Here is a 111,487-nt window from a genome sequence, read left to right as displayed (position 1 = left end):
CCCAGGCGGCGATCTGGTCGAAATGGAAAAAGCCCAGTTCGTGGCAAAGCCGTTCCATGGCCGGGCCGATCCCCTCGATCAGCTTCAGGTCATCGGCCTTGCCCTTGCGCGGCGCCTTCAGCCCCTTCGGCTTCTTGCCGACGGCAGGCGCGGCGTCCGCCTTTGCCGCCTTCGCGGCGGGAGCCTTTGCCGCCTTCGCGGCGGGAGCCTTTGCCGCCTTCGCGGCGGGAGCCTTGGCGGGCTTGGGCGTCGCATCCTTGCCTGCCTTCTCGGCCGTCCCGTCCGGCGGCAGCGCGGCAAATGTCGCGGGCTGCGCCTCGGCCTTGGCGGCCTTGGCATTGGCCTTCACCGTCTCGGGGCGCGCTTCGGCCTTGGGTGCGGCGGCGGCCTTGCCGGCCTTCGCCGGCTTGCCCGACCCGGCCAGCCAGGGCGTCGTCAGCGGCACCTCGGTCCCGTCGATCCGCTTCACGGTATCGCCGATGTCCACCGCGCGCTGTGCGCTGGCATTGTACTGGGTGCGGCCGGATTCGAATTCTTTCAGACTGGTCAGCCCGGTCACCGGTTCCGAGGCATAGCGCCCGTTCTGCGGCCCCGGCACCGGCACCTCGCCTTTCGAGAAGCGCCCGATCATCTCGCGCAGTTTATCCGCGGTCAGATCCTCGTAGTAATCCTTGCCGATCTGGGCCATCGGCGCGTTGGTGCAGGCGCCCAGACATTCGACCTCTTCCCAGGAAAACTTGCCATCCGCCGAAAGGGTATGCGGCGCCGGTGCGATCAGTTCCTTGCAGACGGCGATCAGGTCCTCGGCCCCGCAGATCATGCAGGACGTGGTGCCGCAGATCTGGATATGGGCAACGGTTCCAACGGGTTGCAGCTGGAACATGAAGTAGAACGTCGCCACTTCCAGAGCCCGGATGTAGGGCATCCCCAGCATGTCGGCGACATGTTCGATCGCCGGACGGGTTAGCCAGCCTTCCTGTTCCTGCGCGCGCCACAGAAGCGGGATGATCGCGCTGGCCTGACGGCCCTCGGGATATTTGGTGATCTGGCCCCTCGCCCATTCCAGGTTCGCCGGGGTAAAGGCGAAGGAGGCAGGCTGTTCCTTGTGCAGACGGCGAAGCATTAGCGGTCGATCTCCCCGAACACGACGTCCATCGTGCCGATGATGGCCGAGACGTCGGCCAGTTGGTGGCCCTTGGCGATGTGGTCCATGGATTGCAGGTGCAGATAGCCCGGCGCGCGGATCTTGGCGCGGTAGGGCCGGTTGGTGCCGTCGGCCACCAGATAGACGCCGAATTCGCCCTTCGGCGCCTCGACCGCGGCATAGACCTCACCCGCGGGAACGTGGAAGCCCTCGGTGTAAAGCTTGAAGTGATGGATCAGCGCTTCCATCGAGGTCTTCATGTCGCCGCGCTTCGGCGGCGTGATCTTGCCCCGCGCCAGAATGTCGCCCCGGCCGTCCGGCGCGCGCAGCTTGGCAACGGCCTGCTTCACGATCGAGGTCGACTCGCGCATTTCGGCCATCCGGCAGAGGTAGCGGTCATAGCAATCGCCGTTCTTGCCGACGGGCACCTTGAAGTCGAATTCGTCATAGCATTCGTAGGGCTGCGCGCGGCGCAGGTCCCAGGCAAGGCCCGACCCGCGCACCATGACACCGGAATAGCCCCACTGCAGGATCTCTTCTTCGCTGACGATGCCGATATCGGCATTGCGCTGCTTGAAGATGCGGTTTTCGGTCAGCAGCCCTTCGATGTCGTCCAGCACCGCAGGGAAGGCATCGGCCCAGGCGTCGATATCGTCGATCAGCTCGGGCGGCAGGTCCTGATGCACGCCGCCGGGCCGGAAATAGGCCGCGTGCAGACGCGCGCCGCAGGCCCGTTCGTAGAACACCATCAGCTTTTCGCGTTCCTCGAAACCCCAGAGCGGCGGCGTCAGCGCGCCCACGTCCATCGCCTGCGTGGTCACGTTCAGCAGGTGGTTCAGGATGCGGCCGATTTCGGAATAGAGCACCCGGATCAGGCTGGCACGGCGCGGCACGACCGTGCCGGTCAGCCGTTCGATGGCCAGACACCAGGCATGTTCCTGGTTCATCGGCGCCACATAGTCCAGCCGGTCGAAATATGGCAGGTTCTGCAGGTAGGTGCGGCTTTCCATCAGCTTTTCGGTGCCGCGATGCAACAGGCCGATATGCGGGTCGCAGCGTTCGACGATCTCGCCGTCAAGCTCCAGCACCAGACGCAGCACGCCATGCGCTGCCGGGTGCTGGGGCCCGAAGTTGATGTTGAAATTGCGGATCTTCTGTTCGCCCGTCAGCGCGTCGTCGAAGTTGCCGTCCATCATCCGTGAACCTCACCCATGTTGCGCCGCCAGTTTTCCGGCAGGGCCGGGAAACGACGGGCGACGAAGTCGTATTGCGGGCGCAGATACGCCAGCGCGCGGGCCCGATGGCCCGCCTCCAGTTCCAGCGCCACGCCCTCGTGGACGCGGCGGTCGAAATTCGGCTCGGTCGCGCCGATGCCGAGGAAGCCATGCAGCCGGTCCACGCCGGGACGCGACATGAGATCCTCGTAGAACATCACCAGAAGCCGCGAAGGCGCGACTGCCGCGTCAAGACGCGCCAGCGCACCGGCATAATCGCCCCGCTCGGTCGCGGCGGGAAGGTCGCCCGACAGCGCCCGGTCCATCAGCCCATGCGCCTTGGCCGCCAGGTCACCCAAGCCGCGCCCGGCCCGTGCCGCAAGCATGCGCACATGGCTCCACAGCCGGGCCAGCGGATCGCGGATCAAGTAGACGAACCGCACGTCGCCCGAAAGCCGGGCGATCCGGCGCAGCCGCTCGACGGGAAGCAGCGCATAGGCGGGCGTCACATCGCCCACCACGCGCTTTTCACCGCGATCCTGCATCAGATAGCGAAGATAGGCATCCGTATCCTCGGCCCGGCGTTCCAGAACCGCGGCCCAGTCGGCCAGATCGCGCAGCTTGCGCTTGTGCATCCAGGGCCGATCGCCCGGCCCCTTCTCCTCGGCCGCGTCGAACTCGGCCACCTTCAACGCGATCTGACGGTCGTAACCGTCCGTCTCGACCGTATCGAAGTAATGCAGTTCCTTGATCGTGCGCAGATGGCAATTGGGATGCGCGGACAGGTGGCGATAAAGCCAGGTCGTGCCTGCCTTCGTCGCGCCCACGCACATCAGGATGGTTGCCTCTGTCGTCACGATACCGGTCCGTCAGGCTTTCTTCTCGTCGCCGGGAAGGATGTATTCGGCGCCTTCCCACGGGCTCATGAAATCGAACTGGCGGTATTCCTGCACCAGCCTGACCGGTTCGTAGACCACCCGCTTGAGCGCCTCGTCATAGCGCACCTCGGTATAGCCGGTCGTCGGAAAATCCTTGCGCAGCGGATGGCCGCGGAAGCCGTAGTCGGTCAGGATGCGGCGCAGGTCCGGATGGCCCGAGAACAGGATGCCGAACATGTCGAACACCTCGCGCTCGAACCAGTTGGCCGAGGGATGCACCGACACGATCGAGGGCATCATCTGATCCTCGCGCAGCGCCGCCTTCACGCGGATCCGCTGGTTCTGGTACATCGACAGGAAATGATAGACCACGTCGAACCGCGCCGGGCGTTCGGGGTGATCCACCGCCGTGATGTCGACCAGAGACGAGAAACGGCAGTTCTGATCGGTCTTGAGAAACTCGATGAAGGCCGCGATCTGCGCGGGCAGAACCTCGACCGTCAGTTCGCCGAAGGCCAGATGGGTAGCGACCACATCGTTCGGCCGCTTCAGTTCGATATGCGCGGCCAGTTCTTTCAGCGCGTCGGACATGGCGCTCTCCTCAGCGGGTCAGGGTGCCGGTGCGGCGGATCTTCCGCTGCAACTGCAGGATGCCGTACAGAAGCGCCTCGGCCGTGGGCGGGCAGCCCGGAACGTAGATGTCAACCGGAACGACCCGGTCGCAGCCGCGCACCACCGAATAGCTGTAGTGGTAGTAGCCGCCGCCATTCGCGCAGGATCCCATCGAGATCACGTAGCGGGGTTCGGGCATCTGGTCATAGACCTTGCGCAGCGCCGGGGCCATCTTGTTGGTCAGCGTGCCCGCGACGATCATCAGGTCGGACTGGCGCGGCGAGGCGCGCGGCGCGGTGCCGAAACGTTCGAGGTCGTAGCGGGGCATCGAGGTGTGCATCATCTCGACCGCGCAGCAGGCAAGGCCGAACGTCATCCAGTGAAGCGAGCCGTTGCGCGCCCAGTTGATGATGTCCTCGGTCGTGGTCAGCAGAAAGCCCTTGTCCTGCAGTTCGCGATTCAGCGCCTGGGTCGCGACCTCGCGGTCGCCGCCGGCGGTGTTCGCCCCGGTCATCACGCCCATTCCAAGGCCCCCTTCTTCCACTCATAGGCAAAGCCGATGGTCAGGATGGCAAGGAAAACCATCATCGACCAGAACCCGACCATCGACAGTTCGCCGAAGGCCACCGCCCAGGGGAACAGGAACGCAACCTCGAGGTCGAAGATGATGAACAGGATCGACACGAGGTAGAACCGAACGTCGAATTTCATCCGCGCGTCGTCAAAGGCGTTGAACCCGCATTCGTAGGCCGAAACCTTTTCCGGATCGGGATTGCGCACCGCGATGATCGCGGCGGCGAGGATCAGCACCAGACCCAGACCGACGGCCAGGGCCAGAAAGATGAGAATCGGCAGGTATTCACGGAGAAGACCGTCCACGACTGGCTCCTTCTGCTGGCGGCTCTCCCGAGTGCGGGGGCGGCGCGCTTCATGTTTGCTTGCGCATCGTTTACTCCTCCACCCCTTCCGGGTCAACCAAAGGCGGCGTCAATTCGACGCGCCGGGGGCCTTGAAAACAAGGTTTGTATGCAATGGTGTGCAGAAAATCTTGCGGTCGCGGCATCGCCCCGTGCAAAAACGCCGCACCCCCGGGGAATGCCCCCTGCCGCGCCGTGCGATGAGTCGCGCCAGACTTCGCGCGTCAGGCCGACCAGAACGGCTTGCGCTTGTCGAAGAAGGCCCCGATCCCCTCGACCGCCTCGGCGCTTTCCCAGCGTGCGACGAGGGCCGCGATGGTCGTGTCGATGGCAGCCTCGTCTGGCGTGGGCGCCAGCGCCCGGACCAGCGCCTTGGCCTCGGCCACCGCGCCGGGCGCGCAGGACAGATAGGGCCTGACCTCGGCCTCGATCGCGTCATCCAGCGCGTCCGGGGCAACGGCACGCGCCAGAAGCCCGAGGTCCACCGCCTCTTCTGCGCCGAACAGCCGGGCCGACATGAAGACGCGCCGCGCCCGCGCCTCGCCCATCCGGGCGACGACATAGGGGCCGATCGTGGCCGGGATCAGGCCAAGCCGGGTTTCGGTCAGGCCAAAGCGCGGGCCGGTCACGCCGACCGCCACATCACAGACCGACATCATCCCGATGCCCCCGCCGAAGGCCTGCCCGTTGACCCGGCCGATCAGCGGCTTCGGCAGTTCGTTCAGCGCCTTCAGCATCATCGCAAGCTTGCGCGCCTCGGCCCCGCGGGTCGGGGCGTCGGCGGCCATCTGATCCTTCATCCAACCCAGATCGCCCCCCGCGCAGAAACTTTCGCCCGCCCCCGTCAGGACGACCACGCGCACCGCCGGGTCCGCGCCCAGATCGGCGGCGGCCCGCGTCAGTTCGGCGATCATCGCGGCGGACAGGACATTGTGCCTGTCCGGGCGGTTCAGCGTCAGCCGCGCCACGCCGCGCCCGTCGGTCTCGATCATGATGGTTTCGAACATCCCCGTCCCTTTCGCCGCAAATTCCTTTGAAGGAATTTGCCAAGACTTTTTCAAAAGTCTTGGCCCTACCCCCGCATCGCCCGCGCCATGGCGGCCGCCTCGGCCAGTATTGCCCGGTCCAGCCCCGTGTCAAAGCCAAGGTCCGCCAGCCGGGCGGCCACCGCTTCGGTCGCCACATTGCCCGCGGCACCGGGGGCATAGGGGCATCCGCCAAGCCCACCCACGGCGGCGTCAAAGACCCTGATCCCCAGATCGAGGCTTGCCTCGACATTGTCCAGCGCGCGGCCCGTCGTGTCGTGATAGTGCCCGGCAAGACGCGCAGCGGGCAGTTCGGCCAGCACCGCCTCGAGCATGGCGCGGATCGTGTCGGGCGTGCCCTGCCCGATCGTGTCGCCCAGGCTGATCTCGTAGCAGCCCAGATCGACGAGCGCTGACGCAACCCGCGCCACCGCCGCGGGTGGCGTCGGTCCGTCGAACGGGCAGTCGGTCACGACGCTGACATAGCCGCGCATCGGAATACCGTCGGCGCGCGCGGCCTCGGCCACCGGGGCGAAGCGGTCCAGGCTTTCGGCGATGGAACAGTTGAGGTTCGCGCGGCTGAACCCTTCGGACGCGCTGGCAAAGATCGCCACCTCGTCGGCGCGCGCGGCGCGGGCGCCCTCGTATCCCTTCAGGTTTGGCGTCAGCGCCGCATAGCGCACACCCGGCGCGCGGGCGATGCCCGCCAGAACCTCGGCCGCATCGGCCATCTGCGGCACCCATTTCGGGCTGACGAAGCTTGTGACCTCGATCCGGCGGAACCCCGCCTTCGACAACAGATCGACCAGCGCGATCTTTTGGGCGGTGGGGATCAGCCGCCTTTCGTTCTGCAACCCGTCGCGCGGGCCCATCTCGAAGATCTCGACCATGTCAGCCATCAGCGGGGGCCTCGTAGAAGTCCTGGGTGTAGATCTGCGCCGGTCCGTCCGCCGCAAGCGCCGCCTGGAAGGCGGGCCGCGCCGACAGCGCCTGCCAGTAGGCCGCCACCGCCGGATGATCGGGGCGGACGAAGCGCTGTCCGATCAGGAACCCGTAGCCAAGCGCGATGTCCGCGGCGCTGAAATCGCCCAGAATGTAGTCGCCCCGCCGCGCCTCGGCCACCGCGATCAGGCATTTCTCCAACCGCTTCACCTCGAGCCGCATCACGGTGGGGCTGCGCATCCAGTCCTCGCGCAGGACGATGTGCTGCTGCGTGAGGTTCGCCAGATGCTGGCCGATGGTTTCACCGAAATGAAGCCATTCCAGCCAGGCCGCCCGGTCGGCATGGCCCGGCGCACGGCCAAGGACGGGCGCGCGGGTTTCGGCCAGGTATTCGAGGATCGCGCCGCTTTCGAACATCACCTGCCCGTCGATCTCGACCGCCGGGATGCGGCCCGCGGGCGAAAGCGCAAGGAACTCGGGCGCGCGGAGGGATTTGTCGAAAAACGACATCTGCCGCACCTCATGGGGCAGGCCCGCCTCGTTGAGAAACCACAGCACGCGGAAACTGCGGGCCTGGGCGACGTGATAAAGCCGTATCATCCCTTGCCGCCTTTCTTTTCGGGTCCAAACCGGGGTCGGCCGACGGCATCGCGATTCCACGGGACCTGTCCCGCGACTGCCCCGTTATCGGCCCCGTTATCGGCCCCGTCAGCGGCCCTTTCGCCCCGCGCCGTCATGCGGCGGCCTCCTCGTCGGCCAGCCGGATCAGGGCGGCGCCCGCCTCGACCTGCGTGCCGGGGGCGGCCAGCACCTCGGCCACCACGCCGTCGCGTGCGGCGGTCAGGGTATGTTCCATCTTCATCGCCTCGAGCACCGCCAGGCGATCCCCTGCCGCCACCGCCTGACCGGGGGCCACGAACACCGCCTTGACCAGCCCCGGCATGGGCGACAGCGTGATGCCCGCCCCCGCTCCGGCCGCCGCTTCGCGCGCCAGGGGATCGACAAGTGCATAGCTGATCGTGCCCGAAGGCGCGAAGACATGGACCTGCCCCCCCGCGACCAGAACCGGGCAGGCGCCCTGCCCCTCGATCCGCCATCCGTCGGCCCGAAGAGTGGCGTCAAGCGACGTCTCGTCCAGCTTCACCCGCGCCGCATCGCGCCCGAGGCAGGTGATCCGGCCTGTGACGACCTCCTCGCCCCGCCGCAGGACGGCGGCGCGTTCAAGGTGGGACCAGAGGGCAAAGCCCGCGAGAGCCCCCCCAGCAGCCCCTCCGGTAGACCCCGACACCGCCAGCAGCGCCAGCGCATCGGCCCAGGACGGGACGGTAGCAGGTGCGGCGAGCCTGTCCAGATCGCGCGCGATCAGTCCGGTATCCACATCGCCCGCCGCAAAGCCCGGATGCCGCGCCAGAGCGCCGAGGAAAGCGAGGTTCGTGACCGACCCGGCCACCTGCGTCTGTTCCAGAGCCCGCGACAGCCGCGCCAGCGCCACCGCCCGCGTCGGGCCATGGACGATGACCTTGGCGATCATCGGGTCGTACCAGGGGCTGATCGTGTCGCCCGTCCGCACGCCGGTATCGGCGCGCACGCCCGGCGGAAAGGCCAGATGCGCCAGCGTCCCCGTGGCCGGCAGGAAGCCTGCGGGCACGTCCTCGGCATAAAGCCGGGCCTCGAAGGCGTGGCCGGTGATCCGCAGCGCGTCCTGCGCCAGGGGCAGCGCCTCGCCTGAGGCCACGCGCAGTTGCCATTCCACCAGATCGACGCCGGTTATCGCCTCGGTCACCGGATGTTCGACCTGAAGGCGGGTGTTCATCTCCATGAACCAGAACCGGTCAGGGCGCAGCCCGTCCGAGGCATCGACGATGAATTCGACCGTGCCGGCACCCTTGTAGCCGATCGCCTCGGCGGCGCGGACGGCGGCCTGCCCCATCGCCGCCCGCATCTCGGGCGTCATGCCCGGCGCGGGGGCCTCTTCGATGACCTTCTGGTGGCGGCGCTGGAGCGAGCAGTCGCGTTCGAACAGATGCACCGCGCGCGTGCCGTCGCCAAAGACCTGCACCTCGATATGGCGGGGCTTTTCGACGTATTTCTCGATCAGGACGGCATCGTTGCCGAAGGCGGTCGCGGCCTCGCCCCGCGCGCTGTCGAGCGCGGCCGGAAAGTCTGCGGGCCGGTCCACGCGCCGCATCCCCTTGCCGCCGCCGCCCGCCACGGCCTTGATGAGGACGGGATAGCCGATGGCATCGGCGGCGCCCGCCAGGTGTTCGGGGTCCTGGTTGTCGCCGTGATAGCCGGGCACCACGGGCACGCCCGCCTCGGCCATCAGGCGCTTGGCCGCATCCTTCAGCCCCATCGCCCGGATCGCAGCCGCCGAGGGGCCGATGAAGACCAGCCCCGCGGCCTCGACCGCCTCGACGAAATCGGGGTTTTCCGACAGGAAACCATAGCCGGGGTGGATCGCCTCGGCCCCGGTGGAAAGGGCCGCCGCGATGATCGCATCGCCGCGCAGGTAGCTGTCCTTTGGCGCCGGGCCGCCGATCGCCACCGCCGCATCCGCCATCGCCACATGACGCGCGCCCGCGTCGGCTTCGGAATGGACGGCGACCGTGGACACGCCCATGCGGCGGGCGGTGTCGATGACGCGACAGGCGATCTCGCCCCGGTTGGCGATCAGGATCCTGGCGAACATGGGCGACCTCCGGTGCGGGTTGGATGTTGCGGATGCGGGGGCCAGCCCCCGCACGGGCCAAAGGGCGGGGGCCAGCCCCCGCACCCCCGGGATATTTCCGGACAGAAAATGACAGGGCGGGTCATCGGCTGGCCCCCAATTCGGCGCACCAGTCGGGGCGGGTGTCGCCCTGATAGAGAACGGCCAGCCCCTCGGAAGCCATGACGCCCGCCACATCCTCGCCCGCGACACGCAGGTGGATCAGGCGGCGGCCGTATTTTTCATGCCCGAGGTCCGAGATCTCGACCGGGCCTTGCGCCACCAATTCGCGCAGCCGTTCCGTGGCCCGCCGGCCAAGCGCCAGCTCCTCGGGGCAGCCGGGGGACTTCGTCTCGGGCGCGTCAAGACCCTGCACCCGCGCGGTTTCGCGCCCATCGGCGCAGATCAGTTCCACCGTGTCGCCGTCATAGACGTAACCCACCCGGCAGCCGGCCTCGGTCAGGCCGTGCCAGGGCGCCACCCATTCGGCCAGCTTCCAGAGGCCGATCAGCGTCAGGACGACATAGACGAAAAGCTCGGGCCCCATGCGGCGCATCCCTCACATCCGGAACACGCCAAAGCGCGTGGGCTCGATCGGCGCGTTCAGGCTGGCCGAGAGCGACAGCGCCAGAACCGCGCGGGTCTTGCGCGGGTCGACGATGCCGTCGTCCCAGAGCCGGGCCGAGGCATAGAGCGGATGCGACTGGCGGTCGAACATCTCGATCGTGGGGCGCTTGAATTCGGCCTCGTCCTCGGCCGACCAGGTGCCGCCCGCCCGTTCGATCCCGTCGCGCTTGACGGTCGCCAGCACCCCGGCGGCCTGTTCGCCGCCCATGACCGAGATGCGGGAATTGGGCCAGGTCCACAGGAAACGCGGCGAATAGGCGCGGCCCGCCATCCCGTAGTTGCCCGCCCCGAAGGAGCCACCCACCAGCATGGTGATCTTGGGCACATTGGTGGTGGCCACCGCCGTCACCATCTTGGCGCCGTGGCGGGCGATCCCTTCGTTTTCGTATTTCCGCCCCACCATGAAGCCGGTGATGTTCTGCAGGAACACCAGCGGGATGCCGCGTTGCGAACAGAGTTCCACGAAATGGGCGCCCTTCACCGCGGCTTCGGAGAACAGGACGCCATTGTTGGCCACGATCCCCACCGGGCAGCCCATGACATGGGCGAAACCCGTCACCAGCGTTTCGCCGAAACGGGCCTTGAATTCGTCGAAGCGCGAGCCGTCGACCACCCGCGCGATCACCTCGCGGATGTCATAGGGCGTGCGCAGGTCGGCGGGCACGACCGACAGGATCTCGTCTGGGTCATACGCAGGGTCTTCGGGCGTCTGCCACTGGACGGTTGCGGGACGGGCGCGATTGAGGTTGCCCACCGCACGGCGGGCAAGGGCCAGCGCATGGGCGTCATCCTCGGCCAGATAGTCGGCCACGCCGGAAAGCCGCGTGTGCACGTCGCCGCCGCCCAGGTCTTCGGCGGAAACGACCTCGCCGGTCGCAGCGCGCACAAGGGGGGGGCCGGCCAGAAAGATCGTGCCCTGTTCCTTCACGATGATGGTGACATCCGACATCGCGGGCACATAGGCACCACCGGCGGTGCAGGACCCCATCACCACCGCGATCTGGGGGATGCCTGCCGCGCTCATCCGCGCCTGGTTGTAGAAGATGCGCCCGAAATGGTCGCGGTCGGGGAATACCTCGTCCTGGTTGGGCAGGTTCGCGCCGCCGCTGTCGACCAGATAGACGCAAGGCAGCGCACATTCGGCGGCGATTTCCTGCGCGCGCAGGTGTTTCTTGACCGTCATCGGGTAATAGGTGCCGCCTTTCACGGTCGCGTCGTTGCAGACGACCATCACCTCTTGCCCCATCACCCGGCCCACGCCGGCGATCACGCCCGCGCAAGGCGCGGCACCGTCATACATGCCATGCGCCGCCGTCGCGCCGATTTCCAGGAAGGGCGCGCCGGGATCGAGAAGGTTCGCCACCCGGTCGCGCGGGGCCATCTTGCCGCGCGCGACATGGCGCGTGCGGGCGGCCTCGCCCCCCCCTGCGGCGGCCTGCGCCGCAGCCTCTGCCACGGTGTCAAGCATCGCCAGATGCGCCGTGCGATTGGCGCGGGCGGCCTCGGATCCGGCCAGGAAGGACGATTTGAGTTGCATCAGCGTTCCATCCCCGCTTCAAGCCGCAGCGTCTGGCGCGCGGTCAGGTCCATCATGCAGCCGTTCCAGGCCGGTCCGCCCCCGGTGCCGCCGCCCCACCACGTCACCTCGTAGGCGCAGGCGGCGTCGCGGAAGGCGATCCAGGCGCGCTGCATGTCGCGAAGCGCGGGGGCCATCTTCGGCGCGCTGGTGCCCAGTTCGGCCATTTCGGCATCCGTCGCCTCGTTCTGGGCCATCAGCACCCGGTAGGCGGCGTTCAGCCGGGTATCCCACCACCCCAGTTCGGCCCCGATGCAGAGGTTCATCCCCACGGTGGAGCCGCCGATGTCGGACCCGTTCATGCAGGCCTCCGCCGCACGGCCGATGCACTCGGCCGGGTCGAAGCCCGCCGCAAGGGATTCGGCCAGGCAGTCTTCTGTCAGCGCGGGCGAAAAGACGGGTTCGGCATCCTGCGCGGCGGCCATCGTCGCGGCCCCCGCCAGACAGAGGGCGATCAGCATCGCAGCCCCAGAACGTTTCGCAGTCATTCGAGTGTCTCCATCAGGTCGAACACGCGCGCCCAGTCCCGCGCCCGCAAAAGCAGCGCTGCCTCGGCCATCACGGGACAGCCTTCGGCCCGGATCGGTTCGTGCAGCGGACAGTGCCCCGCGCCGCCATCGGGCCGACCCGCCGAACGGTCCCGCTCGTCACGCCAGCGCGCGTAGGGTTCGGCCAACCGGCCCTCCACCTCGTCGGTCAGCGGCAGGCCCGACATGGCCTGCGCGTGCTGCGCCGAAAGAGCGCCCCGCAGCGCCGGGAAACACCCCGCCTCGCCATCGGCATGGGCGCAGGCCGCGATCGCGCGGTTCAGGCAGGCGGATTCGTCCGCGACGATGCCGCGCAGCCCGTCCCAGCGGATGTCGAACGCGCCCCCTGCACCGGCCGCGAAGGCCGCGTCCGACGCGGCAAGGCAACCCGCCACATCCTCGGCCGGTCCGGCCAGCGCCGCCGCGGGAAGGGCAAGCGCAAGGGCGGTCGCGCGGATCACACCGCGCCCATCAGTTCGCGCCCGATCAGCATCCGGCGGATCTCGGACGTCCCTGCGCCGATCTCCATCAGCTTGGCGTCGCGGAACAGGCGGCTGACGGTCGAGTCGTTCAGGAACCCCGCACCCCCAAGCGCCTGCACCGCCTGATGCGCCTGCACCATCGCCTGTTCGCTGGCGTAAAGCACGCATCCCGCCGCATCGGCCCGCGTCACCTGCCCCCGGTCACAGGCGCGCGCCACCTCATACACATAGGCGCGCGCGGTGTTCAGCGCGACATACATGTCGGCGATCTTGCCCTGCATCAGCTGGAAATTCCCGATCGGCTGGCCGAACTGCTGGCGTTCCCTGACATAGGGCATGACCTCGTCCATGCAGGCGGCCATGATCCCCGTCCCGATCCCCGACAGGACGACACGTTCGTAATCCAGCCCCGACATCAGGACGCGCACGCCGCGCCCTTCTTCGCCGAGGACATTCTCGAACGGAACTTCGCAATTCTCGAAGATCAGCTCGGCCGTATTCGATCCGCGCATCCCCAGCTTGTCGAAATGCAGGCTGGTGGAAAAGCCCTTGAAGCCGCGTTCGACGATGAAGGCGGTGATCCCGCGCGACCCCGCCTCGGGATCGGTCTTGGCATAGACGACCAGAGTATCGGCGTCGGGGCCGTTGGTGATCCAGTACTTGTTGCCGTTCAGGACGTAATGGTCGTTTCGCCGTTCGGCGCGCAGCTTCATCGACACCACATCCGACCCGGCGCCGGGTTCCGACATGGCCAGCGCGCCCACATGTTCGCCTGACAGAAGCCGCGGCAGATAGCGGCGCTTCTGGTCTTCCGTGCCGTTCAGCTTGATCTGGTTCACGCAGAGGTTGGAATGGGCGCCATAGGACAGGCTGACCGAGGCTGAGGCCCGCGCGATTTCCTCGGTCGCGATCACATGGGCCAGATAGGACATGCCCGCGCCGCCGTATTCCTCGGGCACGGTGATGCCCAGAAGGCCCAATTCGCCCATCTCGCGCCAGAGGTCGGCGGGAAAGACGTTGTCGCGGTCCACCTTCGCGGCAAGCGGCTTCACACGCTCCTGCGCCCAACGATGCACCATGTCCTGTAGCGCGGCGACATCCTCGCCCAGATCGAAACGCATCGACGCGGTGAACATGGCCTTTCCCTCCGCAATGAAATGAACGCTTGTTCAAATAACCCCGACAGGGCGAGTCGCGCAAGCTTTTCCTTCCCGCTTGCGCAAGCCCGGCAATGGCCGCAGGCTGATCCCCTGACAGGATGGAGACCCCGATGACCCGAACCGCCCCGCCCCTTCTTGCCACAGCCCTGCTTGCCGCCGCCCTTACTGCCGCAACACTTCCCGCCCTTGCCGAACAGGTGGGCGAGGTGGGCGTCGACTGGGTCGGCAACGACATCATCATCGAGGCGATCGCCGACCCGAAGGTTCAGGGCGTGACCTGCCACCTGGCCTATTTCGAACGCTCCTTGATCGACCGTCTGCAACAGGGCAACTGGTTCGAGGATCCGTCCTGGTCGGCGGTGGACTGCACGCAGACCGGCCCCATCGTGATCGGCAACATCGACCGCGGCGAGGACGGCGAGGAGGTGTTCAGCGAAGGTCGCTCGCTGATCCTGAAATCGCTGAAGGTGACGCGGATCTATGACGCAGGGAACAACGCGCTGATCTACCTCGCCCACGCCAGCGAGATCACCCAGGGATCGGGCAAGATGTCGCTGTCGGTGGTCCCCCTGGGCAACGCCGCGCCGTGATCGCGGCCTGCCCTCGTTCGTTTCCGGGTATCGTCGTCGGGGGTGGGCAGTGGCCGCAGGTCAGGGGGCGCAACGCCCCTTCGCCTCAATCCCCCATCCGCAGCGCCTCGGGGGCGGCAAGGTCGCCCTGAAAGACTGCCGAGACCTCGGCGCGGATGATGCGGGCGATCTGCGCGCAATCCTCAAGGCTGAAGGTCAGCGGCAGGCGCATGTCGATGATCGCGTGCAGGATGCGGTCGGTCGCGGGCATCGGCGCGGACCGCGCATAGCGCCAGCTGTCATAGCGGCTGGTGAAGGCCACGGGTTCGGGCGCGCCGAACCATTTCAGTTCCACCCCCCGCGCCGCGCAGCGCGCCAGAACCGCGCGGATCGCCTCGGCGCCCCAGTCCAGAAGCAGGAACTGGAAGGACGAGGCGACAAAGCCTTCGGCCTCGGGGCGCTTGACCAGCGTCAGGCCGGGCGTGGCGCGCAGGCCCTCTTCCACCACCCGGTAGCGTTCGTTCCAGCGCGCGCACTGGCGGGAAAGGTCGCCAAGTTGCGGGCGCAGGATCGCGGCGCGCAGGTTGTCCATCCGGCCCGAGATGTTGGGGGTTTCGTAGCGGATCGTCTCGAAGGCCTCGGGCGGGGGCGCGGCAAGGTGGCGACCGTAAAGCATGTAGCTGCCCGACAGCATCACCGCCCGCGCCATCGCCTGCGCGTCGTCCGAAATGATCAGCCCGCCCTCGCCGGAATTGGCGTGCTTGTAGGTCTGCGTGGAAAAGCACCCCATCGCCCCCCAGCGTCCGGTGGGCCGGCCGTTCCACGCGGCCCCCATCGTATGGGCGCAATCCTCGATCACGGTGATGCCACGGTCCGCACAGAGCTGCATCAGCGCCTCCATGTCGCAGACATGCCCGCGCATGTGCGACAGCATCAGCACCCGCGCGCCACTCGCCGCGGCCCTTTCGGCCAGATCGTCCATGTCGATCACAAGGCCCTCGGTCACACCGACGAAAACCGGTTCCGCGCCAAGGCTTGCGATCGCGCCGGGCACCGGGGCCAGCGTGAAGGCATTTGTCAGCACCCTGTCGCCCGGTGCGACACCCACCGCCCGCAGCGCGCAGGCCAGCGCATAGCCGCCCGAGGCCACGGCCAGGCAATATTTCGCCCCGGTCTGGGCCGCGAATTCCTGTTCCAGAAGGGCGGCCTCGGCAGTTTCGCCCTCGACCGTGTTGTAGCGGTGCAGGCGGCCCGACCGCATCACCCTGAGCGCCGCCTCGATCCCCGCCTCGGGGATCGGCTCCTGCTGGGTGAAGGACCCCCGGAACACCTCGGCCCCGCCCCGATCCGTGTCTGCGCTGCCTTTGCCTTCGGTCATGCCGCCTCTGCCTTCGGATGGCGCCATGTCATCACGAACAGCGCCAGAACGGCGGCCAGCATGGCGCTTGCGACGAAAAACGCAACATCGGGCGACCGGAACGGCGCGCCGTCCGACATGAAAAGGCCGAAGACCTGGGTATAAAAGATCGTCCCCGCCAGCATCGCGAGATTGGTGACCGAGGACAGCCCGCCCTGCAACTCGCCCTGCGCGTCATCGGGCACGATGCGCGACATCATCGCGGTCAGCATCGGATGGACAAAGCCCTCGGGTCCGTGGATGAAGAACAGGATCACCACTGCCGTCAGCCCGCCCGCAAGGCCATAGCCCGTCGCCGCGATCACCGCCGAGACAAGGCCGATCATTGCCGTGCGCCCCTCGCCGAAGGCGCGCACCGCAGGCCCGGTCAGCCCGCCCTGGAAGAGCGCGGTGACGATCCCGAAGGCCGCCAGCGACAGGCCCACCATCGCGGGCGACCAGCCGAACTTTGCCATGCCCCAGAAGGCCCAGATTGCCGGATAGATCGACGAGGCAAAGAAGAACAGCGCCAGCACGCCCACCAGCGGCAGCACCTGACCATAGCTGCGGAACACCCGGAAAGTGCCAAAGGGATTGGCCCGTGCCAGCCGGAACGGTCGGCGCTTTTCGACGGGCAGCGTCTCGGGCAGGACGAACCAGCCATAGATCAGGTTCAGCCCCGAGATGGCCGCCGCCACATAAAAGGGCACGCGCGGCCCGAATTCGCCCAGAAGCCCGCCGATGGCCGGCCCCAGCACAAAGCCCACACCAAAGGCCGCCCCCATCAGCCCGAAGGCGCGCGCGCGTCCCTCGGGTGGGGTCACGTCGGCGATGGCGGCGTTCGCGATGATCCAGGACGACCCGCAGACGCCCGCGATGACCCGGCCCACGAACAGCCAGAAGATCGACGGCGCCAGCGCGTGGAACAGGAAATCAAGCCCCAGCCCCCCAATCGCGATCAGTAGAAGAGGGCGACGCCCGAACCGGTCCGAAAGGTTGCCGACGAAGGGGCCGAAGGCGAACTGCGCCAGCGAGAAGGCTGCATACATCGCGCCCCCGATCGCCGCCGCCTGCGCCAGATCGACATGGCCCACCTGCCCGATCAGTTCGGGCAGCACCGGGATGATGATGCCAAAGCCCACCATGTCCAGAAAGACCGTGACCAGCACGAAGACCACCGCATGACGGCTGACGGGTCGGGAGGCGGACATGGGGCGAATCCTTTCGCGCGGAACGCGGCATCCTATGCCGCGGCCCCGCCCCCGGTCAAAGCGGGATCAGCCGATGGGCAAGCGCGGGCAGATCGTCGAAATGATCCAGCAGCGCCTCGGGGTTCAGCCGCGCCACGCCCTGCCCCTCAGGCCCGAAGGTGACCAGCGCCACCGGCACGCCCGCGGCGGCGGCGGTCTTGCGGTCGGTGTCGGTGTCGCCGATCAGCATCGACCGCGGGACAGCCCCGCCCGCGCCCGCCACCGCAGCCACATAGGGCGCGGGGTCGGGCTTGCGCACCGGCAGCGTGTCGGCCCCGATCAGCGCGCCGAACAGGTCGCGGATACCCAGACGGCGGGTCAGGGTTTCGGCCAGCCCCTCGGGCTTGTTGGTGCAGATCGCGGTTGCGAACCCGGCCGCGCGCAGGGCTTCGACCGCCGCCACCGCGCCGGGATAGACCCTTGTGTGCCGGTCGATGTCGGCGGCATAGGCCTCGAGCAGGCGAGGGTATTGCGCATCGACCTGCGCCTCGGTCCAGGCCCCCAGCCGCGAGAAGCCCAGCCGAAGCATCGCCCGCCCGCCGTGAAAGGCGGTCAGCGCGTCATCGGGGCCCAGCATGTCGCCATGCCCCAGATCGCGGAAACAGGCATTGGCGGCGGCCAGCAGGTCGCCCGAGGTGTCGGCCAGCGTTCCATCCAGATCGAAGACAACGGTGCGCATGGCCCCTCCCCTGAAATCTGCCGCAACAGCGCGTGAAGCCGTATCCCTTGCGGCGGGCGCGTTCCCGGTTAAAACGGGCGCGACCAAATGGAAAGGGCCATCATGGCTGTTGCACTTGTCATTCTGGCGGCCGGTCAGGGCACGCGGATGAATTCGGACCTGCCGAAGGTCCTGCACAAGGTGGCCGCCGCGCCGCTTCTGCACCACGCGATGCAGGCCGGGCGGGCGCTGGACCCGGAACGGGTGGTGGTGGTGACGGGCCACGGGGCCGAAGCCGTGGGACAGACAGCACTTGCCCATGACGACACGGCGGCGATCGTGCTTCAGGAAGAACAGCTTGGCACCGCGCACGCCGTTCTGCAGGCGCTTCCCGCGCTGGAGGGGTTTGCCGGGGATATCGTGGTGCTTTACGGCGACACGCCCTTTATCCGCCCCGAAACGCTTGAGGCGATGCTGGCCGCGCGGGCGCGCCATGACATCGTCGTGCTGGGGTTCGAGGCTGCCGACCCCGGCCGCTACGGGCGGCTGGTGACCGAAGGCGAAAGCCTGCTCCGCATCGTGGAATTCAAGGATGCATCACCTGAAGAACGGTACATAAAGCTTTGCAATTCCGGCGTTCTTTGCGCATCTTCAGATCTGATGCGCAGCCTTCTCCCACAGGTCGGCAACGCCAATGCCTCGGCCGAATACTATCTGACGGACCTGCCCGCGCTGGCGCGTGCCTCGGGCCGGTCGGCCGGCGTCGTCCGTTGTGACGAGGCCGAGACGATGGGCATCAACACGCGCGCCGAACTGGCCTTGGCCGAGGCCGCCTTCCAGGCCCGCGCCCGCGCCGAGGCGCTGGAGAACGGCGTGACGCTGACCGCGCCCGAAACCGTCTTCTTCGCGCTTGATACCGTCGTGGGCCGCGACGCGGTGATCGGCCCGAATGTCTTCTTCGGCCCCGGCGTCACCATCGAAAGCGGCGCCGAGATCAAGGCCTTCTGCCATCTGGAAGGCTGCCATGTCAGCAGGGGCGCCGATGTCGGCCCCTTCGCGCGGCTGCGGCCGGGGGCGGAACTGGCCGAACATGTCCATGTCGGCAACTTCGTGGAAATCAAGAACGCGATCCTCGACGAGGGCGTGAAGGTGGGCCATCTCACCTATCTGGGCGACGCGCATGTGGGCGAACACACCAACATCGGCGCGGGCACCGTCACCTGCAATTATGACGGCGTGCTGAAGCACCGCACCACGATCGGCAAGCGCGCCTTCATCGGGTCCGACACCATGCTGGTGGCGCCGGTCTCGGTGGGCGACGGTGCGCTGACCGGGTCGGGCTCGGTCATCACCGATGACGTCCCGGCCGAGGCCGTCGCCCTGGGCCGGTCGCGGCAGGTGGTGAAGCCGGGCCTTGCGACGCGGATCTTCGACCGGTTGAGAAAACAGAAGGCCGAACAGCAGGCGGCCCGTCAACGGAAGGAACAACCCTGATGTGCGGAATCGTGGGGATCCTGGGCAAGCACCAGGTCGCGCCGCTTCTGGTCGAGGCGCTGAAGCGGCTGGAATACCGTGGATACGATTCCGCGGGCATCGCGACAGTCCAGAATGGCCGGCTGGACCGGCGGCGCGCAGTGGGCAAGCTTGCCAACCTGTCGGACCTGCTGGTGCATGAACCCCTGCCCGGCCGGTCCGGGATCGGGCACACCCGCTGGGCCACGCATGGCGCGGCCACGGTGATGAACGCACATCCCCACCGCTCCGGTCCGGTCGCAGTGGTTCACAACGGCATCATCGAGAACTTCCGCGACCTGCGCGAGGAACTGGTCGCCGCGGGCTATGCGTTCGAATCCGAAACCGACACCGAAACCGTGGCGCTTCTGGTGCGGATGTTCATGGATCAGGGCAAGCCCCCTGCCGAGGCGGCCCGCGCCGCGCTGCACCGCCTGCGCGGGGCCTTCGCGCTCTGCTTCCTGTTCGACGGCGAGGATGACCTGATGATCGCCGCCCGCAAGGGCAGCCCGCTGGCCATCGGTCACGGCGAGGGCGAGATGTTCGTCGGCTCGGACGCGATCGCGCTGGCCCCGCTGACCGACCGGATCACCTATCTGGAAGAAGGTGACTGGGCCGTGATCACCCGCAAGGGGGCCGAGATCTTTGACGCCTCGGACCGGCGGGCGAACCGGGCGATGACCCGCATCCAGATCGACGCGGCACGGATCGAAAAGGCGGGCTACAAGCATTTCATGGCCAAGGAAATCGCCGAACAGCCGGTGGTCCTGGCCGATGCGCTGAAGCATTACAGCCGCGACGGCGCGCTGACCCTGCCCGAGGGCGTGGATTTCACCGGCGTTGACCGGGTCACGATGGTTGCCTGCGGCACGGCCAACTATGCCTGCCAGGTGGCGAAATACTGGTTCGAACAGATCGCGGGCCTGCCCTGCGATGTCGATATCGCCTCGGAGTTCCGCTATCGCGAGCCGCCGCTGTCCGACCGGTCCTGGGCCGTCTTCGTCAGCCAGTCGGGCGAAACCGCCGATACGTTGGCCGCGCTGCGCTATGCCCGCGACAAGGTCGCGCGGATCGTGTCGGTGGTGAACGTGACGACCTCTTCCATCGCGCGGGAAAGCGACGTGTCGCTGCCGATCCTTGCGGGGGTCGAGGTGGGCGTGGCCTCAACCAAGGCCTTCACCTGCCAGCTTTCGGTGCTGATGCTTCTGGCGATCAAGGCGGGGCTGGACCGTGGCCGCCTGACCGAAGAAGACGCGAAGGCGCATCTTGCCGATCTGGCGCTTTTGCCGGGGCTGATGAACCATGCGCTGGGGCTGGCTGCGGAAATCTCGGGCATCGCCGAAAAGCTGGCCGAAGCGCAGGACATCCTGTTCCTGGGCCGCGGCGCGATGTTTCCGCTGGCCCTTGAAGGTGCGCTTAAACTGAAGGAAATCAGCTATATCCACGCCGAAGGTTATGCATCGGGCGAACTGAAGCATGGGCCGATTGCGCTGATCGACAACCGCGTGCCGGTGATCGTGCTGGCCCCGCATGATGCGCTGTTCGAAAAGACCGTGTCGAACATGCAGGAGGTGATGGCCCGCAACGGACAGGTGCTGCTGATCTCGGACGGCGAAGGCATCCGCGTGGCCGGTCATGGCTGCTGGAAGACGCTGGCGATGCCGGATGTGCCCGACCGGCTTGCCCCCATCCTCTATGCGATCCCGGCGCAGCTTCTGGCCTATCACACCGCCATCGCCAAGGGCACCGACGTTGACCAGCCGCGCAACCTTGCGAAATCGGTGACGGTCGAATGACCCCGGACGAGGCGATAAGCCAGATCGCCGCGCGCGCCCAGCCTGGCAAGGCGGCGGAAATGGAGGCCTATCACAAGGCCCCTCGCCCCTATCTGGGCACCGCCAACCCCGAGATCGACGCCCTGTGCAAGGACTGGCGCGCGGTCCTCACGGTCGGGGAACGGGTGGACCTGGCGCGCGGGCTTTGGGAGACGAACGTCCACGAAGGGCGGATCGCGGCGGCGAAACTGTTGACCCAGGCGCGGCTCAGGCCCGATGAAGACGCCTGGGCACTGATCCGGTCCTGGGTGCCGGAATTCGACGCCTGGGCGGTGGCCGATCACGCCTGCATCGCCGCGCAGAAGCGGATCATGGCCGACCTGTCGCGCCTCGACGATGTCGAGGCGTGGACACAAAGCCCGCTGATGTGGGCGCGGCGCGCAGCGCTGGTGGCCACGCTGCCGCTGGCAAAGCTGAACTTTCCCAAGCCCGACGAGATCGCCGCGCGCGACCGCGTGCTGGCCTGGGCCGCGGGCTATGTGCCCGACCGGGACTGGTTCATCCAGAAGGCCATCGCCTGGTGGCTGCGCGACCTGTCGAAACACGCCCCCGACCGCGCCCGCGCCTTCCTTGACGAACACGGGGCCGGGATGAAGGCCTTTGCGCGCAAGGAAGCGGCGCAATACCTTTCCTGACCTGTCCGGTTCAACCGGTGAAGATCAGCGGGCGTAAACGCGGACCTCGACAAGGTCGGTCAGGTTCAGCCCCAGGGCGCGATAGGCCGCCAGCGACAGCTGCGCCGGCCCCTCGCCCGGCATCAGATCGACCTGCACCGACTGCCCGCCGATGGTTTCCACCCGGCCCTGCGACGCGGCCTTGACCGGCCCGCCGCGCAGCCAGAAGCCCGGCTCGGTCGGGTTGCCGAGGCTGATGATCGTCTGCCCGATCAGCGTATCGCCCGGCAGCGGCGCGATGGCCGTCGCGGCCTCTTTCTGGGCATCGGTCGTCGTGTCCAGCACGGCGGCGCTGGTCGCCTCGACCGGGGGCGGCGGCGCGGCCAGTTCCGGCGTGGTCGCCCCGATGATGGCGCCGGTCTGCATGCCGGACGGCGCGCTGGCGGGTGCCGGCCGGTCGCGGCCGATCAGCTTTCCAAGGCCCGCGCGGTCGCCGCAACCGGCGAGAATGACAGAGGCAACAAGCAGGGTGGAAATGGTTCTGGCGCGCATGGCATCCCCCGAAATCACGTTTCGTGCGACGATAGTCGGGTCCATTCCGGCCCGCAACCGTCGCATTCCGACTTGCCGCTGGATCGGCGGAAGCCTACGTTCCGGAACATGACCGCGCCCCTGATCGATCCCTTCGCCCGCCCCATCACCTACCTCCGGGTTTCGGTGACGGATCGCTGCGACTTCCGCTGCGTCTATTGCATGGCGGAAAACATGACCTTCCTGCCGAAGGCCGATCTGCTGAGCCTGGAAGAGCTTGACCGGATGTGTTCGGCCTTCGTGCGTCTGGGGGTCGAAAAACTGCGCATCACCGGGGGCGAACCGCTGGTGCGCAAGGGGATCATGACCTTTTTCCACGCGATGACGCGGCATCTGGACAGCGGCGCGCTGAAGGAATTGACGCTGACCACGAACGGCAGCCAGCTGCGCCGCTTTGCCCGCGAACTGGCGGATTGCGGCGTGCGGCGGATCAACGTCTCGCTTGATACGCTCGACGCCCGGAAGTTCGCCGACATCACCCGCTGGGGCCGCCTTCCGCAAGTGCTGGACGGGATCGCGGCCGCGAAAGAGGCGGGGCTGAGGGTCAAGATCAACGCCGTCGCGCTGAAGGGGTTCAACGAGGACGAACAATTCTCCATCACCGAATGGTGCGCCCGCGAGGGCCATGACCTGACCTGGATCGAGGTCATGCCGATGGGCGACCTGGGCAATGAGGACCGGCTTGACCAGTACTGGAACCTCAAGGACCTGCGCGCCCGCTACGGCGAACGCTACACCCTGACCGATCTGGCCGAACGGACGGGCGGCCCGGCCCGCTATGTCCGGCTGGAGGAGACGGGCCAGAAGATCGGCTTCATCACGCCGCTGACCCACAATTTCTGCGAAAGCTGCAACCGCGTGCGGCTGACCTGCACGGGCGAGCTTTACATGTGCCTTGGGCAAGAGGACATGGCGGACCTGCGCGCGCCCCTGCGTGCCAGCCCCGATGACGCAGAGCTTGACCAGGCGATCCGGGCCGCGATCTCGCGCAAGCCGAAGGGCCATGATTTCGATTATTCGCGCCAGAAGGTGCAGGGCCAGGTTTCCCGCCACATGAGCCACACCGGCGGCTGACGGCACCCTCACGGCCCCGTCATCCGGGCCGTGGCGGCTGGTCGCACCCGGCTTAAACCCGCGCCATCCGCCCTAAATCAAGCACCGAAGGAAAAGGTGCATGATGGATACATTTTTACTCTCCCGCATCCAGTTCGCGGCCAACATCAGCTTTCACATCCTGTTCCCGACGATCACCATCGCCCTGGGTTGGGTGCTTCTGTTCTTCCGCTGGCGCTTTGCGCGCACGGGCGACGGGGTCTGGATGGATGCCTACATGTTCTGGGTCAAGGTCTTTGCCCTGACCTTCGCGCTTGGCGTGGTGTCGGGCATCACCATGTCGTTCCAGTTCGGCACCAACTGGCCGGGCTTCATGGAGGCCGTGGGCAATGTCGCCGGTCCCTTGCTTGCCTACGAGATCCTGACCGCCTTCTTCCTTGAGGCGGTGTTCCTGGGCATCATGCTGTTCGGCGCGCGGCGCGTGCCGGGCTGGCTGCACGTCACGGCAACCGCGCTTGTGGCCATCGGCACCACGATGAGCGCGTTCTGGATCCTTGTCCTGAACAGCTGGATGCACACGCCGCAGGGGTTCGAACTGCGCGACGGCGTCGTGCATGCGACCGACTGGTGGGCGATCATCTTCAACCCTTCAATGCCTTACCGGCTGGGCCATGTGCTGCTGGCCTCGGGGTTGACGGTGGCCTTCCTGATCGCGGGCGTGGCGGCCTTCCGCCGCCTGATCGGCGACCGGCAGGCGGGCAGCGCGCTGCAATTGCGCCTTGGCCTGACGCTGGGGGCCGTCCTGATCCCGCTGCAGATCCTGATGGGCGACCTGCACGGGCTGAACACGCTGGAACACCAGCCCGCCAAGGTGGCCGCGATGGAAGGCAACTGGGAAACCGGGCCGAACGTGCCGCTGCTGCTGTTTGCCCTGCCGGATGAAGAGGCGCGGACCAACCGCGCGGAACTGGCCATCCCGAACGGCGCGAGCCTGATCCTAAAGCACGATCCCGATGGCGTGGTGCCGGGCCTGAACGATTACCTGGCCGAGGACGGAACGCCCCTGCACCCGCCGGTGGCGCCGGTCTTCTGGGCCTTCCGGGTGATGGTGGGCCTGGGCATGGCGATGCTGGTGCTGTCCTGGGCAGGGGTCTGGCTGATCCGGCGGCGCGGCGGGGCGGATGCCCTGCCCCGGCCCCTCTTGTGGGCCACGGCGACGATGACCTTTTCGGGCTGGGGCGCGACGCTTGCAGGCTGGTATGTGACCGAGATCGGCCGCCAGCCCTGGCTTGTCACCGGCGTCCTGACGACCGAGGCCGCGGTGGCCGATGTGCCCCCGGCGATGGTCCTGTCGACGCTCGTGGCCTACCTTGCCGTCTATTCCGTCCTGCTGGCGGCCTATGTCGGCGTCCTGATCCACCTTGCGCGCAAGGCCACGGCCGGCGATCCGTCTTTGCAGGCGGTTCCGCCCTCGGGGCTCGCCCGCGCCGTGCCTGCGGAGTAGGCCGATGATCCCGCTTGATGCAACCACCCTGCCCGTGATCTTCGCCGCCCTGATGGGGGCCGCGATCCTGCTGTACGTCATCCTCGACGGGTTCGACCTTGGCGTGGGGCTTCTGTTGCCGCTGGCGACGCCCGACGAACGGGACCGCATGATCGGCTCGATCGGGCCGTTCTGGGATGCGAACGAAACCTGGCTGGTCCTGGCAGTGGGGCTGTTGCTGGTGGCCTTTCCGGCGGCCCATGGCGCGATCCTGACCGCACTTTACCTTCCGGTCGCGGTCATGCTGGTGGGCCTCATCCTGCGCGGCGTGGCCTTTGAATTCCGCGCCAAGGCACCGGTCGCACAAAAGCCGATCTGGGACCGCACCTTCTTTGCCGGAAGCCTGATGACGGCCATGTCGCAGGGCTTCATGCTGGGGCTATACATCATGGGCCTTGATTGGACGCCGGGCAATCTGGCCTTCGCGCTGCTGACGGCGGCGGCGCTGACGGTGGGCTACAGCTTCATCGGGGCGACATGGATCATCCTGAAGGCCGAAGGCGCGTTGCAGCGCAAGGCGGTGGACTGGGCGCGCGGCGGCATCTGGGGGATGATCCTGGGCCTTGGCGCGGTGTCAGTGGCAACGCCGCTGGTCAGCGACCGCATCTTCGCGCGCTGGTTCACCTTTCCCGAGGCGCTGCTGCTGGCCCCGCTGCCGGCGATGTCGCTACTGCTGATCGGGCTTCTGTGGGTGGCGCTGCGCCACCTGCCCACGCGCGGCGACCAGTTCGCCTGGTTTCCTTTCGCTGCCGCGTCGACCCTGATGACCCTGGGATTCGCGGGCATGGCCTACAGCTTTTACCCCTATGTCGTGCCGGAACGGCTGACGATCTACGAGGCGGCCGCCAGCCCCGAAAGCCTGACCATCATCCTGATCGGCACGGCCTTCGTCCTGCCGGTGATCCTGGCCTATACGGTGCTGGCCTATGTCATCTTCCGCGGCAAGGCGACCGTGCTGCGCTATGACTGAAAAAGGAAGGGGGGCGCATGGCCCCCCTTTCGCGGTCAGGCCGCAGGCATCCGCGTTTCCACCATCCCCGCATACCAGCTGGACCCGAAGGGAATCGCGTTGTCGTCGAAGTTGTAGGCAGGGTGATGCACCATCGCCGTGTCCCCGTTGCCGAGGAAGATGTAGGCGCCGGGACGTTCGTTCAGCATGAAGCTGAAATCCTCGGCCCCCATCAGGGGCGCGGTGTCGGTATCGACCCGGCCAGAGACCTCCGCCGCCACCCTCGCCGCGAATTCGGTGTTTTCGGGCGTGTTGACGGTGACGGGATAGCCGCGCTGATAGGCGACTTCGCCCTTCGCGCCCAAGGCCGCCGCCGTGCCCTCGACGATCTCGGAAATCCGGCGCTCGACGAAATCCTGAACGGCCGGGTCCATGGTCCGCACGGTGCCCTTCATCTTGACGACCTGCGGGATGACATTGTGCGCCGGGCTGTCGGTTTCCACCGTGCAGACCGAAACAACGACCTGTTTCAGCGGATCGACCCCGCGCGAGGCGATGGTCTGCAGCGCAAGGATCACGTGCGCCGACACGACCGTGGTGTCGATGCATTCATGCGGCTTCGCGGCATGGCCACCCTTGCCGGTCAGCGTGATTTCAAACTGGTCGGCCGCCGCCATCATCGCGCCGGGGCGGATCGCGAAATGGCCAACCGGGATGCCGGGCATGTTGTGCATCCCGTAAACCTCCTGGATGCCCCAGCGGTCCATCATGCCATCGGCGCACATTTCGCGCCCGCCGCCGCCGCCCTCTTCGGCGGGCTGGAAGATCAGCACAGCCTTGCCGTCGAAGTTACGGGTTTCGCACAGGTATTTGGCCGCGCCCAGAAGCATCGTCGTATGCCCGTCATGGCCGCAGGCATGCATCTTGCCCGGCGTTTTCGAGGCGTAGTCAAGGCCGGTCTGTTCCTTGATCGGCAGCGCGTCCATGTCGGCGCGCAGGCCGATCACCCGGCCCGCCGTGTCGGTCTTGCCGTTAATCACCCCCACCACGCCGGTGCGGCCGATGCCCTCGACCACCTCATCGCAGCCGTAATCGCGCAACAGCTGTGCGACCCGTCCGGCAGTGCGGTGAACGTCGAACAGAAGCTCGGGGTGTTCGTGGAAATCGCGTCGGATCGCGGTCAGTTCCGGCAGCAATTCGGCGAAACGGTTCTTGACGGGCATCGTCATCCTCTCCTGATGGGTTCGGGCGCCCTTCGGATGTCCGGGGCGCCGGCATGGCGAAAGCCTGCGCCAATCGCCCGGCGCCTGCAAGGGTCAGAGCGACGGGCCGGGGGCGATTTTTGACCCGTCGGTAAAGCGCGACAGGCGAAAGCGGCTGATGTCATGTCCGATGGCCTGCCCCGCCACCAGATCGGCCACGACGCGCCCCATGCCGGGGCCGATGCCGAAACCGTGACCGCTCATCCCCGTTGCGATGACAAGACCGGGGATCGCCGAGGCGCGGTCGATCACCGGCACGACATCGGGCATCGTGTCGATCATCCCCGCCCAGGCCGCCCGCAGCTTCGGCCGTCCAAGCGCGGGGAAGGCGCGGGCGAAGGCCTCTTGCACGCGGCCAAGGGTGGCCATGTTCGGGCGCGGGTTCAGAACGCGGATCGCCTCGAACGGTCCCGGACGGTCCGCCGACCAGCGGCGCGCCGTGCCCCAGGCGTCGGGATAGTGGCGCGGGGCCATCGGGCGAAAATGGGTGGAACGGAAATCTTTTTTAAGCACAGGCAGATAGGCGGCGAAGTTGCGAAAGGCATCCGGCCCGATGAAAAAGTCATGTTCGGCCCCGGGCGCAAGGGAATAGCCGCCATCCTCGCGCCGCCGGAACGCAAATTCGCTGTCGGCCGCATTGCCGGGAAAGACCTCGGGCATAGGTTCGGTCGCCGCGACCGAGGCCAGGACCGAAAGCTGCGGGATCGCCACGCCATGCGCGCGCAGGAACAGGGACGACCACGCGCCGCCGGCCACCACCACCTGATCGCAGGCGATCCGACCCTGTTCGGTGATGACGCCCGCGACCTTGCCCGCCGCCAGATCCAGCGCGCGCACCGCGCAGTTCTCGACGATGACCGCGCCCCGCCGCAGCGCCCCTTGGGCCAGCATCGGCACGGCGGCCCAGGGTTCGGCCCGCCCGTCCGAGGGCGTGAAGAGCGCGCCGACCCATCCGCCCTGCGCCCCCTTCAGACGCGCGCCGACCTCGCCCGCCGTCATCATGTGCGTGTCCAGCCCATGACCCTGCGCCTTGGCCAGCCAATCCTCGTATTCGGCCATCTCGGCCCCGGTCCGGGCCAGATACATCACCCCGCCCTGCCGGTATCCAAGCCCCTCGCCGAATTCCTGGGACAGCGATTTCCACTGCCGGACGGATTCGACCATGATCGGCAGTTCGTCCAGGTCGCGGCCCTGCTGGCGCACCCAGCCCCAGTTCCGGCTGGATTGTTCGCCCGCCACCCGGCCCTTTTCGCACAGCGTGACCTTCAGCCCGCGTTCGGCCAGATGCCAGGCGGTCATCACCCCGATCACGCCGCCGCCGATCACCACCACGTCACAGGCGGCGGGCGGCGGGCCGGGATGGCGGACGGGCGTCGCCTCGGAAATCGGGAAGGCCATCATGCCGCAAGTTCCCGCACCAGCCCCTGCATGAACCGCCAGCCCGCCTCGAACTGCGCGACCTCAAGGTATTCGTCGGGCTGATGCGCCTGCGCGATGTCGCCGGGACCGCAGACCACGGTGGAATAGCCTTCGGCCTGGAACTGCCCGGCTTCGGTGCCGTAACTGACGACCGAGGTGCCGTTGTCCCCCGTCAGGCGGCGCACCAGCGCCTCGGCGGCGCCGTCCTGTTCGGGTTCAAGGGCCGGCACGTCGAAGAACCGCTCCATGTGAAAGCCCGCCTCGGGGCGGATCGCCTTCATGGCCGCCGTCAGTTCGGCGGCCTTTGCCTCGATCCGGTCGTTCCAGTCGGCGACGAATTCCCCTGGCACGACACGGCTTTCCATGACGAAACTGCAATCGGCGGCGGTGATGTTATGGGCGGTGCCGCCCTGGATCATGCCGGAATGAAGCGTGGTGAAGGGCGGGCGGAACATGGCCGCGACGGGCGTCGGATCCTTGGCCTGGCTGGCCGCGTTCTGTTCGGTGAGCCAGGTGATGAACTTCGCCGCCTCCATGATCGCGCTGACCCCTTCGGGCAGAAGCGAGGAATGGACCTCGAACCCTTTCACATGCACGCGGTAGCCCGACCCGCCCTTGTGGCCGTTGACCATCCGCATCATCGACGGCTCCCCCACGACCACGGCCGACGCCTTCGGCAGGGTCCGGGCCATTTCGGCGATCATCGGCGGCGCGCCCGTGCAGCCGACTTCCTCGTCATAGGAAATCGCGATCTGCAAGGGCCGCTTGACCCCCGCCCGCAAGGCCAGCGGCACGGCAGCGAGAGACAGCGCCAGGAAGCCCTTCATGTCGCAGGTCCCGCGCCCGTAAAGCCGCCCGTCCCGTTCGGTCACGGTCCAGGGGTCTGTGGTCCAGTCCTGCCCGTCCACGGGGACCACATCGGAATGGCCCGACAGAATCACGCCGCCCTCGACCATCGGGCCCACGTTGGCATAAAGCGCGGCCTTCTGGCGGTCTTCGTGCCAGACCCGGTGCGATGTCACCCCGAACCCCGCCAGATAGGTTTCCACCCAGTCGATCAACGGCAGATTGCTGTCGCGGCTGACCGTGGGGAAGGCCACCAGGCGATCAAGGATCTGGCGGGGGGAAAGGTCTTCGGGCATGGAATCCGTCCTGTTGCAGTGCCGGAACCACGGTGGCCCGACGGCGCAAAGGCTGCTTCTTCCGGCTGGTCAATGTCAATATTGGGCAGATCGCCGGGCCGGGCCGACACATTGCCAGCCTGACGCTGCGGAATGTGCCCCCACTTCGGTGTTGCGATAGGCCGAAAAATGTCTAACACTCGGGCAAACAACCGGCTGGGCAACGACCCGTGACGGATAAAAACCAATAATAATAAAGACATGGGGAGAAACCAATGCCCGATGGGGCGGATGCCGTCCTTGACGTCAAGGGGCTCAAGACCGTCTTCCGCACACGTGGCGGAGAGGTCCATGCGGTCAATTCGGTCAGCTTCCACCTGCGCCCGGGCGAGTTGCTGGGCGTTGTTGGCGAAAGCGGGTCGGGCAAGTCGGTTACCATGATGTCGCTGATCGGGCTTCTGCCCTCGCCGCCTGCCGATGTGCGGGCGGGTGAGGTTCTGCTGAAGGGCGTCGACATCCTGAAATCCACGCCGGAAGAACTGCGCGCCATCCGGGGCGCCCGGATCGGCTTTGTCTTTCAGGACCCGATGACCAGCCTCAACCCGGTCTTCACGGTCGGCAACCAGATCATGGAGCCGCTGAAGCGCCACATGGGGCTGAAGGGCAAGGCCGCCGAGGATCGCGCGACCGAACTGCTGGAACTCGTCGGCATCCCGGATGCGCGCAAGCGACTGAAATCCTATCCGCACCAGTTTTCCGGCGGCATGCGGCAACGCGTGATGATCGCCATCGCGCTGGCCTGCGACCCCGAGGTGCTGATCGCCGACGAACCCACCACCGCGCTTGACGTGACGATCCAGGCGCAGATCCTTGAACTGGTTCACGAATTGCGCCGCAAGCTTGGCATGGCGATCATCTGGATCACCCATGACCTTGGCGTGATCGCCGAAATCGCCGACAGGGTGATGGTGATGTATGGCGGCCAGATCGTCGAACAGGCGCCCGTGCGCGAACTGTTCGGCAACCCGCACCACCCCTATACCCGCGCGCTGCTGAAGACGATTCCCAAGCTGGGCGACGAACGCGACGAACGGTTGCAGATCATCGAGGGCCAGCCGCCGATCCTGACGGCCGAACCCTCCGCCTGCCCGTTCCGCGCCCGCTGCGCCCATGCTTTTGACCGATGCGAACGGGAAAACCCGCTGCGCCGCCCGATCGACGGCCAGCCCCTTGGGCGCGGACATGACGTGGCCTGCCACTGGAACCCGGAGGGCGCGGATGCGTGACGACACCACCCCCGGCCCCGCCACGAAGGGCAAGCCGCTTGTGCAGGTCGAGGGGCTGAAGATGTATTTCCCCGTCTTCACGGGTCTTTTCCGGCGCCACACCGGCGACGTGAAGGCGGTCGATGACGTGTCCTTCACCCTGATGGAAGGCGAAACCCTGGGCCTCGTGGGGGAATCGGGCTGCGGCAAGTCCACCGTGGGGCGCGCGCTGCTCAGGCTTTACGAACCCACCGCCGGCAAGGTCGTGATCGACGGTGTCGATGTGGCCCATCTGGATGCCGAGGCGCTTCGCCGGAAGCGGCCGACGATGCAGATGGTGTTCCAGGACCCGCAGGCGAGCCTGAACCCCCGGATGACGCTGGCCGACATCATCGGCGAGCCGTTGAACGAACACACCAACTGGAACGCCGACAAGAAGCTGGCCCGCATCTACGAACTGATGGATGCGGTCGGGCTCAACCGCCGCTTCGCCAACCGCTATCCGCACGAATTCTCGGGCGGGCAGCGGCAGCGGATCGGGATCGCCCGCGCGCTGGCGTTGAACCCCAAGTTCATCGTCTGCGACGAACCGATCGCGGCGCTTGACGTGTCGATCCAGGCGCAGGTCGTCAACCTGCTGGAGGACCTTCAGGAAAAGTTCGGCCTGACCTACCTGTTCATCAGCCACGACCTGTCGATGGTCAAGCACATCGCTGACCGGGTCGCCGTGATGTACCTGGGCCGGATCGCCGAACTTTCCCCGCGCGATGCGCTTTATGCGCGGCCCCTGCACCCCTATGCCGAGGCGCTTCTGTCCGCCGTGCCGGAACCCGATCCCAGCCGGGCGGCCCGGAAAGAGCGGATCATCCTCAAGGGCGACGTGCCCTCGCCCGCCAACCCGCCGAAGGGTTGCAACTTCTGCACGCGCTGCCCCAAGGTCTTTGATCGCTGCCGGGTGGAAAAGCCCGTGCTGCGCGAGGTCGAACCGGGCCGCCACGTCGCCTGCCACCTGTATTCCGAGAGCGCCGGGCCAACCGGACAATCCGAGGCCAAAGAGCACAACCAACAAGGAGTGATGCAATGAAGATGAGAACAGCCCTTCTGGGCGCCGCATGCGCGTTTGCCTTCGCGCCCGCGGCAATGGCCGAGCGCGGCGCCGACGGCAACGTCAAGGTGCTGTATTCGCAGGCCGTTTCGATCATGAACGCCTATCTGTCCTCGGGCACCAAGGACGTGGAAGTCGGCTCGCTGGTTCTGGAACCGCTCGCGGGCTTCGACCAGGACGGCAACGTCTTCCCGCGTCTGGCCGATGGCCTGCCGTCGGTCGAGAACGGGCAGATCGCCGAGGACTACACCTCGATCACCTGGAAGCTGAAGCCGGGCATCCTGTGGTCGGACGGCACCCCCTTCACCGCCGATGACGTGGTCTTCACCGCCGAATACTGCATGCATCCCGAAGGCGGCTGCGCGCAGGCCGCGCGTTACGAGGGCGTCGCCTCGGTCGAGAAGATCGACGACCTGACCGTGAAGGTCAATTTCAGCGCGCCGAAGTACAACCCATTCACCGCCTTCGTGGGCGCGACCTCGCCGGTCCTGCAGAAGGCGCAGTTCGCCAACTGCCTGGGCGCGGCCGCCCCGACCTGCACCGAGGCCAACACCAAGCCGCACGGCACCGGCCCCTTCCGCGTCACCGACTTCAAGGTCAATGACGTGGTCGAACTGGAAGCCAACCCGAACTACCGCGATCCGGCCAAGCCGGCCTTCGCCACGATGACGGTCAAGGGCGGCGGCGACGCGGCCGGTGCGGCGCGCGCTGTCATGGAAACGGGCGAATTCGATTATGCCTGGAACACCCAGATCAACCCAGAGCTTCAGGCCCAGATGAAGGCCGGCGGCAAGGGCACTTTCGTTTCCGCCTTCGGCACGCTGGTCGAACGGATCGAGATGAACATGACCGATCCCTCGCCCGACCTGCCGGAAGGCGAGCGTTCGACCGCCAAGCATCCGCATCCGTTCCTGTCGGACATGCGCGTTCGCAAGGCGCTGTCGATGGCGATCGACCGTAACCTCCTGGTCGAAGTGGGTTACGGCGAAGCCGGCCGCGCGACCTGCAACCTGGTGCCCGCGCCGGCGATCTATGCCAGCGACAACACCGACTGCCTGACCCAGGACATGGAAGGCGCCAAGGCGCTGCTGGAAGAAGCCGGCTGGACCGACAGCGACGGCGACGGCGTGCGCGACAAGGACGGCAAGAAACTGTCGATCCTCTATCAGACCTCAGTCAACCCGGTGCGTCAGGACTTCCAGGCGCTGATCAAGGGCTGGTGGAACGAACTGGGCGTCGAGGTCGAACTGAAGTCGATCGACGCGGGCGTCTACTTCGGCGGGGATCCGGGTTCGCCCGACACCTTCCAGAAGTTCTATGCCGACGTCGAGATGTACGCCAACAACTTCGACGGCACCGACCCGGAACCCTATGTCGCGCAGTACACCTGCGAAAAGGCTCCGCGTCCGGAAACCCAGTGGCAGGGCGAGAACATCAACCGCTTCTGTGATCCGGCCTATGACGCGCTCGTCGGCGACCTGCTGAAGACCCGCGAGACCGAAAAGCGGGCCGAGATCATCAAGAAGCTGAACGACATGCTGACCAAGGAAAGCTATACCGTCGTGCCCCTGGTGGACCGTGGCCGCCTGTCGGCCCATTCCAACACTCTGGGCGGGATCGTCCTGAACGTGTGGGACAGCGAACTGTGGAACGCTTCCGACTGGTATCGCATCAAGTAAGCTGACACATCGGGGCGCCCCGGACGGAGTTCATCACGAACTCCGGGGGCGCCCCTCCTTTCCCGGTGACCCCAAGACCGTTGAACCGAGGCATCGCCCATGCTCACCTACACGATCCGTCGGCTGCTGCTGGCCATCCCGACGCTTCTGTTCATCAGTCTCGTGATCTTCCTTCTGGTCGATCTGGCCCCCGGCTCGCCAGCCAGCCAGATCCCGCTGACGGTGCCGCCCGAAGTCAGGATGAAGATCCTTGAATCGATGGGCGTGAACGAACCCGTCCATGTCCGTTACCTGCTGTGGCTGAAGCAGTTCTTCGTCGTCGAACCGCTGGTGCTGATCGATTCCACCTTCGGCACGGCCTTCGCCGAGGGCCAGCAGCGCATCCTGTCCTGGCAGTCGCGCAGCCCGGTCTTCGATATCATCGTCGAACGCATGCCCCAGACCCTGACGGTGATCGGCTCGGCCTATGTGCTGGGGGTGCTGATCGCGCTGCCGATCGGCATCTATTCGGCCTATCGCCAGTATTCCTGGTTCGACCAGCTGGGCACCTTCATCGCCATGATCGGCTTTTCGGTGCCGACCTTCTTCACCGGCCTTGTGCTGATCCTGATCTTCGCGGTCGAACTGCAATGGTTCCCGTCGATCTATGACACCTCGCTGAAGGTCACCGACTGGGACAGCTTCCTGGCGCAGGTGCGGCAGATGGCCATGCCGGTCATGGTGCTGGCGCTCTACAACGCCGCCACGATCAGCCGCTACATGCGGTCCTCGATGCTGGAGAACCTTGGCCAGGACTATGTCCGCACCGCCCGCGCCAAGGGCATGTCGGAACGCGTGGTCGTGCTGAAACACGTGCTGCGCAACTCGATGATCCCGGTGATCACGGTGATCGCGCTTGGGATTCCCACCATCTTCGGCGGCGCCATCATCACCGAACAGGTGTTCCGGGTGAACGGCCTTGGCGCGCTTCTGATCGGCGCCATCCAGGGATCGGACCTGCCGATGGTGCAGACGTTGACCTTCATCTTCGCCGTGCTGATCGTGCTCTTCAACCTGATCGCCGACATCCTGTACGGCATTCTTGACCCGAGGATCCGCTATGACTGATCTGGCGATCGAAAAACCCCGCAGCCAGTGGGCCGATGTCTGGGCGCAGTTCCGCAGCCACAAGGGCGCGCTGATCGGGCTGGCGGTCTTTGTCTCGCTGATCCTGTTCGTCTTTGTCGGGCCGCTCATCTGGACGAAGGACCCCACCTTCATCAACCCGAACGCGGCCGAGATGATCAAGACCCGGAACAAGCCGCCGAGCCTGCAGTTTCCCCTGGGCACCGATCAGCTGGGCCGCGACATGCTGGCCCGGATGATGAAGGGCGGGCAGGTGTCGATCTCGGTCGGGCTGGTGGCGATGCTGATTTCGATCACGCTCGGCACGACCGTGGGCGTGATGGCGGGCTATTTCAAGCGGCTGGACGGGCCGCTGATGCGCCTGACCGACCTGTTCCTGGCCCTGCCCCTGCTGCCCTTGCTTCTGGTCATGGTGATGCTGTTCCGCGATCCGCTGTCGCGCAGCCTCGGCCCCGAGACGGGGACATTCCTGCTGATCGTCTTCGCGATCGGCGTCACCAGCTGGATGCAGGCCGCGCGGATCGTGCGGGGCGAGGTGCTGGCGCTGAAGGAACGCGAATTCGTGCTGGCAGCGCGGTCGATCGGCACGCCCTCGCGCCGGATGATCCTGCGGCACATCCTGCCCAACGTGATGTCACCGATCATGGTGGCGGCGACGCTTGGCATCGCCAGCGCGATCATCACCGAATCCGCGCTGTCCTTCCTTGGCCTCGGCTTTCCGCCGGACTTTCCGACCTGGGGGCGGCTGTTGTTCGACGGGGTGGAATACATCCAGCAATACCCCGCGCGCGTGATCTGGCCGGGCATCGCGATCTCGCTCACGGTGCTGTCGGTCAACTATGTGGGCGACGGGTTGCGCGACGCGCTTGACCCGCGCATCCGCGGCCGCTGAGGCGAAATAAGGACGGGCGTCCCGCCACCGGCGAGGCGCCGCGAATATTGCACCAGGCACGGGGGCAAGGGCGGGCGGATGTGCCTGCCCTTCGCGTTTTCCGGAACAATGTTCCACATTCCCGACCCGCGTGGCCACGCAGAAGGCTTGCCAATCCGGTTTTCCGCACGCAGATGGACGGAAATTCCACTTTGCAACGGAGCCGCGCCATGTATGAAGCGCTCGGTCTGTCCATCCCGCCGCAGGCGGCCAGCCTCTGGCTGGGCCTTGCCCTTGGCCTGGCCTTCGGGGCGCTGGCCGAGGTCAGCCGGTTCTGCCTGCGCCGGGCGGTGGCGGGCGAGGCGGGCGAACGGGCGCCTGCCGCCGCGCAATGGATGGTCGCGCTGGCCGTCGCCATCGCAGGTACCGGGGCCGCGCAGGCCGCGGGGCTGATCGACCTGTCGGAACACCGGTTCCTCAGGGCCGACGTGCCGGTGGTTTCGATCCTCGTGGGCGGGCTGATGTTCGGCGCGGGCATGGTCCTTGCGCGCGGGTGCGCCGCCCGTCTGACGGTGCTTGCCGCCGGCGGCAATCTGCGCGCAGTCATGGTGATCGGCGGTCTTGCCATCGCCGCCCATGCGACGATGAAGGGCATCCTCGCGCCGCTGCGCGTGGCGCTGGAAGGTGTCACCCTGCCCCTGCCCGCACTGTCCGCCCTGCCCGGCCTCTGGGTGATCCTGCCCTTGGCGCTGGTTCTTTTCGCGCTGCGCCTGCGGCCCTCTGCGGGCGGACTGGCATCGGGCGCGGCGATCGGCCTTCTGGTGCCGCTCGCCTGGCTTGGCACCGGCCTGCTTCTGGCGGACGAATTCGACCCGATCCCGGTCGAGGCGCTGAGCTTCACCGCCCCGCTTGCCGACACGCTGTTCTGGATGATCGCCGCGACGGCGGTTTCACCCGCCTTCGGAACCGGGCTGGTCCTGGGCACCCTGATCGGCGCCGGAGTTGCCGCGGCCCTTGGCGGGCGGACGCGCCTGCAGGGCTTCGACAGCCCGCGCCAGACGCTGCGCTACGGGCTTGGCGCGGTTCTGATGGGGGTGGGCGGTGTCATGGCCGGGGGCTGCACCCTGGGCGCCGGGCTTTCCGGAGTGTCCACCCTTTCGACCGCCGCAGCACTTGCGTTGGCCGCGATCATCGCCGGGGCCTGGGCCACGACCCGCGCGCTCAGTGCATCTTCTGCCGGACGCGCCGCACCAGAAGCCATACCAGCAGAATGACCACCGGCGTGGCCAGCGCAGTCAGCGCGCCCTTGGACAGGCCCAAAACCTCGGCCAGGGGATAAAGCAGGTAGCCTGCAAGGCTCACCGCGTAATAGCTGATCGCCACGACCGAAAGCCCTTCGACCGTGTGTTGCAGCCGCAGTTGCAGATCCGCCCGGCGGTCCATGCTTTCCAGCAGTTTCTGGTTCTGCGCCGACCGGTCCACATCGACCCGCGTGCGCAGGAGTTCCGCCACCCGCGCGGCCCTTTCCCCCATCTGCGCCAGCCGTGCCTCGGCCGATTTCACGGTGCGCATGGCCGGGTCATAGCGGCGCATCATGAATTCGCCGAATGTCTGCCGGCCGTTGATGCGCAGCTCGCGCAAGACTTCGATCCGCTGGTTGACGATGGCCTCATAGGCCGCCGTCGCGCCGAAGCGGAACGAGAATTGCACCGCAAGGCTTTCCAGTTCGGCCGAGATGGTCAGCAGTTCGTGCAGCACCGCCTCGGCCGACCTTTCGGGCGCATCGAGGGCCGTCACAAGTGCCGAAAGGCGGGGGTCAAGCGCATTGAGCCGCCCTGTCAGGTGCCGCGCCCGCATCAGCCCCAGCATCGACATCGACCGGTAGGTTTCGATCTCGCACAGGCGCTGTACGATGCGGCCTACCCGCCGTTCGCCGGTTCCGGGGCGCACGAAGACGGCAAAGCGCATGTGGCCCGCCGGATCGATCCGGAAATCGCCCGCGACGATCGCCGCGCCATCGACGACCCGGCTGGCCGCCAGGCTTTCGGGCACGAACCATTCCTCAAGCTTGCGCAGGACCTCGGCTTCGTCTTCGGGCATCTCCTCGATCCGGATCAGCAGCGAACAGAGCCGCTTGCCCGGCGCGACACGGACCCAGTCGGCGGGAAAGACCTCGGCCTCGGCCGGATCGAAGGGGCGCGCGGAATTCCCGGCCCCGAAGGCCGAATAGGTCACGAATTCGGTGTGGCTTTCCCATTTCAGCTCGTACCGGCCCACGCGATCGGAAAAATGGGTGGCCTCGGGCTGCGGATGCCCCGCCCCGTTGCGATCAAGCAGGTCCAGCAGATGGGCGCGGTCCCGCCCCCGGTCGCGGTTCGCGGCATCCACCGGTTCCTTGAACGCCACATAGACCGCGTGCGACGGCACCTTCAGCGACGGGAAGGGCCGGGCGTGCAGTTCGTTCACAACCGCATAACGCTGGGGATGGTCGTTCATCTGGGGCATGGTCGCGGATTTCCGTTCGGCTGGCTTCTTGATGGGTCAGGCCCCCCGTCCTTTGAAGCGCAAAGCCCGGCATCCCAGGGTATGCAACAAAACTGTTGCAGCCTTGCACGATCAGCCGTCGTCCACGCCACCGCGAGGGCCTGAAACGGGGCGCCTGAAACGGGGGAACCCCGGCCTTGCGGTCCGGGGTTCCCGTCTTTTCTTCCGATTGCGCAGCCGATCAGTCGATCATCGGCAGCAGCGCGTCGATCGACTTCTTCGCGTCGCCATAGAACATCCGCGTGTTTTCCTTGTAGAACAGCGGGTTCTCGATGCCGGAATAGCCCGTGCCCTGGCCGCGCTTCGACACGAAGACCTGTTTCGCCTTCCAGCATTCCAGCACCGGCATCCCGGCGATGGGGCTGTTGGGGTCTTCCTGTGCGGCCGGGTTCACGATGTCGTTCGAGCCGATGACGATGGCCACGTCGGTTTCGGGGAAGTCCTCGTTGATCTCGTCCATCTCAAGCACGATGTCATAGGGCACCTTCGCCTCGGCCAGAAGCACGTTCATATGGCCCGGCAGACGGCCCGCCACCGGGTGGATGGCGAAACGCACGTTCTTGCCCTTGGCGCGCAGCTTGCGGGTCAGTTCGGAAACCGATTGCTGCGCCTGCGCCACGGCCATGCCATAGCCGGGGATGATGATGACACTGTCGGCATCGTTCAGCGCGGCGGCGACACCTTCGGCGTCGATCGCGATCTGTTCCCCCGTCACCTCCATCTGCGGCCCGCCCGTGTTGCCGAAGCCCCCGAGGATCACGCTGATGAAGCTGCGGTTCATCGCCTTGCACATGATGTAGGACAGGATCGCACCGGACGACCCCACCAGCGCGCCGACCACGATCAGAAGGTCATTGGACAGCGAGAAACCGATCGCTGCCGCGGCCCAGCCGGAATAGCTGTTCAGCATCGACACCACGACCGGCATGTCGGCGCCGCCGATCCCCATGATCAGGTGATAGCCGATGAAGAAGGCCGCCAGCGTCATCAGGATCAGCGTCCACGAACCCGCGCCCTGCATGTACATCACCAGCAGGACAACCGACAGGATCGCCGCGCCCGCGTTCAGCGCGTGGCCGCCCGGCAGTTTCTTAGCCTTGCCGTCCACCTTGCCCGCCAGCTTGCCATAGGCGATGACCGAACCGGTGAAGGTGACGGCACCAATGAAGACGCCCAGGAAGACCTCGATCTTCAGGATGCCGATCTCGGCCCCGGATTTTGCAGCGACCTTGGCGGCAAAGCCAGACAACGCCTGGATCGCATCGGCATCGCCCGCGGCCTGAAGGGCCGCGATGCGCACCATCTCGATTTCCGCGTTGAAGCCGATGAAGACGGCGGCAAGGCCGACGAGGCTGTGCATCGCCGCAACAAGCTGCGGCATCTCGGTCATCTGGACGCGGGTGGCGACGATCCAGCCGATGGCGCCGCCGGCGGCGATCAGCAGGACCGACAGCCACCAGTTGCCCAGGCCCGGGCCGATCAGCGTCGCCGCCACGGCAAGGGCCATGCCGACGATGCCATACCAGACGGCGCGCTTGGCGCTTTCTTGGCCCGAAAGGCCGCCCAGGGACAGGATGAACAGAACGCCCGCGACGACATAGGCGGCAGTGGTGAATCCGTATTCCATGACGCGCGCTCCCTTACGACTTCTGGAACATGGCGAGCATGCGCCGGGTGACCAGGAAGCCACCGAAGATGTTGATCCCGGCCATGAAGACCGACAGGGCGGCCAGGATGATGACCAGCCAGTTGCCCGAGCCGATCTGCATCAATGCCCCCAGGATGATGATCGACGAGATCGCGTTCGTGATCGCCATCAGCGGCGTGTGCAGGGAATGGCTGACGTTCCAGATCACCTGGAAGCCGACGAAACAGGCCAGAACGAAAACGATGAAATGCGCCATGAAGCTGGCCGGGGCGAAAAGGCCCGCCAGCAGCACCAGCGCCCCGCCCCCCGCCAGAAGCGCGACCTGATCGCGCGTCTGCTTCTTGAAGGCGGCCACTTCCTGTGCGCGACGCTCCTCGGGCGTGAGTTCCTTCGGCTTTTCCTTCGGCTTGGCGGCCGCGATGGCCTGCACCTTGGGCGGCGGCGGCGGGAAGGTGATCGCGCCCTGATGGGTCACGGTCGCGCCGCGGATCACGTCATCTTCCATGTTGTGGTCGATCACACCGTCCTTCTTAGGTGTAAGATCGGTCAGCATGTGCCTGATGTTCGTGGAATAAAGCGTGCTGGCCTGCGCCGCCATCCGGCTGGGGAAGTCGGTGTAGCCGACGATCGTCACGCCGTTGTCGGTGACGATCTTCTGATCGGGTACCGTCAGGTCGCAGTTGCCGCCGCGTTCGGCCGCAAGGTCGACGATGACCGAACCGGTCTTCATCATGCCCACCATATCCTCGGTCCACAGCTTCGGCGCGGGCCGGCCGGGGATCAGGGCGGTGGTGATGACGATGTCCATCTCGGGGGCCAGTTCGCGGAACTTGGCCAGCTGCTTTTCCCGGAACTCCGGCGACGAGGGCGCGGCATAGCCGCCGGTCGCGGCACCATCCTGGGTCTGCTCGAATTCAAGGAAGACGAACTCGGCGCCCATCGATTCGATCTGTTCGGCCACCTCGGGACGGACGTCGAAGGCATAGGTGATGGCGCCCAGGCTGACGCTCGTGCCGATGGCGGCAAGCCCGGCCACACCGGCGCCCACGACCAGGACCTTTGCGGGCGGGATCTTGCCCGCCGCCGTCACCTGCCCGGTGAAGAACCGGCCGAAGTTGTTCCCGGCTTCGATAACCGCGCGATAGCCAGCGATGTTGGCCATCGACGACAGCGCGTCCATCTTCTGCGCGCGGGAAATCCGCGGCACCATGTCCATAGCGACGACGGTCGCGCCGCGCGACTTGCACAGTTCAAGCAGCTTTTCGTTCTGCGCCGGCCAGAAGAACGAGATCAGCGTCTGCCCCTCGCGCAGCAGCTTGGCCTCTTTCTCTTCCGGGCCGCGCACCTTGACCACCACATCGGCGGCCTCGAACAGCGCCTTGGCGGTCTTGACCACCTCGACGCCAGCCGCCTGATAGGCCGCGTCGGAAAAGCCCGCCTTCGCGCCCGCGCCGGACTCGATCACGCAGGTATGGCCAAGTTTCTGCAACTGGGTGGCCGAATCCGGTGTCATGGCGACCCGGTTCTCGCCCTCGAAAATCTCTTTCGGTGCCCCGATCTTCACGTCTGTCTCCCCCGTGTCTGAGGCCGGGCCGGCGTGAAGCCGCCCCCGCGCTCCGGCGTTCGTCCCGCCCTGTTAACATCGCGCAAGAATATTTCAATTGCCTTTGCCGCCCTGCGGCAATTATGTCCCGATGTTAGCGCCAAAGGTCACAACCAGCGCCGGGTCCGGGCCGACCATCGGGCGTAATCCTGCGGAAAGGCGGCGCGCAACCGTGCCTCCTCACCAAGGATGAAGCGGTGCTGGATCACAAGGATCAAGAGCAGCACCAACATCGCCGCCAATGGCACGTCCCACCACAGGACCGCCCCCGCCAGCACAAGGACATCGCCCAGATAGATCGGGTTCCGGCTGAACCGGAACAGCCCGCCCGTGACCAGCGCCGAGGGATCGCGCCGCGGAATGAAGGTCGTCCGCGCCAGGACCATCTGCGCCGCCGCCCCCGCCATCAGGAAAAGCCCGACCGCGACCAGCACCGCACCGATCGTGCGGCCCGCGGGGCCGAACATCCCCCAGGGCAGCAGCTGATCCAGCGCCCAGGTCAGCGCCACAAAGCCGCCCGTCCAGACCGGCGGCCAATCCAGGAACTTCATCTTCCGTCCTCATCGTCGCCAAAGGCTGGCACATCTTGCCGCTGAGCCTGCGGGACGCAAGGGGCAGAACGGAAAAACCGCGAGGGCGAAGAAATTTCAAACTTGAAATTTCCCGGGCGATGCCGTTCTCTGGCGGCGATCCAGGAGACCACGATGACCACCGATTTTTCCGCCACGAAACGCATGTTCGACCTGCCCGCTGGCATGACCTATCTGGACGGCAACTCGCTTGGCCCCCTGCCTCGCGCCGTGGCCGACCGGGTGGCCCACGCGGTGACCCAGGAATGGGGCCACATGCTGATCACGGGGTGGAACAAGGCGGGATGGATGGACCTGCCCCGCCGCGTGGGCGACCGCATCGCCCGCCTGATCGGCGCGGAAGCGGGCAGCGTGATCATGGGCGACACGCTGTCGATCAAGGTCTATCAGGCGCTGGCCTCGGCGGTGGAGATGAACCCCGAACGCCGGGTGATCCTGTCGGACACCGGCAATTTCCCGTCCGATCTCTACATGGCCGATGGCCTGTGCCGCACGCTCGGGCGCGGCTACACGCTGCGCACCGTCGCCCCCGAAGAGGTTATGGAGGCGATCGACGAAACCGTGGCGGTGACGCTGATCACCGAGGTGGACTATCGCACAGGTCGCCGCCATGACATGGCCGCGATCACCGAACGCGCCCATGCCAAGGGTGCGCTGACGATCTGGGACCTGGCCCATTCGGCGGGCGCGCTGCCCGTGGACCTTGCAGGATGCAAGGCGGATTTCGCGGTGGGATGCACCTACAAGTACCTCAATTCCGGCCCCGGCGGCCCGGCCTTCATCTATGTCGCCCCGCGCCATGCCGATCTGGTGCGCCCGGCGCTGTCGGGCTGGCTCGGCCACGAGGCGCCCTTTGCCTTCGACCTTGATTATCGTCCGGGCCGCGGGATCGAACGGATGCGGGTCGGAACCCCGCCGATCCTGCAACTGGCCGCGCTCGATGCCGCGCTCGATGTCTGGGATCATGTGGCGATGGCCGATCTGCGCGCCACCTCGCTGGCCCTGACCGACCGGTTCATCGCCGGGGTCGAGGCCGCCTGCCCCGATCTGGTGCTGGCCACCCCGCGCGACCATGACCGGCGCGGCAGCCAGGTCAGCTTTCGCCACCCCGAGGGCTATGCCATCATGCAGGCCCTGATCGCCGAGGGCGTGGTGGGCGATTTCCGCGCGCCCGACATCATCCGCTTTGGTTTCACCCCGCTGTTCATCGACGCGGGCGACGTGGATCGGGCCGTGGCGGTGCTGGCGCGGATCATGGCCGAACGGCTGTGGGACCGGCCCGAGTTCAAGGCGCGGGCCAAGGTCACATGATCGCCATCCGCCCCTACCGCGCCGAGGATCGCGCGGAATGCGCGGCGCTGTTCTATCGTGCGGTGCACGAGGGCGCGGCCGGGGCCTATGACGCGGTTCAGCGGGCCGACTGGGCGCCAAGCCCCCTGCCCGACCTGTCGAAGCCCGACCGCAAGCTGGACCAGTTCGCCTGGGTGTCCGAAGCCGACGGCCGGATCACGGGCTTCATGACGCTGACGCGCGAGGGGCATCTGGACATGGCTTTTGTCCTGCCCGAGGTCATGGGCAAGGGCCATGCTGCAGCACTTTATGACGTGCTGCTGGACCGGGCACGGGCGGAAGGGATGAACCGGCTTACGGTGCACGCGACGCCCTATTCCAAAAGCTTCCTGATGAAGCGGGGTTGGGTGCTGGACAAGGTGGAACCCTTCGTCTCGGACGGCGGGGTGGCCTACATGCGCAATTACCTGTCCCTTGCGCTTGATCAGGGGGCGCGCTGATGGCCGGTGCCCCCGCCCCCCTGCCCGACCTGCCGCCGCTCTGCCGCCCGTCGGCCTGGGCCTGCCTCTGGCGGCGGATGGGCAATTCCTCGATCCGCAGCCGCCGCTGATCCGCGCCCGCCAGAATGCCCCCACGGGGCCGGACGCAGATCAACGGAGCGACACATGACCAACACCCCACTCGACCCCGCCACGGACGGCGCGCAGATGGCCTTTGACGGCCGCATGTCCTATGGCGACTATCTCGCGATCGACGCCGTTCTGGGCGCCCAAAGGCCGCTGACCGCCGCCCATGACGAGATGCTGTTCATCATCCAGCACCAGACTTCGGAACTGTGGATGAAGCTGGCGCTGCATGAACTTGACGCGGCGCGGCGCCTGATTGCAGCGGACACCCCGCAGCAGGCGTTCAAGATGCTGTCGCGCATCGCGCGCATCTTCGAACAGCTGAACAATGCCTGGGACGTGCTGCGCACGATGACGCCCTCGGATTATTCGACCTTCCGCGACGACCTTGGCCAGTCGTCCGGCTTCCAGTCCTGGCAATACCGGCTGATCGAATTCGCCGTCGGAAACCGTAACCTTGCGATGCTGCGCCCCCATGCCCACCGGCCCGACCTTGCCGCGCGGCTTGAGGCGGAACTGGCCCGCCCCTCGCTTTACGACGAGGCGCTGCGCCACCTTCACCGCGCCGGATTGCCCGTCCCTCACGAGGTTTTGACCCGCGACCTGCGCCAGACCTGGGTCGCCCATCCGGGTGTTCGCGCCATGTGGGAAGGCGTCTACCGTGATCCTCAGGCGCATTGGGCCGCCTATGAACTGGCCGAGAAACTGGTTGATTTCGAAGACTATTTCCGCCGCTGGCGGTTCAACCACGTCACCGCCGTCGAACGGGTGATCGGCTTCAAGCGCGGCACCGGGGGCACCTCGGGCGTGGCCTATCTGCGGCGGATGCTGGAGGTGCAGCTTTTCCCCGAACTCTGGGACCTGCGGACCATCCTGTGACGCTTTGACCTGTTCCCGGTCGTAAGGTAGGTTTGCCAGCGGCGAGCGGGGCGCATGGATGATTCCCCGGAAGTATGGGGTATTTCATGACGCGAACAGGACTGAAACTTGCCACGGCTCTGGCGGCACTTGCGCTGCTGTCGGGTTGCGTGGTCGATCCCACCATGCAGGCGGGGTCGTCAAATGCCCCGGCCAAGGAAGTCGCGCCCGAGGATCCGCCGCCGCCGCCCCAGCTGCAATTCGCCGCCAACTACATCGCCAAGCAGGACGGCACCTTCGCCGTCCCGCAGGTTCCGGTGGAAAAGGTGCCGGTGAACATGCTGCGCCAGGAGGTCGATTTCCCCAACACCGAGGCGCCGGGCACGATCATCATCCATCCGGGTGAAAAGTCGCTGCATTACATCCTGAACAACCGCCGCGCGATCCGCTACGGCATCGCTGTCGGACGCGACGGGTTCGGCTGGGCCGGCGAGGCGATCGTCTCAAGCCGCAAGCCCTGGCCCACCTGGACCCCGCCGAAGGAAATGATCGCCCGCGACCCGAAGCTGGAAAAGTGGAAGGACGGCCAGCCGGGCGGTCCGACCAACCCGCTGGGGGCGCGCGCGCTTTACCTGACGACGAACGGGCGCGACTACGGCTATCGCATCCATGGCACGCCCGATTGGTGGTCGATCGGCCGCAGCGCATCGTCGGGCTGCTTCCGCATGATCAACCAGGACGTGATGGATCTTTACGAACGCGTTCCGGACGGCGCGAAGGTGATCGTTCTGAACAATGACGGAAGCCGGGCGAACGGGCTGAAGCTGCCGCCGCCCCAACCGGTGAAGGCCAAGGCGACACCAAAGCCCAAGGCGCAACCTGCGGTGACGCCCGACACCGGCGCGGCCGCACCGATCCCGACCGCGGCGACCGGGCCGATGTCGACGCCCGCGCCTTCGGTAGCACCCGCCGTCACGCCCTCGGTGACCGCGACCCCGGCGGTCACGGCCCCTGCGGTTCCGACGCCGTCGACCGGGACGACAACGACCGCCTCCCCCACCGTCGCCGTGCCTGCGGCACCCGCACCCGCGGCCCCTGCCGCAACGACGCCGACCCCGGTGGTGGTGCAGCCTGTGGCGCCCGCCGTCACGGTCCCGGCAGCGCCCGCACCGGCACCGGTGGTGATCCAGCCCGCGCCCGCCGCCCCGGCACCGACCTGCGCCGTCCCGCTGGTCAACGGAATTTGTCCGCAGGGGTGATCTGCGTGACCTGAAAAGACAAGGCCGCCCCTCCGGGCGGCCTTTTTCTTCAGGTATCTCAGCGGCCCAAGGTTCAGCGGCCAAAGGTTCGGCAGCCGGATATTTGCGGGCCATGGCCGGGGCGATCAGCCCGCGGCAGGCAGCCAGCGGTCGTAATCGCTGACCAGCAGGTGCGTCGGCGCCTCATCCTCTTCCACATCGGCGAAACGGCCGATGGGTTCGACAAAGATGTTGTCGGTCAGATCGTCATTCACGGTCGATACCTCGCCGATCAGCACATCGCCGCCCTCGCCCCAGAAGGCGTGCCAGTCGCCGGGCATCAGCGTGATGCTTTCCCCGGGCGCAAGGCGCAGCTTTTCCCCCGGACCATAGGCACGGTCGATCCCGTCGCAGCGCACCCGCCCGCCCCGGTCGTGCGCAAAGCGGCCCTGATCGTCGGACCCGTAAAGCTCGATCACCAGCGTGGCGCCGCCGCGGTTGATGATATCCTCGGCCTTGATGACATGGGTGTGCATCGGCGAAAGCTGGTCGCGGCGCGAGATCAGCAGCTTTTCAGCATAGCACATGCCGCCGCCGCGTTGCAGGTCGGCCAGCGATCCGTTGCGGAGCGTGAACAGGAAGAGGCCCATCTGATCGAACCGGCCCTGCCCGTAATCGGTGATGTCCCAGCCGCAGCGCGACGCAACGATCTGGCCCGCGTCGCGCCCGGCACGGTCACGGAATTCCTCGGGCGTCCACCAGGCGAAGGGCGGCAGGACGAACCCGTGCCGGGCGATCATATCGGCCGCGTCGGCCATGATGGCATTGATCCGTGAGCGTTTCATGTCGTCATTCCCTGCTTGTGCGGCGGGATCATATCAGGTCGGTTAGCGCGAACAATTCCCGCCGGACAGACCCGGATTACCAGACCCGGACATGGGCCCCGGTCACGTCCCCGTCGGATGGCCCGTCAATATGCCTGGCGACGATCCGGGCGCGGTGCGTCTGTCGGGGATCCAGCCCTGTGTCATGGCGGTTCCGAACGCTCGCACTCTGGTACCGGCACGGCCCGGACGGAAGGTCAGCGCGCCGCGCCCCAGGCGCGCACCGCATCGCCGAAGGCCGCAAACAGCGGACGTGAAACGGGGTCGGCCACGGCGTTCCATTCCGGGTGCCACTGGACCGATAGGGTAAAGCCGGGCGCGTCGCGGACATAGATCGCCTCGGGCGTGCCATCAGGCGCCGTGCCGTCGATCACGATCCGCCCGCCGGGGCGGTTGATACCCTGCCCGTGCAGCGTGTTCGTCATCACCTCCTCTGCCCCCATGAGGCGGTGAAATACGCCGCCTTGCGTGAACCGAACGGGATGGCGCAGGGCGAATTTTTCCTCGAGCGTGCCATCGGGCGGCATACGGTGGTTCATTCGCCCCGGCAGGTCGCGGATCTCGGGGTAAAGCGTGCCCCCCATCGCCACGTTCACCTCCTGAAACCCGCGGCAGATGCCCAGAAAGGGCTGGCCCCGGTCCACGCAGGCGCGGATCAGCGGCAGCGTGATCGCATCGCGGCACCGGTCGAAATCGCCATGCGCAGGCGTCGGTGCCTCGCCGTATTCCTCGGGGTGCACATTCGGCCGTCCGCCGGTCAGCAGAAAGCCGTCGCAGATTTCCAGCAGTTCCCCGACAGAGACGAATCGCGGGTCCGAGGGAATGATGACCGGCATGCAGCCCGCCACCCGTGCCACCGCCTCCGAGTTCATCGTGCCCCCGGCGTGAACCGGGTAGCTGTCGTTCAGAAGGTTCATGTTGCCGATGATGCCGACGACAGGCCGGCGGGAAACAGAGGAAACCATGCTGTCCTTCCTGTTGCGCATGGCGCCATACTAGGACAGCCCTCGCCGGGCGTGAAGGGGCAGGCCCAAGCCCGCGGTTCGTCACGGTCTGTTGACTTGCATCTGGTCCCAAAGACAGCGCGAAATGCGCCATCTGCAAGACAAAGAGGATGTCATGAAACGCCCTGCCCTGATCCTGATTGCCGGCCTTGGACTTGCCGGTGCCGCCGCTGCCCAGACGATGGACCATTCGGCCCATTCCGGCCACACCATGACCGGCGACGAAACCGCCTCGACCGTGGCCTTCATGGAGGCGAACGCGAAGATGCACGAGGATATGGCCATCGAATTCACCGGCAATGCCGATGTGGATTTCATCAAGGGCATGATCCCGCATCATGAAGGCGCAGTCGACATGGCGCGCATCGTTCTGGAACACGGCGCCGACCCCGAGGTCAGGAAGCTGGCCGAGGCGATCATCGCCGCCCAGGAAAGCGAGATCGCCTGGATGAAAGAGTGGCTGGCGAAGAACGGGATGTGAGGGGGGGGGCACACCCTTAGGGGTGGCTTTCGGCCCGTCGCGGACGATCAATCGACCTTCAAATCTGCCGTTCAAGCACATCAAAGTGAGAGGGCTGAACAACCCAAAGCAGCAAATCGGTCAAGCTTGAAGCGTCAGGCGCACGCACAGCTCTTGAACAAGGCAAGAACCGATCTGCAGGCTTTCAGTAGGTTGGTGTGATGGAGATTAGCTTACATGGATGGGATGGCAGCGGGCGTCGGTGCGCTGTTGGCGCTGGCCTTTGGCTTCGTGCTCTACATCTGGCTTCCAGCCTCAATGGCCGCCCACCGAGGTCGATCATCACTTGGCTGGGTCATTCTCACGCTAATCTTCTCTCCCTTCATTACCATTATAGCACTGTTGGTTTTGGGACCGACCGTTGAAAAAACCCTCGCGCGAATGCAAAGGAAATAGAGAAGGGTTCCCCTGCAGACACTTTGCGCTTCGCGATCGAATGCCCGCATTGGCGACTTCGGAATGCAGCCACGGAGAAAAACGAGGGTCCGCTCATCCCCCCCAACCCAAAAAGGCGCCCCTTGGGGCGCCTTTTTGTTTCTCCGCTGTCCGCCCGGGCTTAGCCCAGCAGGTTCGGCACGATGGTCACGATCCCCGGCACGAAGTAGAGGATAAGAAGCGAAACCAGCTGGATCAGAACAAAGGGAATGATCCCCTTGTAGATATGGCTGGTCAGCACCTCTTTCGGTGCCACGCCGCGCAGGTAGAACAGCGCAAAGCCGAAGGGCGGCGTCAGGAACGATGTCTGCAGGTTCACCGTGATCATGATCGTCACCCACGACGGATCGAAGGTGCCGCCATAGATCACCGGCCCCACGATCGGCACGACGATGTAGATGATTTCCAGGAAATCCAGCACGAAGCCCAGGATGAACAGCACCAGCATCACGATCAGGAACGCCGTGATCTCGCTGTCAAAGCTGCGCAGGAAGCTCTGGATATAGTGTTCCCCGCCGAACGAGATCAGCACAAGGTTCAGGATCTGGCTGCCGATCAGGATGGCAAAGACCATCGAGGTGACCTTGGTCGTCTCGCGCACCACCGGCGTCAGGACCCGCGCCCGGAACAGCACCCAGCAGGCGTAAAGGAAGCCGAACATCGCAAAGCTGTAGGCGATCATGGCGACGCCGAAGGCGATCCACTGTTCGGTCGTGGTGACGCCGACACCGACCCGCAGGTCGAAGTTGACGCCCACCAGCAACATGATGACGATGGCGAAGGCGGTCATCAGGATCATCCGGCCCGAACGGTGCTGATCGGCCAGCTTGCGATAGGCGGCCAGAAGCAGCGCGCCGCCCGCCCCCAGACCGGCCGCCGGCGTTGGATTGGTGATGCCCCCCAGGATCGAACCCAGCACCGCCACGATCAGAACCAGCGGCGGAAAGACCACCCGGATCAGATCGTTGCGCGCCAGGATCCCCACCGCATGACGCAGGCCGTAGGCAGTGAGCAGGAAGGGGATCGCCAAGAGGACCCAGGTGGTGCCGGGGGTCGCCTGGGGCGAGATCAGAAGCGCATCGACCACAAGGGCAAGCGCCACGCCGCCAAGGCCGATCCACAGCGGGCGATGATCCTGCATCGGGCCCGCTCCGCGCGCCGTAGTCAGCACCAGCGCGAGCATCAGGAACAGGATCGCAACCCCGCTGCCGACCGGCGCTCGGCTTGCCAGCTTTTCGGCGGCGGCGGCTTCCAGTTCTTCGGGCGTCAGCGCCTTTGACTGGGCCACGCCCCCGGCGGCATCGATCTCGGCCTGCTGGGCGACGGCACGATCCCATTTCTCCTGCCCGTGCAGTTCGATCATGCTGGCCTTGCACTGGTCAGAGACGCGCGTGCGCAGTTCCGCCGTCTGCCCGGCATCGGAATAGCTGTCCACCGTCAGGTCCTGATCGCCGATCAGGTTGGCCTGCGACAGAAGGATCGCCCCGCCGATCACCAGCGCCGGGACCGCGGCAAACCACAACAGTCCTTCACGGCGGGTAATCACCTCGCCCTTGCCGGCCTCGAACTGGACGGCGGGGGCCTTCGATGGGTTCAGCATCGCAAAACCGAAGGCATAGATCGCATAAAGCGCGGCCAGCATGACGCCCGGCAGCATCGCCGCCTGGAACAGTGTGCCCACCGAGACGACGGCAGCGCGCCCCAGATAGGTCAGCGCATCCGAACAACCCGCGGCGGTCGCGCGGATCTCCTGTCCGGCCGCATAAAGGTCGCCCGCCATCGTGCCCAGAAGCACGATCACGATCGAGGGCGGGATGATCTGCCCCAGCGTGCCCGAGGCCGCGATGACCCCGGTGGCCAGTTGCGGGCTGTAGCCCGCCCGCAGCATCGTGGGCAGGGACAGAAGGCCCATCGTCACCACGGTCGCCCCCACGATCCCGGTCGAGGCGGCAAGGAACGCGCCCACGACCACCACCGAAACCGCAAGCCCCCCCGGCAGGGGGCCGAAGACCCGCGCCATCGTCGTCAGCAGATCGTTGGCGATCTTCGAACGTTCCAGAACGATACCCATCATCACGAACATCAAGACCGCCAGCAGAGTCTCGATCGAGGCGCCGGCGATGACCCGTTCGTTCATCCGGTTGACGATGAAGGAAAGGTTGCGGTCCATCGCCATTTCCCAGCCGCCGGGGAACACGGGCTGGTCGATCAATGGCAGGTCAGGGTATCGGAAATGGGTGATCTCGATCAGCGGCACACCCTGCCGCAACAGATCCTGATAGGCGGTAGATGAGGTGTCGATCGCCTGATGGATCAGCATCCCCGAACTGTCCAGCGCGGCGATGATCCCGAAGCTGATGATCCCTGCGCCACCGATGGCGAAGGCCACCGGAAAGCCCGAGATGATGCCCCCGAAGAGGCAGAGGAAGACAATGATCAGGCCGACTTCGACCCCGTCAAGTCCGAACAGCATCTATGTTCTCCTGCCGCTCAATGGGTACTGACCAGACCGTCCGTCGATTGCTCGCCCGGGTCGTCACGGTCCAGATACTTGTTTTCGCTCGTCTCGCCTTCGCGGAATTCCAGGAAGGACCGCCAGAAGAAGGCGATCGAATGAAGAAAGACCAGCGCACAAAAGGCCACCATCAGGATCTTGAACAGGAAATAGGCGTCAAACCCGTTGGGCGAAAAGCCGATGGTTTCCACGTTCCACTTCATCACCTTGGCCTTGCGCAGGATCATCTCCAGGCTTTCCGAGGCCGACACCTTGGGCGTGACCAGGCTGCGCCACAGGAAGAACCAGGCAAACAGCCATGTCAGCACCGCCCCGGTCATCATGAAGAACAGCGCCCCGAACATGTCGATCACCTTCTTGGTGCGGAATTTCACGTTCGCATAAAGCAGGTCCACCCGCACATGCCCGCCCTGCACGAAGGTGTAGGTGACGCAAAGGCAGACGATCATCGCGTTCCACAGCTTCAGTTCCTCGGACCACCACGACAGGTCCTTGGCGAAGGACGGGCCAGGGATCAGTGGATAGCCGAAAGGCGCGAAAGGCCCGATCTCGATCGAGGCGACACGGAAGATGCGCTGCAGGAAGATGATCATGATCTGTTGCAGCACCATGATCAGGCCCACCCAGGCGACGGTCCGGCCCACCAGGTTGGCGACCCCTTCCAGCCCCCGAACCATGACCCACATCACCGCCGGCTTCAGGATGCCGATCAGCGTCAGCACCAGAAACAGGGTGAAGACGACAAAGAAGAATTCCACGGATGCGCCGTAATAGATGAACCGGCCCAGCGATTCCTTGTCGGACCAGTTCAGCCAGCTTGACGGATGCGTCACCGCATAACCGAAGTTGACGAAGGCCATCGCGATGTTCTGGAAAAACCAGGAAATGCCCTCAAGCATCGTGTCCCCCCTCGGTGGCGCATCCGTTCCCGGCGGATGCGACAACACATCCCCGGCCCATGAGCGGGCCGGGGACGATCGCACTCCCTGTCAGGGAATTACATCTTCTGCGTGCGGGTGCGCTGATCGGTGTAGTCACCATCCGACAGCTTCAGCCAGGCAGCCGAGGAATTCATCGAGGCCATGTAGCTGTCGTAGATCTTCTTGTAGAGCTCGTCACCCAGGTTTTCGTCATGGGTTTCCTGAGCGGCCTTGGCGAAGGCATCCCACACCGTTTCCGGGAACTTCAGCGTCTTGACGCCCGCGGCCTGCAGGCGCGACAGCGCGGCAGAGTTGTTGGCCAGGAATTGCGACAGGTTCCATTGATGCGCTTCGCCGGCGGCGATCTCGTAGATCTTCTGCTGCGCCGGGGTCAGGCTGTCATAGACGCCCCGGTTCATCGCCAGCGACAGACCCGCGCCCGGCTCATGGAAGCCGGCGGTGTAGTAGAACTTGGTGATTTCCTGGAAGCCCGCCTTCTCGTCGGCCCAGGGGCCGATCCATTCGGTGCCGTCGATCGCACCCGAGGCCAGCGCCTGATACACCTCGCCGCCCGGCAGGTTCTGCACCGAGGCGCCCAGCTTGCCCAACGCCTTGCCGCCAAGGCCGGGCATACGGAACTTCAGCCCGTTGAAATCTTCGGGGCCCTTGATTTCGTTGCGGAACCAGCCGCCGGCCTGCGCGCCGGTGTTGCCGCCCAGGAACGATTTCAGGCCGAAGATCTGGCCAAGCTCGTCGTGCAGCTCCATCCCGCCGCCGTGGTAGTACCAGTTGGCCAGTTCCTGCGCGGTCATGCCCATCGGCACCGAGGTGAAGAAGGCATAACCAGGATGCTGGCCCACGAAATAGTAGTCTGCACCGTGATACATGTCGGCCTGACCCGCGGTCACGGCGTCGAACACCTCGAACGCGCCAACCAGTTCGCCGGCGGCCTTCAGGTCGACGGTCAGCTGGCCATCGGTCATGGCGGTGATCGTGTCGGCGGCACGCTGTGCGGCGTCATGCACCCCCGCAAGGCCGCGGCCCCAGGTGGTGACAAGCGTCAGCGTGCGGTTGCCCTGCGCATACATCGGCGCGGCCAGCGTCGATGCCGCAGCGGCGGTCGCCCCACCCAGTGCGGCCTTGGTCAAAAAGGAACGGCGGTCCATCAGGTATCCTCCCCTGTGTTTGCCCCCCCTTTCGTGGAGGGGCGGTTCTTGTTTTCAGTGAGGCCAGACTATCGGGCGGGATCGCGTCTGCAAATACCCTCGTTGCCGCAGACGTGTCGTCAGGGGCATGTTTTTCCGGGCAGGAATTTGCCATCCGCGCAAGATTTCGCCACCGGATTCCATCCGGCCCCGCAGGGACGGGCAATTGGCCCGCCAGCCTGCCCCCGGCCCTCGCCACGGCGCGGCTTTCCCGCAGGAATCACGCCAACGCCGGGATGGTCCCGGATCGCTTGACGCGGGGCGGTCGGGCTGGCAACGGAAAGGCGGAGCCCCAAGCGCCCTATGCGGTCGGCCCGCTCCAAGCCCGTACCAGCCCCGTCGTTCGAGATCGGTCCCGATGCCACGCCCCGCCGTCCACTTTCCTGCTGTCTCCGGCCCGGCCTTCACCTGCCCGGCCTTCACCTGCCCGGTGTTCCCGCACCATCCGCCCGCGTTCGATGAAGGGCCGAAAGCGTGACCGGCCCGGCCTCGCCCCCGCCGGACCTGTCGGCCTTTCCCGGCGTGACACCCCGGCACCCCTTGCCAGGGGGAAACCGCAATTCGGTCTGGCTGGTGGACACGCCCGTTGGCCCGGCAGTCGCCAAGACCACGACCCGAAGCGAAGACCAGTTGCACTGGCTCCTGCCGCTTCAGGAGGCGGCACGTGCGGCGGGGTTCCGCGTGCCTGCCCTGATCCCGGCCCCCGACGGACGGCTCGGCCCCGGCGGGACCACGCTGGAACCCTTCGTCGCGGGCGCCTCGGCCCACCCCCGAAACCTGCCCGCGCTGCTGCCCCGGCTGCAGGCGATGCACCGCGCCACGGTCCACCTGCCGCAACGCCCCGGTTTCGCCTCGGCCCGCGCCTTGCTGACCGTCGGGCGGGGCGGCGATGTGGACCTGTCATCCATTCCGCCGGACCTGGCCGAGGCCTGCCGCGCCGCATGGGCACGGCTGACCGGCGCGGAATGCGCGATCCACGGCGACATCACCCCGGACAACATCCTGATGACGCCGGAAGGCCCGGCGCTGATCGACTGGGACGAGGCCCGACGCGACCTGCCGGTCTTCGACACGATGGCCTGCCGCACGGCGAGCCCCGTGCAGGCCTGTGCCCGGCTGGCCTGGGAAATCGCCGCCTGCTGGACCGTCGAACCGGATCGCGCCCGCAGGCTGGCCGGCTCTCTGACCGGAGCGGAGCCATAGACCAACCCGGGTTCCCGGCGCCGCACCACACCCGCCCCGGCGCCGGAGCGCGAAGATTTTTCTTCGAAAAATTGTCGCCCGCCCCAGGATCGTCAGGCGCCTTTCGGACGGAAGGCCGCCAGAACCTCGGGGTTTGTCTCGATCCGGGCGGCCCCGATCAGATCAAGGCAATAGGGCACGGCGGGAAAGACCGCGTTCAGGCAGGTGGCGATGGCGGAAGGCTTGCCCGGAAGGGTGATGATCAGGCACTTGCCGCGCGTGCCCGCCCCCTGGCGTGACAGGATCGCCGTCGGAACCTCACGCAGCGATACCTCGCGCATCAGTTCGCCAAAGCCCGGCAGGTCCTTTTCGATCACGTCGGCCATCGCCTCGGGTGTTTCGTCGCGCGGCGCGGGCCCGGTGCCGCCGGTGGCAAGGATGAGGTCCGCGCCCTCGTCATCGGCAAGGCGGCGGAAGGTATCGGCCACCGACGCGCGGCCGTCAGGAATGATGACCCGCCGGATCTCGACCGGCGAGACGATCACCCCGCGCAGCCAGTCCTCGGCGGCGGGTCCGCCCTTGTCCTCGTATTCCCCCCGGCTGGCCCGGTCCGAAACGGTGACGATCGCGATCAGCGCCATGTCGGCCTCCCTTTCCTTGCCGATACGGTTTGCCCGCTGAGCCGGAAAAAGGAAAGGGGGGCTGTCTGCCCCCCTCTTTGCCTTCGGCAAATTCACCCCCCGAGGGTATTTTGGCCAGGTTGAAAGAGGATTTGGGTCAAAATTGCTCTCACTCTGGCGCCAATATCCCGGGGGTGAGGGCCGCAAGGCCCGAGGGGGCAGCGCCCCCTTCCCCGGTCACGGCCCCCCATCACGGCCTCGGTCACGGCCCCCGGTCACGGCCCCCCCCGTCACGGCCTCGGTCGCCGTCACGCGGCCACGAACAGACCGTCGGCTTTCAGCCCGGCATAGGATTCGTCCAGCGACTTCCGCGCCCGTTCGATCAGCACGTCGATTTCCTCGGGTTTGATGACCAGCGGCGGGGCGATGATCATCCGGTCGCCGACATGGCGCATGACAAGGTTGTTGGCAAAGCAGCGTTCGCGCGTCCGCAGGCCGACCGTCCCCGCCTCGGAGGCGAATTTCGCGCGCCGCGCCTTGTCGGGGGTCAGCGCGATGGAGCCCATCAGGCCCACCAGTTTCGCCTCGCCCACCATCGGGTGATCCTCCAGCGCCTTCCAGCGCTCGGCCAGATAGGGATGGGCGACGTTGCGGACGTGGTCGATGATCCCCTCTTCCTCGATGATGCGGAGGTTTTCCAGCGCCACCGCCGACGCGACCGGATGACCGGAATAGGTGTAGCCGTGGTTGAAATCGCCAGCTCCGCCCACGGTTTCGGCGATCTCGTCGCAGACGATGGACCCGCCGATCGGCGCATAGCCCGACGACAGGCCCTTGGCGATGGTCATGATATGCGGTCGGATGCCGAAGGTCTGCGATCCGAACCAGTTGCCGGTGCGCCCGAAGCCGGTGATGACCTCGTCGGCGATCAGCAGGATCCCGTATTTCTGGCAGATGCGCTGGATTTCCGGCCAGTAGGTGGCGGGCGGCACGATCACGCCGCCTGCGCCCTGGATCGGTTCGCCGATGAAGGCCGCGACTTTTTCGGGGCCGAGTTCAAGGATCTTGTCCTCAAGCTCTTTCGCGCGGGCGAGGCCGAATTCGTCTTCGGTCATGTCGCCGCCCTCGCCCCACCAGTAGGGCTGGTTGATGTGGACGATGCCGGGAATGGGCAGGCCCCCCTGCTGGTGCATCGGCGTCATCCCGCCAAGGCTGCCACCGCCCATGGTCGATCCATGATAGCCGTTCTTGCGGCTGATGATGATGTGGCGTTCCGGCTGGCCCTTCACGTCCCAGTAGCGGCGGACAAGGCGGATGTTGGTGTCATTCGCCTCGGACCCGGAGCCGGCATAGAAGACATGGTTCAGATCGCCCGGCGCCAGTTCCGCGATCTTGGTCGCCAACGCGATGGCGGGCACGTGGGTGGTCTGGAAGAAGGTGTTGTAATAGCACAGTTCATCCATCTGGCGCTTGGCGACCTCGCCCAGTTCGTGGCGGCCATAGCCCACGTTCACGCACCACAGACCGGCCATGCCGTCGACGATCCGGTTGCCTTCGCTGTCGGTCAGCCAGACACCCTTGCCTTGGGTGATGACCCGCGCGCCCTTTTTCGCCAGTTCCGCCCCCGCGGTGAAGGGGTGCATGTGATGGGCCGCGTCCAGCGCCTGCAATTCGGCGGTCGGCATGTGATTGGTGATCTTGTTCATGGCATCCCTCATCCGGTTCGAAGGCCCCGCCACGCGGAATCGGCCTTGCGCGATTTCGCTCAGGATAGGGGGAAACCGAACCGGCTTCAAGGATTTGATCAAATTATTCGAGCGGGCTCAGATCTCGCCCGCGGCCAGTGCCGTGCGCACCAGTGCCACCCCGTCGGCGATGTCGCGCTGCATCGCCCCGGCCAGCGCCGCGGCATCGCCTGCGCGCATGGCAGAAAGCGCCTCGGCATGGCGATCGGGCAGCCCCGAAGTGCCGTAGCGCCCCACGACCACCCGCAGCGCCGGACCGAAGCGCAGCCAGAGAGACCGGGCGATATCGGTCAGCACATCTGCCCCCGAGGCTTCGTAAAGCGTGAAGTGGAACGCGTGGTTATGGGTCAGATAGGCCGAGATGTCACCCGCGTGGATCGCGGGTTCGATCCGCGCGTCGATGTCGGCCAGGCGAGCGATCAGCGCGGGGGTCAGGTTCGGCGCGGCCAGTTCGGCGATGCGCGGTTCGACGGCGTCGCGGGCAAAGGCGATCTGGTCCAGATAGGCCATCGTCAGATGCGGGACGGTGACGCGGCGGTTGTCCTGAAGGGTCAGCGCACCTTCGGCGATCAGCCTCCGTATCGCCTCGCGCACGGGCGTCATGCCTGCATCCAGGTCGCGGATCAGGCCCTGGATCGTCACCGGCTGGCCCGGTTCCAGCACGCCGTAAAGCACCATGTCGCGCAGGCGGCCGTAGGTCACTTCATGCGTCGGAACCTTGCGGTTTTCCTGTTCCATCATCCGGCCACCCTGCAAGACAGTCGCGTTACATATGCAATCCGCAGGGATTTGATCAAGTCGGAAAGGCAGGCAGGGGTCACCCAAGCCCCCTGCCCCGGCGCTTCCCGGTCACAGCATCCGGTCGGCGCTGGCCTCGAACAGGGTGCGGGCGTAGTCGGTCTTCATCCCCGCCCCGGCCAGGTCGGCGTGGTTCAGTTCCTCGACCGCGCGGCCATGCTGCATGACCAGCACGCGGTCGCACATGTGGTCGATCACGGCAAGGTCATGGCTGACCATCAGGAAGGTCAGGCCACGTTCGGCACGAAGACGCGACAGAAGGTTCAGCACCTCGGCCTGGACACTGGCATCCAGCGCGCTGGTCGGTTCGTCCAAGAGCACGATCCGCGGCTTCAGCATCAGAGCGCGGGCGATGGCCACGCGCTGCCGCTGGCCGCCCGACAGCTGGTGCGGATAGCGGAACCGGAAGGCGCGCGGCAGGCCCACGTCATCGAGCGCCTGCATCACGGCACGGTCGGCATCGCCCTTGACGCCGTGGATCGCAAGGGGTTCGGACAGCACCCGGTCCAGCGTGTGCCGGGGGTGCAGGCTGGCGTAGGGGTCCTGAAAGACCATCTGCACCTGGCGGCTGAAATCGCGGCCGCGCGGGTCCGGCACGGGCTGGCCCGCGATGCGGATCGTCCCGCCGGTCACCGGGGCAAGGCCGCAGATCGCGCGCAGGATCGTGGACTTGCCCGATCCGCTTTCACCGACGAGGCCATAGCTTTCGCCGTCGCCCACGGACAGCGACACATCCTGCACCGCGCGCACCAGATGGCCCTTCGACCGGAAGGTGACCGACAGGTTCTCGATCTCGATCAGCGCCATGTCACGCCCTCGCCCAGTCTGCGTCGCGATCGAGCCCCGGCAGGGGTGCGCGGCTGCCGCCGATGCGCGGCAGGCAGTTCAACAGGCCCTGGGTATAGGGGTGTTTCGCCCGCGTCAGTTCGCCCGCGGCCACTTCCTCGACGATGCGGCCCTTGTACATCACCAGAACCCGGTCGCAGAACCGCGCGACCAGCCGCAGGTCGTGGCTGATGAAGATCAGCCCCATGCCCCGGTCGCGCACAAGCCCGTCGAGGATCGACAGAACCTCGGCCTGCACGGTCACATCCAGCGCGCTTGTCGGTTCGTCGGCGATCAGCAGGTCGGGGTTCGGGATCAGCATCATGGCGATCATCACCCGTTGCCCCATGCCGCCCGACAGTTCGTGCGGATAGGCCTCCATCACGCGTTCGGGGTCGCGGATCTGCACCGCCTCCAGCGCCTCGATCGCCTTGCGGCGGGCCTCGGCCGCACCGAGCCGGTCGCGCAGGCGCAACCCCTCGGTCAGTTGCGCACCCACCTTCATCACCGGGTTCAGCGAATATTTCGGGTCCTGCATCACCATCGCGATGCGGGGCCCGCGCAGGGCGCGCATCTCGCGTTCGCTGATCCTCGTCAGGTCGATTCCGTCAAAGGTCATCTCGGCGGCCTCGATCCGGCCCGGCGGCCGGATCAGGCGCAGGACCGAGCGGCCGGTGATCGTCTTGCCCGAGCCGCTTTCGCCGACGATGCCCAGCCGTTCGCGCCCGAGCCGGAACGAAACGCCACGCACCGCCTCGACCGGGCCGGTTTCGGTGTCGAAGGTCACGCGCAGGTCACGGATGGTCAGAAGATCGCTCATTTTCCCGAATTCCTCGGGTCCAGCACGTCGCGCAACCCGTCGCCCAGAAGATTGAAGCCGAGCGAGACGATGAAGATCGCGAGCCCCGGCATGGTGGCGACCCACCACTGTTCGAACAGGAACTTGCGCCCGGACGAGATCATCAGCCCCCATTCCGGCAAGGGCGGCTGCACGCCGAGACCAAGAAAGCCGAGGCCCGCCGCGATCAGGATCACGCCCGCCATGTCCAGCGTGACGCGGATGATGACCGAGGGCAGGCACATCGGCATGACATGGCCCCAGATGATGCGGGGCGCCCCCGCCCCCTGAAGCCTGACCGCAGCGATGTAGTCAGAGCTGCGAACGGTCAACGTCTCGGCCCGCGCGACGCGGGCATAGGGCGGCCAGGCGGTCAGCGCGATGGCCAGCACCGCGTTCTCGATCCCCGGCCCCAGCACCGCGACCAGCGCCAGCGCCAGGATCAGGCGCGGGAAGGCCAGGAAGATGTCGGTGATCCGCATCAGGACCTGATCGACAAAGCCGCCGAAATAGCCCGAAACCGTGCCGATCAAGAGGCCCAGGACCGGGGCGGATACGGCGACCAGCACCACGATGTAAAGCGTGATGCGCGAGCCATAGATGATCCGGCTTAGGATATCGCGGCCGAAATCGTCGGTGCCCAGCAGATGGCCGGGCGTTCCCGGGGGCAGAAGACGGCGCGTCAGGTCCTGCACATATGGATCGTGCGGGGCAAGCCAGGGCGCCAGCGCCGCCATGACGAGAAGCAGCAGGACGATCGTCAGCCCCACCATCGCCAGCGGATTGCGCCGCATCCGTAGCCAGGAAAGATAGGCCTGCCCCAGCCGGGCCTGCGTCCGGCTGTGGGGGTTGGGCTCGCGCAGCCAGGCGATGACGCCGCCGCGTTTCATCTCGGCCCCGCTCATTTCGCCCTCGGATCGACGAGACGGTAAAGGATGTCGGACAGCATGTTCAGCCCGATGAAGACCACCCCCACCACGACCGTGCCCCCCAGAACGGCGGGCATGTCGGCGGCAAAAAGCGCGTCGGTGATGTAGCTGCCCAGTCCCGGCCAGGCAAAGATCGTTTCGGTCAGGACGGACCCTTCCAGAAGATAGGCATAGGACAGCGCCACGACGGTGATCAGCGGCACCATCACGTTCTTCAGCGCATGCACCCAGATCACACGCCATTCCGGCATGCCCTTGACGCGGGCGGTGGTGATGTATTCCTGCCCAAGTTCGTTCATCATGAAGCTGCGGGTCATCCGGCTGATGTAGGCCATCGAGGTATAGCCCAGGATCCCCGCCGGCAGCACGATATGCGACAGCGCGTTGGCGAACATGTCCCACCGGCCGTTCAGCGCGGTATCCAGCAGGATCATCCCGGTATGCCGCGTCAGTTCGAATTCCATCAGCATCTGGTATCCGGCATCAAGCTGCCCCGGCCCGCCGACCCAGCCAAGGATGCCGTAGAACAGAAGAAGCCCCATCAGGCCCAGCCAGAAGACCGGCATGGAATAGCCCATCAGCCCCACGATCCGCACGATCTGGTCGATCAGGCTTCCCGGGCGGGTCGCCGCGATCACGCCAGCGGGCACCCCCACGATCACGCCAAAGATCGTGGCCAGCGTGGCCAGTTCCAGCGTGGCGGGGAAATAGCGACGAATTTCGTCCACCACCGGTTCGCGGGTGCGGATCGACTGGCCGAAATCGCCGTGCAGCGCATCCCAGACATAGATCCCGAACTGTTTCCACAGCGGCTGGTCAAGGCCAAGCGCCTCGCGCACGGCGTCATACTGCGCCTGCGTCGCCCGTTCGCCGACCACGGCCAGCACCGGGTCGATCGGAACCACGCGCCCGATGAAGAAGGTGACAAGAAGAAGGCCAAGCAGGGTGGCCGCCAATGACAGCACGATACCCCCGCCCTGACGCAGGGCGAAGGCAAGACGGCTGTCCCGGAACGAGGTGTCGGAAACGCTCATGCTCTGGTGCAGGAGGGCGCGGCCGGGAAAGCCCCGACCGCCCCCCGATCGCCGGTTACTTCGTGACCGTCCAGTACGCGACCGAGTCCGTCGCGCCACCGGTGTAGAAGCCCTCGACATTCGCGCGAAGCGCGGTCTGCGACATCTGCTGGAACATCAGCAGGAAGGCCGAGCCATCGCGGTGCTTGCGCTGGATCTCTTCATACATCGCGCGACGCTTCTCGCCATCGCGTTCCTCGACGGCGGCGGCGGTCATCGCGCCCAGTTCACCCGGATCCCAGGCGGTGCGCCACGCCAGGAAGCCCGTCGCGTTGGCCGCGTCCGAATTGTCCGGGTTCATCGCGAAGGTCGAGGCGTTGGTATGCGGGTCGGGATAGTCCGGCCCCCAGGTCTGCAGCGTGATGTCATGCTCGCGCGCCCGATAGGTCCCCAGCGCCGTCGCCCCGTCGGCCACGTCCAGCGTCAGGTTGATGCCGATCTGGCCAAAGGTGTTCTGGATCTGCTGGGCAATGTCCATGCGTTCCTGGTTGTTGCGCACGGTCAGCTTCACCTCAAGCGGCAGCGTCACGCCTGACTCGGCCATCAGCGCCTTGGCCTTGTCCAGATCGAGGCTGTAGGGCGTTTCCTCGAGCGCGCCAAGGAAGCCGCGCGGCAGGAAGGCCTGATGCACCATCCACTGGCCCTTGAGGATGGTTTCGGTCATGCCGGTATAGTCCACCGCCCAACGCATCGCTTCCAGCACCTTGGGATTGGCCAGCGCCTCGCGCTTCTGGTTCATGGCGAGGTAATAGATCTGGCCGCCCACGTCGTTCTGCACCTTGACGTCGGCATTGCCTTCAAGGCCCGCGATGTCGGTCGGCGTCATCTCGCGCGCCACGTCGATGTCGCCCTTTTCCAGCATCAGGCGCTGTGTCGCGCCTTCGGGGACATGGCGCATCAGCACGGTCTTCAGGTTTGGTGCGCCGCGCCAGTGATCGGCGCGCGCCTCAAGCACATAGCCCTCGTTGGCCTTGAACGACCGCAGCACGTAGGCGCCCGTTCCGGCCGAATTCGACTTCAGCCATTCGTTGCCCATGTCGCCGTTCACCTCGTTCGCCATGACGGTGTCATAGTCGACGATGGCCGCCACGCCCGCGGTCAGGCAGTTGTAGACGAAGGTCGGCGCATAGGCCTTGTCGGTCTTCAGGATGACCGTGTCACCCTCGGCCATGATCATCTGGTCGACGTTTTCGGCGGTGAAGCCGAACTGCGTCAGGATGAAGGCCGGGGTCTTGTTCAGCTTGACCACGCGGCGCAGCGAATTCGCCGCCGTCTCGGCCGTCACGGGGTTCCCGGACGAGAAGGTGATCCCCGACTTCATCTTGAAGCGGTAGGTCACGCCGTCCTCGTCCACCGACCAGCTTTCCGCCAGACCGGGGACCAGTTCGCCGGGCTTCGTCGGGTCGATCTCGACAAGGCCGTCGTAGAGATTGTTGTTCAGGTCCACGCCCGAAAATTCAAAGGCTTCATGCGGGTCGATCGACACGATGTCGTCGATGGCATCTGCGATCACCAGCGTGTCCGCGGGCGTTTCAGCAAACAGCGCCGCAGGTGCGGTGCCGATCAGAAGGGCAGAAAGTGCAACAGCGCCCGCCCGGCGCAGGGTCGGTTCGAATTTCATCACGTAAACTCCCTGGTTCTTGGGTTCGTTCCGGCGGTTCACCCCGTCTGTCGGGGGGATTCCTTGACCAAGTGGGCAACTTTCCGGTTTGCCTTGTCAAGCCGTCTTCCTGCGGGTCAGATGAAACGCAACAAAGTTGACCGAAAAGGGCCTGGGCAGAATGACGGATATCCCTGTTTTCGACGGACACAACGATCTTCTGTCCTGCCTTTGGGAGGATGGCGATTTTTCCGCACGCGGCTTCTTCGAGGGGCGGGAAGGCCACATCGACCTTGCGCGGGCGCGGGCTGGCGGGCTGGCGGGGGGGTTCTTTGCCGTCTGGCCCCCCTATGACGCGAAGACCGCGCCCGACCCGAAGGCGCGCGAAAGGGTCTTTCCGCCCGCCGATGTCGACGTGGCACGCCGCGCGACGCTGGAACAGGCTGCGATCCTGGCCCGGATGTCGCGCGACTGGCCCGATGCGATCCGCATCTGCACGACGACCTCTGACATCCGCGCCGCAAGGGCCGATGGCGCGATCGCCGCGATCCTGCACATCGAAGGGTGCGAAGGCATCAGCGCGGACCTGACCGAACTTTACCTCTACCACGCGGCGGGACTCCGGTCGCTCGGTCCGGTGTGGAGCAGGTCGAACGTCTTCGGCCACGGCGTTCCCTTCCTGCACGGCACCTCGCCCGACACCGGGCCGGGCCTGACCGAGGCGGGGCAGCGGCTGGTGCGGGAATGTGACCGGCTGGGCATTCTGTGCGACCTGTCGCACCTGAACGAACAAGGGTTCTGGGATGTGGCCCGGATCAGCGCGCGGCCGCTGGTCGCCACCCATTCGGCCGCCCATGCGATCTGCCCCTCGACCCGCAACCTGACCGACCGCCAGCTTGATGCGATGGCCGAACGGGGCGGTCTGGTCGGGCTGAACTTCGGCACCGGGTTCCTGCGCCCGGACGGGGTAAAGAACCCCGACACCGGGCTTGACGTTCTGATCCGGCACCTGGACCACCTGATCGGACGCCTGGGCGAAGACGGCGTGGCGCTTGGGTCCGACTTCGACGGCACGACCGTGCCCGCGGCGCTGGCCGGGGCCGACCGCCTGCCTGCGTTGATCGAGGCGATGCGCAAGGCGGACTTCGGCGAACGCCTGATCCGCCGCATCGCCTGGGACAACTGGGAACACCTTCTTGAGCGCGTGATCGGCTGAGGCCGTTCACGAATGCGTTTGCCCCGGTTACAGCACCGCCGCGGGACACTAGTGTTCCGCCATCGTGACCATTTCGAGGATACCATGAAACGTCTTCTGCTTTCCGTGCTGCTTCTGTCCGCCTCACCCGCCCTCGCCGATACGGCGGACGGCTCCATGCTGATCGGCAAACCCTGGGCCGAGATCGAGAAGATGGCGAAGGGCGGCACGGTGAACTGGTTCATGTGGGGCGGTTCGGACACGATCAACGCCTATGTCGGCGACCGGATCGGCGGCATGCTGAAGGACAGCCACGGCATCACCGTGAACCGTGTGGGCATCACCGACGCCGCCGAGATCGTGAACCTTGTCCTGGGCGAGAAGGAAGCCGGGGTCATGGATCGCGGATCGGTGGACATGATCTGGATCAACGGCGAGAATTTCAGGTCGATGAAACAGGCGGGGCTGGCCTTTTGCGGCTATGTCGAAACCCTGCCCAACAACGCGCTGATCAATTGGGACGACCCTGCCGTGGCGAACGATTTTGGCGTCCCGGTCGAGGGCTGCGAAGTGCCGTGGAACAAGGCGCAGTTCGCCTTTGCCCATGACAGCGCCACCCTGCCCGAACCGCCGCGCAGCATCCCCGCGCTGCTGGACTGGATCAAGGCGAACCCCGGCCAGTTCACCTATCCCGCGCCGCCGGATTTTCACGGCTCGGTCTTCGTGCGGCATGTGTTCTACCATGCCGCGGGCGGGGCAGAAAACCTGCTTGGCCCCTTCGATCAGGCGAAGTTCGACGACGTGGCCCCAAAGGCCTGGGCGATCCTGAACGAGATCGAGCCCTACCTCTGGCGCGAGGGCACGACCTATCCCAACACCATCGCGCAACTGCAGCAGATGTTCGCCAACAAGGAAGTCGCGCTGGTCTTCGATTACGACGCCTCGCAGTTCGGGCTGGCGGTGGACAACGGCACCTATCCCGCAACCGTGCGGTCCTACGGGCTGGAGGATGGCACGATCGGCAACACCAATTACGTGCTGATCCCCTTCAATTCGCCCAACAAGGCGGCGGCGATGGTCGTGGCGAACGCGCTGATTGCGGGCGAGGAACAGCTGGCCAAGGCCGACCCCGCCATCTGGGGCGCGGCCCCGGCGATCGACGTGACCCGCGCCAGCACCGAAGTTCAGGCCGGCTTCGCGGCCCTGCCGATGCACCCGTCGGTCATTCCCGCCACGGAACTTGCCAAGGCCAGCCTGCCCGAACTTCAGGCCGACTGGATCACCGCCATCGAACAGGGCTGGATCGAGAACGTGGGCAAGTGACAACCGCAGGGCGCGGGCCCTGTGGATGCGAATGGCCGGGCCAGACTTGACCCGGCCCCGTCCCGCGGGCAAGCCATGACGTGACGCGCCTGCCACCACAGGCCCCCCAAGCCCCCCGAGGGATCCGCCCGCCCATGTCCGACCGCAGGAAGATCGTCCTGATGCTGGTCCCCGCGCTGATCGTGCTGGGGGGGCTGTTTCTGGGCGGCCTCGGCATCGGACTGGCCCGCAGCCTGAACTGGATGCCGGTCATCGGGCTGACCGAACCGAACCTCGATGCCTATCGCGCCGTCCTCACGGACCCAGATTTCCTGTGGTCCTTCGCGCTTTCGTTCCACATCGCCTTTACCTCGACCCTGCTGTCGCTGGTGATCGCGATCGCGGCGGCGCTGATGATCCGCAGGACGGGGCGCGGCGGCGCGCTGGTGCGCTTCCTGTTCCAGCTGAACCTGACGGTGCCGCATCTGGTGGGGGCGATCGGCATCCTCTATCTTTTCTCGCAATCGGGCAGCTTCGCGCGGCTGGGGTATCAGGTCGGGTTGATCGACCGCCCGGCCGATTTTCCCGCGCTGGTCTTCGATCCGGCGGCGATCGGGATCATCCTGCAATATGTCTGGAAAGAGGTGCCCTTCATCGGGGTGATCCTGCTGGCACAGATGCAGACCATCGGCGCGGATTACGAAAGCGCCGCCCGCAGCCTGGGGGCCACGCGCTGGCAGGCCTTCCGCCACGTCCTCTTGCCCATGATCCTGCCCGGCGCGCTGGCCGCGTCGATCATCGTCTTTGCCTTCGCCTTCGGGGCCTACGAGATTCCCGCGCTTCTGGGGCAGAACCACCCCGCCGCCCTGCCCGTCCTTGCCTGGCGCAGCTATACCGATGTGGACCTTGCCGCGCGCCCGCAGGCGATGGCGATGGCGATGGTGATCGCGGCGATGAGCCTTGTGCTGATCCTTGCCTATCTGCGCGCCGCGCGTGGCCGGATCGGGGGGCGGCGATGACGGCGGCCCTGCGCAACCTCAGCCTTGCACTGCTGATCGTCTGGCTGGTGCTGCCGCTTCTGCCGCTGGCGGTCTGGTCGGTCGCGAAAAGCTGGTTCTTTCCCGATCTGCTGCCCTCGGTCTGGTCGCTGGACGGTTGGGCCCATGTGGCGAGCCCGCGTTCGGGCGTGCTGGCGGCGCTTTGGGAAACCACGCTGATCGCGGGGCTCGTCACCGCGCTGGCCATCCTGATCGGCCTTCCCGCGGCGCGCGCTTTGGGCATGCACCGCTTTCGCGGCAAGGCGGGGGTCGAGATGCTGATCCTCGCCCCGATTCTGGTGCCCGGCCTTGCCTATGCCCTCGGGCTTCATTCCGTGTTCATCGGACTGGGGCTGACGAACAGCCGCGCGGGCGTGGTGATCGTGCACCTGATCCCCACCCTGCCCTACATGATCCTTGTTCTGGCGGGCGTCTTCGCCAACCTTTCCCCCGACATGGAGGCGCAGGCGCGCAGCCTTGGCGCCTCGCCGCTGCGGGTCTTCCGCCATGTCACCCTGCCCGCGATCCGCCCCGGCCTGATCGTGGGCGCGACCTTCGCCTTCCTCGTGTCGTGGAGCCAGTACGTGCTGACCCTTCTGATCGGGGGCGGCCGGGTCGAGACGCTGCCGCTTCTGCTGTTTTCCTACGCGACATCGGGGCGCAACGACCTGACCGGCGCGATCGGCATGATCTATATCCTGCCCGGCGTGCTGATCCTGCTGTTCGCCTCGCGCCACCTGACCGGGCAGGGCGCGGGCCTTGGGGGGGTGCGCCCGTGACGCGCGTGACGCTGGACCGGCTGACCAAGCATTTCGCCGGGGCCGATGGCGCATCGGTCCGCGACCTGACGCTGGAATTCCCCTGTGGCGAGCTGACCGCGCTTCTGGGTCCCTCGGGCTGCGGCAAGACCACGACGATGAAGATGATCGCGGGGCTGATCCGCCCCTGTTCGGGCGAGGTGCGGTTCGATGGCCGGTCCGTCCTGCATCAGCCCCCCGAGGTGCGCGGCGCGGTGATGGTCTTTCAGAACGGGCTTCTGTTTCCGTTCCTGTCGGTGGCTGAAAACGTGGGCTTCGGCCTGAGGATGCGGGGCACCCCTCGCGCCGAGATCGCCGCGCGGGTCGAGGCGATGCTGGACCGCGTGCGCTTGCCCGGCATAGGACCGCGCCGGGTTCAGGACCTGTCAGGCGGCCAGCAGCAGCGCGTGGCGCTGGCGCGCGCGCTGGTCACCGAACCGCGCGTCCTGTTGCTGGACGAACCGCTGTCGAACCTCGATGCCCATCTGCGGTCCGAGATGCGCGACCTGATCCGCGACCTTCAGCGCGAGACGGGGATCACCACGATCCTTGTCACCCATGACCAGGAAGAGGCGGTGGTGCTGGCCGACCGCATCGCGCTGATGTTCGACGGAGAATTGCGGCAGTTCGCCCCAGCGGCCGAATTCTACGCCCGCCCGCGCGACCGGCAGGTGGCGGAATTCTTCGGCGGCGCGAATTTCGTGCCCGGCCGGGCGGCGGCGGGTGTCTTCGACTGCGCCCTTGGCCGCCTGCCCCTGCCCGCCGGCGCGCCCGAGGGCACGGGTTGCCTGACCGTCCGACCCGAGAACATCCTTCTGGCCGAACCCGGCGACGCGGGCGCGCTGGCGGTCACGGTGATCGACCGGGTGTTCCTGGGGACCCAGACGCGGCTTGTGGTGCTGGCCGGCGACCTGACGCTGGTCCTGATCCGGCCCCCGGCCGAGGCCGCGCGCCTTTCCCCCGGCGATGCCGCGGCGATCCGCCTGCCCCCCGAGGCGGTCTGGGTTCTGCCCGAACGGCCTTGACCGGGCGGGGTTGTCGCGTTCAGTCGAGGATCGGCACGATGAATTCCGCCCGGTAAGGCGCACCTTCGGTTTCCGCGGTGGCGACCAGCCGCCAGAACCGCCCGACGGGTGCCCGGCCATGCGTATAGGCGCGGCGGAACCCCGGCAGCGTGATGAACACGCCACCGCTGAAATAGGGATTTCGTCGGCTACTGATGCGGCCGACCGGCTTCGGCCCGACCGAAGCGGGCAGATCGAAGCGGAAGGCGATGCCATTGCCATGGATCGCCTCGGGCGGAATCAGCCGCTCCTGTGTCCAGACGGGAAACGCCTGATCGCGCCCCTTTGCGTCCGTGTCGTCGCCGGATTCATGGACGTCATGGCAGGTCAGAACCACGCGAAATGCGCCCTTGGGCCGGATCGGCCGGTCAAACACAAGCCGCCCCACCAGCGGCCTGCCAAGGGGCGCAGGCACCGGCCCGTCAAGCTGCATCCGCGTCGCGCCGAACCGCCTGAGGCGCAGGTACCAGAGGATGGCCTGAAACCCGTTCCACAGCGACACCCCCAGGGCGAGGCCCAGAAGGCCCACCATCGGATTGAAATCGGGATCGTTGATGTCAAGGATCAGGGGCCAGCCCAGCATCCAGGCCACCCAGCCGGAGGCCCCGGCAAAGCCCACCGCCATCACGATGCGGTTGATCATTTCCGCCTTGGGGTCCGAGGCATCAGTATAGCTGTCCCGGCGCATCGCACATCCCTGCCCTGACGGCCCGGCCCAGTCCGGACCCGTATCGCGGGCAAATCTACACCACAGACGATCGCGGCCCAAACGCTATCGATTCCCACCCCCGCCGGGCCGCCCCATTCCCCCTTGCAGGCTCCGGCCCGATCGGCTAGTCACACAGCACCTTTCGGCGGCGGGTTGGCGGAGAGGTTACGCAGCGGATTGCAAATCCGTGAAGACCGGTTCGATTCCGGTACCCGCCTCCACTTTCCACACAGTCTTGTTGCAAATCCGGTCTGTCGCGACGGCCCGGCGATGCGGGAGCGATGCATTTCAAACGCGGGCCGGTCTGGCGGGTCAGCGGGTGGCCGAAAGCGCGGCGGCGAGGCTCGTTGCCGTCGGGTGATCCAGCAGCATCCAGCCCTCCACCGGCCGGGACAGGCGCGTGGAAAGGGCCGCCAGAACCTGTTCGGCGGCCAGGGAATCGCCCCCGGCGGCAAAGAAATCGTCCTCCGGCCCCAGGTCCGAGCCGACCGCCTCGGACAGGACGGCGCGGATGAGTTCGCAAAGATCAGTGCTGTTCCCGGTCATCCCGCTTCTTCCTCACCTTGTCGCATAGCGCGCGCTGGTCGATCTTGCCCGCCGGTGTCAGGGGCAGGTCGGACCAGATGTGGATCGCATCCGGCTGTTCCGTCACCGGCAGCGTCTGACGCAGGTGGCGTGCCAGAATCCCGGCCAGGCTGTCACCCCTGTCACGCGCCGCCTGCACGACAAGATGCGCCTCGTCATCGCCATCGGCACCGTCCAGCACAGCCACCCCTGCATCGATCACCTGAGGCAGGGAAAGGCAAGCCGAAACAATACGTTCCGCACTGAAGTTCACACCTTTCCGCGACAAAAGACCCTGCACCCGCCCCGTCAGGTGCAGATACCCCCCGGCGTCGAGCCACCCCAGATCGCCGGGCCGGTGGCCGGTCACGCGATCCGTGCTGATGACGACCTCGCCCACCTCGCCGGGGCCGCAGCGCCTGTCGCCGTCGCGGATCTCGACCACGACCGGAAGTGCCGGACGGCCACAGGACGACGGGCGTTCCAGAATCTCGGCCCCCCTGATCCGCGACACGAGGCCCACGCCCGCGCAGCTGTAGGTCATCGCGAAGACGGGCGACAGGCGGGTGACGGCGGCCACCTTGTCCTCGGGCCGGGCGGGGCCGCCGACGGTCGAGAAGCGGACAAGCTGCGGATAACGGGGAACCCGGTCCGACGGCAGGGCCAGAAGCCGTCGGATGGCGCCGGGGGGAAGCGAACATTCGACGACATCGGCGCGCTGCAGCGCGGTGTCGAGTTCCTCGATCCGGTGCACCAGATCAAGCGCGAGGATCGGCTGCCCGACCAAAAGGTGCCGCAGCCACAGATAGGCGCTTGCCGAAAAGGCGACAGAGACGGATGACAGCGTGGCGCCCCGCGGGTCTCGGTGCAGTTCGACGGCCGAATGTTGCAGAACCTCGGCCAGCCGGGCCTGGGTCACGTCGGTCAGCGTCGGCAGGCCTGTGGTTCCGGAACTTGCCAGATGAAGCGCGCGGCTGGACGGGTCGGCCTCGACCGGCAGAAAACCGTCCGTGGCGGCCGGATCGCGCGGCTGGATGCGGACATCGCCGCCCGTCATGGCGCGCAGGCCGACGACAAGGGACGGGGAAAGACGCGCGCGCCATTCCGCGATCCGCGCCGGGGGTGACCGGAAATCGACGAAATGGCCGCAGGACCCGTTCATCCAGCAGGCGATCATCTGTTCGATCGCCGCGAGGTTGTCGCTGACGACGATCAGCACCGTCTGCCCCGCACCGAGGCCCGCCTGCCGCAGGTCAGCGGCACGCGCCTCGATCCGGGTCAGTAGGTCGGCCCCGGTGAACCGGCGTCCGCGATATTCCACCAGCACCCGGCCGGATGCATCGGAGAGCGCCCGCAGGATGCCGCCCAGGGCAGTGGTCACGCGCTGGCCCGCGCCTGGTCGGCCGCAGCGACGCCTGCGGCGGCCTCGTCGATGATCGTCCGGCCAAGCGGCGTCAGCCGGCCGTGATCGCGGATCACCTCATGCGCGGCGCGGAACCGTTCGACCGAGCTTTCCAGCACCGCCTCGATCGCGCCCTCGGGCAACCGACCCAGCACCTCTGTCACCCTGCCCGAACTGCGCAGGTCATCCAGAAAGCAGATCATCCGCGCCAGGACGAAGGCCGCGTGATAGATGCCGTTCATCGGGCGCGGTTCATGTCGCAGCGGGCTGGAATAGCCCTCGTCGGGGTCGTTCAGGACGATCTCGTCATCGACATAGGCGCTGAACAGCTTCAGATGCGAGCTTTCGTGGATCAGCGTCAACAGAAGCGCCAGATCATCCGCCTGCGCCTTGGGATTCACAAGGATCGCCCCCCAGGCCGCAAAGGCCGACGCCCCGCCGAAACGACCCTCAGAGGTTTCGGCAAGATGGATCTGCGCGACCAGCGCCGTAAATTCCTGCTGCCAGAGGGGAAGCACGGCGCCAAGCCGGTCCATGAGCGCGGGAATGGCGAATTTCAGCGCCGCCGCCCGCGCCGGGTCCGGGGCGACAAGCTGCGCCGTCAGGCCGATATCGTCGCGAAAGGCCGATTGCAGAAGATCGTATTCCGCACCGGCAAGGGCATCGTCGCCCCAGGCGATCACCTGCGCGCGCGCAGTTGCCCCGGCCTTGGTCAGGACGGCGCGGAAATCATCGTAAAGGTTTCGTATCCGCGCGACGTCGCCCGCAACCGCCGCCTCGCGAAAGAGCGCCTGGGCGGCATGCGCCGAGGGTGAGGAGGACCATGCGCCGGGGCGCGCTTCGCCAAGGACATCACAGGCGACATGATCGAACGCGGCATGAAGCCGGCGTTCAAGCATCGCATTGACGCCGTGAACCAGATCGGGATCGGGCCGAAGCAAGGGAACCCCCCAGGGTCAGGTCCGGGCGAAGGGGTCGTTGATCGCGGTCAGGATTTCTTGGGCGCGGCCGGCGGTTCGTTCTGGCCAACCTTGGCGGCACCGGCGGCGGGAACCTTCAGTGACAGGAACTTCGTCAGATCAAGCATGGCAAACCTCGGGTATCGGCGATGAAAATGGGGGACACTCGAATATCACGTCATGGCAGACTAGGCGTGAGCCCGGATTCGGTCAATTCCGAACTGACCGACGGGCGAAGAAGGGACGGCCAGACCAGCGGCCCCTGCCCGGCAAGACAGGGCAACGGAAGGACGGTCGCCCCCGGAAAGGGACCCGGGCGCGGAAAGCGACAGCGCCAGAAGGGCCGCGTCGTGACCGGCACCACCCAATCGGGCCCCGGCACGCGCAGCAACCCACCGTCCGCACCGCGCCAGAGCGGCAGGACAGAAAGACCCGGCATAGCCGCCAAGGCGGGCGGGATTTCGGCCTCGATCCAGATGGCGGCGGTCGTGGTCAGGGCGGTGCGAAAGCGGATCACCGGCGCCTCGCCGGGCAACGCCATGGTCGTTTCCCCGTCAGGTCCGGGTGCAAGGATAGCCCTTGCCACATCAGGCAGGTTCTCGGGGCGGAAATACTGCCCGTGCGCGCCCGGCACGATCCGGCAATCGACGCGGGACCAGGCCCTTTCCCAATGCCAGGGAACCGGGCGGGTCACGTCTTCGGGGGGCTTCAGATAGGGGTTGAAGCCAGCGCTTTCCGCGCCGAACAGCACCCGCACTGGTCCCGGAAAGGGCAGATGCGGTTCGGCATCGAGAAAGACCAGCCGTTCCACGGCCACCCCCGCCGCCATCAGCCGGATCGCCACCCGCCAGGCGATCGCAGCCGACTGGCAGTTGCCGCCGACGATGCAGGGACGCGGGCCGAACCGCCTCAGAAGCGCATCGGCGTAATGCGCGGCAAGCAGGTCAAGCGCGCGCGATGTGCCATCTGACAGCGTCATGATGAGGCTCAGCGACCGCATCCCCACCAGCGGTTGCCCCGGTCCGAACGCCTCGGCCAGGGCGGTGAATTCGGCTGTCGCGTTGAAACACCAGTAGACCGGCGTCAGCGGATCGTCGGGTCGGATCGCGCGGACCGTCCCGGCGGTGTCGATCGGCTCGCCCGGCCAGTCCTGCACAAGCGTGCCCAGGCGCCGCAGGTTGGCCGCAAGGCTGATGTCGGGTTGGTGCGGGATCACGCCGGTGGCCTGCCTTTCATCGCCCGGACAATAGCCGCGCCGAGGCGCCAGACAAGCGCCTTTCGGCCGTGCCTGCCGCGAGGCTGGAGCGGCCGCGCCCGACACCGGTGGCCCCCTCCCCGGCGACCGCAAGGGCCGCCGCGCGCTGGCAGGCGACGTTCCGGGGCGGTAGATCAGGGCAAGAGCGACACCATCCGCGTGCCGTCGGCGTCGTCGGTGATCGACCAGATCGCCTCGATCAGGCGGTCCTGCCCGGCGGTGTCGATCACCCCCTCGCAGCACGACCGCAGCTTGGCCTCGACCTCGGCATCGGTCATCGGGTTTTCCGGGCCACCGCGATAGCGTTCGTCGGCCCAACCCGTGACCTCGGTTCCGTTCTTGCGCCGGATCGTGATGCGCGAACGGACCTTGTCGAACCCCATCGCCTCGATCGCGGGGTCGAATTCGGTCCGCACCCGGCGCTGCATGGCCTGCATGGCGTCCGAGGCCACGAACTCATCCGAGAACTCGCGCTTGCCCGCCTTGCGCACCAGCGCGATCATCGACACCTCGGCAGGCAGCGAGAATTTGGCCTCAAGGTGGTTCGACGCGATCGGATAACGGATCGGCTTGAGGATGTTCGTGCCCGCGTGGATGATGATCTGGTCGATCTCTTCGGGCTTCACGTCGGCCTCGGTGACAAGGCGCAGCATCAGGTCCATCGTCGGATGGGTAAGGATGCCGCAGGGATAGGGCTTGATCGACACGCCCGGATCGGTGATCGACCATGTCCGGCCAAAGCCCTGCGCCATCTTTTCCGGGCTGACGCCGCCGCCCATGACGGCCAGGAACCCCCACGGCCCGTCCAGCGCCGCCGGATCGGCGCCGAAACCGCGCCGCGCCAGAAGCGCCGCGGTCACGCCGTTCTCGCTGGCGCGGCCGACATGGAGGGGCTTGGTCATCGTGCCGAAGTTGCAGCGGATGCCAGCCGCAAGGCTGGCCGCGATGCCAAAGCCCTGCCGCAGTTCCGCGCCGCGAAGGCCCAGAAGCCAGGCCGCCGCCGCATAGGCCCCGAAAGTGCCCACCGTGCCCGAGGAATGCTTGCCGCTGAGGTAATGCTGCGGCAGCATCCATTCCGAGATCTTGCTTTCCACCTCGACCCCGGCCTGGAACGCCGTCATCACCCGGCGGCCGTCCACCCCGCCCAGCATCTGGCCCACACAGAGCGCCGCGGTCAGCGGCGGGATCGTGGGATGGGTCAGCAGGCCATAGACATGCGCCGGATCGACCGACACCTGCGTATCGTCCCAGTCATGGGCATGGCCCGCCGTGCCCAGCACGCGCGCCGCCATCCCGACGGGAACCTTCACCCCGCCACCGCCCAGAAGCCGCGCATCCCCGCGCCCGCCGACATCGCGCGCCTCATCCACCAGGATATGGACGGAATGTTCCTCGCTGCCCGCGGCGTAAAGCCCGGCCGCGTCCAGCATGCAGCGCCGCCCGATCCGCAGGGCGTCTTCGGGGATGCTTTCATAGGTCACCGCCTCAAGGAACCGGGCCGCGTCCTCGGTGATCGTCATCCCCTCGGGGATGCGGGCGAAATCGTTGTTTGTCACGGCCATGGTCAGGCTCCTGCGGTCTTGCGTTGGTCAATCAATGATGCGGGTGAAAACGTCCGGCCCGCTGCGGATGGTCTTTCCGGAAATCCGGCGGTCATTCTGCCCCCCGTTCGAACAATCCCGGCGGCCCCTGAAGAGCCGGGCGCAGGTCGGCCGCGACGCCAAAGCGGTGCAGCCGCGCCGCATCAAGCGCCGCCAGATCGCCGGCCTCGGCCAGAAAGGCCGCAGCCGCGGCGGATGAGAGGCAATCGGCGGTCAGATCAAGGAACTTGCCGCGATAGTCGGCAGGGCCCCAGGGCGCCGCCCCGCGCGGATGGGAATTGGCGACCGCCAGTTCCTCTTCGACGCTGCGCCCGTCGGAAAACCGGATCACGGCCCGCGCGCCATGCGCCTTGTCCAGGGGATCGGCCGCGTCAAAGCGGCGGTTCCAGTCCGGGTCCTCGACCGTTTCCACCTTGCGCCAGAGCGCCACGAAATCAGGGGCGGAAATGCGGGCGGGGTCATAGCTGCGGTCGTGGTGCCATGCGCCATCCACCAGCGCGCGGGCGAACTGGAAGGGCGCCGAATGATCAAGCGTCTCGCGCGAGGCGGCGGGGTCCCATTTGTCGGGATCGCCCGCGCCCGACCCCATCACCATATGCGTCATCCGCTTGGTATGAAGCGTGATGCTTTCGACCTGTGCCGGGTCGGGCACCTTCGGCCGCATGTTGATGGCAAGGTCGATGATCGCCTGGCCGTGATAGCCCGCCGAATGGGCCTTGGGCAGCGTGTCGAGGATCGCCCGGCAGGGTTGACCGGCATCGGGCAGCGTCACCTCGCCCCCTGCCCCCTTCAGCAGCACCGCAAGGATGCCGTAATCCCCTTCGTAGATCGGCGAAGGGGCCGTTTCGCCGCGCATCGCGCGGTCGATCGCCTCGATCGCGGTCTTGCCGATATGGCCGGGCGCGGCAGCCTTCCAGGACGAGATTCGGCCCTTGCGCACCTGCCGCGTGGACAGCGACAGATGCGCCGCCAGGTTGACCGCCTCGTAAATCACCGGCACTGCAAGGCCCAGCATCGCGCCAAGCCCCGCGGCGACCGCCGGGCCCAGATGCGCAACATGGTCGATCCGGTGATGTTGCAAGGGGAAGGCCCGCACCAGCGCGGTCTGCACCTCGTACGAGGTCAGGATGCCGCGCACCAGATCGGCCCCGGTCAGACGCGCCTGCTGCGCGACGGCCAGAAGTGGCATGATGCAATCCGCCGGATGGCTGGAATCCAGCGCGAAATAGCTGTCGTGGAAATCAAGCTCGCGCACCGCCGTGGCGTTGGCCATCGCGGCCCAGAGGCAATCGACGCGCGCGGCCTCGCCCAACCCGATGACCCGCGCCCCCCCGGCCCGTGGAAAGCACATCGCCTGCGCGCGGGCAGCCGCCACGGGCGCGCGGTTCAGCGCGGCCAGCGCAACGGCGGCATTGTCGATCAGGCGGCACGCCGCCATCTCGGCCGCCGCCGGATCGACCGGGCGCGGGGACGCGGCAAGCTCGGCGATCTTCCAGGCAAGCTGGTCTTCGGCGGCGGGCCGCGCCTCGGGCCGGCAGACGCGAACGGGGAATACCAGGCTCATGCACTCTTCCCCTCGGCCACCGCCCGCGCCGCGCGCCGCGCAAGCACGATGTCACGGATCGCCGAACCGATCACGAACACCGCCGCAAGGCTGAGAAGGCCAAGCGAGATCGGCGTTTCCCAGAAGATGCGGTGATCCCCCGCCGTCAATTCCAGCGACCGGCGGTAGTTCGCCTCCACCAGGTAGCCCAGCACAAGCCCGAGGACGAGCGGCAGGAAGGGAAATCCGAAGACCCGCAGCAGATAGCCCACCACCCCGAACAGCAGCACGAGGTAGAGGTCATAGGTGGAATTGTGGATCGAATAGATCCCTGAAAAGACCAGCGCGAAGATCGCGGCCATCAGATAGGGCTTGGGCCGGTTCACCAGCCACAGCGCGGGCGTCATCATCAGGATGCCCAGCATAAGCTGCGAGATGTTGGCGACCGCCAGCCCCCCGAACAGCCCATAGACGAATTCCGGTTCCTTCTGGAACAGCATCGGCCCAGGCGTCAGCCCGTGGATCAGCATCCCGCCCATCAGGATCGCGGCCGAGTTGGAACCGGGGATGCCGAAGCTCAGCACCGGCACCAGCGCGGTACAGGCCACGGCGTTGTTCGCGGCCTCGGGCGCAGCGATGCCCTCTTCCGATCCCTTGCCGAACTTTTCGGGTTCGGGCGACCAGCGCTTGGCCTCGTTATAGGACATGAAGGCGGCGATCGACCCGCCCGCCCCCGGCATCACCCCCTCGAAGATGCCGACGCCGCTGCCGATGGCCTGAGCGCGCCACAGCTTGCGCCATTTCCTGAAGCCGGGCAGCTTGATCCGCGTCTGCCGCCCGTCGGTCTTGCCCCAGTCGGGCGAGTTCGCCGTCATCATCAGTTCCGACATGGCGAAGACGCCAACCATGACGATCACGTATTCGATGCCGGTCAGCAGTTCGGGCTCGCCGAAGGTGAACCGCGTCACCCCCGACAGGGGATCGGTGCCGATGGTCGCGATCATCAGGCCAAGGGTTGCCGCCATCAGCCCCTTGATCAGGGACCCGTTCGAAAGCGACACGATCACCGAAAGCCCCAGGATGCCCAGGGCGAAATAGGCCGGGAAGTTGAAGGCCAGCGCCACCCGCGACAGGGGTTCGGTAAAGACGATCAGGAAGATCAGGCCGAACAGCCCGCCCACGACGCCCGATTGCAGCGAGATGCCAAGAGCCTCGCCCCCGCGCCCCTCGCGGTGCATGTAATAGCCATCGACGACCGTCGCCGCCGCCGCATTGGTGCCCGGCGTGTTGATCAGGATCGCGGGGATCGACCCGCCGTATTCCGCGCCGACATAGGTCGCCCCCAGAAGGACGATCGCGGTGATCGGGTCCATCCCGTAGGTGAAGGGCAACAGCAGTGCCAGTGCGATGGATGGCGAGATCCCCGGCAGCGCGCCCCCGATGATGCCCCAGGCGACGCCGCCGATGGCCGCGAAAACCGCGGGGCTGCTCGTGAGGATGTGAAAGGCGGTGGAGATACCGTCCATGTCGTCCGAACCTTCTGATTGGATTGGGCTGACGGGAAAGGGGGTTGCCCCCTCCCTAGCCGAAAAGCGATGGCCAGAACCCGGCGGGCAACGGAATCCCCAGAAGCCGCACGAAAAGCAGGTAGAAGGCCACCGCCAGGACAACCGCCACGCCGAGCGTATAGGCCCCGGCCCGGGCGCCGATGTAGACTGACATCACCACGACCAGCAGGATCACACTGGGAACATAGCCAAGCCACGGCAGGATCAGCAGATAGGCGATCCCGATGGTGACCACACCCGCCGCCTTGACATGCTGGCGCGGGGTAAAACCGTGCCCTTCGGCCTCGGGGCGGTCGGCGGGCGGACCCGCCGCGCGCCGCGCGGCCCGCAGGTACATGACCTCGACCAGAAGCGCGCGCAGGATCAGCAGCACGCTGAAGACCATCATCGCGGTGGCCAGCATCCGCGGCAGGGCCGAGGCGTTCACCACCCCGTCAAGCGGGCTGATCGGAATGTCGCCGGCGGCCCGCCAGTACCACGCGCCAAGGGCAAAGGCCGCAAGACCGATCCACACATCGCGCGGGATACGGAAACGGGGCGCCGACGACTGCATCATCTTGTCGATCCTCCCGGGGTCACTGCTTGAGGATGCCGTACTGGATCAGGAAGGCCTTCTGGTCCTCGGCGAAGGTGTTCAGGAAGGCTTCGTATTCCGCCGCCGGCATCAGCGTGGGAACCAGGCTTTGCGCCTCGTACCAAGCCTTGAAATCCGGGTCTTCCAGAACGCGGGCGATGCCTGCGGCCCAGAGATCCTTCACATCCTGCGGGATGCCGCGCGGACCGGCGATGCCACGGAACTTGTTGACCACCAGATCGACACCCTGTTCGCGGGCCGTCGGCAGATCGGGGAACCGCGGCAGGCGGTCCTCGGTGTAGGACGCCAGCAGGCGGATTTCGCCCGCCTCGATCTGCGGGCCAAGCTCCTGGATCTCGCCGATGGCCACGGCGACCGTGCCGTTCAGGACCGAAATCAGCAGCTCGCCGCCGCCGTCATGCGTGATCACCGGCGAGGTCACGCCGGTGACCGCCTTGAACTGTTCCATCACCTGACGGTCAAGCGATCCGGGCGTCGTCACACCGAAGGGAACCGCCGTCGGATCGGCCTTCGCCGCCTCGATCAGGTCGGTCAGCGACTGGTACGGGCTGTCAGCCTTCACGAACACGATCTGCGGGTCCATGAACACGTTCACCACGCCTTCGAGGTCGGTGAAGTCGTATTCCGGGTTCGAAAGCAGCGATGTGTTGATGTAGGTCGGCGTGGTGCCATAGAAGATCGACCCGTCGGCGGGCGAGGTGGCAAGTTTTGCCATCGCGTTAGCACCCGAACCGCCGGTCACGTTCTCTACCACAAAATTGGCCCCCATCGCCTTGCCGAGGAAGCCCACCATCTCGCGCAGGAAGACGTCGGTGCCGCCGCCCGCCGAGGAATGGGTGACGAGTGTCACCGTGTCATGCGGATAGTCCTGTGCCGAGGCCGCCCCCGCCACGCCGAACGCCAGTCCGGCGGACAGGATCGCACCTCGCGCAATACGTCCGAATTCAAGGCCCATGATGTTTCCTCCCATGCCGAAGCCTACAGCCTCCCCTCCCCATGCGGCCCGGTGTTCCCGTCGCGCCCCGTCCCTGCGGGGCCTTTCGGAAGGTCGTGGCCCGGACATGGGGCAGCTGTTGCGCTTCATCGTGCATCGAACTATCAAAATGTCAATCGTAGACAATCTGCGATATGCAAATGAGGCCGCCATGTCCTGCCCGCAGACCGAACGCATTGCCGAATACATCGCCACGGCCCTGACCCGCCCCCTGCCGCCCGAGGTCGAGGAAAAGGCGCGCCTGCACCTTCTGGACACGCTGGCGGCGATTCTTTCGGGCGCGCATCTGGCGGCGGGCAAGGCGGGGGCGCGGCTGGCCGACCGCCTGGGCGGCCCCGCCGAGGCCCTGTCGATCGCGACAGGACGCCTTGTCGGGGCGCCGCAGGCCGCCCTTGCCAATGCGATGGCCGCCCATGCCGACGAAACCGATGACAGCCATGTGGGCGGGCGGTTCCATCCCGGCTGCGCGGTGATTCCCGCCGCGCTGGCCCTGGCCGAAACCGAAGGCCGCAGCGGCGCCGACCTGCTGCGCGCCCTCGTCCTTGGCTATGACATCGGCGCGCGGGCGGTGATGGCGCTCGGGGTCCGTTCTGCGGATACCGCCCGGTTTTCCACCCATACGATCGGCGGCAACTTCGGCGCGACCGCAGCCGCGGCGGCGCTTGCCGGGCTGGACCGGCGCGGCGCGATGCATGCCCTGTCCTACGCCGTGCAGCAGACCTCGGGCGTGCCCTACTGGCGGCGCGACGGCGACCATGTCGAAAAGGCCTTCGACTTCGGCGGGATCGGTGCGCGAAACGGCACGATGGCGGCGATCATGGTGCAATCCGGCTGGACCGGGGTCGAGGGTGTGCTGACCGGAACGCCCTCGTACCTGTCGGCCTTCGCCGAGAACCCCGACCCCGACGCCCTGACCGACGGGCTTGGCACCCGGTTCGAGATCATGGGGGCGGCGATCAAGAAATGGTGCGTGGGATCGCCGATCCAGGCGGCACTCGATTCGCTGATGGCGCTGATCGAGGCGCACGCGATCGCCCCCGACGACGTGGCGGCGCTGCGCGCGATCATGCCCGATGATCGCCTGCACATCGTCGATGACCGCGACATGCCCGATGTCTGCCTGCAGCATCTGCTGGCAATGTGCCTGATCGACAAGGGTGTGGGTTTTGCCGCCGCGCATGACCGCAACCGGATGTCAGACAGCGCTGTCCTGTCGCTGCGAAAGCGGACGAAAGCCATTCCCAGCAAGGAGTTGACCGAGGCGCGCCCGCCCCGTCAGGCGATCATCGAGATCGACACGCGCGACGGGCGCAGCCTGCGCCACCACACCCGCGCCGTTCTGGGAACGCCCGCAAACCCGATGACGCGGGATCAGGTGGTGGCCAAGGCGCGCGACCTGATCCTGCCCGACCTCGGGGCGGACCGGACAGAGGCGCTGATCGACGCGGTCCTGTCGATCGGGGACATGGCGGATATCCGCGCCCTGCGCCCGCTGCTGGCCCCGACGCCCTGACCGGGCGGCGGGCACTGGGCAATGGCTTCCGGGACTTGGCCCGGCCGGATCAGGGCATGTACATGCCGCCGCTGACATGCACGGTCTGGCCGGTCATGAACCGCGCCTCGGGCATGCACAGCGACAGGATGACAAAGGCCGCCTCGGCGATCTCGCCCTCGCGCCCCAGGATCGGGCCGGTGCCCATGTCGGGCGAGGCGCCCGAGGTGGCCGAACGCTTGCCGCCGATCTTTCCGGGCGCCACGCAATTGGCGATGATGTTGCGGTCGGCGAATTCCAGCGCGATGGACTTCGTCAGCCCCACGAGGCCTGCCTTGCCGGTGGCCACATGGGCGCGTTTCTTCGCCCCCACATGGGCCGACACGCCCCCCAGGTTGATGATCGTGCCGCCGCCGCGTTCCACCATGCTGCGCAACGCCTCGCGGCTGCACAGGAACGCGCCGTCGAGGATCACCGCGTTGGTTGCGCGCCATTCCTGCAACGTCATGTCCAGAAGCGGCTTCTCGCCCCGGATGGCCGCGTTGTTGATCAGGATGTCCACCCCGCCGAAGGCCGCGCGCGCCACCTCGAACACGGCCAGCACGTCCTTTTCGACCGTGACATCGCCAAGCGCCACCTCGGCCCGCCGCCCCATCGCCCGGATCTCGGCCGCGACCGCCTCGACCTCGTCGCGCGACTGGCGGGCGTGGACGATCAGATCCGCCCCCGCCTGCGCCAGGCCAAGCGCCACCGCCCGCCCGATCCGCCGCGAGGCCCCCGTGACCATCGCAACCTTGCCCTGCAACGGCATGTCGGTCCTGTTCAGCATCGTTTTCCTCCCTGCTGGTCCTGCGCATGACGCGTCAGGTTGCACTTGCGCATCTTTGCCAATTGTTGACAATATGCAATACTGTGATCCGCAAGGAAGGACCTGGAATGATTGAACGTAGTCCGATGGAAACGTCCGAGGCACTTGATGTCTTGCGCACCTCGTCGCTTAGCAAGGTCGTCCAGGCCGAGATCGAGAAGATCATCCTGTCGGGCACCTTCGGCCCTGGCGAGAAGCTGAACGAAAAGACGCTGGCAGACCAGCTGGGCGTCAGCCGCGGCCCGGTGCGCGAGGCGTTCCAGGGGCTGCATGCCCGCGGTCTGGTCGAGATGATCCCGAATCGCGGGGTCTTCGTGCAAAAGATCTCGCGGCATGACGCGGTGGCGATCTATGACGTGCGCGCGGGCCTCTTCGGCACCGCCTGCCGCCTGCTGGCCGAACGCATCACATCGGATCAGGCGGCGGAACTTCACGCATTGATCGCGCAGATGGATGTGGCGGGCAAGCGGCGCGACCTTGACGCCTATTTCCCGCTCAACATCGCCTTCCATACCGCCATCGTGACCGGAACCGACAACAGGATCCTCGCGGAAACCTATTTCGGCCTCGTCTCGCGGTTGCAACTGTTCCGTGCCCGCGGTCTGGTGCATGGCGGCGGCTTCGAAAGCTCCAACATCGAACACCGCGCCATCGTCGCGGCGCTTGATGCGCGCGATCCCCATGCCGCCTTCGAGGCGGGATTCGCCCATGTGCAGGCAGGCAAGGCCCGCATCCTCGCCTCGGGCGATCCGCCGCCGGGGCGCACATGACGGCCACCCTGCCCCCGTCCGGCGGCGCGCTGGCCGAAACCTATGCGGCATGGCTTTCCGGACTGGACATCGCAGCATTGCCGCAATCCTTCCGCCGCGTCGTCAGCCTTGACCTGATCGACGCCACGGGGCTTTGCATCGCCGCGCGGGGCGAGCCCTACATGGCCCAGATCGTTCATGGATGGGACAGCGACGGCCCCTGCACCGCGCTCGGGCACGCCCGGCGGCTGGACGCGGCAGGCGCCGCAGCCGCAAACGGCATGGCGATCCACGGCGAGGATTTTGACGACACGCTGGAAGGCGCGCCGATCCGCGTCGGCGCCATGACGATCCCCGCCGCGCTGGCCGCCGCCGAACGCTTTGGACTGTCGGGCGAACGGGCGTTCCTGGGCGTTGCTGCGGGCCTGGAAACCGTCTGTCGGCTGAACCACATCGCCCCCGGCGCGATCCACCGGGCAGGCTTCCACCCCGTCGGCGTGATCGGCGCGCTTGGCGCGGCGGCGGCGGCGGGCGTGACGCTTGGCCTTGATGCGCGCCAGCAGGCCTCCGCCTTCGGGCTGGCGGGCAGCATGGCCTCGGGCATCCTAGAATATCTTTCCGAAGGCGCATGGACGAAACGGCTGCACCCCGGCTGGGCGGCGCAGTCGGGCCTGCGCGCCGCGGTCCTTGCCCGCACCGGGTTCTTTGCGCCGCGCACCGTTCTGGACGGTCCGCACGGCTTTTTCCACGCCTTCGCCCCCACCGCGACGCCCGACTTCCGGCACCTTGCCGAGGGGCTGGGGCAGGACTGGTATGCCGAACGCATCGCCTTCAAGCCCTATGCCTGCGGGACGATGATCCACCCCTATGTCGACTGCATGATCCGCCTTGCCGCAACCGGCATCCGGGCCGACCAGATCAGATCCATCACATGCCCCACCGGCGAAGGGCTGGTCCACCGCCTGTGGGAACCGCTGGCGGGCAAGCATCGCCCGCCCTCGGGCTATGCCGCCAAATTCTCGATGCCCTATTGCATGGCGGTCGGCTTCTTCGACGGGGACGCGGGCCTGTCGCAGTTCACCGACGCCCGCGCTGCCGATCCCGAGGTTCTCGCGCTCGCGGAGAAGATCAGCTACGTCATCGACCCGGAAAACGAATATCCGCGGAACTATTCGGGCCATATCCGGGTGGAAACCACCGATGGCCGGCGGATCGCGCTGGACCAGCCGCACATGCGCGGCGGCGTCCGCGACCCCCTGACCGAAGACGAGATCCGCGCCAAGGCGCTGGCCAATTGCCGCCACGGCGGCTGGCCCGACGACCGCGCGGAACGCCTGACGGACTGGGCGGCCGACCTGGCCCGCCATCCCGACCTGTCCGGCCTTGCCGCCTTTGCCACCTGAACCCCGGGGGACGACGACCCATGACAGATGCCACCGTTTCCGAATGTCTTGCCGACTGGCTGACCGGACTGGAGCTTGATCACATCCCCGCCCCTGCGCGTCAGGCGGCGGCCGATACCATCCTCGACACCGTCTGCCTGACCGTCGCGGCGCTTGAAACCGATTACGGCCGCGCCGTGCGTGCCGCCTTCCCCGATCCGGGCGGCGCCACCGTCTGGGGCCTTGGCGAAGGGCGCAGCCCCGAGGCCGCCGCCGTCATCAACGGCACCTGCGGCCATGGCGAGGATTACGACAACACCTTCGAGGGCTGTCCCGTCCATTCCGGCGTGGTGATCGTGCCCGCACTTCTGGCCGCAGCCGAACGCTACGGGCTTTCGGCCACGGATGTGGCGCGCGGCCTGATCGCGGGGATCGAGGTGATGTGCCGCCTCGGCCTTGTCGCCGACAAGGCAGTGCACAAGGCGGGCTTTCACCCCACCGGCGTTCTGGGCGCGATGTCTGCCGCCGCGGGGGTCGCCACCGCCCTCCGCCTTGACCGGACCGGGATCCGGAACGCGCTTGGCGTCGCCGGGTCCACCGCCTCGGGCATCATCGAATATCTCGCCGACGGCAGTTCGACGAAACGCCTGCACCCCGGCTGGGCCGCGCAGGCCGGGATGCGCGCCGCCGCCATGGGCGCGGCAGGCTTCACCGGCCCCTCTTCGGTGTTCGAGGGCACGCATGGCTTCTTCCACGCCTTTTCGACCCCGGTCGCGACCGAATTCGCCCCCCTGCTCGACGATCTGGGCAGCCGATGGGAATCCGCCCGCCTTGCCTTCAAGCCCTTCGCCTGCGGGACGATGACCCAGCCCTATGTCGATTGCGCCATCGACCTGGCCCGGCGCGGCATCCGCCCCGAACAGGTGGAGCGCATCACCTGCGACGTGGGCGAAGGCACGGTGCACCGGCTGTGGGAACCGCTTGACGTCAAGCGCAGGCCGCCCACGCCCTATGCGGCCAAGTTCTCGGGGCCCTATTGCGTGGCGGCCGGCTGGATCTGGGGCGACGCGGGGCTTGCGCAATTCACCGAAGAGGCGGTCCGCGACCCGCGCGCGCTGGCGCTGGCGGCGAAGGTTTCGTTCCGGATCGACCCGGAAAACGAGTACCCGTCGAACTACACGGGTCACATCAAGGCCGAACTGACCGACGGCAGCGTCGTGGAATCGCATGTTCCCTGCCTGCGCGGGGGCGCCCGCGCGCCCATGTCGCGCGAGGACCTGCTGGTCAAGGCGCGCGCCAACCTCGTCTTCGCGGGCCGCGACCCGGCCCATGCGGAGGGGCTGGCCGCATGGGCCGATGCGCTGATGGCGGGCGGCGGGCCGGTGGCGATGGACGCGCTCAGGTGCTGACCGAAGCCCAGCTTCTGGCCGGGCAGATATCGGTCGGCATCGCGCTGGCCGGGATGGCGGTGTGCTTCTTCGCCGGGGTGCTGGGTGGTCTGTCGGGATATGGCGCGGGCCTGCTTGTGACGCTGTTCATCGCGCCGATCGTCGGGCCGAAGGCGTTGATCCCGATGATCTCGGTCCTCATGCTCGTCAACAACGGCAGCCGCGTCTGGTTCTACCGCCATGCGCTTGACCTGCCCACGGTGGTGAAGGTGTCTGCCGTGGCCATGCCGATGTCATGGATCGGGGCCGAGCTTTATGTCAGGCTCGATTCCAGCGTCATCCAGACCGTTCTGGGCGTGGTGCTGATCGCCTCGGTGCCGCTGCGCCGCTGGATCGAACGTGCGCGGATCAGGCCTGGCCCCATTGCCGTCTACGGCATCGGCGCGACCTATGGCTTTCTGGCCTCGCTGATCGTCGGGGCGGGGATGCTGATCGTGCCGATGCTGATGGGGATCGGCTTTGCGGGCCCTGCCCTGCTGGCGACCGATGCGGCGATCGCGGCCGTCACGAACCTGTTCAAGTCGGTCGTCTTCGGCGCGCTCGATGCGCTTTCGGTCGCGCATTTCATTCTGGCGCTGGTGCTGGGGTTCTGCACCATTCCCGGCACCGCCTGCGCCGCCTGGATCGTGCGCCGCACAAGCCTGCGGCTGCACACCGCCCTGATCGAGGGGCTGATCCTGATCGGCGGATTCGGGATGATCTTCGGCCTGATCTAGGCCGAGGACCGCCGCGCCCTTCCGCTACGCCCTGGCGTGGATCCGGCTGGGCGGCACCCCGTAGCGCCGCGAGAAGCATTTCGAGAAATAGGATTTCGTCTCGAACCCGCAGGCCACCGCCACCTCCGAAAGGCTGAGGTCGGTGCTGGCCAGAAGGTTGCGCCCGTAGTCCAGCCGCAGGTTCTGATAGAACTTGCCCGGCGAAAGGCCCAGTGTCAGCCGGAACAGCCGTTCGACCTGACGGCGGGAATAGCCGACACGGGCGGCCAGTTCCTCAAGCGGAAGCGGGTCCTCGCGATGGCGCTTCATCAGTTCGACGATGGCCGCAAGGCCCGGATTGCGCGCCTGCGCCACGGCCGAAATCGGCGAGCGTTGCGCAAGGTCGCGCCCGATGGCGACGCGGCGCAGGCACATCTCGGACACCATCGCGGCGAAGGCCTCGCCATGATCCCGCACGATCACGTCCAGCATCATGTCGGTGGCCGCCGCCCCGCCGCCGCAGGTCATCAGCGGCCCGTCGATCTCGAACTTGTTGTCACTGGGCGGAAGGTCGGGATAGGCCTCGCGGAAGGCGGGCTGGTTTTCCCAATGCAGCGTGAACCGCCGCCCCTTCAGAAGCCCGGCCCTCGCCAGGGCCAGCGCCCCGGTGCAAAGCCCGCCGATCTGCCCGCCGTGGCGGACATGGCGCTGCGCCAGCGCGACGACCGGCCCCTGTTCTGCCGCCGAAGGCAGGTTGCCCGCACAGACAAGCAGCGTCGCATCCCGCGCGGCGGGATCATGGGTGCCGTCCACATTGACGGACACGCCGCAGGAACTGACGACGGGCGCACCATCGACCGAAAGCGTCTGCCAGTCATACAGCGGGCGTTGCGACAACTGGTTGGCGATGCGCAACGGTTCGATCGCCGAGGAAAACGCAAGAAGCGTGAAGGACGGGCACAAGAGGAACAGGAACCGCCTTATGCCGGCGCCCTGCCCCCCCAGCGGGAAATAGGCGGCCCCCTGCGGGATCAGCGGCTTGCGTTCGACATGCATGGCGTTTCCTTTCCGTCCGTGAACTCTGCGCGGTCAGCGCCCGACGGGATCGGGGACGCCGCGCCGGAACAGGCGTTCGGCAAGGCGCTGCGCGAAACGCCGCAACCGGTGGCCGGGGCCGCCCCCGGAAAGCGGAACCTGGCCGACCTGTTCGGCGGTCAGCCCGCCCCCCTGGATGAAGATGTGCGACATGTCCGATTTCCTTCGTGCCTCAAGAAGCGCGCAGACCGAAAGGCGTCCCTGACCGGTCAGGGACAGGCCAAGCGCCCCGCCCGGCGGTTCCGATCCCGGACGGGGCTCAGGCCGCGCCGACATGGTGGCTGTCCGAGGGCGACCACCAGGCGAAAAGCGGCTGTCCGGCCGAGATCGGCAGGGATGCCAGTTCGTCATGGCTTTTCTGCACCTTGATCTCGTGCCCGCTGTCGGTCTCGGCATAGATCGTCGCGGTCGCGCCGATGAATTCCTCGCCGATCACACGCACGGGAAGGACGTTCACATCGCCTTCCGGGCGCGCGACGCTCAGGTGCGTCTTGGTGTCCAGAACGGTGATCGTCGCCTCGGCCCCCTGCCCCGGCATGGCGGCCACCGGCCCGGCAAGCCGCACCGGCCCGTCCTTCGTCGAAATCTCCAGCCCCTGGCCCGAGGTCGCCGTGACCGGCCCGGTGAAGATGTTCGACGAACCCAGGAAGTCGGCCACGAAGCGGGTGCGCGGCGCGCCGTAGATTTCCTGCGGCGAACCGATTTGTTCGATCCGCCCCCGGCTCATGATCACCACGCGGTCGGCCATCGAAAAGGCCTCGGACTGGCTGTGGGTGACATAGACGAAGGTGATCCCCGTCTCGCGCTGAAGGTTCTTCAACACCGCCTGCATCCGCACCTTCAGCGCCGCATCCAGCGCCGACAGGGGTTCGTCCAGCAGAAGGATCTCGGGCTCCACCACCAGCGACCGGGCCAGCGCCACGCGCTGCCGCTGCCCGCCCGACAACTGGGCGATGTTGCGTTCGGCGAACTCCAGGATCTGCATCCGGTCCAGCCACTGTTCGGCCCGGCGGCGGCGTTCGGCCTTGCCCACGCCCCGCATCTTCAGCGCGAATTCCACGTTCTCGCGCACGTTCAGGAAGGGAAAGAGGGCAAGGCTCTGCCACACCATCGGCGTGTCGCGTTCCCAGGTGGGAAGGTGGTTGATCGGCTTGCCCGACAGGCGGATCGTGCCCTCGCTCGGGGCCTCCAGCCCCGCCAGCATGCGCAGCGTCGTGGTCTTGCCACAGCCCGACGACCCCATGATCGCGAGGAACTCGCCCTTGCGGATCTCGAAGTCCATCTTCTGGACCGCGACGAAAGTGCCGAAGCGCTTCACCACACCTTCGAAGGACACCAGCGTATCGCGTTGCATGACTTACTCCTTGTCGACGGTCGAGGAACGCGGCGCAGCGGTGCGCCCCGAAAGCAGGATCTGGGCCAGGATGACCAGCGTCATCGAGGTGACGAAGACGAAGGTGCCGATGGCGTTGATGCGCGGGCTGACCTGCCCCTGCAGGAAGCCAAGCACCTTCACGGGCAGTGTCTCGTTCAGGCCCGAGACGAACCAGGCGACGGCGAATTCATCGAAGGACACCGCCATCGTGATGAACAGCGCGCCAAAGATCGCGGGCTTGGTGAAGGGGATGATGACATGGCGCATCGTGGCCCATTCCGACGCCCCGAGATTCCAGGCGGCGGGTTCCAGCGCCGGGTCCATCTGGCTGAGGCGCAGGCGGATGATCGCCATCGCGAAGGGCGCGCAGACGACGACATGCGAGATGATGACCGATATCGCCCGGCCCGAAAGGTCGATCCGCGACAGATAGGCCAGCATCGCAAGGCCCAGGATGATCACCGGGATCGTCGGTGGAAGCAGCGCCAGCGCCAGATAGACCTGCTTGCCCATGAACTTGTAGCGATAGTCGGTGTAGGCCGCGCCGAAGCCAAGCGCGGTTGACACGACCCCGACCACCACCCCGATCACCAGGGTATTTGTCAGCCCCTGCCAGACCAGCGGATCGGCGGCCACCGCGCGATACCACTCCAGCGAGAAGTCGCCGAGCGGGATCGACGGGAAGCGGTCGGAGTTGAACGAAAAGACGAAGCTGGCCGCGATCGGGGCGAAGACGAAGGCATAGGCCAGCACGATGTAGACCATCAACGCCCAGTCGACGACGCGGTTGCGGTTCAGTTCCTGCCCGGATATCTGGCTCATTTGCTGCGCCCTTTGTAGGCAAAGCGCACCGCGAGGAAAGCCACGACCAGAAGCGTTGCGATCATGGTCAGCGCGATGACGGCGGCACGGGGCCATTGCTGGCCGGATTTCGTGGTGTCGGTGATCAGGATCGACAGCGTCGTCGGATCGCCGCCCCCCAGATAGACGGGGCTGACGAAATCCCCGAAGGTCAGGATGAAGCAGAACAGCGCGGCAATCGTGAGCCCGACGCGGGCCGAGGGGATGACCACCTCGAAGACGGTCCGCAACCGGCCGCAGCGCATGTTGTGGGCGGCCTCGATCAGGGTGCGGTCGATGAAGACAAGGCTGAACAGCTGCAGAAGGACGACCAGCGGGAAGGACAGCGTCAGGTATCCCACCATCGTGGCGCCAACCGTATTCAGCATGCCGAAGGGGCCAAGGCCGATCCAGCCCAGCATCACGTTGAAGATGCCGTTGTCCGAAAGGAAGATCTGCCAGGAATAGACCCGCACCAGATAGCTGGTGAAGAACGGGATCACCATCAGGAAGACGGCCCATCGGCGCGCCGTGTCCGACAGCTTGAAGGCGATGGCATAGCTGCAGGGAAAGGCCAGGACGCTGGTCAGCAGCGCCGCCCCGCCCGCCAGCGCGAAAGTCGTGCCATAGGCCTGCCAGAACACCGGGCGGCTGAACATCGTCACCCAGTTGACGGTGTCGAAATCCGGCCGCATGGCGAAATTCTTGACCGTCCAGAAGCTCAGCGCGACCAGGAAGGCAAGCGGGAACACAAAGAACAGAAGTTGCCAGATCAGCAGCGGCAGCGAGAACGTCAGGCCGTAGAGGGACACGTGGCGTTGCATCGGGCATATCACTCCGGTTGGATGGAAAAGGCCGGCAGGGGTGGCCTGCCGGCCCGCGCCGGATCAGGCGCCCTTGTATTCCGACCAGAAGTCGTTCCAGGTCTCAAGGTCCTGCTGGATGGGCAGCTGGCGATACTGGATGCGACCGTTGCGGATCATGTCCATCACGTTGGACTGGCCGATGACCATGCCCTGACGCTTGGCCTCGTCGGGGTTTTCGGCGTTCAGCACTTCCCAGCCCTTCTGGTTGGGGATCAGCGCTGGATAGGCCGCCATGTTGGCCGATTTCGCCTGGCCCTTGGCCGAGGTGACATACTGGATCCATTTCTTCGCCAGGTCGGCCTTCTGCGATCCCTTCCCGATCGAGAAGCTTTCGGTCCATTGCAGGCCGCCTTCCTCGGGGATCACCGACCGCACCTTGGCGCCGTTCTTTTCCAGCGTGCCGGTGATCCAGTCGCCGATCCCGGCGAAGGCCAGCATCTGCCCGTCGTTCAGCGACGAGAAGGTGCCGCCATAGTCGAAGAACCCGCCGACCTGCGGGCGCAGCGACAGCGCCTTTTCCTTCACCGCCTCCCAGGCGGCCTCGTCGATGTCATAGGGGATGGCATTGCCGTTCAGCTGGCTGATCTGGCCCAGGTTGGGCAGGTGCCAGTCGAAATGGCCGACCTTGCCCTTCAGCTTCTCGTTCCAGAACACGTTGTAGGTCGATGCTTCGGCCTCGGTCAGGGCATCGGTGTTGTAGGCCACGCCCAGGAACCCGAAACGGGTGATGACCGAATAGAGCGTCCCGTCCTGCCAGTGGCCGGGGAACTGCTGGAATTCGGGGAAGAATTCGTCAAAGGCGTAATCGGCGGGGTCCAGCGCCTCGATATAGCCGGCGGCGTTCAGCTGCTGGACATATTCGGCATCCGACAGGATCACGTCGAAGGTGCCGGGCGGGGATTGCGAGATCAGGCCCAGCATGTTGTCGCCGCCGGTATAGTACTTCGGCACGAACTTCACGTTGTTCTCGGCCTCGAACTCGGCAACCATGTCGGGCTCGGCATGGCCGTACCAGGCCAGCATCGTCAGCTCGGTCGGGGCGGCAAAGGCGCGGCGCGACAGCATCGGCGTGGCAAGCGCCGCGGCGCCGGTGGCCAGAAGGGCGCGGCGCGTCACGGAAAGCGGTGCATCGGTTCGTCTGGTCATTCGGTGGTCCATCCCTGTGGTGATGTGGGCTTTGTTATTGCCGCAACGTTAGGGGATAGCCGCAGACCGGCAAAATCGGTTCTTGAAATCGTTTCATTTGTCGGGGAACTGCTGCCCGTTATTGCGGCAGTTTGCGAACGCCCGATCCGACGGATTCAATCCCCGCCACCAGCTCGCTGACCAGCTGCAACCCCGCGACCGACAGGCGGGGATGCTTGTAGAACAATCCGATCCGCAACGGCTCCAGCCGCGGAAAGCCTTCTTCCTCGGGCAGTTCGCGCATCCCCGGCAGAAGCGTCGCATGGGTCAGCGCGGTGACGCAAAGACCGTTCAGGACGGCGTTCTGAAGGCCCGAGATGCCCGGCCCGGTATAGACGATCCGCCAGCGCCGTTCGACCGAATCAAGCGCGCCGATCATCCGCGCGCGGTAGTCGCAGCCCTCCAGATGCGCGCCAAGCGGGATCGGGCGATCGGGATCGGGGCGATAGGCTTCGGACGCGGCCCAGAGCGGCTGTTCGGTCCAGGCCCGCGAAAGATAGGGCATCCGCGGTTCGGACATGGTGGCCACGATGATGTCGAGGTCCTCGGCCCGCAGGTGCTTGTGCAACTCGCGGCTGACGTCGCAATGGATCTCGAGTTCGACGCTGGGATGGTCCTGCATGAACTTCGTGAGCGTGGATTGCAGGAACGCCACGGCGTAATCCGTCGGCAGGCCGATGCGCAGCACGCCCGACCGGTCCGAGCGGTGGAAATAGCTGACCGCCTCGTCATTGATCCGCACCATCTCGCGCGCGTAGCTGAGCAAGGCCTCGCCCGCCGGTGTCGGCTGGATTGTCCGCCCGTCCTGCACCAGAAGCTGGGTGCGCACCAGTTCCTCCAGCCGCCGGATCTGCAGCGAGATCGCAGGCTGGCTGCGGCCAAGCGCGGCCCCGGCCTTGGAATGGCCCCCCAGTTCGACCACGGTGATGAAGGTGCGCAACAGGTCTGTCGGCAGGTTCGTGATGAGCGCCATGGATTTGCCGCCGCAATGGAGGAATTGCGACAATCTATTTTCCAAATACCCATCACGCAACGAAAATGCAGGGGACGCTTTCAAATCCAGGAACGGACCCATGCACCTGAAGACCGCCTTCGCCTCGGAACTGACCTGGCCCGACTATGACGCCGCGGTGAAATCCGGGGACACGCCGATCCTGATCCCGATCGGGTCGATGGAACAGCACGGCCACCACATGCCGCTGCATGTCGATGTGCTCTTGCCCACCGAATTCGCCCGCCGCGTGGCGCTGGAAATCGGCGCGCTGGTGGCCCCCCCCTTCACCTATGGCTACAAGTCGCACCAGAAATCGGGCGGCGGCAACCACCTGCCCGGCACGACAAGCCTTGACGGCGCCACGCTCGTCGCCGCGCTAAAGGACGTGATCCGCGAATTCGCCCGCCACGGGGTGCGCAAGATCTGCCTTGTGAACGGTCATTTCGAGAATTCGTGGTTCATCATCGAAGGGATCGACCTTGCGCTGCGCGAACTGCGTTGGGACGGCGTGACCGACATGAAGATCGTGGTCCTGTCCTACTGGGATTTCGTCCACAAGGAGGCCATCGCCCGGCTTTATCCCAACGGCTTTCCCGGATGGGAGATCGAACACGGCGGGGTTCTGGAAACCTCGCTGATGCTGGCGCTGCATCCGCATCTGGTGCAGCTGGAACGCGCGGTCGATGTCGCCCCGGCCAGTTTCCCGCCCTATGACGTCTATCCGGTCAAGCCCGAATGGACCCCCTGTTCGGGCACGCTGTCCTCGCCGAAGGAGGCTTCGGTCGAGAAGGGCGAAATCCTGCTCGAGGTCTGCACCACCGGCATCGTCAACGCCCTGCGGACCGAGTTCGGCTGAACCCCGGCACATTTCACCTCCCCTGACTGCACGGGCCCCCGCGGGGGCCCTTCCTTTTTGACCGGAAGGACGGACGGGAACGCGCCCGCCGATCCATCCGCACCCTCTGCCCGTCTGCCCCTTTGCCCGTCTGCCCGTCCGCCCCTCTGCCCGCCGCAGCATGGCAAAAGGCCCGGGGAACCCCCGGGCCTTCCTTCGCCGCACCTTGTGGCGTGGTCAGTTCCTGATGATGTTGTGTTCCGGGCCGAAGGGGAAGCCGGTGATGTTCTCGGCCCCGGTTTCGGTCACGATCAGGATGTCATGCTCGCGGTAGCCGCCGGCGCCGGGCGTGCCTTCGGGCAGCATGACCATCGGTTCCATCGACACGACCATGCCGGGCTTCAGCTCGGTGTCGATGTCCTCGCGCAGCTCCACCCCCGCCTCGCGGCCGTAGTAGTGCGACAGGACCCCGAAGGAATGGCCATAGCCGAACGAACGATACTTCAGCAGGTCCCACTGGCGGTACATGTCGTTCAGTTCCAGCGCGATCTCGTTGCACTTCGCGCCAGGCTTGATCAGCTCCAGCCCGCGGCGGTGAACGGCCACGTTCTTTTCCCAGATGTCCAGGCTTGCGTCATCGACATGGTCGCAGAACAGCGTGCGTTCCAGCGCGGTGTAGTAGCCGAAGATCATCGGGAAGGTGTTGAGCGACAGGATCTCGCCCGACTTGATCTTCTTGTTCGTCACCGGGTTGTGCGCGCCATCGGTGTTGATGCCCGACTGGAACCAGGTCCAGGTGTCCATCAGTTCGACGAAGGGGAAGGAATTCGCGATCTCGCGGATCATCGCGTTGGTGCCGGCGATGGCGACCTCGTGTTCGGGCACGCCCGCCTTGACCGCGCCCGCGACCGCCCATCCGCCCACGTCGCAGATGCGCGCGCCTTCGCGGATCAGCTTGTGTTCCTCGGCCGACTTGATCGACCGCATCCACATCGACGGCTGGGCGATGTCGACGAATTCCACACCGGGAAGCGCGGCTTCAAGCTGCTTGCGGTAGTCGAGGTTCACATGGTCGAACTCGATCCCCAGCCGCTTGACGCCCGGCGTCAGCTGGCGAACCGCGCGATAGAAGTTGTCGCGCCGCCAGTCGGTATAGGTGATGTTGTTGCCAAAGCTGCGCCGCCAGGGCTGGCCGCCGTCGATCCCGGCCGAAATGGTCGTGGCCGCGTCCTGGGTGATCACCATCCCGTACTTGCGGCCGAAGTAGCAGTACAGCCAGCCGGAATAGTAGTTGATGCAGTGATACGAGGTGAACAGCGCCGCATCCACATCGTTCCTTGCCATCCAGCCGCGAACATCGTCCTGACGGCGTTTCATTTCGGCATCCGAGAACGGCGAGAAGTCCTTGTCGCCGTTGTGCCATTCCATCACGTGAAGCATATCTTCGGTTGTCATGCCGCATCCTCTTCTTGGGTTCGGGTCTGGGGCGAGATTACCGCCGGGCCCTGCGTCCAAGAAATTTGTTCTGGCAATCCTGTCATTTGCGCTATCCGGGCATCCGGGCGGCGCCCCCCCTGCCCTGCCGCGCCTTACCCGCAGCCGACCGTCAGGTTCCCAACCCGAGAGCCGCGGAAATGAAGGCGCTGAAGACCTTGGCCGGGCCCGACAGGGGCCGCGCATTCGACCATGTCAGGCCCACATCCATCGAGGGAACCGGCTCTGTTGGCTGGCGCTGTTCGATACGCTGCCCCTCCAGCGACCATGGGCGGTAGACCATGTCGCTGAGGATCGTCACCCCCATGCCGGCGGCGACCATCGACCGCACCGCCTCGACCGACGAGGTCGAAAAGACGATCTTCGGCACCAGCCCGTACCTGTCCCAGTATCGCCCTGCGGTGCGGCTGGCTTCGTCCACGGTCAGCATCACATAAGGTTCTTTCGCCACGTCGCGCAGGCTGATCTCGGGGGCGGACAGCAGGCGGTGATCCGATGGCAGCCAGATCCGCCGCCGCGACCGGAACAGCGTCTCGGAGGCAAGTTCGCCCGTGTTGGCAAGGTTCGAGGTCAGCATGACCGCAAGGTCAAGCCCGCCGGACACCAGCGCATTCTCGATCGCCGATCGGGGCTGTTCGGACAGTTCCAGCGTGATGCCGGGATAGATGCGCCGGAAGGCCGCATAATGGCGCGCCATGAAATACCCGGCAACGGTATAGGTCAGCCCCAGCCGCAACCGCCCGACGACCTGGGTTTCCTCGCCCAGGGGGCTGCGCGTGGCTTCCTCTACCGCCGCGATGATGCCCTTGGCGCGCGACAGGAACCGCGCGCCTTCCGGCGTCACCGACACGCCCTGCGCCGTGCGCGACAGAAGACGCGCCCCAAGGGTCGCCTCAAGCGCCTGAATCCCCGCCGTCACGGCCGACTGCGAGATGTTGAGTTCCATCGCCGCGTGGCTCACCTGCCCCGTCTCGGCAGCGGCGATGAAATAGCGAAGTTGTCGGATGGTCAGTGACATGCCAGGTTATCAGATTTTTCGATATCGTATCTCAATAATTCGAATTTGCAATGATAGCCGCATCCGGCGAACCTGCATCGGCAGCGAGTAGTTGAAGGGGGTGCTATGCCGGTCACGATCAACTGCGACATGGGCGAAAGCTTCGGGCTTTGGCGCATGGGCGACGATGCGGGTCTGATGCCGCTGATCCACATCGCCAACGTCGCCTGCGGCTTTCATGCCAGCGATTTCGACCACATGCGCGCCACGGTGCGGCTGGCGAAGACGCATGGCGTGAAGGTCGGGGCCCATCCCAGCCTGCCCGACCTGCAAGGATTCGGGCGGCGCGAGATGAAGATTGGCCGCGAAGAGTTGGCCAACTGCATCATCTATCAGGTCGGCGCGCTTTGCGGCTTCCTGAAGGCCGAGGGGATGGAACTGAACCACATCAAACCGCATGGCAGCCTTTATGGCATGGCCGCCAGGAACGAAGAGATCGCGCAGGCGGTCTGTGACGCGGCGGACGTGTTCAAGGTTCCGCTTCTGGGCATGACCGGAACGCTGCACGAAAAGGTATATCCGTCCCGCGGCCACGGGTTCGTTGCCGAATTCTATGCCGATCTGGAATACCGCCCCGACGGAAGCCTGATCGTCACCCGCGAACATGACGCGAAGGACCCTGATTTGATGGCCGCCCGATGCGTCCGGGCGATCACCGAAGGCAAGGGCACGGCGACCGACGGATCGGACATCCCCGTTCGCTGCGATTCCATCTGCATCCACTCTGACACGCCGAACGCCATCGACATCGCCCGCGCGGTGCGTGCCGCGGTGCAACCCTATACCTGAGAGGTTTACCCATGGCCCAGATCCAGTCTCCGCTTCCCGGCACCTTCTACCGTGCTTCCGCCCCCGACAAGCCGCCGTTCAAGGCCGATGGCGACGCGGTCGCCGTTGGCGACGTGATCGGCCTCATCGAGGTGATGAAATCCTTTCACGAGGTCCGCTCGGAAGTGGCCGGAACCAACATCCGCTTCATCACCGACAACGAAGAGCCCGTGATGGCGGGCGCCGTTCTGGCCGAGGTGGATTGATGCTGCGCAAGCTTCTGGTCGCGAACCGGGGCGAGATTGCCGTGCGGGTCATCCGCGCGGCACAGGATCTCGGGATCGCGACCGTTGCCGTCCATTCGGATGCCGACCGCGACAGCCTGCATGTCCAGATCGCGGACGAGGCGGTGGCGATCGGGCCGCCCGCGGCAAAGAAATCCTATCTGAACCAGGCGGCGATCCTGAAGGCCGCCGCTGATACTGGCGCGGATGCGGTGCATCCCGGTTATGGCTTTCTGGCCGAGAACGCCGATTTCGCCGATGCCTGCAAGGCGGCGGGGCTGGTCTTCGTCGGCCCGTCGGGTGATGCGATCCGCACGATGGGCGACAAGGTGGCGGCGCGGTCGGCCGCGCATGCCGCCGGCGTGCCGGTTGTGCCGGGCAGCATGGGCCGGGTCGCCGATATCGACGAGGCACGCCATATCCTGCTGGATACGGGCTTTCCGGTGATGATCAAGGCCGCGGCCGGCGGCGGCGGGCGGGGCATCCGCATCGCCAATGACCTGGCCGAGTTCGAGGCCGCCTTCCCCCAGGCCGCGGCCGAAGCGCTGGCCGCCTTCGGCGACGGCGGGCTTTACATGGAAAAGGTGATCACCCGGGCACGCCATATCGAGGTGCAGATCCTCGGCGACGGCACCGATGCCATCCACTGCTGGGAACGCGAATGTTCGCTGCAGCGCCGCCGCCAGAAGGTCTGGGAGGAAGCCCCCTCGCAGGCCCTGTCGGATCGCGTGCGCGACGAATTGTGCCAAAGCGCCGTGCGCCTTGCGCGGGCGGTTGGCTATTCCGGCGCGGGAACCATCGAATATCTTTACGACGACGAAGGCGACCGGTTCTATTTCATCGAGATGAACACCCGCATCCAGGTGGAACATCCGGTGACCGAGATGATCACCGGTGTCGATCTGGTGGCCGAAGGCCTGCGCATCGCGGGAGGCGAGCCGCTTCGCCTGCGCCAGCGCGACATCGTGGCGCGCGGCCATGCGATCGAGGTGCGGCTGAACGCCGAGGACCCGTCGCGCGATTTCGCCCCCTTCCCCGGCACGGTTTCCGACCTGCGCGTGCCGGGCGGGCCGGGCGTGCGGTTCGAGTCGATGCTGTATGCAGGTTACACCGTGCCGCCGTTCTACGATTCCTTGCTGGCCAAGCTGGTCGTGCATGGCGAAACCCGCGCGGCGGCGATCGCGCGCCTTGTGCGCGCGTTGAAGGAAACCCGGATCGACGGCCTGCGCACCACGCGGCCGCTGTTCCTGGCGCTGGCAGATGACCCGGACGTAGAGGCCAATGCCGTTCACACCCGCTGGCTGGAAGGCTGGCTGGAAACCCATGCGGCCCGGCTGGTGCCGGACCTGGAAACATAGGAGGTATCATGTCGATCCGATTCAGCTTCGGGGGCGACGAGCACATCTTCGGAGAGGTCTCCGAATCCATGTCGCTTGAGGCCTTCTTCATCTCGCTGTCGATGACCAATGCGGTCAGGGCGGCGGGCATCAGGGGCGTGACCGAGATTTGCCCCGCCAATGCCAGCTTTCAGGTCAAGTTCGACCCCGACGCGATCAAGCCGGGCGACCTCTTGAAGGAATTGCAGGGGATGGAGGCGGCAGCGGCGCAATCGGATGCCAGCCTCAAGACCCGGATCATCGAAATCCCGGTCTACTATCAGGACCCCTGGACTCACGAGACGCTGATGCGCTTCCGCGAGCGCCATCAGGACCCGTCCAAGACCGACCTCGAATATGCCGCCGAGATCAACGGGCTGGGAACGGTCGAAAATTTCATCAAGGCCCATTCCAGCCAGCCCTGGTTCGTATCGATGGTGGGCTTCGTGGCGGGGTTGCCGTTCCTCTACCAGATGGTGGAACGCAAGCGGCAGCTTGAAGTGCCGAAATATCTGCGGCCGCGCACGGACACCCCGAAGCTGACCGTGGGGCATGGCGGGTGCTTTTCCTGCATCTACTCGGTCCGGGGCGCGGGCGGGTATCAGATGTTCGGCGTCACGCCGATGCCGATCTACGACCCGACGCAAAAGGTTTCCTACCTTCAGGACGAGATGTGCCTCTTCCGTCCCGGCGACATCGTGAAATGGAAGCCGATCAGCCGCGACGAATACGACGCGGCGCTGGAAGCGGTGGACGAAAACCGTTTCGAGCCGGTGATCCGCCCGGCGACCTTCTCGCTGTCCGAGTTCAACAAGGACATGGCCGGGACCAACGCCAAGCTGATGGAGGCTCTCAATGGCCGTTAAGGTAATCTCATCAGGCCTTTCCACGACGGTGCAGGATCTTGGCCGTCCGGGCTATTACCACCTTGGCATCCCCCTGTCGGGCGGGATGGACCGTTTCGCCCTGAGGGTCGCCAACATGCTGGTCGGAAACGACGAGGGCGCGGCGGTCCTGGAAGCGGTGTTCATGGGGCCGGAACTGGAATTCACCGCCGCGGCGACCGTGGCCGTGACGGGGGGCGACCTGCCGCCGAAGCTGAACGGGGAAGAGCGCGCCGGCTGGGAGGCGTTCCCGGTCAAGGCGGGCGACAGGCTTTCGTTCGGTTTCCTGAAATCTGGCGCAAGGGCCTATATCGCCGTCTCTGGCGGAATCGACGTGCCGCTGAAGCTGGGATCGCGGTCCACCTACACGCTGGGTGCGCTTGGCGGCCATGAAGGGCGCGCCCTGAAGGCCGGCGACGAACTCCCGGTCGGCAAGGGCGGTGCGGGCAAGGGCAGCGTTCCGACGAACCTGCGGCGGATGCCCGGCAATCCGGCCGAGTTGCGGATGCTGCCGGGCCTCTACTGGCACCGGATCACGGCAGAGGCGGGCACGCGTTTCTTTGCCGACACCTGGAAGGTCGCGCCCGAGGCGGACCGGATCGGCTATCGCTTCCGGGGCGGCACGGCGCTGGATTTCGTGCCGCGCGAACAGCCCTTCGGCGCGGGATCGAACCCGTCGAACATCGTCGACGCCTGCTATCCCTATGGCTCGATCCAGGTTCCGGGCGGGACCGAACCCATTGTGCTGCATCGCGACGCGGTGTCGGGCGGGGGCTACATGATGCTGGGCTGCGTGATCAGCGCCGACATGGACCTGATCGGCCAGCTTCAGCCCCACGCCCCGGCGCGGTTCGTCGAGGTTTCGATGGATCAGGCGCTTCAGGCCCGGCACGACCGGCAGGCCGCGCTGGCCCGCGTCCGGTCGCATCTGGGGCTCTGACTGCAGGGGGGCGCGCGGGATGGCTGCATATGCATCAGGCCCTCACCCGCGCCTCCTTCGGCGTCACCCCGAAACGCGCACGGAAGGCGCGCGAGAACTGCGCCTGATCGGTGAAGCCGCGGGCATAGGCAATCTCGCCGATGGCGCGGCAGTCCAAGGGGTTCGTCAGGTCTTCCATCGCCGCCTGAAGCCGCGTGTCGCGGATCCACTGGCCAAGCGTCATGTTCGTGTCGCGCAAGAGTTCATGCAGATAGCGGACCGAGATGCCGCAGCCCCCCGCCACCTCGTCCGGTCCCAGATCGGGGTCGTCGATATGACGGCGGACAAAGGCCTCGATCCGCGCCAGATGCGCCGCGCGGACGGTGGAGGCGCCCGAGGTCAGCACCCGTTCATCCGACTGGATCGCCAGCGCCAGCAGGTCCACCAGCTGACGGCCCACGGTGGCGCGGGTTTCCTCGGTCATCGAATCATAGCGCGCAGGGATCAGATGCATCATGTCCACGAACAGCCCGTTTGCGCCGTTCGTGGCGTCGAACTGCAACGAACAGAACCGGTCCGGCGCGCGGATCCGGCCGCCCAGCATGTCCTTCGGCAGCTTCATCACCCACAGGTCGGCCGGATCGGCATGCGAGAATTCATAGGGTTCCTGGCTGCGTTCGATGAAGAAGGCGCCGGGGTTGGCGCGCACTTCCTTGCCGCCTTGCGCGAACCGCACTTCGGACTTGGCGGGCAGCGTCACCAGGAATTCCTCGGGGCCGGGTTCGCGAAAATGCTTGGGCAGGCGACGATAGAGCAAGCCATCGGACGTCAGCCGCGAAATCGACACGCCGCCAAGGTCCCAGGTCGTCAGTTCGCCGTCAAAGGCCTCGGGGCGGCGAAACGTCAGGTCCAGCGGAAAATAGGCCCGCGCGATCGTCTCATGCCAGTGCCGGCTTCTTGCCGTCTGTTCGACGCCCCGTGTGGTGATCGTGTTCTTCATCGCGCTCTTCCCCCTTCCGACCATCAGGCCACGGACGGGCGAGTCGGACAAGCAGCCAACACGCACCACTGCACGGAAACGCAAAAGGCGGTGCATCCGGTGCAAAGACGCAGACACAACCCCGCCGCTAGCCTTTCCCGATCAAAGGCGCAACAGACGCCGCGCAACAGGGATGGCAGACACGGGAAAAGGGCCTTTCGCCCTTCCGGCACTCTTTTGCGCGGCCCCAACCGGAGGGCTTCGTGATGGCGAGCAAGCCAAGAAAGAAGGTTGAAGTGGATCCGATCACCCTGTCGGTGGTCCGCGGCATCCTCGAGACCACGCAGCGCGAGATGACGCTGAGCCTGGAAAAGACCGCAAGGTCCAGCGTGTTCAACCTCGCGCATGACTATTCGACGGCGCTGTTCAACCATCGCCCCGAGATGATCCTGCAGGGCCAGGACATCCCGATCCACCTCGGCTCGCTGATCCCGGCGATGAAGGTCGTCGCGAAGTATTTCGAGGGCGACATCCACGAAGGCGACCTGATCATCCACAACGACCCGGCCTGGGGCGGCAGCCACGCGATCGACACCTGCTTTTACAAGCCCGTGTTCTGGAAGGGGAAGCTCAAGTACTGGACGGTGTGCAAGGGCCACCTGACCGATGTGGGCGGGCCGGTGCCTGCGGGCTACAACCCCAACGCCAAGGAAATCTATGCCGAATGCCTTCGCATCCCGCCGGTCAAGGTCTGGGACCGGGGCCAGCCGCGCAAGGATGTGCTGAACCTTTTGCTGACCAACATGCGCGCCCGGCGTGACCAGGAAGGCGACTTCAACGCGCTGATCGGCGCCTGCCAGGTGGGCGAACGCGCGCTTCTGGCGATGCTGGAAAAATACGGCGAGGAACAGGTCGATGCCTGCATCGAGATGCTTCTCGACATGGCCGAACGGCAGATGCGCGGCCTGATCGCCGGGGTTCCGGACGGCACCTACGAAGGCTCGGCCATCCTCGAGGACGCAGGCCACGGCTATGGCGACTTCGAGATCAAGGCGACGGTGACGATCAAGGGCGACAACTGCCACATCGCGATCTCGAGCCCGCCGCAGATCCCGTATTTCATCAACAGCTACGAGGGCAACAGCCATTCGGGCGTCTATCTGGGCCTGATGATGTTCGCCCAGCTTCCGCCCCCCTACAACGAAGGGCTGTATCGCTGCGTGTCGGTGGATTTCGGCCCCAAGGGCACAATCTGCAACGCCGCGGAACCCGCCCCGCACATGAACTGCACCACCACGCCGATGGAAACGCTGACCGACGCGGTGCGCCTTGCCTTCGAAAAGGCGGTTCCGTCCAAGGTGTCTGCCTCGTGGGGGCATGCCAACGGCCTGAATATCGCAGGCTGGGACAAGCGGCATGACGAGGAATATGTGACGATGGTGCTGGCCACCATCATTTCGGGCGCGGGCGCCACGCCCTCGCAGGACGGCTGGCACGCCTGCGGGCCGGAATGCTGCTTCGGCGCGCTGACATCGGGCGATGTGGAGCTTCTGGAATACAGCTACCCCATCATCATCCACCGCTATTCCCTGATGACGGATTCGGGCGGCGCCGGGAAATTCCGCGGCGGGTCGGGCACCGCCTGGGAGGTGGAGCCGCTGAACGACGACATGACCTTCATCACCTTCGGCGAGGGTCGCCGCATCCCTGCCGTGGGTGCGGCCGGGGCGGCCTCGACGATGATCGACACCAAGGTCGGCCGGCTGGAACTGGTCGAGGGCGAGCGGTCCGAAACCATCCGCGAAAATGTCATCAAGGTCATCAAGCCCGGCGACCGCATCACCAACATGAACCCCGGCGGCGGCGGGTATGGCAACCCGCTGGAGCGCGCGGTCGACAAGGTCGTCTGGGACGTGAAGAACGAACTCGTCTCGATTGACGGAGCAAGGGAGGATTACGGCGTCATCATCACGGACCCCAACACGTTGCACGTGGACATCAAGGCAACCGAAGAGCTGCGTGCGCGCCGTCGCGCCGCAGTGGCCGCGAAGTGAGGGGGGACAAAAGATGAAATCCGATTACCGACTGGGCATCGACGCGGGCGGCACCTTCACGGACTTCGTGCTGGCCGACAAATCCGGGCAGGTGCGCCTGTTCAAGGCCCTTTCCACGCCGCAGGACCCGACGCTTGCGATCCGCAACGGGCTGGCGCTTATCTCCGAGGAACTGGGCGTCCCGGCCAACGAGGTTGTGTCGAACTGCGATCTTTGCATCAACGGCACGACGGTGGGCCTGAACGCGCTGATCACCCACAAGGGCGCGAAGACGGGGCTGATCTGCACGGCCGGCCACCAGGATTCGCTGGAAATCCGTCTGGGCCACAAGGAAGACGGCTATCGCTATGACCCCGAGTATCCGCCGGCCACGATGCTGGTGCCGCGCTATCTGCGGCGGGGCGTGCGCGAACGGGTCCTGTCCGACGGCACGGTGCGCGAGGCGCTGAACGAATCCGACGTGCGCGCCGCCTGCGAGCTTTTCCGCGCCGAAGGCGTCGAGACGGTGGCGATCAGCTTCGTCTGGTCGGTGCTGCACCCCGACCACGAACGCCGCGCCGGCGAAATCGTGCGCGAGATGCTGCCGGGCGTCGTCCTCACCCTCGGGTCCGAGCTTTATCCGCAGGTGCGGGAATACACGCGCACCTCGACGGCGGTGGTGAACGCCTATCTGGCGCCGATCATGAAACGCTATGTCGAGGCCGTGGACAGCTATTTCCGCAGCCTCGGTGCGCGGCAACCCGTTCGCTACTACCAGTCGAACGGCGGTCTGGCGATCGGCCAGGCGATGACGGACCGGTCAGTCTATGCCATCAACTCGGGGCCGGCCTCGGCCCCGGCGGCCGGGCAGTATGTCTGCGAACCCTTCGGCAAGAAGGACGTGATCACCGTCGACATGGGCGGCACGTCCTTCGACATCACGCTGACCAAGGACGGCAGCACCAATATCAACAAGAACATCGACTTCCTGCGCTACCGGATCGGCGTGCCGATGATCCAGGTGGAAACGCTGGGTGCCGGTGGCGGAAGCATCGGCTGGATCGACGAGATGGGGTTGATGCAGATGGGGCCGCAATCGGCGGGTTCCGACCCTGGCCCGGCGTGCTATGGGCAGGGTGGCAAGCTGCCCACCGTGTCGGACGCCAATCTGGTCCTGGGGTATCTGAACCCCGACGGGCTGGTGGGCGGGCGCCTGCCGCTGGATGCCGCGAAGGCGCATCAGGCGATCAAGACCAACCTCGCCGATCCCCTGCGCATGAGCGTGGAACGCGCCGCCTATGGCATGTTCACCATCGTCAACGCCAACATGGTCAACGGCATCCGCCGTGTGACGGTAGAACGCGGCTACGATCCGCGCGACTTCGTGCTGGTCGGCGCGGGCGGGGCGACGGCGGCGCATATCACCGCGCTTGCCGACGCGATGGGGATCGACACCATTGTCCTGCCGAAACTCGCCTCCGGCCTGTGCGCCTTTGGCCAGATCATCTCGGACGTGAAATACAACTACATGGCCACCGCGCCCCTGCGGCTGGACAATGCCGCCGCCTATGCGCGGATCGACGAGCTTTTCACCCAGATCGAAGGGCAGGGCGTCGCGCATCTGAAATCCGACGGCTTCAAGGGCAAGGACGTTGTCACGAAGCGCAGTCTCGACATGAGGTATGTCGGACAAGTTCATGAATGCACGGTGGAAATCGGAAACTTCAAGGTGGACGCGAAGTCGATCGAGAAGATCAAGGACGCCTTCCACAAGCGCCACAAGGAACTTTACACCTATGCCGAACCTGCCTCGACCGTCGAGGTGGTGAACATCGAAAGCACCCTTTACGGCGTGGTCGACAAACCCGCCCGAATGAAGATCGGCAAGGGCGTTTCGCCGCAGAAGGCGCTGAAAGGCCATCGCGATGCGGTGTTCAGCGCCGATGGCAAACGGATCCGGACGCCAATCTACGACGGCACCCCGCTTGGCGCAGATGCCGTCATCAAGGGACCGGCGGTGATCGAAGAGGTCACCACCACCATCGTGATCGAACCGGGCTGGACCGCACGGCTTGATGCCAGCGGCTCCTACCTTGTGACCCGTGATCGGAAAGGAGCGAAATGAGCCATCTCAGCGCTGACAAGGTTTCTGTTTCCTTCGCCGGGCTCAAGGCGCTGTCGGGCGTGGACCTGACGGTTGCCCCGGGCCAGATCGTCGGGCTGATCGGCCCGAACGGGGCCGGCAAGACCACCCTTGTCAACGTCCTGACCGGGTTCCAGTCCGCAAGCGAAGGGGCTGTCCTTCTGGAGGGTCAGCCCCTTTCGGGCCTCAAGCCGCATGAGGTGCGCCGGGCCGGCATCGCCCGGACCTTCCAGGGCGGGCGGCTGTTCCGCGACCTGCCGGTGATCGACAATCTGGAGGTCACCGGCGTGGGCCTTGGCCAATCGCGCGCCGCGGCGATCGCCGAAGCCGAAGAGATGCTCGACTGGGTCGGCATCGGCCCGCTGGCGGGCCGCATCGCGGGCGCCCTGCCCTATACCGACGAACGCCGCGTCGCCATCGGGCGGGCGCTGATGGGGCGGCCGAAGTTCCTGCTTCTGGACGAACCCGCCGCCGGGATGAGCGCGCAGGAAGCGGCCGAACTGTCGGCCCTGATCCGGCGGATCGCGACCGAGATGGGCTGCGGGGTCCTGCTGATCGAACACAACGTGGGCCTGGTTCTGGGCCTGTGCGATCACATCGTCGTGCTGGACAGCGGCGCGGTGATCGAAAGCGGCCCCCCTGACGCGATCCGGGCCAGCGAGAAGGTGCGCCATGCCTATATGGGCAGCGCCGCCGACATCGACCTTCCCGTGCTGGAGGTGGAGGCATGAGCCTTGTGTCGCTTTCCAACGTCTCGGTCCGCTACGGGCGGCTGACCGCCGTCCGCGGCGTGACCTTCACCCTTGCCGAGGGCGAGATCCTGTTCATCACCGGGCCGAACGGCGCGGGAAAATCCTCGCTTCTGCGGGCCATTGCCGGGGTGACACCACCGGCGGGCGGCAGGATCGACTTTGCCGATCACGACATCACCGGCCGCGCGCCCGAGGATATCGCGCGCCTCGGCCTGTCGATGGTGCCCGAAGGCCGCGACGTGTTCGGCAGCCTGACCATCGAGGAAAACCTGATGGTTGGCACCGGGATGCATGCCCGCGAACGCAGCTGGAAGGCCCGCGCAGCCAACGAGCTTGAGGCGGTCTATGCCACCTTCCCGATCCTGAAGGAACGCCGCCATACGCAGGCCGGCCTGCTTTCGGGCGGCCAGCAGCAGATGCTGGTGATCGGACGCGCCCTGATGACGAACCCGCGCCTTGTCGCGATTGACGAACCCTCGCTGGGTCTGGCGCCAAACATCACCGACCAGGTCTATGAACGGCTCATCACCCTCAGGGCGGAACGGCGCCTGACGCTTCTGATCGTCGAACAGTCCTCGACCCGCGCCATGATGGTGGGCGGGCGGATGATGCTGATGCGCGGAGGGGAAATCCTTCTGGACGGAGATGCGCGCGCCCTTGGCCAGAGCGAGGCGATGCAGGCCGCCTATTTCGGATACGGAGAGCATTGATGGCCCCGATCATGCAGGTTGTCTTCGACGCGCTGTCCCTGGGGTCCCTCTATGCCCTCGGGGCCTTGGGGATCGCGCTGATCTTCGGCGTTATGCGGCTGGTGAACTTCGCGCATGGTGACGTGATCGCCTTCTGCGTCTTTGCGCTTCTGTGGCCCTCGGTCGATGCGGTGGCCATCATCTTTGCGGGCAACCTTCCCTGGTTCCTGCTGATCCCCTTCACCCTGGCCGTGGGAGCGGGTCTGTCCGTTCTGTCCGAGGTCGTGGTCTTCCGCCGGTTCCGCCGCGCCAATCCCGCGACGATGATGATCGCGTCCTTCGCGCTTGGTTTCGTGATCCGCTATTTCCTGCTGATGCTGTTCTCGAGCCGGCCGAAAAGCATCTCGCTTCTGCCGGGGCTAAGCCAGCCGGTCGAACTCTTGGGCGCGCGCATCCCGCTTTTGCAACTCATCACCATCCTCGTGACCATCGCGGTGCTGATCGGCCTGACCGCCTTCCTGCGCCGGACGCGGTTCGGCCTGGAAATGCGGGCAGCGGCCGAGAACTTCACCATGGCGCGGATGCTGGGGGTGCGGGCGAACCGCGTCATCATGGGGGCCTTCGCGCTGTCGGGCGCGCTGGCCGCGGCGATTGCGCTGATCCTCGGGTCGCAGACGGGCACGGCGAACATCATGATGGGGGCATCGGTGATGCTGATGGCCTTCATTGCGACCGTGATCGGGGGCATGGGCAGCCTTGCCGGCGCGGTGATCGCGGGCTTTGCCCTGGGGGCCATCGCGACGGTGATGCAGGTGATCCTGCCGCCCGATGCCCGCGCCTTCCGCGACGCCTTCGTCTACGGCGCCGTCATCCTGGTCCTCATCTTCCGCCCGCAAGGTCTGCTGGCGGCCCGCGGCACGAAGGAGCGCGTGTAATGGCCCGTCCTTCCATGCTTCGCCGCACCATCGCGACCCCGCTGATCCTGTCGGCGCTTCTGGTGGCCTTCGCGCTTGTCGCCTGGCTTGCAGGGTCGCGTCCGTTCAACCAGACGGTGATCGACATCTTCCTTCAGGTGATCTTCGTCGTCGGGCTTTACACCTTCGTCGGGAATTCCGGGGTCATCAGCTTTGGCCACATCGCCTTTGCCTGCCTCGGGGGCTATGTCGCGGCCTGGACCACGATCAAGCCGATGATGAAGGGCGTGTCCATGCCCGGACTGCCCGACTGGCTGATGCAGCTTGAAATCCCGTTCTGGGCGGCCGCCGTGGCGGGTGGAGGGTTCGCGGCCTTCTGGGCGCTGGTCTTCGGCGCGGTGCTGATGCGGCTGTCGGGGATCGCCGCCTCGATCGCGACCTTCGCCATGCTGGCGATGGTGAACTCGATCTACTCCAACTGGACCAGCGTGACGGCGGCGACCTCCTCGGTCGTCGGCATCCCGATCGTCCGCACCGTCTGGCCCTACCTGATCGCCGCGATCATCGTCGTCTTCATCGCATGGGCCTTCGCGATCAGCCGCTATGGCCTTGCGCTGCGGGCGGCACGGGACGAACCCACCGCCGCCGCCGCCAGCGGCGTCGATATCCCCCGCGTGCGGTTGATCGCCTTCGTGATCAGTGGCGCCATCATGGGCGCGGGCGGCGCGCTTTACGCCCATTCCATCGGCCTTGTGACGCCCGACACCTTCTACCTTGGCCTGACCTTCACCACCCTTTCGATGCTGGTCGTGGGCGGCATCGGCAGCCTGTCGGGCGCGGTTCTGGGCGTTCTGATCCTGTCCAGCCTGATCCAGGGCCTGCGCTGGCTGGAAGCGGGCGTGCAGGTGGGTGCCAGCACCATCGCCCTGCCGGGCGGGGTGCAAGAGATCGCGCTTGGCGCGGTGATGATCCTCATCCTCATGTTCCGGCCCGCCGGGATCATGGGCAACAGCGAACTGACCGGGCGGATCGCCCGGACGGAAAAGCCGGGCGAACCCGGTGAGAACTGAAACCAACCAACAGGAGATGAACCGATGAAAAGACTGACAGCGATCCTCGCCGCCACGACCTGCCTTTCCGGGGCGGCCTTCGCCGATGACGAACGCATCGTCGTCGGCTTCGCCACCGCCGAGACCGGCTTCATGCAGGCCTATGACAAGCCCGCACAGGACGCCGCCATGATCCGGATCGCGGAAATCAACGCAGCCGGCGGGCTTCTGGGCAAGCAGATCGAAGTGGTCAATGCCGACACCAAGACCGACCGGGCCGAAGGCGCGAAGGCGGGCCTTTCCGTCATCGACCAGGGCGCCGACATGGTCGTGGTATCCTGCGACTACGACTTCGGCGCGCCCGCAGCCCTTGCCGCGGAGTCGAGCGGCCTGATCTCGTTCTTCCTCTGCGCGGAATCGATCAAGGCCGGCATCCAGGGCGTGGGCCCGAATTCCTTCTCGGCCTCGGTCCTTGCCGCCGTGCAGGGCGCGACGATGGCGGAATGGGCCTACAACAAGAAGGAGGCCCGGACCTTCTATCGCCTGCTCGACACTTGGACCGAATACAACAAGGGCATCTGCGACGGTTTCGACTGGATGATGCCGCAACTGGCCGACGCGACGCTGGTGGGCGAGGATACGTTCCTGAACGAGGATGCCTCGATCGCGGCCCAGATCACCCGGATCAAGTCGCTGCCCGAGGAACCCGACGCGATCATGCTCTGCACGATGATGCCGGGCGCGGTTTCGGCCATCAAGCAGCTGCGCGCCGCCGGGATCAACTCGATGATCCTGAACGGTTCGGGCGTGGATGGCAGCTACTGGCTGTCGGCTGTTCCCGATCTGTCGAACTTCTTCGTGCCGGTTCAGGGCTCGATCTACGGGGATGACCCGAACCCCGACGTGACCGCCTTCAACGCCAAGTTCAAGGAGGTGACCGGCGGCGATCCGTCGACGCAATACACCTATCCCGGCTATGTGATGATCGACGTCTGGGCCAAGGCGGTGGAGCGCGCCGGCACGACCGAGACAAGCGCCGTGGTGGCCGAGCTTGAGAAGATGAACGGCGAACCCACGCTGTTTGGCCCGCGCACCTTCACCAGCGAACTGCATCACCAGAACCAGGCCCGTTACCTGATCGTCGAAACCAATGCCGGCAAGCCCGGCGTGGTGGATGAATGGACGATCTCGGCGCCCATTCCGGTGGCCGACCTGATGAAGTAAGGCGTCCCCAGGGTCTGGCCGGCCCCACCCCGGGGCCGGCCTTTTTCATCGGAGGCAACATGTCCGACATCCTCATCCGCCCCCTGCGCGCGACGGACGAAGCCGATTGGCGGCGCCTTTGGACGGGGTATCTGGACTATTACGAAACCACGGTGCCCGAGGTGGTCTATGCCACGACCTTCGCGCGCCTTCTGGGCGATGATCCTCAGGATTTCAACGGGTTGATCGCCGAATCCGGCGGGCGCGCCCTGGGGCTGACGCATTACCTGTTCCACCGGCACTGCTGGAAGGTGGAAAACGTCTGCTACCTTCAGGATCTGTACGTCGATCCATCTGCACGCGGAACCGGAATGGGCCGCCGCCTGATCGAGGCGGTCTATGCAGCCGCCGATGCCAACGGCACGCCTGCGGTCTACTGGCTGACGCAGGACTTCAACGTCGCGGGCCGCCGCCTTTACGACCGGATCGGCAAGCTGACACCGTTCATCCGTTACAACCGCTAGCCGCGCGCCTTGCGGTAGCTGTCCTTTAGCGCGATCAGGTCGCCGTCGAAGGCAAAGACATCGCAGCCCCGCACATCGACGGCGGCGCCCTCCGTCGTGGTGCCGACAAACCGCCAGGTGGACAGGCCGGTATCCCCCGTCACCACATGGGCGCCTTCGGTCCAGGCTGCCTCGGGGAAGGTCTCGAAGATCGCCGCATAAGCCGCGCGCACGGCATCGCGGCCACGGTGCACCCGGCCCTCGGCCCCCGGCCCCGCAGCCGCGTGAAAGGCGCAATCGGCCGACATGCAGGCCATGAGCCCGTCAAGGTCGCGCGCGTTGAACGCGGCCATCAGGCGTTCCATCGTTTCCCGTCGCCTGTGGGCGATGGCGTCATCCACCACCTCGACCTCGAGAAACGACAGGGGCGCCGTGCCCGAGCCATTGGTCACATTGTGTTCGACGCCGACCCGGCGGGAATAGGGAACACCCTGCCGCAATTGCGCCTCGGCCTGCTGGCCGCCGGGCATGTCGAGCTTGAGCGTTCCGTCGGTCAGGGGCACGATCACATAGTCATGACCGTGCCGGTGCCAGCCGGTCTCGGCCCCCGGCGCAAAACGCCACTCCGTCACCTTGAAGCGGTCGTCATCGATATGGACAACGGGTTCGGCAGTTCCGGTCATGTCCGCGCCCCTCCAGCATCGTGAAAGCCCACCTGCCCTAACCATCGCCGACCGGGCCCCGGCTCGGCAAGCGGAAAAGCGAAGGCCCCCGGACGCCCGTTTCCGGCGTTGCGGATGCGATGAATCCCGTCCAGAACATCAAGGGCGGTGTGGCCTATCTTGACTGGCTGATGAAGGAATTCGACCGCGATCCGCTGATGGTGCTGGCCGCCTACAACGCGGGCGAGGGG

At 66.3% G+C, this 111,487-nt stretch carries 105 protein-coding genes, 1 tRNA gene and 1 pseudogene (1 of these 107 cut by a window edge); 46 read left to right on the top strand and 61 right to left on the bottom strand.

All coding sequences use genetic code 11. The features are described from left to right. The 15 genes from E7811_RS11760 to E7811_RS11690 form a co-directional block, all read right to left on the bottom strand. A protein-coding gene (locus E7811_RS11760) for an NADH-quinone oxidoreductase subunit E (RefSeq protein ID WP_136394856.1) crosses the window boundary here: on the bottom strand, positions 1-1,123 show its 5' portion. 146 nt of this gene lie to the left of the window's left edge; 1,123 of the gene's 1,269 nt are visible here — the first part of the coding sequence; it begins with the start codon at positions 1,121-1,123; its stop codon lies beyond the left edge, outside the window. Continuing rightward, positions 1,123-2,340: an NADH-quinone oxidoreductase subunit D gene (locus E7811_RS11755; protein ID WP_136394855.1), complete on the bottom strand. Its 1,218-nt coding sequence runs from the start codon at positions 2,338-2,340 to the stop codon at positions 1,123-1,125. The genes E7811_RS11760 and E7811_RS11755 overlap by 1 nt, the downstream gene beginning before the upstream one ends. Then, positions 2,337-3,215 (bottom strand): sulfotransferase family protein, encoded by an 879-nt coding sequence (locus tag E7811_RS11750; RefSeq protein ID WP_136394854.1) that lies wholly within the window; start codon positions 3,213-3,215, stop codon positions 2,337-2,339. The genes E7811_RS11755 and E7811_RS11750 overlap by 4 nt, the downstream gene beginning before the upstream one ends. A 12-nt stretch (positions 3,216-3,227) precedes the next feature. Continuing rightward, entirely contained in the window at positions 3,228-3,827 is a 600-nt protein-coding gene (locus tag E7811_RS11745; RefSeq protein WP_136394853.1) for an NADH-quinone oxidoreductase subunit C, read from the bottom strand. Positions 3,828-3,837: 10 nt separating this feature from the next. Then, positions 3,838-4,362, bottom strand: a complete 525-nt coding sequence (locus E7811_RS11740) for a NuoB/complex I 20 kDa subunit family protein (protein ID WP_136395199.1) — start codon at positions 4,360-4,362, stop codon at positions 3,838-3,840. Then, the gene (locus E7811_RS11735) at positions 4,362-4,727 is read right to left on the bottom strand and encodes an NADH-quinone oxidoreductase subunit A (RefSeq protein ID WP_136394852.1); all 366 of its coding nucleotides are present in this window, start codon (positions 4,725-4,727) and stop codon (positions 4,362-4,364) included. Before E7811_RS11735 ends, E7811_RS11740 begins: the two co-directional genes overlap by 1 nt. 262 nt (positions 4,728-4,989) lie before the next feature. Next, the gene (locus E7811_RS11730) at positions 4,990-5,772 is read right to left on the bottom strand and encodes a crotonase/enoyl-CoA hydratase family protein (RefSeq protein ID WP_136394851.1); all 783 of its coding nucleotides are present in this window, start codon (positions 5,770-5,772) and stop codon (positions 4,990-4,992) included. 65 nt (positions 5,773-5,837) lie between these two features. Then, complete coding sequence (locus E7811_RS11725) at positions 5,838-6,689, bottom strand: hydroxymethylglutaryl-CoA lyase (protein WP_136394850.1); 852 nt, start codon at positions 6,687-6,689, stop codon at positions 5,838-5,840. After that, the gene (locus E7811_RS11720) at positions 6,682-7,332 is read right to left on the bottom strand and encodes a glutathione S-transferase family protein (protein ID WP_136394849.1); all 651 of its coding nucleotides are present in this window, start codon (positions 7,330-7,332) and stop codon (positions 6,682-6,684) included. Before E7811_RS11720 ends, E7811_RS11725 begins: the two co-directional genes overlap by 8 nt. Positions 7,333-7,465: 133 nt before the next feature. After that, positions 7,466-9,421, bottom strand: coding sequence for an acetyl/propionyl/methylcrotonyl-CoA carboxylase subunit alpha (locus tag E7811_RS11715; RefSeq protein ID WP_136394848.1), 1,956 nt, complete (start codon positions 9,419-9,421; stop codon positions 7,466-7,468). 121 nt (positions 9,422-9,542) lie between these two features. Beyond that, complete coding sequence (locus tag E7811_RS11710; protein WP_168733012.1) at positions 9,543-9,986, bottom strand: thermonuclease family protein; 444 nt, start codon at positions 9,984-9,986, stop codon at positions 9,543-9,545. Between the two features lie 12 nt (positions 9,987-9,998). After that, entirely contained in the window at positions 9,999-11,603 is a 1,605-nt protein-coding gene (locus E7811_RS11705) for a carboxyl transferase domain-containing protein (RefSeq protein WP_136394846.1), read from the bottom strand. Then, a complete protein-coding gene (locus E7811_RS11700; RefSeq protein WP_136394845.1) occupies positions 11,603-12,130 on the bottom strand; it encodes a lysozyme inhibitor LprI family protein in 528 nt (175 codons plus the stop codon). The genes E7811_RS11705 and E7811_RS11700 overlap by 1 nt, the downstream gene beginning before the upstream one ends. Then, positions 12,127-12,630: a hypothetical protein gene (locus E7811_RS11695; protein WP_136394844.1), complete on the bottom strand. Its 504-nt coding sequence runs from the start codon at positions 12,628-12,630 to the stop codon at positions 12,127-12,129. Before E7811_RS11695 ends, E7811_RS11700 begins: the two co-directional genes overlap by 4 nt. Further along, complete coding sequence (locus tag E7811_RS11690; RefSeq protein WP_136394843.1) at positions 12,627-13,787, bottom strand: isovaleryl-CoA dehydrogenase; 1,161 nt, start codon at positions 13,785-13,787, stop codon at positions 12,627-12,629. The genes E7811_RS11695 and E7811_RS11690 overlap by 4 nt, the downstream gene beginning before the upstream one ends. Before the next feature lie 134 nt (positions 13,788-13,921). On the opposite strand from E7811_RS11690, the gene E7811_RS11685 reads away from it, so the two are divergent. Further along, positions 13,922-14,401 (top strand): CreA family protein, encoded by a 480-nt coding sequence (locus tag E7811_RS11685; RefSeq protein WP_136394842.1) that lies wholly within the window; start codon positions 13,922-13,924, stop codon positions 14,399-14,401. A gap of 85 nt (positions 14,402-14,486) precedes the next feature. Here the strand turns inward: E7811_RS11685 and E7811_RS11680 are convergent, their stop codons facing one another. Genes E7811_RS11680 through E7811_RS11670 form a run of 3 tightly spaced genes read right to left on the bottom strand, consistent with a single transcriptional unit; the run spans position 14,487 to position 17,705 of the window. Next, positions 14,487-15,758 carry a DegT/DnrJ/EryC1/StrS family aminotransferase gene (locus E7811_RS11680; protein ID WP_136394841.1) on the bottom strand — a complete coding sequence of 424 codons (1,272 nt, stop codon included), beginning with the start codon at positions 15,756-15,758 and terminating at the stop codon, positions 14,487-14,489. Further along, the gene (locus E7811_RS11675) at positions 15,755-16,987 is read right to left on the bottom strand and encodes a TCR/Tet family MFS transporter (protein ID WP_136394840.1); all 1,233 of its coding nucleotides are present in this window, start codon (positions 16,985-16,987) and stop codon (positions 15,755-15,757) included. Before E7811_RS11675 ends, E7811_RS11680 begins: the two co-directional genes overlap by 4 nt. A 55-nt stretch (positions 16,988-17,042) precedes the next feature. Continuing rightward, on the bottom strand, positions 17,043-17,705 hold the full coding sequence (locus E7811_RS11670) for an HAD family hydrolase (protein WP_136394839.1): 663 nt from the start codon (positions 17,703-17,705) through the stop codon (positions 17,043-17,045). Positions 17,706-17,792: 87 nt separating this feature from the next. Between E7811_RS11670 and glmU the strand changes: the two genes are divergently transcribed. From glmU to E7811_RS11655, 3 genes are read left to right on the top strand one after another with little or no spacing between them, the layout of a single operon-like run. After that, entirely contained in the window at positions 17,793-19,178 is a 1,386-nt protein-coding gene (gene glmU / locus E7811_RS11665; RefSeq protein WP_136394838.1) for a bifunctional UDP-N-acetylglucosamine diphosphorylase/glucosamine-1-phosphate N-acetyltransferase GlmU, read from the top strand. Next, on the top strand, positions 19,178-20,992 hold the full coding sequence (gene glmS, locus E7811_RS11660; RefSeq protein WP_136394837.1) for a glutamine--fructose-6-phosphate transaminase (isomerizing): 1,815 nt from the start codon (positions 19,178-19,180) through the stop codon (positions 20,990-20,992). Before glmU ends, glmS begins: the two co-directional genes overlap by 1 nt. After that, a complete protein-coding gene (locus tag E7811_RS11655) occupies positions 20,989-21,666 on the top strand; it encodes a DNA alkylation repair protein (protein ID WP_136394836.1) in 678 nt (225 codons plus the stop codon). Before glmS ends, E7811_RS11655 begins: the two co-directional genes overlap by 4 nt. 24 nt (positions 21,667-21,690) lie before the next feature. Here E7811_RS11655 and E7811_RS17915 read toward each other — a convergent pair whose 3' ends face one another. Next, the gene (locus E7811_RS17915) at positions 21,691-22,242 is read right to left on the bottom strand and encodes a hypothetical protein (RefSeq protein ID WP_168733011.1); all 552 of its coding nucleotides are present in this window, start codon (positions 22,240-22,242) and stop codon (positions 21,691-21,693) included. Between the two features lie 63 nt (positions 22,243-22,305). On the opposite strand from E7811_RS17915, the gene moaA reads away from it, so the two are divergent. From moaA to E7811_RS11635, 3 genes are all read left to right on the top strand, one after another. Beyond that, entirely contained in the window at positions 22,306-23,310 is a 1,005-nt protein-coding gene (moaA, locus tag E7811_RS11645; protein ID WP_136394835.1) for a GTP 3',8-cyclase MoaA, read from the top strand. A 103-nt stretch (positions 23,311-23,413) separates the two neighbouring features. Next, complete coding sequence (locus tag E7811_RS11640) at positions 23,414-24,793, top strand: cytochrome ubiquinol oxidase subunit I (protein WP_136395198.1); 1,380 nt, start codon at positions 23,414-23,416, stop codon at positions 24,791-24,793. 4 nt (positions 24,794-24,797) lie between these two features. Continuing rightward, the gene (locus E7811_RS11635; protein WP_136394834.1) at positions 24,798-25,802 is read left to right on the top strand and encodes a cytochrome d ubiquinol oxidase subunit II; all 1,005 of its coding nucleotides are present in this window, start codon (positions 24,798-24,800) and stop codon (positions 25,800-25,802) included. Positions 25,803-25,837: 35 nt separating this feature from the next. Here E7811_RS11635 and E7811_RS11630 read toward each other — a convergent pair whose 3' ends face one another. From E7811_RS11630 to argE, 3 genes are all read right to left on the bottom strand, one after another. After that, complete coding sequence (locus tag E7811_RS11630) at positions 25,838-27,004, bottom strand: M20 aminoacylase family protein (protein WP_136395197.1); 1,167 nt, start codon at positions 27,002-27,004, stop codon at positions 25,838-25,840. Between the two features lie 93 nt (positions 27,005-27,097). Next, positions 27,098-28,441, bottom strand: a complete 1,344-nt coding sequence (locus E7811_RS11625; protein ID WP_211092118.1) for an NAD(P)/FAD-dependent oxidoreductase — start codon at positions 28,439-28,441, stop codon at positions 27,098-27,100. After that, positions 28,441-29,604, bottom strand: coding sequence for an acetylornithine deacetylase (argE, locus tag E7811_RS11620; protein WP_136394832.1), 1,164 nt, complete (start codon positions 29,602-29,604; stop codon positions 28,441-28,443). The genes E7811_RS11625 and argE overlap by 1 nt, the downstream gene beginning before the upstream one ends. A gap of 254 nt (positions 29,605-29,858) precedes the next feature. Between argE and E7811_RS11615 the strand changes: the two genes are divergently transcribed. From E7811_RS11615 to E7811_RS11590, 6 genes are all read left to right on the top strand, one after another. Then, positions 29,859-30,869 carry an ABC transporter ATP-binding protein gene (locus E7811_RS11615; RefSeq protein ID WP_136394831.1) on the top strand — a complete coding sequence of 337 codons (1,011 nt, stop codon included), beginning with the start codon at positions 29,859-29,861 and terminating at the stop codon, positions 30,867-30,869. Continuing rightward, positions 30,862-31,932 (top strand): ABC transporter ATP-binding protein, encoded by a 1,071-nt coding sequence (locus tag E7811_RS11610; RefSeq protein ID WP_136394830.1) that lies wholly within the window; start codon positions 30,862-30,864, stop codon positions 31,930-31,932. Before E7811_RS11615 ends, E7811_RS11610 begins: the two co-directional genes overlap by 8 nt. Further along, entirely contained in the window at positions 31,929-33,632 is a 1,704-nt protein-coding gene (locus E7811_RS11605; RefSeq protein ID WP_136394829.1) for a peptide ABC transporter substrate-binding protein, read from the top strand. The genes E7811_RS11610 and E7811_RS11605 overlap by 4 nt, the downstream gene beginning before the upstream one ends. Before the next feature lie 99 nt (positions 33,633-33,731). Next, a complete protein-coding gene (locus E7811_RS11600; protein WP_136394828.1) occupies positions 33,732-34,739 on the top strand; it encodes an ABC transporter permease in 1,008 nt (335 codons plus the stop codon). Then, the gene (locus tag E7811_RS11595) at positions 34,732-35,649 is read left to right on the top strand and encodes an ABC transporter permease (protein WP_136394827.1); all 918 of its coding nucleotides are present in this window, start codon (positions 34,732-34,734) and stop codon (positions 35,647-35,649) included. The genes E7811_RS11600 and E7811_RS11595 overlap by 8 nt, the downstream gene beginning before the upstream one ends. Positions 35,650-35,858: 209 nt before the next feature. After that, positions 35,859-36,902 carry a YeeE/YedE thiosulfate transporter family protein gene (locus tag E7811_RS11590; protein ID WP_136394826.1) on the top strand — a complete coding sequence of 348 codons (1,044 nt, stop codon included), beginning with the start codon at positions 35,859-35,861 and terminating at the stop codon, positions 36,900-36,902. Here E7811_RS11590 and E7811_RS11585 read toward each other — a convergent pair. The 4 genes from E7811_RS11585 to E7811_RS11570 form a co-directional block, all read right to left on the bottom strand. Next, complete coding sequence (locus E7811_RS11585) at positions 36,850-38,133, bottom strand: DUF3422 family protein (RefSeq protein WP_136394825.1); 1,284 nt, start codon at positions 38,131-38,133, stop codon at positions 36,850-36,852. The two genes, E7811_RS11590 and E7811_RS11585, sit on opposite strands and share 53 nt — an antisense overlap. A gap of 220 nt (positions 38,134-38,353) precedes the next feature. Continuing rightward, complete coding sequence (locus E7811_RS11580) at positions 38,354-39,799, bottom strand: NAD(P)(+) transhydrogenase (Re/Si-specific) subunit beta (protein ID WP_136394824.1); 1,446 nt, start codon at positions 39,797-39,799, stop codon at positions 38,354-38,356. Positions 39,800-39,812: 13 nt separating this feature from the next. Then, the gene (locus tag E7811_RS11575) at positions 39,813-41,384 is read right to left on the bottom strand and encodes a Re/Si-specific NAD(P)(+) transhydrogenase subunit alpha (RefSeq protein WP_136394823.1); all 1,572 of its coding nucleotides are present in this window, start codon (positions 41,382-41,384) and stop codon (positions 39,813-39,815) included. A 146-nt stretch (positions 41,385-41,530) separates the two neighbouring features. Beyond that, positions 41,531-41,974, bottom strand: coding sequence for a methyltransferase family protein (locus E7811_RS11570; RefSeq protein WP_136394822.1), 444 nt, complete (start codon positions 41,972-41,974; stop codon positions 41,531-41,533). 153 nt (positions 41,975-42,127) lie between these two features. Between E7811_RS11570 and kynU the strand changes: the two genes are divergently transcribed. From kynU to E7811_RS11550, 4 genes are all read left to right on the top strand, one after another. Then, a complete protein-coding gene (gene kynU / locus E7811_RS11565) occupies positions 42,128-43,324 on the top strand; it encodes a kynureninase (RefSeq protein ID WP_136394821.1) in 1,197 nt (398 codons plus the stop codon). Beyond that, positions 43,321-43,803 (top strand): GNAT family N-acetyltransferase, encoded by a 483-nt coding sequence (locus tag E7811_RS11560; protein WP_136394820.1) that lies wholly within the window; start codon positions 43,321-43,323, stop codon positions 43,801-43,803. Before kynU ends, E7811_RS11560 begins: the two co-directional genes overlap by 4 nt. Before the next feature lie 165 nt (positions 43,804-43,968). Next, entirely contained in the window at positions 43,969-44,808 is an 840-nt protein-coding gene (gene kynA, locus E7811_RS11555) for a tryptophan 2,3-dioxygenase (protein WP_136394819.1), read from the top strand. An 86-nt stretch (positions 44,809-44,894) separates the two neighbouring features. Continuing rightward, positions 44,895-46,046 (top strand): L,D-transpeptidase, encoded by a 1,152-nt coding sequence (locus E7811_RS11550; protein WP_136394818.1) that lies wholly within the window; start codon positions 44,895-44,897, stop codon positions 46,044-46,046. Between the two features lie 125 nt (positions 46,047-46,171). On the opposite strand, the gene E7811_RS11545 is transcribed toward E7811_RS11550, so the two are convergent. Both E7811_RS11545 and E7811_RS11540 read right to left on the bottom strand, forming a co-directional pair. Beyond that, entirely contained in the window at positions 46,172-46,870 is a 699-nt protein-coding gene (locus E7811_RS11545; RefSeq protein WP_136394817.1) for a D-lyxose/D-mannose family sugar isomerase, read from the bottom strand. A gap of 236 nt (positions 46,871-47,106) precedes the next feature. Then, the gene (locus tag E7811_RS11540) at positions 47,107-47,895 is read right to left on the bottom strand and encodes a gamma-glutamyl-gamma-aminobutyrate hydrolase family protein (protein WP_136394816.1); all 789 of its coding nucleotides are present in this window, start codon (positions 47,893-47,895) and stop codon (positions 47,107-47,109) included. 133 nt (positions 47,896-48,028) lie between these two features. On the opposite strand from E7811_RS11540, the gene copM reads away from it, so the two are divergent. After that, positions 48,029-48,394, top strand: coding sequence for a CopM family metallochaperone (gene copM / locus E7811_RS11535; RefSeq protein WP_136394815.1), 366 nt, complete (start codon positions 48,029-48,031; stop codon positions 48,392-48,394). Between the two features lie 216 nt (positions 48,395-48,610). Next, positions 48,611-48,829, top strand: coding sequence for a hypothetical protein (locus E7811_RS11530; RefSeq protein ID WP_246020405.1), 219 nt, complete (start codon positions 48,611-48,613; stop codon positions 48,827-48,829). A gap of 160 nt (positions 48,830-48,989) precedes the next feature. On the opposite strand, the gene E7811_RS11525 is transcribed toward E7811_RS11530, so the two are convergent. From E7811_RS11525 to E7811_RS11515, 3 genes are all read right to left on the bottom strand, one after another. Next, positions 48,990-51,341 (bottom strand): TRAP transporter large permease, encoded by a 2,352-nt coding sequence (locus E7811_RS11525; protein ID WP_136394814.1) that lies wholly within the window; start codon positions 51,339-51,341, stop codon positions 48,990-48,992. A 17-nt stretch (positions 51,342-51,358) separates the two neighbouring features. Beyond that, entirely contained in the window at positions 51,359-52,282 is a 924-nt protein-coding gene (locus E7811_RS11520) for a TRAP transporter small permease subunit (RefSeq protein WP_136394813.1), read from the bottom strand. Positions 52,283-52,380: 98 nt separating this feature from the next. Next, positions 52,381-53,469: a TRAP transporter substrate-binding protein gene (locus tag E7811_RS11515; RefSeq protein ID WP_136394812.1), complete on the bottom strand. Its 1,089-nt coding sequence runs from the start codon at positions 53,467-53,469 to the stop codon at positions 52,381-52,383. Positions 53,470-53,982: 513 nt separating this feature from the next. Here E7811_RS11515 and E7811_RS11510 point away from each other — a divergent pair. Continuing rightward, positions 53,983-54,711: a phosphotransferase enzyme family protein gene (locus E7811_RS11510; RefSeq protein ID WP_136394811.1), complete on the top strand. Its 729-nt coding sequence runs from the start codon at positions 53,983-53,985 to the stop codon at positions 54,709-54,711. A 92-nt stretch (positions 54,712-54,803) separates the two neighbouring features. On the opposite strand, the gene mog is transcribed toward E7811_RS11510, so the two are convergent. The 8 genes from mog to E7811_RS11470 form a co-directional block, all read right to left on the bottom strand. Beyond that, complete coding sequence (gene mog, locus E7811_RS11505) at positions 54,804-55,331, bottom strand: molybdopterin adenylyltransferase (RefSeq protein WP_136394810.1); 528 nt, start codon at positions 55,329-55,331, stop codon at positions 54,804-54,806. Between the two features lie 287 nt (positions 55,332-55,618). Beyond that, positions 55,619-57,016 carry an aspartate aminotransferase family protein gene (locus tag E7811_RS11500; RefSeq protein ID WP_136394809.1) on the bottom strand — a complete coding sequence of 466 codons (1,398 nt, stop codon included), beginning with the start codon at positions 57,014-57,016 and terminating at the stop codon, positions 55,619-55,621. Between the two features lie 117 nt (positions 57,017-57,133). Beyond that, positions 57,134-57,796, bottom strand: a complete 663-nt coding sequence (locus E7811_RS11495) for a GntR family transcriptional regulator (protein ID WP_342773356.1) — start codon at positions 57,794-57,796, stop codon at positions 57,134-57,136. Positions 57,797-57,904: 108 nt separating this feature from the next. After that, positions 57,905-58,660, bottom strand: a complete 756-nt coding sequence (locus tag E7811_RS11490; protein ID WP_136394808.1) for an ABC transporter ATP-binding protein — start codon at positions 58,658-58,660, stop codon at positions 57,905-57,907. A gap of 1 nt (position 58,661) precedes the next feature. Then, positions 58,662-59,498, bottom strand: coding sequence for an ABC transporter ATP-binding protein (locus E7811_RS11485; RefSeq protein ID WP_136394807.1), 837 nt, complete (start codon positions 59,496-59,498; stop codon positions 58,662-58,664). Beyond that, positions 59,495-60,421: an ABC transporter permease gene (locus tag E7811_RS11480; RefSeq protein ID WP_136394806.1), complete on the bottom strand. Its 927-nt coding sequence runs from the start codon at positions 60,419-60,421 to the stop codon at positions 59,495-59,497. Before E7811_RS11480 ends, E7811_RS11485 begins: the two co-directional genes overlap by 4 nt. After that, complete coding sequence (locus E7811_RS11475; RefSeq protein WP_136394805.1) at positions 60,418-61,479, bottom strand: ABC transporter permease; 1,062 nt, start codon at positions 61,477-61,479, stop codon at positions 60,418-60,420. The genes E7811_RS11480 and E7811_RS11475 overlap by 4 nt, the downstream gene beginning before the upstream one ends. Before the next feature lie 55 nt (positions 61,480-61,534). Then, positions 61,535-63,139 (bottom strand): ABC transporter substrate-binding protein, encoded by a 1,605-nt coding sequence (locus E7811_RS11470; RefSeq protein ID WP_136394804.1) that lies wholly within the window; start codon positions 63,137-63,139, stop codon positions 61,535-61,537. A gap of 160 nt (positions 63,140-63,299) precedes the next feature. On the opposite strand from E7811_RS11470, the gene E7811_RS11465 reads away from it, so the two are divergent. The 5 genes from E7811_RS11465 (at position 63,300) to E7811_RS11445 (ending at position 68,474) form a co-directional block, all read left to right on the top strand. Continuing rightward, positions 63,300-64,334, top strand: a complete 1,035-nt coding sequence (locus E7811_RS11465) for a dipeptidase (protein WP_136394803.1) — start codon at positions 63,300-63,302, stop codon at positions 64,332-64,334. Between the two features lie 84 nt (positions 64,335-64,418). After that, the gene (locus E7811_RS11460; RefSeq protein WP_136394802.1) at positions 64,419-65,636 is read left to right on the top strand and encodes an ABC transporter substrate-binding protein; all 1,218 of its coding nucleotides are present in this window, start codon (positions 64,419-64,421) and stop codon (positions 65,634-65,636) included. Positions 65,637-65,770: 134 nt separating this feature from the next. After that, positions 65,771-66,634: an ABC transporter permease gene (locus E7811_RS11455; protein ID WP_136394801.1), complete on the top strand. Its 864-nt coding sequence runs from the start codon at positions 65,771-65,773 to the stop codon at positions 66,632-66,634. Then, on the top strand, positions 66,631-67,431 hold the full coding sequence (locus E7811_RS11450; protein ID WP_136394800.1) for an ABC transporter permease: 801 nt from the start codon (positions 66,631-66,633) through the stop codon (positions 67,429-67,431). Before E7811_RS11455 ends, E7811_RS11450 begins: the two co-directional genes overlap by 4 nt. Next, positions 67,428-68,474 carry an ABC transporter ATP-binding protein gene (locus E7811_RS11445; protein WP_136394799.1) on the top strand — a complete coding sequence of 349 codons (1,047 nt, stop codon included), beginning with the start codon at positions 67,428-67,430 and terminating at the stop codon, positions 68,472-68,474. Before E7811_RS11450 ends, E7811_RS11445 begins: the two co-directional genes overlap by 4 nt. A gap of 19 nt (positions 68,475-68,493) precedes the next feature. Here the strand turns inward: E7811_RS11445 and E7811_RS11440 are convergent, their stop codons facing one another. Further along, entirely contained in the window at positions 68,494-69,201 is a 708-nt protein-coding gene (locus E7811_RS11440) for a hypothetical protein (protein WP_136394798.1), read from the bottom strand. Positions 69,202-69,369: 168 nt separating this feature from the next. On the opposite strand from E7811_RS11440, the gene E7811_RS11435 reads away from it, so the two are divergent. Beyond that, positions 69,370-69,443 (top strand) — tRNA-Cys (locus tag E7811_RS11435). Positions 69,444-69,534: 91 nt separating this feature from the next. Here the strand turns inward: E7811_RS11435 and E7811_RS11430 are convergent. The 9 genes from E7811_RS11430 to E7811_RS11390 form a co-directional block, all read right to left on the bottom strand. After that, complete coding sequence (locus E7811_RS11430) at positions 69,535-69,768, bottom strand: acyl carrier protein (RefSeq protein ID WP_136394797.1); 234 nt, start codon at positions 69,766-69,768, stop codon at positions 69,535-69,537. Then, positions 69,749-71,167: an AMP-binding protein gene (locus E7811_RS11425; RefSeq protein WP_136394796.1), complete on the bottom strand. Its 1,419-nt coding sequence runs from the start codon at positions 71,165-71,167 to the stop codon at positions 69,749-69,751. Before E7811_RS11425 ends, E7811_RS11430 begins: the two co-directional genes overlap by 20 nt. After that, positions 71,164-72,087: an aKG-HExxH-type peptide beta-hydroxylase gene (locus E7811_RS11420; protein WP_136394795.1), complete on the bottom strand. Its 924-nt coding sequence runs from the start codon at positions 72,085-72,087 to the stop codon at positions 71,164-71,166. The genes E7811_RS11425 and E7811_RS11420 overlap by 4 nt, the downstream gene beginning before the upstream one ends. 238 nt (positions 72,088-72,325) lie before the next feature. After that, positions 72,326-73,363 (bottom strand): alpha/beta hydrolase family protein, encoded by a 1,038-nt coding sequence (locus E7811_RS11415; RefSeq protein WP_136394794.1) that lies wholly within the window; start codon positions 73,361-73,363, stop codon positions 72,326-72,328. A 173-nt stretch (positions 73,364-73,536) separates the two neighbouring features. Beyond that, positions 73,537-74,964 (bottom strand): MmgE/PrpD family protein, encoded by a 1,428-nt coding sequence (locus tag E7811_RS11410; protein ID WP_136394793.1) that lies wholly within the window; start codon positions 74,962-74,964, stop codon positions 73,537-73,539. 91 nt (positions 74,965-75,055) lie between these two features. Further along, entirely contained in the window at positions 75,056-76,567 is a 1,512-nt protein-coding gene (locus E7811_RS11405; RefSeq protein WP_136394792.1) for an MmgE/PrpD family protein, read from the bottom strand. After that, positions 76,564-78,072: a tripartite tricarboxylate transporter permease gene (locus E7811_RS11400; protein WP_136394791.1), complete on the bottom strand. Its 1,509-nt coding sequence runs from the start codon at positions 78,070-78,072 to the stop codon at positions 76,564-76,566. Before E7811_RS11400 ends, E7811_RS11405 begins: the two co-directional genes overlap by 4 nt. A 55-nt stretch (positions 78,073-78,127) precedes the next feature. After that, entirely contained in the window at positions 78,128-78,670 is a 543-nt protein-coding gene (locus E7811_RS11395; RefSeq protein WP_136394790.1) for a tripartite tricarboxylate transporter TctB family protein, read from the bottom strand. Positions 78,671-78,689: 19 nt separating this feature from the next. Continuing rightward, entirely contained in the window at positions 78,690-79,664 is a 975-nt protein-coding gene (locus E7811_RS11390; protein ID WP_136394789.1) for a Bug family tripartite tricarboxylate transporter substrate binding protein, read from the bottom strand. A 190-nt stretch (positions 79,665-79,854) separates the two neighbouring features. Between E7811_RS11390 and E7811_RS11385 the strand changes: the two genes are divergently transcribed. Further along, on the top strand, positions 79,855-81,216 hold the full coding sequence (locus E7811_RS11385) for an MmgE/PrpD family protein (RefSeq protein ID WP_168733009.1): 1,362 nt from the start codon (positions 79,855-79,857) through the stop codon (positions 81,214-81,216). Positions 81,217-81,265: 49 nt separating this feature from the next. On the opposite strand, the gene E7811_RS11380 is transcribed toward E7811_RS11385, so the two are convergent. Then, positions 81,266-82,024, bottom strand: coding sequence for an SDR family NAD(P)-dependent oxidoreductase (locus E7811_RS11380; RefSeq protein WP_246020404.1), 759 nt, complete (start codon positions 82,022-82,024; stop codon positions 81,266-81,268). A 107-nt stretch (positions 82,025-82,131) separates the two neighbouring features. On the opposite strand from E7811_RS11380, the gene E7811_RS11375 reads away from it, so the two are divergent. Genes E7811_RS11375 through E7811_RS11360 form a run of 4 tightly spaced genes read left to right on the top strand, consistent with a single transcriptional unit; the run spans position 82,132 to position 86,358 of the window. Then, on the top strand, positions 82,132-82,833 hold the full coding sequence (locus E7811_RS11375; RefSeq protein WP_168733008.1) for an FCD domain-containing protein: 702 nt from the start codon (positions 82,132-82,134) through the stop codon (positions 82,831-82,833). Continuing rightward, complete coding sequence (locus tag E7811_RS11370; protein ID WP_136394785.1) at positions 82,830-84,215, top strand: MmgE/PrpD family protein; 1,386 nt, start codon at positions 82,830-82,832, stop codon at positions 84,213-84,215. Before E7811_RS11375 ends, E7811_RS11370 begins: the two co-directional genes overlap by 4 nt. Before the next feature lie 20 nt (positions 84,216-84,235). Next, positions 84,236-85,603, top strand: a complete 1,368-nt coding sequence (locus E7811_RS11365) for an MmgE/PrpD family protein (protein ID WP_136394784.1) — start codon at positions 84,236-84,238, stop codon at positions 85,601-85,603. Beyond that, a complete protein-coding gene (locus E7811_RS11360; RefSeq protein WP_168733007.1) occupies positions 85,597-86,358 on the top strand; it encodes a sulfite exporter TauE/SafE family protein in 762 nt (253 codons plus the stop codon). Before E7811_RS11365 ends, E7811_RS11360 begins: the two co-directional genes overlap by 7 nt. A gap of 24 nt (positions 86,359-86,382) precedes the next feature. Here the strand turns inward: E7811_RS11360 and E7811_RS11355 are convergent, their stop codons facing one another. The 7 genes from E7811_RS11355 to E7811_RS11330 form a co-directional block, all read right to left on the bottom strand. Further along, a complete protein-coding gene (locus tag E7811_RS11355) occupies positions 86,383-87,393 on the bottom strand; it encodes a GlxA family transcriptional regulator (protein WP_136394782.1) in 1,011 nt (336 codons plus the stop codon). 33 nt (positions 87,394-87,426) lie between these two features. Continuing rightward, complete coding sequence (locus E7811_RS17910) at positions 87,427-87,585, bottom strand: hypothetical protein (RefSeq protein ID WP_168733006.1); 159 nt, start codon at positions 87,583-87,585, stop codon at positions 87,427-87,429. 106 nt (positions 87,586-87,691) lie between these two features. After that, positions 87,692-88,786: an ABC transporter ATP-binding protein gene (locus E7811_RS11350; RefSeq protein WP_136394781.1), complete on the bottom strand. Its 1,095-nt coding sequence runs from the start codon at positions 88,784-88,786 to the stop codon at positions 87,692-87,694. Positions 88,787-88,789: 3 nt separating this feature from the next. Then, entirely contained in the window at positions 88,790-89,629 is an 840-nt protein-coding gene (locus E7811_RS11345) for an ABC transporter permease (RefSeq protein WP_136394780.1), read from the bottom strand. Beyond that, positions 89,626-90,471 (bottom strand): ABC transporter permease, encoded by an 846-nt coding sequence (locus E7811_RS11340; protein WP_136394779.1) that lies wholly within the window; start codon positions 90,469-90,471, stop codon positions 89,626-89,628. The genes E7811_RS11345 and E7811_RS11340 overlap by 4 nt, the downstream gene beginning before the upstream one ends. Positions 90,472-90,534: 63 nt before the next feature. Next, a complete protein-coding gene (locus E7811_RS11335; protein ID WP_136394778.1) occupies positions 90,535-91,659 on the bottom strand; it encodes a polyamine ABC transporter substrate-binding protein in 1,125 nt (374 codons plus the stop codon). 118 nt (positions 91,660-91,777) lie between these two features. Beyond that, positions 91,778-92,671 carry a LysR substrate-binding domain-containing protein gene (locus tag E7811_RS11330; protein WP_136394777.1) on the bottom strand — a complete coding sequence of 298 codons (894 nt, stop codon included), beginning with the start codon at positions 92,669-92,671 and terminating at the stop codon, positions 91,778-91,780. 100 nt (positions 92,672-92,771) lie between these two features. Between E7811_RS11330 and E7811_RS11325 the strand changes: the two genes are divergently transcribed. Beyond that, complete coding sequence (locus E7811_RS11325; protein ID WP_136394776.1) at positions 92,772-93,548, top strand: creatininase; 777 nt, start codon at positions 92,772-92,774, stop codon at positions 93,546-93,548. 216 nt (positions 93,549-93,764) lie between these two features. Here E7811_RS11325 and E7811_RS11320 read toward each other — a convergent pair whose 3' ends face one another. Together E7811_RS11320 and E7811_RS11315 are read right to left on the bottom strand one after the other, a co-directional pair. Next, on the bottom strand, positions 93,765-94,982 hold the full coding sequence (locus E7811_RS11320; RefSeq protein ID WP_136394775.1) for a M24 family metallopeptidase: 1,218 nt from the start codon (positions 94,980-94,982) through the stop codon (positions 93,765-93,767). A 151-nt stretch (positions 94,983-95,133) separates the two neighbouring features. Further along, positions 95,134-96,039, bottom strand: coding sequence for a LysR family transcriptional regulator (locus E7811_RS11315; protein WP_136394774.1), 906 nt, complete (start codon positions 96,037-96,039; stop codon positions 95,134-95,136). A 105-nt stretch (positions 96,040-96,144) separates the two neighbouring features. Between E7811_RS11315 and E7811_RS11310 the strand changes: the two genes are divergently transcribed. Genes E7811_RS11310 through E7811_RS11290 form a run of 5 tightly spaced genes read left to right on the top strand, consistent with a single transcriptional unit; the run spans position 96,145 to position 100,330 of the window. Next, positions 96,145-96,867 carry a LamB/YcsF family protein gene (locus E7811_RS11310; RefSeq protein WP_136394773.1) on the top strand — a complete coding sequence of 241 codons (723 nt, stop codon included), beginning with the start codon at positions 96,145-96,147 and terminating at the stop codon, positions 96,865-96,867. Positions 96,868-96,878: 11 nt separating this feature from the next. Further along, the gene (locus tag E7811_RS11305; RefSeq protein ID WP_136394772.1) at positions 96,879-97,112 is read left to right on the top strand and encodes an acetyl-CoA carboxylase; all 234 of its coding nucleotides are present in this window, start codon (positions 96,879-96,881) and stop codon (positions 97,110-97,112) included. Then, entirely contained in the window at positions 97,112-98,488 is a 1,377-nt protein-coding gene (locus E7811_RS11300; protein WP_136394771.1) for an acetyl-CoA carboxylase biotin carboxylase subunit, read from the top strand. Before E7811_RS11305 ends, E7811_RS11300 begins: the two co-directional genes overlap by 1 nt. Positions 98,489-98,496: 8 nt before the next feature. Next, a complete protein-coding gene (locus E7811_RS11295) occupies positions 98,497-99,372 on the top strand; it encodes a 5-oxoprolinase subunit B family protein (RefSeq protein ID WP_136394770.1) in 876 nt (291 codons plus the stop codon). Next, complete coding sequence (locus E7811_RS11290) at positions 99,362-100,330, top strand: 5-oxoprolinase subunit C family protein (protein WP_136394769.1); 969 nt, start codon at positions 99,362-99,364, stop codon at positions 100,328-100,330. Before E7811_RS11295 ends, E7811_RS11290 begins: the two co-directional genes overlap by 11 nt. A 34-nt stretch (positions 100,331-100,364) precedes the next feature. On the opposite strand, the gene E7811_RS11285 is transcribed toward E7811_RS11290, so the two are convergent. Then, positions 100,365-101,309, bottom strand: coding sequence for an AraC-like ligand-binding domain-containing protein (locus E7811_RS11285; RefSeq protein WP_136394768.1), 945 nt, complete (start codon positions 101,307-101,309; stop codon positions 100,365-100,367). Positions 101,310-101,584: 275 nt separating this feature from the next. Between E7811_RS11285 and capB the strand changes: the two genes are divergently transcribed. Genes capB through E7811_RS11245 form a run of 8 tightly spaced genes read left to right on the top strand, consistent with a single transcriptional unit; the run spans position 101,585 to position 110,595 of the window. Beyond that, on the top strand, positions 101,585-103,342 hold the full coding sequence (gene capB, locus E7811_RS11280) for a caprolactamase subunit beta (protein ID WP_246020402.1): 1,758 nt from the start codon (positions 101,585-101,587) through the stop codon (positions 103,340-103,342). Positions 103,343-103,355: 13 nt separating this feature from the next. After that, a complete protein-coding gene (gene capA, locus E7811_RS11275) occupies positions 103,356-105,446 on the top strand; it encodes a caprolactamase subunit alpha (RefSeq protein ID WP_136394766.1) in 2,091 nt (696 codons plus the stop codon). Further along, positions 105,443-106,195 (top strand): ABC transporter ATP-binding protein, encoded by a 753-nt coding sequence (locus tag E7811_RS11270; RefSeq protein ID WP_136394765.1) that lies wholly within the window; start codon positions 105,443-105,445, stop codon positions 106,193-106,195. The genes capA and E7811_RS11270 overlap by 4 nt, the downstream gene beginning before the upstream one ends. Beyond that, entirely contained in the window at positions 106,192-106,926 is a 735-nt protein-coding gene (locus E7811_RS11265; RefSeq protein WP_136394764.1) for an ABC transporter ATP-binding protein, read from the top strand. Before E7811_RS11270 ends, E7811_RS11265 begins: the two co-directional genes overlap by 4 nt. Continuing rightward, positions 106,926-107,840: a branched-chain amino acid ABC transporter permease gene (locus E7811_RS11260; protein ID WP_168733005.1), complete on the top strand. Its 915-nt coding sequence runs from the start codon at positions 106,926-106,928 to the stop codon at positions 107,838-107,840. Before E7811_RS11265 ends, E7811_RS11260 begins: the two co-directional genes overlap by 1 nt. After that, positions 107,840-108,889, top strand: a complete 1,050-nt coding sequence (locus E7811_RS11255; protein ID WP_136394763.1) for a branched-chain amino acid ABC transporter permease — start codon at positions 107,840-107,842, stop codon at positions 108,887-108,889. Before E7811_RS11260 ends, E7811_RS11255 begins: the two co-directional genes overlap by 1 nt. Before the next feature lie 24 nt (positions 108,890-108,913). Next, positions 108,914-110,092 carry an ABC transporter substrate-binding protein gene (locus E7811_RS11250; RefSeq protein WP_246020400.1) on the top strand — a complete coding sequence of 393 codons (1,179 nt, stop codon included), beginning with the start codon at positions 108,914-108,916 and terminating at the stop codon, positions 110,090-110,092. A gap of 59 nt (positions 110,093-110,151) precedes the next feature. Further along, on the top strand, positions 110,152-110,595 hold the full coding sequence (locus E7811_RS11245; protein WP_136394762.1) for a GNAT family N-acetyltransferase: 444 nt from the start codon (positions 110,152-110,154) through the stop codon (positions 110,593-110,595). Here E7811_RS11245 and E7811_RS18345 read toward each other — a convergent pair. Continuing rightward, positions 110,592-111,257: a nuclear transport factor 2 family protein gene (locus E7811_RS18345; protein ID WP_136394761.1), complete on the bottom strand. Its 666-nt coding sequence runs from the start codon at positions 111,255-111,257 to the stop codon at positions 110,592-110,594. The genes E7811_RS11245 and E7811_RS18345 overlap by 4 nt on opposite strands. Before the next feature lie 89 nt (positions 111,258-111,346). On the opposite strand from E7811_RS18345, the pseudogene E7811_RS11235 reads away from it, so the two are divergent. Beyond that, positions 111,347-111,487, top strand: a pseudogene (locus E7811_RS11235) (lytic transglycosylase domain-containing protein); the annotation flags it as partial.

The sequence above is a fragment of the Aliigemmobacter aestuarii genome, from assembly GCF_004799285.1.
In the GTDB taxonomy this organism is placed as follows: Bacteria; Pseudomonadota; Alphaproteobacteria; order Rhodobacterales; family Rhodobacteraceae; genus Aliigemmobacter; species Aliigemmobacter aestuarii.
The sequence above is the reverse complement of the archived record's forward strand: the minus strand, read 5'-3'. Positions and strand labels throughout refer to the sequence as shown.

What these genes read in the sequence shown, in the direction of transcription:
- E7811_RS11755 (WP_136394855.1), bottom strand. Translation starts at nt 2,340, where the DNA reads ATGATGGACGGCAACTTCGACGACGCGCTGACGGGCGAACAGAAGATC.
- E7811_RS11745 (WP_136394853.1), bottom strand. Translation starts at nt 3,827, where the DNA reads ATGTCCGACGCGCTGAAAGAACTGGCCGCGCATATCGAACTGAAGCGG.
- E7811_RS11740 (WP_136395199.1), bottom strand. Translation starts at nt 4,362, where the DNA reads ATGACCGGGGCGAACACCGCCGGCGGCGACCGCGAGGTCGCGACCCAG.
- E7811_RS11730 (WP_136394851.1), bottom strand. Translation starts at nt 5,772, where the DNA reads ATGTTCGAAACCATCATGATCGAGACCGACGGGCGCGGCGTGGCGCGG.
- E7811_RS11725 (WP_136394850.1), bottom strand. Translation starts at nt 6,689, where the DNA reads ATGGCTGACATGGTCGAGATCTTCGAGATGGGCCCGCGCGACGGGTTG.
- E7811_RS11720 (WP_136394849.1), bottom strand. Translation starts at nt 7,332, where the DNA reads ATGATACGGCTTTATCACGTCGCCCAGGCCCGCAGTTTCCGCGTGCTG.
- E7811_RS11715 (WP_136394848.1), bottom strand. Translation starts at nt 9,421, where the DNA reads ATGTTCGCCAGGATCCTGATCGCCAACCGGGGCGAGATCGCCTGTCGC.
- E7811_RS11710 (WP_168733012.1), bottom strand. Translation starts at nt 9,986, where the DNA reads ATGGGGCCCGAGCTTTTCGTCTATGTCGTCCTGACGCTGATCGGCCTC.
- E7811_RS11705 (WP_136394846.1), bottom strand. Translation starts at nt 11,603, where the DNA reads ATGCAACTCAAATCGTCCTTCCTGGCCGGATCCGAGGCCGCCCGCGCC.
- E7811_RS11700 (WP_136394845.1), bottom strand. Translation starts at nt 12,130, where the DNA reads ATGACTGCGAAACGTTCTGGGGCTGCGATGCTGATCGCCCTCTGTCTG.
- E7811_RS11690 (WP_136394843.1), bottom strand. Translation starts at nt 13,787, where the DNA reads ATGTTCACCGCGTCGATGCGTTTCGATCTGGGCGAGGATGTCGCCGCG.
- E7811_RS11685 (WP_136394842.1), top strand. Translation starts at nt 13,922, where the DNA reads ATGACCCGAACCGCCCCGCCCCTTCTTGCCACAGCCCTGCTTGCCGCC.
- E7811_RS11680 (WP_136394841.1), bottom strand. Translation starts at nt 15,758, where the DNA reads ATGACCGAAGGCAAAGGCAGCGCAGACACGGATCGGGGCGGGGCCGAG.
- E7811_RS11675 (WP_136394840.1), bottom strand. Translation starts at nt 16,987, where the DNA reads ATGTCCGCCTCCCGACCCGTCAGCCGTCATGCGGTGGTCTTCGTGCTG.
- E7811_RS11670 (WP_136394839.1), bottom strand. Translation starts at nt 17,705, where the DNA reads ATGCGCACCGTTGTCTTCGATCTGGATGGAACGCTGGCCGACACCTCG.
- glmU (WP_136394838.1), top strand. Translation starts at nt 17,793, where the DNA reads ATGGAAAGGGCCATCATGGCTGTTGCACTTGTCATTCTGGCGGCCGGT.
- glmS (WP_136394837.1), top strand. Translation starts at nt 19,178, where the DNA reads ATGTGCGGAATCGTGGGGATCCTGGGCAAGCACCAGGTCGCGCCGCTT.
- E7811_RS11655 (WP_136394836.1), top strand. Translation starts at nt 20,989, where the DNA reads ATGACCCCGGACGAGGCGATAAGCCAGATCGCCGCGCGCGCCCAGCCT.
- E7811_RS17915 (WP_168733011.1), bottom strand. Translation starts at nt 22,242, where the DNA reads ATGGACCCGACTATCGTCGCACGAAACGTGATTTCGGGGGATGCCATG.
- moaA (WP_136394835.1), top strand. Translation starts at nt 22,306, where the DNA reads ATGACCGCGCCCCTGATCGATCCCTTCGCCCGCCCCATCACCTACCTC.
- E7811_RS11640 (WP_136395198.1), top strand. Translation starts at nt 23,414, where the DNA reads ATGGATACATTTTTACTCTCCCGCATCCAGTTCGCGGCCAACATCAGC.
- E7811_RS11635 (WP_136394834.1), top strand. Translation starts at nt 24,798, where the DNA reads ATGATCCCGCTTGATGCAACCACCCTGCCCGTGATCTTCGCCGCCCTG.
- E7811_RS11630 (WP_136395197.1), bottom strand. Translation starts at nt 27,004, where the DNA reads ATGCCCGTCAAGAACCGTTTCGCCGAATTGCTGCCGGAACTGACCGCG.
- E7811_RS11625 (WP_211092118.1), bottom strand. Translation starts at nt 28,441, where the DNA reads ATGGCCTTCCCGATTTCCGAGGCGACGCCCGTCCGCCATCCCGGCCCG.
- argE (WP_136394832.1), bottom strand. Translation starts at nt 29,604, where the DNA reads ATGCCCGAAGACCTTTCCCCCCGCCAGATCCTTGATCGCCTGGTGGCC.
- E7811_RS11615 (WP_136394831.1), top strand. Translation starts at nt 29,859, where the DNA reads ATGCCCGATGGGGCGGATGCCGTCCTTGACGTCAAGGGGCTCAAGACC.
- E7811_RS11610 (WP_136394830.1), top strand. Translation starts at nt 30,862, where the DNA reads ATGCGTGACGACACCACCCCCGGCCCCGCCACGAAGGGCAAGCCGCTT.
- E7811_RS11605 (WP_136394829.1), top strand. Translation starts at nt 31,929, where the DNA reads ATGAAGATGAGAACAGCCCTTCTGGGCGCCGCATGCGCGTTTGCCTTC.
- E7811_RS11600 (WP_136394828.1), top strand. Translation starts at nt 33,732, where the DNA reads ATGCTCACCTACACGATCCGTCGGCTGCTGCTGGCCATCCCGACGCTT.
- E7811_RS11595 (WP_136394827.1), top strand. Translation starts at nt 34,732, where the DNA reads ATGACTGATCTGGCGATCGAAAAACCCCGCAGCCAGTGGGCCGATGTC.
- E7811_RS11590 (WP_136394826.1), top strand. Translation starts at nt 35,859, where the DNA reads ATGTATGAAGCGCTCGGTCTGTCCATCCCGCCGCAGGCGGCCAGCCTC.
- E7811_RS11585 (WP_136394825.1), bottom strand. Translation starts at nt 38,133, where the DNA reads ATGCCCCAGATGAACGACCATCCCCAGCGTTATGCGGTTGTGAACGAA.
- E7811_RS11580 (WP_136394824.1), bottom strand. Translation starts at nt 39,799, where the DNA reads ATGGAATACGGATTCACCACTGCCGCCTATGTCGTCGCGGGCGTTCTG.
- E7811_RS11570 (WP_136394822.1), bottom strand. Translation starts at nt 41,974, where the DNA reads ATGAAGTTCCTGGATTGGCCGCCGGTCTGGACGGGCGGCTTTGTGGCG.
- kynU (WP_136394821.1), top strand. Translation starts at nt 42,128, where the DNA reads ATGACCACCGATTTTTCCGCCACGAAACGCATGTTCGACCTGCCCGCT.
- E7811_RS11560 (WP_136394820.1), top strand. Translation starts at nt 43,321, where the DNA reads ATGATCGCCATCCGCCCCTACCGCGCCGAGGATCGCGCGGAATGCGCG.
- kynA (WP_136394819.1), top strand. Translation starts at nt 43,969, where the DNA reads ATGACCAACACCCCACTCGACCCCGCCACGGACGGCGCGCAGATGGCC.
- E7811_RS11550 (WP_136394818.1), top strand. Translation starts at nt 44,895, where the DNA reads ATGACGCGAACAGGACTGAAACTTGCCACGGCTCTGGCGGCACTTGCG.
- E7811_RS11545 (WP_136394817.1), bottom strand. Translation starts at nt 46,870, where the DNA reads ATGAAACGCTCACGGATCAATGCCATCATGGCCGACGCGGCCGATATG.
- E7811_RS11540 (WP_136394816.1), bottom strand. Translation starts at nt 47,895, where the DNA reads ATGCGCAACAGGAAGGACAGCATGGTTTCCTCTGTTTCCCGCCGGCCT.
- copM (WP_136394815.1), top strand. Translation starts at nt 48,029, where the DNA reads ATGAAACGCCCTGCCCTGATCCTGATTGCCGGCCTTGGACTTGCCGGT.
- E7811_RS11530 (WP_246020405.1), top strand. Translation starts at nt 48,611, where the DNA reads ATGGATGGGATGGCAGCGGGCGTCGGTGCGCTGTTGGCGCTGGCCTTT.
- E7811_RS11525 (WP_136394814.1), bottom strand. Translation starts at nt 51,341, where the DNA reads ATGCTGTTCGGACTTGACGGGGTCGAAGTCGGCCTGATCATTGTCTTC.
- E7811_RS11520 (WP_136394813.1), bottom strand. Translation starts at nt 52,282, where the DNA reads ATGCTTGAGGGCATTTCCTGGTTTTTCCAGAACATCGCGATGGCCTTC.
- E7811_RS11515 (WP_136394812.1), bottom strand. Translation starts at nt 53,469, where the DNA reads ATGGACCGCCGTTCCTTTTTGACCAAGGCCGCACTGGGTGGGGCGACC.
- mog (WP_136394810.1), bottom strand. Translation starts at nt 55,331, where the DNA reads ATGGCGCTGATCGCGATCGTCACCGTTTCGGACCGGGCCAGCCGGGGG.
- E7811_RS11500 (WP_136394809.1), bottom strand. Translation starts at nt 57,016, where the DNA reads ATGAACAAGATCACCAATCACATGCCGACCGCCGAATTGCAGGCGCTG.
- E7811_RS11495 (WP_342773356.1), bottom strand. Translation starts at nt 57,796, where the DNA reads ATGATGGAACAGGAAAACCGCAAGGTTCCGACGCATGAAGTGACCTAC.
- E7811_RS11490 (WP_136394808.1), bottom strand. Translation starts at nt 58,660, where the DNA reads ATGGCGCTGATCGAGATCGAGAACCTGTCGGTCACCTTCCGGTCGAAG.
- E7811_RS11485 (WP_136394807.1), bottom strand. Translation starts at nt 59,498, where the DNA reads ATGAGCGATCTTCTGACCATCCGTGACCTGCGCGTGACCTTCGACACC.
- E7811_RS11480 (WP_136394806.1), bottom strand. Translation starts at nt 60,421, where the DNA reads ATGAGCGGGGCCGAGATGAAACGCGGCGGCGTCATCGCCTGGCTGCGC.
- E7811_RS11475 (WP_136394805.1), bottom strand. Translation starts at nt 61,479, where the DNA reads ATGAGCGTTTCCGACACCTCGTTCCGGGACAGCCGTCTTGCCTTCGCC.
- E7811_RS11470 (WP_136394804.1), bottom strand. Translation starts at nt 63,139, where the DNA reads ATGAAATTCGAACCGACCCTGCGCCGGGCGGGCGCTGTTGCACTTTCT.
- E7811_RS11465 (WP_136394803.1), top strand. Translation starts at nt 63,300, where the DNA reads ATGACGGATATCCCTGTTTTCGACGGACACAACGATCTTCTGTCCTGC.
- E7811_RS11460 (WP_136394802.1), top strand. Translation starts at nt 64,419, where the DNA reads ATGAAACGTCTTCTGCTTTCCGTGCTGCTTCTGTCCGCCTCACCCGCC.
- E7811_RS11455 (WP_136394801.1), top strand. Translation starts at nt 65,771, where the DNA reads ATGTCCGACCGCAGGAAGATCGTCCTGATGCTGGTCCCCGCGCTGATC.
- E7811_RS11450 (WP_136394800.1), top strand. Translation starts at nt 66,631, where the DNA reads ATGACGGCGGCCCTGCGCAACCTCAGCCTTGCACTGCTGATCGTCTGG.
- E7811_RS11440 (WP_136394798.1), bottom strand. Translation starts at nt 69,201, where the DNA reads ATGCGCCGGGACAGCTATACTGATGCCTCGGACCCCAAGGCGGAAATG.
- E7811_RS11430 (WP_136394797.1), bottom strand. Translation starts at nt 69,768, where the DNA reads ATGACCGGGAACAGCACTGATCTTTGCGAACTCATCCGCGCCGTCCTG.
- E7811_RS11420 (WP_136394795.1), bottom strand. Translation starts at nt 72,087, where the DNA reads ATGCTTGAACGCCGGCTTCATGCCGCGTTCGATCATGTCGCCTGTGAT.
- E7811_RS11410 (WP_136394793.1), bottom strand. Translation starts at nt 74,964, where the DNA reads ATGGCCGTGACAAACAACGATTTCGCCCGCATCCCCGAGGGGATGACG.
- E7811_RS11405 (WP_136394792.1), bottom strand. Translation starts at nt 76,567, where the DNA reads ATGAGCCTGGTATTCCCCGTTCGCGTCTGCCGGCCCGAGGCGCGGCCC.
- E7811_RS11400 (WP_136394791.1), bottom strand. Translation starts at nt 78,072, where the DNA reads ATGGACGGTATCTCCACCGCCTTTCACATCCTCACGAGCAGCCCCGCG.
- E7811_RS11395 (WP_136394790.1), bottom strand. Translation starts at nt 78,670, where the DNA reads ATGATGCAGTCGTCGGCGCCCCGTTTCCGTATCCCGCGCGATGTGTGG.
- E7811_RS11390 (WP_136394789.1), bottom strand. Translation starts at nt 79,664, where the DNA reads ATGGGCCTTGAATTCGGACGTATTGCGCGAGGTGCGATCCTGTCCGCC.
- E7811_RS11385 (WP_168733009.1), top strand. Translation starts at nt 79,855, where the DNA reads ATGTCCTGCCCGCAGACCGAACGCATTGCCGAATACATCGCCACGGCC.
- E7811_RS11380 (WP_246020404.1), bottom strand. Translation starts at nt 82,024, where the DNA reads ATGCTGAACAGGACCGACATGCCGTTGCAGGGCAAGGTTGCGATGGTC.
- E7811_RS11375 (WP_168733008.1), top strand. Translation starts at nt 82,132, where the DNA reads ATGATTGAACGTAGTCCGATGGAAACGTCCGAGGCACTTGATGTCTTG.
- E7811_RS11370 (WP_136394785.1), top strand. Translation starts at nt 82,830, where the DNA reads ATGACGGCCACCCTGCCCCCGTCCGGCGGCGCGCTGGCCGAAACCTAT.
- E7811_RS11365 (WP_136394784.1), top strand. Translation starts at nt 84,236, where the DNA reads ATGACAGATGCCACCGTTTCCGAATGTCTTGCCGACTGGCTGACCGGA.
- E7811_RS11355 (WP_136394782.1), bottom strand. Translation starts at nt 87,393, where the DNA reads ATGCATGTCGAACGCAAGCCGCTGATCCCGCAGGGGGCCGCCTATTTC.
- E7811_RS17910 (WP_168733006.1), bottom strand. Translation starts at nt 87,585, where the DNA reads ATGTCGCACATCTTCATCCAGGGGGGCGGGCTGACCGCCGAACAGGTC.
- E7811_RS11350 (WP_136394781.1), bottom strand. Translation starts at nt 88,786, where the DNA reads ATGCAACGCGATACGCTGGTGTCCTTCGAAGGTGTGGTGAAGCGCTTC.
- E7811_RS11345 (WP_136394780.1), bottom strand. Translation starts at nt 89,629, where the DNA reads ATGAGCCAGATATCCGGGCAGGAACTGAACCGCAACCGCGTCGTCGAC.
- E7811_RS11340 (WP_136394779.1), bottom strand. Translation starts at nt 90,471, where the DNA reads ATGCAACGCCACGTGTCCCTCTACGGCCTGACGTTCTCGCTGCCGCTG.
- E7811_RS11335 (WP_136394778.1), bottom strand. Translation starts at nt 91,659, where the DNA reads ATGACCAGACGAACCGATGCACCGCTTTCCGTGACGCGCCGCGCCCTT.
- E7811_RS11330 (WP_136394777.1), bottom strand. Translation starts at nt 92,671, where the DNA reads ATGGCGCTCATCACGAACCTGCCGACAGACCTGTTGCGCACCTTCATC.
- E7811_RS11325 (WP_136394776.1), top strand. Translation starts at nt 92,772, where the DNA reads ATGCACCTGAAGACCGCCTTCGCCTCGGAACTGACCTGGCCCGACTAT.
- E7811_RS11320 (WP_136394775.1), bottom strand. Translation starts at nt 94,982, where the DNA reads ATGACAACCGAAGATATGCTTCACGTGATGGAATGGCACAACGGCGAC.
- E7811_RS11315 (WP_136394774.1), bottom strand. Translation starts at nt 96,039, where the DNA reads ATGTCACTGACCATCCGACAACTTCGCTATTTCATCGCCGCTGCCGAG.
- E7811_RS11310 (WP_136394773.1), top strand. Translation starts at nt 96,145, where the DNA reads ATGCCGGTCACGATCAACTGCGACATGGGCGAAAGCTTCGGGCTTTGG.
- E7811_RS11305 (WP_136394772.1), top strand. Translation starts at nt 96,879, where the DNA reads ATGGCCCAGATCCAGTCTCCGCTTCCCGGCACCTTCTACCGTGCTTCC.
- E7811_RS11300 (WP_136394771.1), top strand. Translation starts at nt 97,112, where the DNA reads ATGCTGCGCAAGCTTCTGGTCGCGAACCGGGGCGAGATTGCCGTGCGG.
- E7811_RS11295 (WP_136394770.1), top strand. Translation starts at nt 98,497, where the DNA reads ATGTCGATCCGATTCAGCTTCGGGGGCGACGAGCACATCTTCGGAGAG.
- E7811_RS11290 (WP_136394769.1), top strand. Translation starts at nt 99,362, where the DNA reads ATGGCCGTTAAGGTAATCTCATCAGGCCTTTCCACGACGGTGCAGGAT.
- E7811_RS11285 (WP_136394768.1), bottom strand. Translation starts at nt 101,309, where the DNA reads ATGAAGAACACGATCACCACACGGGGCGTCGAACAGACGGCAAGAAGC.
- capA (WP_136394766.1), top strand. Translation starts at nt 103,356, where the DNA reads ATGAAATCCGATTACCGACTGGGCATCGACGCGGGCGGCACCTTCACG.
- E7811_RS11270 (WP_136394765.1), top strand. Translation starts at nt 105,443, where the DNA reads ATGAGCCATCTCAGCGCTGACAAGGTTTCTGTTTCCTTCGCCGGGCTC.
- E7811_RS11265 (WP_136394764.1), top strand. Translation starts at nt 106,192, where the DNA reads ATGAGCCTTGTGTCGCTTTCCAACGTCTCGGTCCGCTACGGGCGGCTG.
- E7811_RS11260 (WP_168733005.1), top strand. Translation starts at nt 106,926, where the DNA reads ATGGCCCCGATCATGCAGGTTGTCTTCGACGCGCTGTCCCTGGGGTCC.
- E7811_RS11255 (WP_136394763.1), top strand. Translation starts at nt 107,840, where the DNA reads ATGGCCCGTCCTTCCATGCTTCGCCGCACCATCGCGACCCCGCTGATC.
- E7811_RS11250 (WP_246020400.1), top strand. Translation starts at nt 108,914, where the DNA reads ATGAAAAGACTGACAGCGATCCTCGCCGCCACGACCTGCCTTTCCGGG.
- E7811_RS11245 (WP_136394762.1), top strand. Translation starts at nt 110,152, where the DNA reads ATGTCCGACATCCTCATCCGCCCCCTGCGCGCGACGGACGAAGCCGAT.
- E7811_RS18345 (WP_136394761.1), bottom strand. Translation starts at nt 111,257, where the DNA reads ATGACCGGAACTGCCGAACCCGTTGTCCATATCGATGACGACCGCTTC.